This window comes from Oligoflexus tunisiensis (assembly GCF_001748245.1).
Lineage (GTDB): Bacteria > Bdellovibrionota_B > Oligoflexia > Oligoflexales > Oligoflexaceae > Oligoflexus > Oligoflexus tunisiensis.
The window spans coordinates 1,660,744-1,775,485 of the sequence record NZ_BDFO01000001.1 but is presented as its reverse complement, the minus strand read 5'-3'; the positions used below and the strand labels follow the sequence as shown (position 1 = coordinate 1,775,485).

General features: G+C 54.8%; 108 protein-coding genes and 1 tRNA gene (2 of these 109 running past the window's edge). 47 read left to right on the top strand and 62 right to left on the bottom strand.

What is annotated here, in order from left to right; all coding sequences use genetic code 11:
- The 6 genes from OLTU_RS07710 to OLTU_RS07690 form a co-directional block, all read right to left on the bottom strand.
- On the bottom strand, nt 1-1,226 hold the 5' portion of the coding sequence (locus OLTU_RS07710) for an isovaleryl-CoA dehydrogenase (RefSeq protein ID WP_141732177.1). The gene continues 409 nt to the left of window position 1, outside the view; only the first 1,226 of its 1,635 coding nucleotides appear in the window; the start codon lies at nt 1,224-1,226; its stop codon lies beyond the left edge, outside the window.
- A 66-nt stretch (nt 1,227-1,292) separates the two neighbouring features.
- On the bottom strand, nt 1,293-1,721 hold the full coding sequence (locus OLTU_RS07705; protein ID WP_141732176.1) for a hypothetical protein: 429 nt from the start codon (nt 1,719-1,721) through the stop codon (nt 1,293-1,295).
- A 13-nt stretch (nt 1,722-1,734) separates the two neighbouring features.
- The gene (locus tag OLTU_RS07700) at nt 1,735-2,562 is read right to left on the bottom strand and encodes a hypothetical protein (protein ID WP_141732175.1); all 828 of its coding nucleotides are present in this window, start codon (nt 2,560-2,562) and stop codon (nt 1,735-1,737) included.
- 182 nt (nt 2,563-2,744) lie between these two features.
- Complete coding sequence (locus OLTU_RS31820) at nt 2,745-2,882, bottom strand: hypothetical protein (RefSeq protein WP_176736420.1); 138 nt, start codon at nt 2,880-2,882, stop codon at nt 2,745-2,747.
- 13 nt (nt 2,883-2,895) lie between these two features.
- Complete coding sequence (locus OLTU_RS07695) at nt 2,896-4,692, bottom strand: Fic family protein (RefSeq protein WP_141732174.1); 1,797 nt, start codon at nt 4,690-4,692, stop codon at nt 2,896-2,898.
- 340 nt (nt 4,693-5,032) lie between these two features.
- Nucleotides 5,033-5,275: a hypothetical protein gene (locus OLTU_RS07690; RefSeq protein WP_141732173.1), complete on the bottom strand. Its 243-nt coding sequence runs from the start codon at nt 5,273-5,275 to the stop codon at nt 5,033-5,035.
- A gap of 459 nt (nt 5,276-5,734) precedes the next feature.
- Between OLTU_RS07690 and OLTU_RS07685 the strand changes: the two genes are divergently transcribed.
- Complete coding sequence (locus tag OLTU_RS07685; protein ID WP_218109900.1) at nt 5,735-6,406, top strand: hypothetical protein; 672 nt, start codon at nt 5,735-5,737, stop codon at nt 6,404-6,406.
- A 2-nt stretch (nt 6,407-6,408) separates the two neighbouring features.
- On the top strand, nt 6,409-6,762 hold the full coding sequence (locus tag OLTU_RS07680; protein ID WP_141732171.1) for a hypothetical protein: 354 nt from the start codon (nt 6,409-6,411) through the stop codon (nt 6,760-6,762).
- 134 nt (nt 6,763-6,896) lie between these two features.
- On the opposite strand, the gene OLTU_RS07675 is transcribed toward OLTU_RS07680, so the two are convergent.
- The 7 genes from OLTU_RS07675 to OLTU_RS07645 form a co-directional block, all read right to left on the bottom strand.
- On the bottom strand, nt 6,897-7,775 hold the full coding sequence (locus OLTU_RS07675) for a Tim44 domain-containing protein (RefSeq protein ID WP_218109899.1): 879 nt from the start codon (nt 7,773-7,775) through the stop codon (nt 6,897-6,899).
- A 169-nt stretch (nt 7,776-7,944) separates the two neighbouring features.
- The gene (locus OLTU_RS07670; protein ID WP_141732169.1) at nt 7,945-8,715 is read right to left on the bottom strand and encodes an SDR family oxidoreductase; all 771 of its coding nucleotides are present in this window, start codon (nt 8,713-8,715) and stop codon (nt 7,945-7,947) included.
- Between the two features lie 9 nt (nt 8,716-8,724).
- Nucleotides 8,725-9,417 carry a histidine phosphatase family protein gene (locus tag OLTU_RS07665; protein ID WP_141732168.1) on the bottom strand — a complete coding sequence of 231 codons (693 nt, stop codon included), beginning with the start codon at nt 9,415-9,417 and terminating at the stop codon, nt 8,725-8,727.
- A 2-nt stretch (nt 9,418-9,419) separates the two neighbouring features.
- Nucleotides 9,420-10,475 carry a phosphotransferase family protein gene (locus OLTU_RS07660; protein WP_141732167.1) on the bottom strand — a complete coding sequence of 352 codons (1,056 nt, stop codon included), beginning with the start codon at nt 10,473-10,475 and terminating at the stop codon, nt 9,420-9,422.
- The gene (locus tag OLTU_RS07655) at nt 10,472-11,308 is read right to left on the bottom strand and encodes an SDR family oxidoreductase (protein WP_141732166.1); all 837 of its coding nucleotides are present in this window, start codon (nt 11,306-11,308) and stop codon (nt 10,472-10,474) included. Before OLTU_RS07655 ends, OLTU_RS07660 begins: the two co-directional genes overlap by 4 nt.
- Nucleotides 11,309-11,330: 22 nt before the next feature.
- On the bottom strand, nt 11,331-12,548 hold the full coding sequence (locus OLTU_RS07650) for an acyl-CoA dehydrogenase family protein (RefSeq protein ID WP_141732165.1): 1,218 nt from the start codon (nt 12,546-12,548) through the stop codon (nt 11,331-11,333).
- Nucleotides 12,549-12,685: 137 nt separating this feature from the next.
- A complete protein-coding gene (locus OLTU_RS07645; protein ID WP_141732164.1) occupies nt 12,686-16,615 on the bottom strand; it encodes a S8 family serine peptidase in 3,930 nt (1,309 codons plus the stop codon).
- A 389-nt stretch (nt 16,616-17,004) separates the two neighbouring features.
- Between OLTU_RS07645 and OLTU_RS07640 the strand changes: the two genes are divergently transcribed.
- The 3 genes from OLTU_RS07640 to hflX all read left to right on the top strand — a co-directional run bounded on the left by OLTU_RS07640 (nt 17,005) and on the right by hflX (nt 20,143).
- Nucleotides 17,005-17,925 (top strand): LysR family transcriptional regulator, encoded by a 921-nt coding sequence (locus tag OLTU_RS07640; protein WP_141732163.1) that lies wholly within the window; start codon nt 17,005-17,007, stop codon nt 17,923-17,925.
- 39 nt (nt 17,926-17,964) lie between these two features.
- Entirely contained in the window at nt 17,965-18,657 is a 693-nt protein-coding gene (locus tag OLTU_RS07635) for a hypothetical protein (RefSeq protein WP_141732162.1), read from the top strand.
- A gap of 139 nt (nt 18,658-18,796) precedes the next feature.
- The gene (gene hflX / locus OLTU_RS07630) at nt 18,797-20,143 is read left to right on the top strand and encodes a GTPase HflX (protein ID WP_141732161.1); all 1,347 of its coding nucleotides are present in this window, start codon (nt 18,797-18,799) and stop codon (nt 20,141-20,143) included.
- Here hflX and OLTU_RS07625 read toward each other — a convergent pair.
- Nucleotides 20,140-21,225 (bottom strand): L-threonylcarbamoyladenylate synthase, encoded by a 1,086-nt coding sequence (locus OLTU_RS07625; RefSeq protein ID WP_176736418.1) that lies wholly within the window; start codon nt 21,223-21,225, stop codon nt 20,140-20,142. The two genes, hflX and OLTU_RS07625, sit on opposite strands and share 4 nt — an antisense overlap.
- On the opposite strand from OLTU_RS07625, the gene OLTU_RS31815 reads away from it, so the two are divergent.
- The gene (locus OLTU_RS31815; protein ID WP_176736417.1) at nt 21,224-21,430 is read left to right on the top strand and encodes a hypothetical protein; all 207 of its coding nucleotides are present in this window, start codon (nt 21,224-21,226) and stop codon (nt 21,428-21,430) included. The two genes, OLTU_RS07625 and OLTU_RS31815, sit on opposite strands and share 2 nt — an antisense overlap.
- A 47-nt stretch (nt 21,431-21,477) precedes the next feature.
- The gene (locus tag OLTU_RS07620) at nt 21,478-21,651 is read left to right on the top strand and encodes a Sec-independent protein translocase subunit TatA/TatB (RefSeq protein ID WP_141732159.1); all 174 of its coding nucleotides are present in this window, start codon (nt 21,478-21,480) and stop codon (nt 21,649-21,651) included.
- A gap of 62 nt (nt 21,652-21,713) precedes the next feature.
- On the opposite strand, the gene OLTU_RS07615 is transcribed toward OLTU_RS07620, so the two are convergent.
- The 3 genes from OLTU_RS07615 to OLTU_RS07605 form a co-directional block, all read right to left on the bottom strand.
- The gene (locus OLTU_RS07615) at nt 21,714-22,595 is read right to left on the bottom strand and encodes an Hsp33 family molecular chaperone HslO (RefSeq protein WP_141732158.1); all 882 of its coding nucleotides are present in this window, start codon (nt 22,593-22,595) and stop codon (nt 21,714-21,716) included.
- 90 nt (nt 22,596-22,685) lie between these two features.
- Nucleotides 22,686-23,474: a hypothetical protein gene (locus OLTU_RS07610; RefSeq protein WP_141732157.1), complete on the bottom strand. Its 789-nt coding sequence runs from the start codon at nt 23,472-23,474 to the stop codon at nt 22,686-22,688.
- A complete protein-coding gene (locus OLTU_RS07605) occupies nt 23,474-25,708 on the bottom strand; it encodes a TonB-dependent receptor plug domain-containing protein (protein WP_218109898.1) in 2,235 nt (744 codons plus the stop codon). Before OLTU_RS07605 ends, OLTU_RS07610 begins: the two co-directional genes overlap by 1 nt.
- 118 nt (nt 25,709-25,826) lie before the next feature.
- On the opposite strand from OLTU_RS07605, the gene OLTU_RS07600 reads away from it, so the two are divergent.
- Complete coding sequence (locus OLTU_RS07600) at nt 25,827-26,534, top strand: energy transducer TonB (protein ID WP_176736416.1); 708 nt, start codon at nt 25,827-25,829, stop codon at nt 26,532-26,534.
- 192 nt (nt 26,535-26,726) lie between these two features.
- Entirely contained in the window at nt 26,727-27,134 is a 408-nt protein-coding gene (locus OLTU_RS07595; protein ID WP_141732154.1) for a hypothetical protein, read from the top strand.
- Between the two features lie 12 nt (nt 27,135-27,146).
- On the opposite strand, the gene OLTU_RS07590 is transcribed toward OLTU_RS07595, so the two are convergent.
- The 4 genes from OLTU_RS07590 to OLTU_RS07575 form a co-directional block, all read right to left on the bottom strand.
- Entirely contained in the window at nt 27,147-28,103 is a 957-nt protein-coding gene (locus OLTU_RS07590) for an alpha/beta fold hydrolase (protein WP_141732153.1), read from the bottom strand.
- A 20-nt stretch (nt 28,104-28,123) separates the two neighbouring features.
- Nucleotides 28,124-29,665, bottom strand: coding sequence for a response regulator (locus OLTU_RS07585; RefSeq protein ID WP_141732152.1), 1,542 nt, complete (start codon nt 29,663-29,665; stop codon nt 28,124-28,126).
- Nucleotides 29,666-29,813: 148 nt separating this feature from the next.
- Complete coding sequence (locus OLTU_RS07580; protein ID WP_141732151.1) at nt 29,814-31,496, bottom strand: Kelch repeat-containing protein; 1,683 nt, start codon at nt 31,494-31,496, stop codon at nt 29,814-29,816.
- Nucleotides 31,493-32,311 carry a TIGR02147 family protein gene (locus tag OLTU_RS07575; RefSeq protein WP_141732150.1) on the bottom strand — a complete coding sequence of 273 codons (819 nt, stop codon included), beginning with the start codon at nt 32,309-32,311 and terminating at the stop codon, nt 31,493-31,495. The genes OLTU_RS07580 and OLTU_RS07575 overlap by 4 nt, the downstream gene beginning before the upstream one ends.
- Before the next feature lie 319 nt (nt 32,312-32,630).
- Between OLTU_RS07575 and OLTU_RS07570 the strand changes: the two genes are divergently transcribed.
- From OLTU_RS07570 to OLTU_RS07555, 4 genes are all read left to right on the top strand, one after another.
- Complete coding sequence (locus OLTU_RS07570) at nt 32,631-33,104, top strand: hypothetical protein (RefSeq protein WP_218109897.1); 474 nt, start codon at nt 32,631-32,633, stop codon at nt 33,102-33,104.
- Nucleotides 33,105-33,248: 144 nt separating this feature from the next.
- A complete protein-coding gene (locus tag OLTU_RS07565) occupies nt 33,249-35,186 on the top strand; it encodes an alpha/beta hydrolase family protein (RefSeq protein ID WP_218109896.1) in 1,938 nt (645 codons plus the stop codon).
- An 11-nt stretch (nt 35,187-35,197) separates the two neighbouring features.
- Nucleotides 35,198-35,650 carry a YbaN family protein gene (locus OLTU_RS07560; protein WP_141732147.1) on the top strand — a complete coding sequence of 151 codons (453 nt, stop codon included), beginning with the start codon at nt 35,198-35,200 and terminating at the stop codon, nt 35,648-35,650.
- 84 nt (nt 35,651-35,734) lie between these two features.
- On the top strand, nt 35,735-36,193 hold the full coding sequence (locus OLTU_RS07555; RefSeq protein ID WP_141732146.1) for a hypothetical protein: 459 nt from the start codon (nt 35,735-35,737) through the stop codon (nt 36,191-36,193).
- A 37-nt stretch (nt 36,194-36,230) separates the two neighbouring features.
- On the opposite strand, the gene OLTU_RS07550 is transcribed toward OLTU_RS07555, so the two are convergent.
- The 4 genes from OLTU_RS07550 to OLTU_RS07535 form a co-directional block, all read right to left on the bottom strand.
- Nucleotides 36,231-37,187 carry an Lcl C-terminal domain-containing protein gene (locus tag OLTU_RS07550; protein WP_141732145.1) on the bottom strand — a complete coding sequence of 319 codons (957 nt, stop codon included), beginning with the start codon at nt 37,185-37,187 and terminating at the stop codon, nt 36,231-36,233.
- A 159-nt stretch (nt 37,188-37,346) separates the two neighbouring features.
- A complete protein-coding gene (gene bcp / locus OLTU_RS07545) occupies nt 37,347-37,823 on the bottom strand; it encodes a thioredoxin-dependent thiol peroxidase (RefSeq protein WP_141732144.1) in 477 nt (158 codons plus the stop codon).
- Between the two features lie 18 nt (nt 37,824-37,841).
- Entirely contained in the window at nt 37,842-39,191 is a 1,350-nt protein-coding gene (locus OLTU_RS07540) for a TldD/PmbA family protein (RefSeq protein WP_141732143.1), read from the bottom strand.
- Nucleotides 39,191-40,573 (bottom strand): TldD/PmbA family protein, encoded by a 1,383-nt coding sequence (locus OLTU_RS07535; protein ID WP_141732142.1) that lies wholly within the window; start codon nt 40,571-40,573, stop codon nt 39,191-39,193. Before OLTU_RS07535 ends, OLTU_RS07540 begins: the two co-directional genes overlap by 1 nt.
- Nucleotides 40,574-40,773: 200 nt before the next feature.
- Between OLTU_RS07535 and OLTU_RS07530 the strand changes: the two genes are divergently transcribed.
- Nucleotides 40,774-42,441, top strand: coding sequence for a c-type cytochrome (locus OLTU_RS07530; protein ID WP_141732141.1), 1,668 nt, complete (start codon nt 40,774-40,776; stop codon nt 42,439-42,441).
- Nucleotides 42,442-42,496: 55 nt separating this feature from the next.
- On the opposite strand, the gene OLTU_RS07525 is transcribed toward OLTU_RS07530, so the two are convergent.
- Nucleotides 42,497-43,309, bottom strand: coding sequence for a hypothetical protein (locus OLTU_RS07525; RefSeq protein WP_218109895.1), 813 nt, complete (start codon nt 43,307-43,309; stop codon nt 42,497-42,499).
- Between the two features lie 345 nt (nt 43,310-43,654).
- Between OLTU_RS07525 and OLTU_RS07520 the strand changes: the two genes are divergently transcribed.
- The 3 genes from OLTU_RS07520 (at nt 43,655) to OLTU_RS07510 (ending at nt 47,124) form a co-directional block, all read left to right on the top strand.
- Nucleotides 43,655-45,766, top strand: a complete 2,112-nt coding sequence (locus tag OLTU_RS07520; RefSeq protein WP_141732139.1) for a lytic transglycosylase domain-containing protein — start codon at nt 43,655-43,657, stop codon at nt 45,764-45,766.
- Nucleotides 45,767-45,827: 61 nt separating this feature from the next.
- Nucleotides 45,828-46,745 carry a metallophosphoesterase gene (locus OLTU_RS07515; RefSeq protein WP_141732138.1) on the top strand — a complete coding sequence of 306 codons (918 nt, stop codon included), beginning with the start codon at nt 45,828-45,830 and terminating at the stop codon, nt 46,743-46,745.
- A gap of 97 nt (nt 46,746-46,842) precedes the next feature.
- Nucleotides 46,843-47,124, top strand: a complete 282-nt coding sequence (locus tag OLTU_RS07510; protein ID WP_141732137.1) for an HU family DNA-binding protein — start codon at nt 46,843-46,845, stop codon at nt 47,122-47,124.
- Between the two features lie 45 nt (nt 47,125-47,169).
- Here the strand turns inward: OLTU_RS07510 and OLTU_RS07505 are convergent, their stop codons facing one another.
- Complete coding sequence (locus tag OLTU_RS07505; RefSeq protein WP_141732136.1) at nt 47,170-47,895, bottom strand: 3'-5' exonuclease; 726 nt, start codon at nt 47,893-47,895, stop codon at nt 47,170-47,172.
- A 122-nt stretch (nt 47,896-48,017) separates the two neighbouring features.
- Between OLTU_RS07505 and OLTU_RS07500 the strand changes: the two genes are divergently transcribed.
- The 4 genes from OLTU_RS07500 (at nt 48,018) to OLTU_RS07485 (ending at nt 51,649) form a co-directional block, all read left to right on the top strand.
- Entirely contained in the window at nt 48,018-50,045 is a 2,028-nt protein-coding gene (locus tag OLTU_RS07500) for an HD family phosphohydrolase (RefSeq protein WP_141732135.1), read from the top strand.
- Nucleotides 50,046-50,086: 41 nt separating this feature from the next.
- Complete coding sequence (aat, locus tag OLTU_RS07495) at nt 50,087-50,707, top strand: leucyl/phenylalanyl-tRNA--protein transferase (RefSeq protein WP_141732134.1); 621 nt, start codon at nt 50,087-50,089, stop codon at nt 50,705-50,707.
- A gap of 132 nt (nt 50,708-50,839) precedes the next feature.
- On the top strand, nt 50,840-51,040 hold the full coding sequence (rpsU, locus tag OLTU_RS07490; RefSeq protein ID WP_141736758.1) for a 30S ribosomal protein S21: 201 nt from the start codon (nt 50,840-50,842) through the stop codon (nt 51,038-51,040).
- Nucleotides 51,041-51,067: 27 nt separating this feature from the next.
- Nucleotides 51,068-51,649, top strand: a complete 582-nt coding sequence (locus tag OLTU_RS07485; RefSeq protein ID WP_141732133.1) for an IMPACT family protein — start codon at nt 51,068-51,070, stop codon at nt 51,647-51,649.
- Between the two features lie 36 nt (nt 51,650-51,685).
- Here the strand turns inward: OLTU_RS07485 and OLTU_RS07480 are convergent, their stop codons facing one another.
- The 3 genes from OLTU_RS07480 to OLTU_RS07470 form a co-directional block, all read right to left on the bottom strand.
- Nucleotides 51,686-53,542 carry a methyl-accepting chemotaxis protein gene (locus OLTU_RS07480; protein ID WP_141732132.1) on the bottom strand — a complete coding sequence of 619 codons (1,857 nt, stop codon included), beginning with the start codon at nt 53,540-53,542 and terminating at the stop codon, nt 51,686-51,688.
- 112 nt (nt 53,543-53,654) lie between these two features.
- The gene (locus OLTU_RS07475; RefSeq protein WP_141732131.1) at nt 53,655-54,623 is read right to left on the bottom strand and encodes a lytic transglycosylase domain-containing protein; all 969 of its coding nucleotides are present in this window, start codon (nt 54,621-54,623) and stop codon (nt 53,655-53,657) included.
- Between the two features lie 18 nt (nt 54,624-54,641).
- Nucleotides 54,642-55,103, bottom strand: coding sequence for a hypothetical protein (locus OLTU_RS07470; protein ID WP_141732130.1), 462 nt, complete (start codon nt 55,101-55,103; stop codon nt 54,642-54,644).
- Nucleotides 55,104-55,415: 312 nt separating this feature from the next.
- Between OLTU_RS07470 and OLTU_RS07465 the strand changes: the two genes are divergently transcribed.
- From OLTU_RS07465 to OLTU_RS07455, 3 genes are read left to right on the top strand one after another with little or no spacing between them, the layout of a single operon-like run.
- Nucleotides 55,416-56,357: an ATP-binding cassette domain-containing protein gene (locus OLTU_RS07465; RefSeq protein ID WP_141732129.1), complete on the top strand. Its 942-nt coding sequence runs from the start codon at nt 55,416-55,418 to the stop codon at nt 56,355-56,357.
- Complete coding sequence (locus tag OLTU_RS07460; RefSeq protein ID WP_141732128.1) at nt 56,344-57,132, top strand: hypothetical protein; 789 nt, start codon at nt 56,344-56,346, stop codon at nt 57,130-57,132. Before OLTU_RS07465 ends, OLTU_RS07460 begins: the two co-directional genes overlap by 14 nt.
- Nucleotides 57,133-57,915 (top strand): ABC-2 family transporter protein, encoded by a 783-nt coding sequence (locus tag OLTU_RS07455; protein WP_141732127.1) that lies wholly within the window; start codon nt 57,133-57,135, stop codon nt 57,913-57,915.
- A 44-nt stretch (nt 57,916-57,959) separates the two neighbouring features.
- On the opposite strand, the gene OLTU_RS07450 is transcribed toward OLTU_RS07455, so the two are convergent.
- Entirely contained in the window at nt 57,960-58,892 is a 933-nt protein-coding gene (locus OLTU_RS07450) for a methyltransferase domain-containing protein (protein WP_141732126.1), read from the bottom strand.
- A 173-nt stretch (nt 58,893-59,065) separates the two neighbouring features.
- On the opposite strand from OLTU_RS07450, the gene OLTU_RS07445 reads away from it, so the two are divergent.
- A complete protein-coding gene (locus tag OLTU_RS07445; RefSeq protein WP_176736414.1) occupies nt 59,066-60,013 on the top strand; it encodes a class I SAM-dependent methyltransferase in 948 nt (315 codons plus the stop codon).
- Between the two features lie 19 nt (nt 60,014-60,032).
- Nucleotides 60,033-61,481, top strand: coding sequence for a lipopolysaccharide biosynthesis protein (locus OLTU_RS07440; protein ID WP_141732124.1), 1,449 nt, complete (start codon nt 60,033-60,035; stop codon nt 61,479-61,481).
- On the opposite strand, the gene OLTU_RS07435 is transcribed toward OLTU_RS07440, so the two are convergent.
- Nucleotides 61,467-63,155, bottom strand: coding sequence for a TldD/PmbA family protein (locus tag OLTU_RS07435; protein ID WP_141732123.1), 1,689 nt, complete (start codon nt 63,153-63,155; stop codon nt 61,467-61,469). The genes OLTU_RS07440 and OLTU_RS07435 overlap by 15 nt on opposite strands.
- Before the next feature lie 130 nt (nt 63,156-63,285).
- Nucleotides 63,286-63,732, bottom strand: coding sequence for a hypothetical protein (locus tag OLTU_RS07430; protein ID WP_141732122.1), 447 nt, complete (start codon nt 63,730-63,732; stop codon nt 63,286-63,288).
- Between the two features lie 204 nt (nt 63,733-63,936).
- Between OLTU_RS07430 and OLTU_RS07425 the strand changes: the two genes are divergently transcribed.
- The 3 genes from OLTU_RS07425 to OLTU_RS07415 all read left to right on the top strand — a co-directional run bounded on the left by OLTU_RS07425 (nt 63,937) and on the right by OLTU_RS07415 (nt 66,523).
- Nucleotides 63,937-64,431, top strand: a complete 495-nt coding sequence (locus OLTU_RS07425; RefSeq protein ID WP_141732121.1) for a hypothetical protein — start codon at nt 63,937-63,939, stop codon at nt 64,429-64,431.
- Nucleotides 64,432-64,649: 218 nt separating this feature from the next.
- Nucleotides 64,650-65,159, top strand: coding sequence for a hypothetical protein (locus tag OLTU_RS07420; RefSeq protein WP_141732120.1), 510 nt, complete (start codon nt 64,650-64,652; stop codon nt 65,157-65,159).
- A 191-nt stretch (nt 65,160-65,350) separates the two neighbouring features.
- Nucleotides 65,351-66,523: an HD-GYP domain-containing protein gene (locus OLTU_RS07415; protein ID WP_176736413.1), complete on the top strand. Its 1,173-nt coding sequence runs from the start codon at nt 65,351-65,353 to the stop codon at nt 66,521-66,523.
- Between the two features lies 1 nt (nt 66,524).
- On the opposite strand, the gene OLTU_RS07410 is transcribed toward OLTU_RS07415, so the two are convergent.
- Genes OLTU_RS07410 through OLTU_RS07390 form a run of 5 tightly spaced genes read right to left on the bottom strand, consistent with a single transcriptional unit; the run spans nt 66,525 to nt 70,329 of the window.
- Nucleotides 66,525-66,791 carry an efflux RND transporter permease subunit gene (locus tag OLTU_RS07410; protein WP_141732118.1) on the bottom strand — a complete coding sequence of 89 codons (267 nt, stop codon included), beginning with the start codon at nt 66,789-66,791 and terminating at the stop codon, nt 66,525-66,527.
- The gene (locus OLTU_RS07405) at nt 66,788-67,450 is read right to left on the bottom strand and encodes a hypothetical protein (RefSeq protein WP_141732117.1); all 663 of its coding nucleotides are present in this window, start codon (nt 67,448-67,450) and stop codon (nt 66,788-66,790) included. Before OLTU_RS07405 ends, OLTU_RS07410 begins: the two co-directional genes overlap by 4 nt.
- A complete protein-coding gene (locus OLTU_RS07400) occupies nt 67,443-67,775 on the bottom strand; it encodes a hypothetical protein (protein WP_141732116.1) in 333 nt (110 codons plus the stop codon). The genes OLTU_RS07405 and OLTU_RS07400 overlap by 8 nt, the downstream gene beginning before the upstream one ends.
- The gene (locus tag OLTU_RS07395; RefSeq protein WP_141732115.1) at nt 67,772-68,329 is read right to left on the bottom strand and encodes a cytochrome c-type biogenesis protein; all 558 of its coding nucleotides are present in this window, start codon (nt 68,327-68,329) and stop codon (nt 67,772-67,774) included. The genes OLTU_RS07400 and OLTU_RS07395 overlap by 4 nt, the downstream gene beginning before the upstream one ends.
- A complete protein-coding gene (locus OLTU_RS07390) occupies nt 68,326-70,329 on the bottom strand; it encodes a heme lyase CcmF/NrfE family subunit (protein ID WP_141732114.1) in 2,004 nt (667 codons plus the stop codon). The genes OLTU_RS07395 and OLTU_RS07390 overlap by 4 nt, the downstream gene beginning before the upstream one ends.
- A gap of 215 nt (nt 70,330-70,544) precedes the next feature.
- Between OLTU_RS07390 and mtaB the strand changes: the two genes are divergently transcribed.
- The 3 genes from mtaB to OLTU_RS07375 all read left to right on the top strand — a co-directional run bounded on the left by mtaB (nt 70,545) and on the right by OLTU_RS07375 (nt 73,195).
- On the top strand, nt 70,545-71,900 hold the full coding sequence (gene mtaB / locus OLTU_RS07385) for a tRNA (N(6)-L-threonylcarbamoyladenosine(37)-C(2))-methylthiotransferase MtaB (RefSeq protein WP_141732113.1): 1,356 nt from the start codon (nt 70,545-70,547) through the stop codon (nt 71,898-71,900).
- A gap of 308 nt (nt 71,901-72,208) precedes the next feature.
- Nucleotides 72,209-72,628, top strand: a complete 420-nt coding sequence (locus OLTU_RS07380) for a VOC family protein (RefSeq protein WP_141732112.1) — start codon at nt 72,209-72,211, stop codon at nt 72,626-72,628.
- A gap of 24 nt (nt 72,629-72,652) precedes the next feature.
- Nucleotides 72,653-73,195: a DOMON-like domain-containing protein gene (locus OLTU_RS07375; RefSeq protein ID WP_141732111.1), complete on the top strand. Its 543-nt coding sequence runs from the start codon at nt 72,653-72,655 to the stop codon at nt 73,193-73,195.
- An 18-nt stretch (nt 73,196-73,213) separates the two neighbouring features.
- On the opposite strand, the gene OLTU_RS07370 is transcribed toward OLTU_RS07375, so the two are convergent.
- The 5 genes from OLTU_RS07370 to OLTU_RS07350 form a co-directional block, all read right to left on the bottom strand.
- Nucleotides 73,214-73,600 (bottom strand): hypothetical protein, encoded by a 387-nt coding sequence (locus tag OLTU_RS07370; protein WP_141732110.1) that lies wholly within the window; start codon nt 73,598-73,600, stop codon nt 73,214-73,216.
- A 59-nt stretch (nt 73,601-73,659) separates the two neighbouring features.
- On the bottom strand, nt 73,660-75,171 hold the full coding sequence (locus OLTU_RS07365) for a biotin--[acetyl-CoA-carboxylase] ligase (protein WP_141732109.1): 1,512 nt from the start codon (nt 75,169-75,171) through the stop codon (nt 73,660-73,662).
- A complete protein-coding gene (gene nadC, locus OLTU_RS07360) occupies nt 75,168-76,010 on the bottom strand; it encodes a carboxylating nicotinate-nucleotide diphosphorylase (protein WP_141732108.1) in 843 nt (280 codons plus the stop codon). Before nadC ends, OLTU_RS07365 begins: the two co-directional genes overlap by 4 nt.
- Before the next feature lie 78 nt (nt 76,011-76,088).
- Nucleotides 76,089-77,153 (bottom strand): response regulator, encoded by a 1,065-nt coding sequence (locus tag OLTU_RS07355; RefSeq protein ID WP_141732107.1) that lies wholly within the window; start codon nt 77,151-77,153, stop codon nt 76,089-76,091.
- Nucleotides 77,154-77,214: 61 nt separating this feature from the next.
- The gene (locus OLTU_RS07350) at nt 77,215-77,517 is read right to left on the bottom strand and encodes a hypothetical protein (protein WP_141732106.1); all 303 of its coding nucleotides are present in this window, start codon (nt 77,515-77,517) and stop codon (nt 77,215-77,217) included.
- Nucleotides 77,518-77,721: 204 nt separating this feature from the next.
- Between OLTU_RS07350 and rdgC the strand changes: the two genes are divergently transcribed.
- Nucleotides 77,722-78,417, top strand: coding sequence for a recombination-associated protein RdgC (gene rdgC, locus OLTU_RS07345; RefSeq protein ID WP_176736412.1), 696 nt, complete (start codon nt 77,722-77,724; stop codon nt 78,415-78,417).
- A gap of 112 nt (nt 78,418-78,529) precedes the next feature.
- Nucleotides 78,530-79,108 carry a methyltransferase family protein gene (locus OLTU_RS07340; RefSeq protein ID WP_141732104.1) on the top strand — a complete coding sequence of 193 codons (579 nt, stop codon included), beginning with the start codon at nt 78,530-78,532 and terminating at the stop codon, nt 79,106-79,108.
- Between the two features lie 48 nt (nt 79,109-79,156).
- Here the strand turns inward: OLTU_RS07340 and OLTU_RS07335 are convergent, their stop codons facing one another.
- Together OLTU_RS07335 and OLTU_RS07330 are read right to left on the bottom strand one after the other, a co-directional pair.
- Nucleotides 79,157-81,388, bottom strand: a complete 2,232-nt coding sequence (locus OLTU_RS07335) for a hypothetical protein (RefSeq protein ID WP_141732103.1) — start codon at nt 81,386-81,388, stop codon at nt 79,157-79,159.
- 102 nt (nt 81,389-81,490) lie between these two features.
- Nucleotides 81,491-82,345: an SMR family transporter gene (locus OLTU_RS07330; RefSeq protein WP_141732102.1), complete on the bottom strand. Its 855-nt coding sequence runs from the start codon at nt 82,343-82,345 to the stop codon at nt 81,491-81,493.
- A 108-nt stretch (nt 82,346-82,453) separates the two neighbouring features.
- Here OLTU_RS07330 and OLTU_RS07325 point away from each other — a divergent pair, with 108 nt between their 5' ends.
- A complete protein-coding gene (locus tag OLTU_RS07325; protein ID WP_176736411.1) occupies nt 82,454-83,323 on the top strand; it encodes a ChaN family lipoprotein in 870 nt (289 codons plus the stop codon).
- Here OLTU_RS07325 and OLTU_RS07320 read toward each other — a convergent pair.
- The 4 genes from OLTU_RS07320 to OLTU_RS07305 all read right to left on the bottom strand — a co-directional run bounded on the left by OLTU_RS07320 (nt 83,318) and on the right by OLTU_RS07305 (nt 89,312).
- Complete coding sequence (locus OLTU_RS07320; RefSeq protein ID WP_141732100.1) at nt 83,318-85,363, bottom strand: ATP-binding protein; 2,046 nt, start codon at nt 85,361-85,363, stop codon at nt 83,318-83,320. The genes OLTU_RS07325 and OLTU_RS07320 overlap by 6 nt on opposite strands.
- Nucleotides 85,364-85,516: 153 nt before the next feature.
- A complete protein-coding gene (locus OLTU_RS07315) occupies nt 85,517-87,742 on the bottom strand; it encodes a hypothetical protein (RefSeq protein WP_141732099.1) in 2,226 nt (741 codons plus the stop codon).
- A gap of 201 nt (nt 87,743-87,943) precedes the next feature.
- Entirely contained in the window at nt 87,944-88,507 is a 564-nt protein-coding gene (gene efp, locus OLTU_RS07310; RefSeq protein WP_141732098.1) for an elongation factor P, read from the bottom strand.
- Between the two features lie 136 nt (nt 88,508-88,643).
- The gene (locus OLTU_RS07305) at nt 88,644-89,312 is read right to left on the bottom strand and encodes a hypothetical protein (RefSeq protein ID WP_141732097.1); all 669 of its coding nucleotides are present in this window, start codon (nt 89,310-89,312) and stop codon (nt 88,644-88,646) included.
- A gap of 119 nt (nt 89,313-89,431) precedes the next feature.
- Here OLTU_RS07305 and OLTU_RS07300 point away from each other — a divergent pair, with 119 nt between their 5' ends.
- From OLTU_RS07300 to OLTU_RS07280, 5 genes are all read left to right on the top strand, one after another.
- A complete protein-coding gene (locus tag OLTU_RS07300) occupies nt 89,432-90,925 on the top strand; it encodes an alpha/beta fold hydrolase (protein ID WP_141732096.1) in 1,494 nt (497 codons plus the stop codon).
- Between the two features lie 59 nt (nt 90,926-90,984).
- Nucleotides 90,985-91,395, top strand: coding sequence for a hypothetical protein (locus OLTU_RS07295; protein ID WP_141732095.1), 411 nt, complete (start codon nt 90,985-90,987; stop codon nt 91,393-91,395).
- A 125-nt stretch (nt 91,396-91,520) separates the two neighbouring features.
- Nucleotides 91,521-93,197: a pyridoxal-dependent aspartate 1-decarboxylase PanP gene (panP, locus tag OLTU_RS07290; protein ID WP_218109894.1), complete on the top strand. Its 1,677-nt coding sequence runs from the start codon at nt 91,521-91,523 to the stop codon at nt 93,195-93,197.
- 121 nt (nt 93,198-93,318) lie between these two features.
- A complete protein-coding gene (locus OLTU_RS07285; RefSeq protein ID WP_245676815.1) occupies nt 93,319-93,714 on the top strand; it encodes a response regulator in 396 nt (131 codons plus the stop codon).
- A gap of 98 nt (nt 93,715-93,812) precedes the next feature.
- Complete coding sequence (locus tag OLTU_RS07280; RefSeq protein WP_176736410.1) at nt 93,813-94,616, top strand: dimethylarginine dimethylaminohydrolase family protein; 804 nt, start codon at nt 93,813-93,815, stop codon at nt 94,614-94,616.
- A 21-nt stretch (nt 94,617-94,637) separates the two neighbouring features.
- Here the strand turns inward: OLTU_RS07280 and OLTU_RS07275 are convergent, their stop codons facing one another.
- Complete coding sequence (locus OLTU_RS07275) at nt 94,638-95,141, bottom strand: hypothetical protein (protein WP_141732091.1); 504 nt, start codon at nt 95,139-95,141, stop codon at nt 94,638-94,640.
- A gap of 170 nt (nt 95,142-95,311) precedes the next feature.
- Between OLTU_RS07275 and OLTU_RS07270 the strand changes: the two genes are divergently transcribed.
- Nucleotides 95,312-95,728 carry a DUF4189 domain-containing protein gene (locus OLTU_RS07270; RefSeq protein WP_176736409.1) on the top strand — a complete coding sequence of 139 codons (417 nt, stop codon included), beginning with the start codon at nt 95,312-95,314 and terminating at the stop codon, nt 95,726-95,728.
- Here OLTU_RS07270 and OLTU_RS07265 read toward each other — a convergent pair.
- On the bottom strand, nt 95,723-96,847 hold the full coding sequence (locus OLTU_RS07265) for an aminotransferase class V-fold PLP-dependent enzyme (protein WP_176736408.1): 1,125 nt from the start codon (nt 96,845-96,847) through the stop codon (nt 95,723-95,725). The two genes, OLTU_RS07270 and OLTU_RS07265, sit on opposite strands and share 6 nt — an antisense overlap.
- A 407-nt stretch (nt 96,848-97,254) precedes the next feature.
- Between OLTU_RS07265 and OLTU_RS07260 the strand changes: the two genes are divergently transcribed.
- On the top strand, nt 97,255-100,146 hold the full coding sequence (locus OLTU_RS07260; RefSeq protein ID WP_141732088.1) for a M16 family metallopeptidase: 2,892 nt from the start codon (nt 97,255-97,257) through the stop codon (nt 100,144-100,146).
- 51 nt (nt 100,147-100,197) lie between these two features.
- Nucleotides 100,198-100,273 (top strand) — tRNA-Ala (locus OLTU_RS07255).
- Between the two features lie 185 nt (nt 100,274-100,458).
- Here the strand turns inward: OLTU_RS07255 and OLTU_RS07250 are convergent.
- The 5 genes from OLTU_RS07250 to OLTU_RS07230 all read right to left on the bottom strand — a co-directional run bounded on the left by OLTU_RS07250 (nt 100,459) and on the right by OLTU_RS07230 (nt 107,279).
- Nucleotides 100,459-100,800, bottom strand: a complete 342-nt coding sequence (locus OLTU_RS07250; RefSeq protein WP_141732087.1) for an ATPase — start codon at nt 100,798-100,800, stop codon at nt 100,459-100,461.
- 154 nt (nt 100,801-100,954) lie between these two features.
- Nucleotides 100,955-102,118: an IS4 family transposase gene (locus OLTU_RS07245; protein WP_141730814.1), complete on the bottom strand. Its 1,164-nt coding sequence runs from the start codon at nt 102,116-102,118 to the stop codon at nt 100,955-100,957.
- A gap of 134 nt (nt 102,119-102,252) precedes the next feature.
- Nucleotides 102,253-103,437: an ISL3 family transposase gene (locus OLTU_RS07240; protein ID WP_141732086.1), complete on the bottom strand. Its 1,185-nt coding sequence runs from the start codon at nt 103,435-103,437 to the stop codon at nt 102,253-102,255.
- A gap of 71 nt (nt 103,438-103,508) precedes the next feature.
- Nucleotides 103,509-104,036, bottom strand: a complete 528-nt coding sequence (locus tag OLTU_RS07235) for a helix-turn-helix domain-containing protein (protein WP_218109893.1) — start codon at nt 104,034-104,036, stop codon at nt 103,509-103,511.
- 534 nt (nt 104,037-104,570) lie between these two features.
- Entirely contained in the window at nt 104,571-107,279 is a 2,709-nt protein-coding gene (locus OLTU_RS07230; RefSeq protein WP_176736407.1) for a PAS domain-containing protein, read from the bottom strand.
- Nucleotides 107,280-107,670: 391 nt separating this feature from the next.
- Between OLTU_RS07230 and OLTU_RS07225 the strand changes: the two genes are divergently transcribed.
- Nucleotides 107,671-108,879: a hypothetical protein gene (locus tag OLTU_RS07225; RefSeq protein WP_141732083.1), complete on the top strand. Its 1,209-nt coding sequence runs from the start codon at nt 107,671-107,673 to the stop codon at nt 108,877-108,879.
- Between the two features lie 32 nt (nt 108,880-108,911).
- Here the strand turns inward: OLTU_RS07225 and OLTU_RS07220 are convergent, their stop codons facing one another.
- From OLTU_RS07220 to OLTU_RS07205, 4 genes are all read right to left on the bottom strand, one after another.
- A complete protein-coding gene (locus OLTU_RS07220; protein ID WP_369696374.1) occupies nt 108,912-109,337 on the bottom strand; it encodes an OsmC family protein in 426 nt (141 codons plus the stop codon).
- Nucleotides 109,338-109,402: 65 nt separating this feature from the next.
- Nucleotides 109,403-109,846 (bottom strand): GFA family protein, encoded by a 444-nt coding sequence (locus OLTU_RS07215; protein WP_218109892.1) that lies wholly within the window; start codon nt 109,844-109,846, stop codon nt 109,403-109,405.
- A 27-nt stretch (nt 109,847-109,873) separates the two neighbouring features.
- Nucleotides 109,874-110,233 (bottom strand): hypothetical protein, encoded by a 360-nt coding sequence (locus OLTU_RS07210; protein WP_141732080.1) that lies wholly within the window; start codon nt 110,231-110,233, stop codon nt 109,874-109,876.
- A gap of 46 nt (nt 110,234-110,279) precedes the next feature.
- On the bottom strand, nt 110,280-110,462 hold the full coding sequence (locus OLTU_RS07205; protein WP_141732079.1) for an SEC-C metal-binding domain-containing protein: 183 nt from the start codon (nt 110,460-110,462) through the stop codon (nt 110,280-110,282).
- 167 nt (nt 110,463-110,629) lie between these two features.
- Here OLTU_RS07205 and OLTU_RS07200 point away from each other — a divergent pair, with 167 nt between their 5' ends.
- The 3 genes from OLTU_RS07200 (at nt 110,630) to OLTU_RS07190 (ending at nt 113,605) form a co-directional block, all read left to right on the top strand.
- Nucleotides 110,630-111,796 carry an MFS transporter gene (locus OLTU_RS07200; protein ID WP_141732078.1) on the top strand — a complete coding sequence of 389 codons (1,167 nt, stop codon included), beginning with the start codon at nt 110,630-110,632 and terminating at the stop codon, nt 111,794-111,796.
- Nucleotides 111,797-111,883: 87 nt separating this feature from the next.
- Nucleotides 111,884-113,179, top strand: a complete 1,296-nt coding sequence (locus OLTU_RS07195; RefSeq protein ID WP_141732077.1) for a phthiocerol/phthiodiolone dimycocerosyl transferase family protein — start codon at nt 111,884-111,886, stop codon at nt 113,177-113,179.
- Nucleotides 113,180-113,380: 201 nt separating this feature from the next.
- On the top strand, nt 113,381-113,605 hold the full coding sequence (locus OLTU_RS07190; protein WP_141732076.1) for a hypothetical protein: 225 nt from the start codon (nt 113,381-113,383) through the stop codon (nt 113,603-113,605).
- Between the two features lie 99 nt (nt 113,606-113,704).
- On the opposite strand, the gene OLTU_RS07185 is transcribed toward OLTU_RS07190, so the two are convergent.
- Nucleotides 113,705-114,232, bottom strand: a complete 528-nt coding sequence (locus OLTU_RS07185; RefSeq protein ID WP_141732075.1) for a glutathione peroxidase — start codon at nt 114,230-114,232, stop codon at nt 113,705-113,707.
- Nucleotides 114,233-114,281: 49 nt separating this feature from the next.
- A protein-coding gene (locus OLTU_RS07180; RefSeq protein ID WP_141732074.1) for an amino acid ABC transporter ATP-binding protein crosses the window boundary here: on the bottom strand, nt 114,282-114,742 show its 3' portion. Its footprint extends 271 nt past the window's final position; 461 of the gene's 732 nt are visible here — the last part of the coding sequence; the start codon falls outside the window, past its right edge; the stop codon is at nt 114,282-114,284.

The following is a 114,742-nucleotide window of genomic DNA, read 5'->3' as shown; positions in this document are numbered from 1 at the left end:
TTATAGTCCTCGCAGTAGCCATTGCCACCGAGCACTTCCATGGCCTCCGCCGTGAATTCCGGACCGCGTTTGCAGACCCAGAATTTCGCGGCTGGTGTCAAAAGCCGGCGGACGATGGTTTCCGCCTCATCATTCTGCCGATCGAACGCTCGCGCGAGGCGCATGGCCAGCGCAGTGGCCGCTTCCGATTCCAGAGCCAGATCCGCGAGAACATTCTGCATGAGAGGCTGTTGCATCAGGGTCCGTCCAAAGGCCTGGCGATATCCGGCATGATGCAGCGCCTGCGACAGGCCCTGGCGCATCAGTCCCGCCGTGCCGAGCGTACAGTCCAAACGGGTGTAGGTTCCCATTTCAATAATGGTGGGAACACCGCGGCCTTCCTCACCCAGCAATAGACCCCAGGCATCATGAAATTCCACTTCGCTGGATGAATTGGAGCGGTTGCCGAGTTTATTTTTCAGTCTTTGAATGTGGATCGAATTTTTGGTTCCATCCGGACGCCAGCGCGGAACAAAGTAGCAGGACAATCCCGCCCCACTGCGGGCCAGCACCAGATGCGCATCACACATCGGGGCGGAGAAGAACCACTTATGACCACGGATCAAAAATTCCTCATCCCGCACGCGGCGGGCTTCCGTGGTATTGCTGCGAACATCGGAACCACCCTGCTTCTCGGTCATACCCATGCCGAGGAGCCCGCCTTTTTTTCCAGCAAAGGGGATATCGCGCGGATCATGTTCACGGGAATAAAGCGTCGGAAGCCAGCTTTGAGCCCAGGCTGGCGCCTTGCGCAAAACGGGAATGACGCCATAGGTCATGGTCGTCGGGCAGAGTGTTCCGGTTTCCACCTGCGTTTGCAGAAGATAGGCACCGGCTCGTGCGACATGGGCACCGGGCCTTTCATCAGCCCAGGGTCCGGTATGCAGACCCCGCCGGGCGACATCATGCAGGATCTGATGCCAGGCGGGATGAAATTCAACCTGGTCCAGGCGATGGCCACGGGGGTCATGGGTTCGCAGCACGGGCGGGTATTCATGGGCCAGGCGCCCGTTTTCCTGACTCTCCCAGCGCCCCAGTTCAGCGCCCCATTGTTCCAATTGCGCGGCAGCCCAGCCGGCTCCTTCCCGCTGAAGAGCTTCCTGCAAGGGCTTGTCGTTGAGATACAGGTTGTAATCCACCAGTGTGGGGGACTGATTTGTCACGTCATGGGTTTGCCAGGATTCCATGGTGTTCCCTCCTTCGCGTTTTATCGCATAATAAGGGAAGCACCGCGAAGAATCACTTGGAATTCATCAAGGGTTGGGGGACCAGAGCATCGTGCAGCTTTGCTCACCACGTGTCCAGGTGCCCTGACGCACACCGTCACGCTTCTCCAGAACCAGCTTATCCTGTTCCCTGTTCAAGGTTACTGCATCACGCGCGTCCGACCAGGTGAGTTCCTTTGCATAAAACGAAATGTTGTGGGGATGCACGACGAAGAAGTCACAGGCCTGCTGCAGGAGTTGAAAGGCTGCCGGGACACCATCGATGGGTTCCGCGCAATCCACCGTCCAGGCGCCATGGAAGTTGGTGCAGACGCCGTAAAGAGAGGAACTTTTTTGTTCGGGTTCCGGTGTGTTCACGCGTTTGGTGGGGTTGCGGGTTTTGATGATATCACCGCAGGAGCAACCCAATGTACACAGGACGGCTAAAATACTGACTGTTTTCCACTGTAATTTCATGATGCAAACCTTATCAAGGAGACAAACTCTCACAGGCGAAATACCCTTGCAAACTCTCATCCAAAGCCTTGCCGGCAAAGATGGCTCCACCAGCATTGACCAGGAATGCGGCCGTCGCGTTCACCGCGTCCTGGGCTTCATCCTTCAAACAGGAATATCCGCGGTTATTCGGATCCATCTGACAGGAAAACTTCGAGCGCCAGATGCGATCCCGAACATCCACGGAATCATGCTTGCAGAGGCCGGGAACATCAATGCCATAGACACAGATATTGCCGATGAGCTGACGCCCTGCACCGTGGCGCTCCGAATGAGCGGGAGAGAAACTATCCTGTATCACATGCGCGGCGTGACCCAGCCAGTACTGGCCGTCTTCGGTATGGCCAGCCTGATAACTGGCGATGGCCTGGCGTGCGGCATCCAGAATATTGGTGCGAATAGCGACACAGCTGTCACGCAGGCCTAGAGGCTGGCCGCCGGCAAAATCCCTGAGACTGTGAATATGCTGGATGCGCCCATCGTTATGCCAATCCACATTGTCTGGCATCTTGTGAAATTCCTTCATGCGGCGACTGGGAAAGTCCGTTTCAAAATTTCCACGGACCATGGCATTGCCCGTATCGATTCCCGCCACGCCTTTGGCGATGGAAGGATAAGGACGGTAACCGATCTGACCCTGCAGGGCATCATTGGCCCGGTCCACAGCCAGGCGGGTGATGTCCTCGTGACCGCGGGCAGGACCGGCTCCGGTCATCCACTTCTGTTCACTGACGGGTTCTTCTTTATGGGAGCCGCAGGAGGCACTCAGGGTCATTAGTGCCAGGATCCATGGCAAGCGCATGTTTTATCTCGCATTTCGATGAATGATAGTCCGGATAGGAGTTTCCGGGAGCTGAGGAGAAGCGCCTGCAGGAGAAATATTGCGAGAGTTTTTTAGGAAGGGTAAAGGCCGGAACGGGATGGGACTGCACCCCTGGCGCCGGTCAGCGGGCAGAGGGCAGTCCAAACATGCTCGGGAAAGATTTAGAATTCGTTCGCCACATCTTCCGCCCAGGTTGAGTCCGTGAAGGATGCCGGTTCGCTGCCGTTGTCTTCGACCCGCTCGTCACTCGCTGCGGCAGCGACGTCCAGCGGCGTTGCATTTCCGATCTGTGTTCCCATGTTGCTACTCCTGTTAGGTTGGTCCATAGGCATAGCGTGTGGTGCGACCCTTGCCCATACGATATGCCAGTCCCAGCTCCAATAATTTGGCCAAATCCCGACTCGCTGTTGCGTCGGAAACTTTCAGACGATCCACGATAGCTTTGGGTTCTATGATCTCTCCCGCCCGCATCCAACTGAGCACAGTAGCCTGCCGCACATTCAGTGCCGGCAGCGTTTCCTGTTCGTCATCATCGCGCTGCAGAAGACTCATCGGTTGCGGTGTGCGAAGATCCTGCGTGAGCACGCGAATCTGGGGACGTAAACGATAGCCGCTTTCACTGGCTTCAATCCATTCCCCATAGGCGCCGAGGAAACGCCGGGTCTTCGCCACCAGTCCATAGATCTGCTTATCATGACGCGCAGGATCATAGCTGCGACCCCAGAGGGACGCCGTGAGGCGATCCTTGGCGCTTTCGCCTTTCGCGAGCCACTTGATGAGTTTGCGCATCAATCCGGAGCAGCCTTCCACTTTATGAACAACTTCACCGCGGTCGATAATCGTCACCGATCCTGGCTCGACATCAAAAACCAGGGCGCATTCGTGAGGCCGGAGTCCCAGCACATTGGGTAAAAATCCGAGCCAGCCGCTTCGGACGACCTCCTGCAAAGCCGTGGCAGGATAAAACTTCACCTGATCCACCAAATCGCCCAAAGGATCGTCGCCAGGCCGGCTGAAGGTGCCTGGCATACCCCGCATGCGCTGGAGTGTCCTCCAGCCGATTAGAGCCCCCCAGCGTCGGGTCAAGGATTCAATCTGTGGAACGAGCGCCTGCTGCTCCACCGCGCGCCCCATCTCGCCCAAAAGCTGCGCTTCAAAACCGAGCGCGCGCACATGCTGCCTTAAATCAGACCGCGCCTGCGCACGATGCCGGGCGGCGCGCACCAGACTCAAAGCCTGGTGGGTTTCGCCCTGCTTGCGCAGGATATGGGCCAGGTGAAGATTATGATTCATTTCCAAATTGGGATTGTCGATGCGATAAACGAGTTCGCTGGTTCGTTCCAAAAGAGTTTTGGATCGTCGCAATTGACCGCGCAGGAGCAGAACCCGGGAGAGTTCCAGATTCAACGAAGCCTGGGTATAGCTGTCCTCATAGGACGAGCGGGTGATCGTCTCCTGCAAAACCGTGACGATCTCATCGCTGTGCCGCACCACCCCGTAAGCGGAGCGATACATCACGAGGCTGTGATTCATCGCCTGCAGGAGGGCTCCTGACCCGAAATTCTGGGCGCGCCTCCTGGCCATCGACAGCGTGCGAAAACCACTATGGATCAAACCAAGATTCAATTGGGAATGTCCCAGCAGTTCCATGGTCAATACATAACCGTAATCAAACTCAGCGGCGATCGCCTGCTTGACGCCAGCCTGAGCCCAGATGCGCGCTGCGTGCAGACGGCCTTGACGGTAACGGTAAAAGCCGAGCCCCTGATAGGCAAAGCACAGCGAGCGGCAATCGCCAGCGATCCTGGCGTCACGCAGGTTATTTAAAAATATTTTGCGCGACAGATCATCCCGGCCTTCACGGCAAAAACCGGAACCCAGAAAACAACGGGCGGCAATCAATTGCGCCGCTGTCATATGCGGGATCCAACGCTGCAGGAGACCATCCGCTTCCATATTCCGTCCCACCAGAGTCAGCGCGCCTATCACCCAAGGAATATCCTCAGGATTCAACTCCGCATCACGCGAATCCACAGCACGGGCAATGATTTGGAGATAATCACCACCAGCCATCTGTGAGAAATAAGGGCTTGATTCTGCGAGCGACACAGCAAACCTCGTTGTGCGAATGAGAACAACCAGAAGGTGTCTAGCAGGATTCAGCCCGGGCTTCAACAGCTATTAAAACCAGGGAAATTACAGGACATATAGTCGTTTTTTATGAAAATTTTAATCGCCTCAAAAACGCCTCAAAAAAGGAAGGTAAAAGCAGTGGTGTATGCCGGATGAAAAATGTAGCTCAGACCTGCGCTATTTTAGGGAAGACCCGAACCGGTGCCGAATCCTATGGATCCAGCACGCCGGTCGCGGGAAAGAGCGGTAATATGGGGATATTGGGAAGGGAAAAAAGCGGTAGCTTTCGCCTTTGGAAGTTCATTCAGGGACTGCATCAGGGGAGGTAATGAAGCGTCACACCCTGGCAATTATTTTCAGTAATCCACTCAACCTTGGCTTTCTCGCCATATTTTTTCTTGAATTCCTCCGCCTTCGCCAGGTACTGTTCGAACGGCGCCTTGGCAGCGAATCCACATTCCTTGTAAGTGAGCACTGAAGGTCGGCTCATGCCATATCCAGACGACAGCAAGCTTAAAACGATAGGACCAATGCTGCTGAACACGATAAACCTGAGCATGGTTTCTCTCCTAAAACTGACACCCGCATAGGGAAACTAACCTTAGTGATGAGTCGTAAATATCAATGTGCAAAGGACCCCGGCAAGTTTTGTTTCCTTGTCACTGGTATATTCTTCAGCCGTTGCAAAATGGGGGAGATGAAAAAAAAGGCGCTTTTGCTTTTGTGCAATGAAATCAGAGACACGTCATTTAGCATTTGCAAAATTGTCTGAAAGAAGTGACAGCATTTTTTCTGGGCTTTTGCAATCGCAAACCATGCATTAATGACTATTCACATTCACGAAGAACAAATATTATTCACCACCATGTACGAATAATTTGACTTTCCACCGCCATAAAATTACTAAATAATAAGACAATCACAACTCATCGACCTGGGAGCAGCTTCAATGGCTCATCCGATTTGTTTTTTCCTTCAGGAAAAAATCAAAGCCTTTGTCGTCAAAAAAAATGAGAGTGTGAGATGGTTGGCCAAGCAGGTCGGCGTTGATTATACGATCGTTTACAGACTGCAGGCGGGCGAGCAGAAAAGCCTGTCCTTCTTTGATGCCAAGCGCATCCTGAAAGTGATCGAGCCGGACAAGTACCTGGAAATCCTTGGTGAATTCTATCCGGCTGAAGTCCAGGAACTGGCTGACAGTAAACTGACGGAACAACAAACCGATGAGTTGCTTGACACCATTGCCTTTGCACTGACGGATATCGACCGTTATCGCATTTTCGCTTTTGCGACCGAGACTGTCGGCGCAACCCGTAGCCTTGTGGCTGAAGAATTTGGCAAGTTCGGCACGGAAATTTTGGATGCATTGATTTCCAAAAAAGCTCTGCGCATAATGGAAAATGGAACAATCGAAAATCTAATCGCAGGGCGCCAGTGGTGGTCGGACGATCTGGTGAAGAAGGTCGCTTTGAATAATATTCACTTGATGACAGCAGCCAGCCCTGGCACTCACATGAGAAACTGGGTGACTGGATTGAATGAGAAAGGCCTGCGCGCCTACTACGATGCTCACGCGAACTTTATCGAGAGTCTGGCAAATATTGAAAATTCCCAAGAGTTCAAAGGTTCCATAGTAACCGCATCATCTCTCTTTGTCGGACCAATCCTTGATAAGAAAGTGGAGGCCTGAGCATGAACAAGGTTTTGCTGTTATCCTGCTTCATTTGCTTGACGGCTCACGCCGGTACGGGTGGGGGGATTTCCACACCACCTGGCAGAGCAGGCCTCGCAAAACACCTGGCCGAAACCCTCGGCCTGAATGGTTCACTTTTTCGGATGGCGGGTTCGGATCCTTTGCCTCTTGAAATCGTGGTCCAGATGGAGGATGCGTCAGCTCCTGCTCCGGACCCTGTGACCACAGTAACGATCTCCAACGAGGTCGGTGAAACAAGAAACTATCGCGTAACCGATGGCGAGGCCATGAACGAGTATGTTCTGAAAGACCGTCGCCTGACGCTGCGCGCGTCCTTGAAAAAACAACCCTAATCATCTCCTGGCTTCACCCGGCCGCGGCCGGGTGAAGCCTTTTTTGCGTCCACTATTAACCTTCATTTGAAAAAAAACAGGACCCGGGCCGTGGACCCGGATCCTCTCATCCAAGAGCAAACGCCAGACGAAGCTCAGATCTGTTCGATCCCTGCCAGCTGCCAGCTGCTCCGTCCCTGAGACTTCGCAAAGATCCAATTTTCATCGAACTTCACCGGCTCGGTATTGCTGCCGCTCTTCACGGCGCCCGTGCTTTCATCCACCGTGTAGTCCAAAAGACTCGCGGTAAAGCGCACGCGTACCAGTTCCCGATCGCCTTCATACCAGGGCTCGCTGAGCTCGATGTTACGGACCGAAATATTTTCCAGACGGTTGATCTCCTGCCGTGCCTTCAGATCCTGAAGATCGGCTTCCAGCACACGGGCCACATCATGTTCCACATAATCCTGAACCGAAGTCAGATCACGACGGGTCCAGGCACCCTGAACGCGGAAGAAGATATCTTCAGCCGTATCGCGCTCAAGACGGGATCCGGAAACACCACCCTGTGCAAAGTAACCGGCATCGGCTGGGGTACTGCCGTAGCTCGCGCTGCGTGCCATGCTTTGATTCATCGGCGGCTGGTAGCCCATCGAAGGCGCGCCTCCGGCAAAAGCAGGGCGATTTTGATTCTGGCGACTTTTCCAGAAACGGAACGCCACATAAAGAAGACCAGCGATCAGGATGATATCCAGAAGGCCTATGCCGCCACCCATGCCACCGAAACCGGCGCCGTGAGCCAGCGAACTAAAAAGCATGCTGCCGAGCAAACCACCGGCCAGACCACCCGCCAGGCCTTTCATGAAGCCACCGCGATTGGAAGCGGGCTGCGCTTGCGGCTGCTGGTTCGCCGGAGGATTGGAACGGGGCTGCGTCGTCGGATGCGAACGCTGACCAAAGGAACGTCGGCCACCCGCACGGGAGAACGCGTCACTCCCGATGGCGAGCAGACCGAAGCTGAAAGCGATCAACAAAGTGCGAATCATTAATCCCATTTTCGAAACGTGCATATCATGAACCTCTCAGGTAACGGCGCATGGAAATCGCGCCTGACTTGAAAAACTATCATGGATTCACATCATTACCTGCATGGATAATGTCGAGGGACTTCTTCGCTTTTAACAATACGCCACCGAGTCGCCCTCAACCGATCAAATAGCCGCCGTCCACGGTCAAACAGCTGCCTGTCGTATACGATGCCGCCGGGGAGACGAGATAAAGTACCGCACCGGCCATCTCATCGGGCTGCGCCACTCTTTGCAGGGGTACATGCGGCATGAGCTGATTCAAAATCTTTTCATTCTTCACCAGCGTCGCGGCAAATTTGGTATCGGTGGCACCTGGCAGGAGGGCATTGACGCGGATCTTATAGGCGGCGCATTCCTTGGCGAAGGCCTTGGTCATCGACACAATTGCCGCCTTCGTCACCGAATAGATGCCTTGATAGACGCCGGGATTTTCCGCATTGATGGAAGCCACGTTCACGATCGCGCCCCCGCCCTTCTCTTTCATCAGGCGTCCGCCTTCCACCGAGGCAAAGAAATAGCCGCGGATATTGACGTCGACTGTCTTCTGATAGGCTTCCAGCGTGGTATCCAGGATAGGCCCGAAATAAGGATTGGCGGCGGCGTTGTTCACCAGAATATCGAGGCGCCCAAAACGCTCCCGGATCTGTTGAAAAAGGTTTGTTATCGATTCCATGTCCCCGATGTGACAGGCGATGGCTTCGGCCTGGCCCCCTTCACTCTTGATCTGGGCCACGATCGCTTCACAAGCGTCCTGCTTGCGACTCGATACGATGACCTGAGCTCCATGACCGGCCAGCATGCGGGCGATGCTGGCGCCGATGCCGCGACTGGAGCCGGTGACCAGAGCAACTTTTCCGGAAAGATCGAATGGTTTTTGAAAGTCCATGGTCCTGTCCTATCTGAATGTAAGAAGAGGCGCAGACGTTTTTCCAAAATGAGCATGATCGTTGAAATAGCTGAGAAACAGGACATCGCCGTTGAAGGGCAGACGGGAAACCGAAGCATTGACGATGGCTCCGTTGAGCCGCAGCATCATCGCATCGGAAAGCTCCAGCGTCATCTGCATAAGGCAGGCGATGGGTCCACCCGAGGTGAAGAGCAGCACATTGCCGTCAGCCGGCGTCTGCTGCAGAAGGGTCTGCACCCCTCTGCGACAACGCTCCTTGAACTGTCCATAGGTTTCCGCATAATCCGCTTCATGAGCCCCCTGCATCCAACGCTGCATGGCCTTCTCAAATTCCTTATGAAAGGCCTTGGCCGGTTCGGGATGTTTCCGCAAAAATGCCTGAACCTTCGCCGGATCAGCAAAATCCGGATGCAGGCCGCACAGGACCGCCTGGTGATCGAATTCATTCAACCAATCCGCGGTCTCGGGCTCGGGTGTTCCGGACATTTCCGTCAGACAAAGACGGGCCGTTTCCTTGTGCCGCTTCATGCTTCCCTGCAGCACACGATCAAAGCGCAGACCACTTCCAGCCAGCATCTGACCAAGGATGACGGCCTGCTGCTGACCGATCGCGGAGAGGGCATCATAGTCCGACTCGCCAAACGAAGCCTGTGCGTGTCGAATCAAATAGAGGGATCCCATGCTTACCCCTTGATCGCGGACAGGCTGAGTCGTTCCAAATGCGTGACCATCACGTGAAACTGCGCAAAACGCTGATCCTGGGTCTGACCCGCCGCGAAGCGATAGTAAATCTGCTGGGCGATGACCGCGAGGCGGAACAGGCCATACACCCGATACCAGGTGAAATTCACCGGCGGCAGATCCATCTTCTGGCGATACAGTTCCACGATCTCAGCACGGGTCAGCATGCCCGGCAGATGCGTGGGCTGCCGCCGCATTTTCTGCATCAGGGGATCATCGCCGGCTTCCACCCAATAGGCGAGACTATTGCCAAGATCCATCAAAGGATCCCCGAGTGTGGCCATTTCCCAATCCAGCACACCGATGGCCCGGGTGGGTTCGTTGGGATCAAAGACGATATTATCGAAGCGATAGTCATTGTGAATCACACAGGTGCGAATCTGGTCCGGCTTGTGTTCATGCAGCCACTGCCGCACGCCTGCAAAATCCGGCACGTTGTCCGTGCGCGCTGCCAGGTAACGTTGCGACCAGCCTTCGACCTGCCTTGTGACATAACCATCGGGCTTGCCGAGATCCGCGAGGCCGGCCTTCTGATAATCGACGCGATGCAGCTCCACCAGCTTGTCGATAAACTCAAGGCAGATGGCGCGATGCTGCCCGGGGCCAAAACCGAGTTCGGCCGGCAGATCCGCCCGCGGAATGAAACCCACGAGGCGTTCCATGATGTAAAAGGGAGCCCCGAGTACACTCTCATCGTCACAGGAGGCGATCATGCGGGGCACATAGGGATAAACCGGTTTAAGCTTCTGCATCACACGAAATTCCCGCCCCATGTCGTGAGCGGATTTGGCCTTGGTGCCAAAGGGCGGACGCCTGAGGACAAAGCTCTCCTGATCGAATTCCACAAGATAAGTGAGATTCGAAGCTCCACCGGGAAACTGCCGAATACGGCAGCTTCCCTGAAGCGTCGGGATCTGTTTTTTCATGAAGGCTTCCACCGCCTGGACATCCAGCTCCTCGCCCTGGCGTGGCGTGTCGGCCTGATCAATCAGGGTCATGATGCGGCCCTCGCCCGCTCACGAAAATCCTGGCGCTTGCGCACCATGCGTTCCATGGCCCAGAAATAAAAGGCTGGCGAGACCCGTTTCATATACCAGATCGCGGCGAAGTCCTTATGCGGCAGGATATGGAAACGGCCGGCCTGGACGCCTTCAAAAACGATGCGCGCGACATCCTCGGCTTTGAGTTTGGAGCGTTCAAAAAGTTTATTGATGACGCTTTTGATATTGGGATTCGGCGAGCGGGTATTTTCCGTGAGGTTGGTCGGAAAAAAGCCCGGACACACCACGCTGACCTTGATATTGAACTGTTTCAGTTCCGATTTCATGGTATCCGACAGGGCCACCACACCGGCTTTCGTTACGTTGTAGCTGTTCATCTCGGGGGAATGAATCAGGCCGGCAATCGAGGCGACATTCACGATATGGCCGAAACCCTGCTTTTTAAAGAGGCTGGTAAAGATCTGACAGCCGCGCACGACGCCCATCAGGTTGATATCAATGATCCATTCCCAGTCCGCACTGGGTGTTTCATCGATGCCGCCATGAACGGCGACACCGGCATTATTGATGATGACATCAAGCCCGCCCCAGCGTTTGACGATGGCGTCCTTCCATTTGATCAGGGAGGCTTCCTCGCGAACATCGACGTGCATGAAAAAGGCATCAACACCCAGAGCAAGGATGACCTGCTGGGTTTCCTGCCCCCTGATATCATTGATATCCGCGATCGCCACCTTCCAGCCCTGCCTTGCATAGTGCAGGGCCAGAGCCCGTCCGAGTCCGCTGGCTGCACCGGTAATCGCCACTCTCTTTCCAGATTCATGGGCCATCGTTTTTTCTCCCAAAAAATGTTTAAGCCAAGCCTTGTCGTTTCCATTCCAATTTGGCAATTAAATTCCGATGCACTTCATCGGGACCATCGGCAATGCGCAGGACACGCGCGTAGGCATAGAGCGCCGCCAGCGGGAAATCATCGGATAAACCGGCCCCGCCGTGAATTTGAATGGCCTGGTCGATCACATCCTGAGCCACATTCGGGACCACCACTTTGATCTGCGAAATTTCGCTCATGGCACCCTGAACACCGACCGTATCCATCAGCCAGGCGGCCTTGTGCGTCAGAAGCCGGGCCATATCAATGCGCATGCGGGCTTCGGCGATGATATCGCGATTGCCACCAAGTTCCACGAGAGGTTTGCCAAACGCCACGCGTTCGCTCGCGCGCCGACAGAGAAGATGCAGAGCCCGCTCCGCCGCACCGATGGCCCGCATGCAGTGATGAATGCGACCTGGCCCAAGGCGGCCCTGAGCGATTTCAAAACCGCGTCCGGGTCCCGCAATCATCATGCCGAGCGGCAGGCGCACATTGGTAAATGAGACCTCACCGTGACCATAGGGAGCATCATAGCTGTGAAACACCGGCAGCATGCGTTCAATTTTCACCCCCGGCGCATCCAGGGGCACGAGCACCATGGAATGCCGTTGATGCCGGGGCGCATTCGGATCGGTGACGCCCATGAAAATGCCGAATTTGCAGGCGGGATGCCCGACGCCTGAACTCCACCATTTGCGGCCGTTCAGGATGATGTCCGAACCTTCCACACGGCAGGTCGCCTGCATGTTGGTGGCATCCGAGGATGCGACGCCAGGTTCAGTCATAAAAAAAACGGAACGGATGCGTCCCTCCAGGAGGGGCTTGAGCCAGCGTTCCTTCTGCTCCGCGCTGCCATATTTCAGAATGACTTCCATGTTGCCGGTATCAGGGGCATTGCAATTGAAAATTTCCGGAGCGATGGGCGTATGCCCCATGATTTCGGCCAGCGGCGCATAGTCGCAATTGGAGAGTCCACCGGAATCATGCGGCGGCAGAAAGAGATTCCAGAGCCCGGCCTCACGGGCTTTGGTTTTCCACGTTTCCATGATCGCGGGCACTTTCCATTCACGCCAGTTCGGGTTATCGGCCCCCAACTGCTGGTAATAGAGAGCTTCCTGCGGAAGGACATGCTGATCGAGAAAGGCCTGTATTTTATGGCTGAGACTCTGCGCGGTCGGCGATAGGGAAAAATCCATGTGAGGTCCTCGGCTCAAAAAGAATGCATCAGCCTAGGCTCTCATGGATCTTAAGGCAAATAAATAGTCTTCATGAGGCGTTATCGATCACGGTTATAACGCCTGCATGAAAAGAGGGACGGTGGAATGTTCCGGGACTAGCGGAGCCGCACCTGGACCGGTATCACAGCCAGGGTAAGATCATCGGATGCCACCCGAATGCGGCCCCGGACTTCATAGCTGGGATCGTTCACAAAAATTTCCGACTGGAAGAAGGGATCATTTCTGTCCATGCGATAGACCACATTCCAGAACCGCTCGGAGCCGAGCTGACTGGCACTCAAGGTTCCAACCGCACCCTGGGCAAAGGTGATGGATTCGGTCAGTTGAAACTGGGTCTGGCCGTCCAGCACCTTATAGCCATCGACCATGAAGATATAAGCCCGGTCCGCTTTGGGAACAAAGCTCGCCTGTTCTTCATCCGTGGGTCCACCGCTGCTGGCCACGATTCCGCAGGCGCTGCCATCCACAGCACATTCCTGAATCCACAGATCCAGATCCGAACCGGAAGCTCCCGCGGTGACGACCGACACATTGGTGACGGTGGCCGGATAACGACGGAGCCGCTGGCCGGCTGCACTGGAAACCTCGATGGATTCTCCATCCTTCACGGTCGGCTGCACGGTTTGAACAGCCTGGTCAAGTATATAGGACGAACGTTCGGGGTTGACGTTCTTCGGCACGGAACCTTCCTTGATTTCGATCACCAGGGAACCATTCAGTGCTTCGATACCACCTTTCACTTCCTTCTGCTGGGCCTCCGCTTTCACATAGTCCACTCGCAGCTGATAGGTGCTCTTCGGATAGCGGGACAGGCCTTCCACATGCATATCCCAAATACCAGGTTGCGGCTCGAAGACTTCCCCGACAAATTTCGAGAGAACGTCATCGTCAGGTCCCACGGAATAGGCAGGCCCCGTGCAGTTATAAGCCACGGCATTCAAAAGTTCGGGCGGGTTGACAATATTGTTCCCGGCATAGGTATTCAGATAAACCCCGGAACAGTTCTGCGCCTGGCCGAAGGGATCGACACTGGCTTTGTTCACACTCAGCGTCACCCGCAGCGAGCTGATATCGGCTGGCACTTCCACATAGTTGCGGCTAAGTCCCAGGGCCTTCACCTGCGACTGGGTCACAGTATAGGCTTTGCCTGCGGTCAGGGTTTCATGAGGGATTGAGAGATAAATGGGAATGATAAACGAAGGAACATTTTCCGTGATGCGACCGTCCGCTGTCTGCCGATAAGCACGAACCAGCGCGCCGTGATCACCCTTGGGCAGACGGGCAATTTTCTCACGATCGACGCAAACATAGATCACGCTTTCCGCTGTCCCGCTGACACTGGCGGCATCCAGAGCGCCCTGCCCCACAAGGGTCAGTTTATCCCCGGCGGCGATGGACTCGCAGTGATTGGATTCCCCGGAATTGGCGGTCGCCAGCGTATTCACTTTGAGCCATTCGATGGCCGATCCATGAATTTCCGTATGAAGTTTGAAAAATTCGGCGCTCGCCACCAGTTGCCCAAACGCATCACCCTGCTCCTCCGCCGTCAGCATGCCTTCCGCCATCAGAGGCAGACGCCGGGCTATCCCAACCGAATAAAGAGGACGCACGGAGCTGGCATCGATCCAAAGACCGGCGCCATAGGAAATCACCGGATTGCCTTCCACCGGTTTGCCATCATAAACTTTGCCATAACGATTGGTCATCAGAGTCCGCACTTCGTAAACGGGCTCGATCGTCTGACCATTGATTGTGATTCCGGTGGGCACATGCTGGGCACCCAGAGCTTTCAAGGCATTCCATGCAGCAGGCAGATTGATCAGCCCGGTGCCCTGATCGATCCAGGTATATTGTCCTTCGACAGCCTGATTGGTTTTGGGATCAAAGGTTTTGGCATCGAAAGCTTTGGCCGAACCGATCAGCACCTTGCGCAGGATACGATTATCGGTGGGCAGCGGCGCTTCGGGGTGCTTTTTGTTGTAACGGCGCGCGGCATCGAGGAGCAGCGCATAGGCACCGGCAACCGCAGGGGCGGACATCGAAGTGCCCTGCATGATAGCTGTTCCCGCCCGTCCCGGTCGATTGAGGGAAATGGCCGAGAGCTGGGTGCCCGGAGCCGTGACGTTGGGTTTGAAACCACCGTTACCGAGGGGACCGCGGCTGCTGAATCCCATAACAAAATCCTCATCCTTGCCATCCTCGGTGGGAATGGCGAGCTGACTTTGCCGTCCCATCATATCGGTTGAGGCACTGGCCGCGACACTGATCGCATGACGGGCGGAGGATGGGGAGCCGATAGTTTGCAGACCAGGGCCCGAGTTGCCGGCGGAAATAACGAACTGCGTGTTGGTGATCTGACTCAGGCGGTCGATCAACAGCGACTGCGTATCATAACCATCATTCATGTTGCTGAGGCTGCCGAGGGACATATTGATGACATCGGCCTTGCCTTCGAGGGTCAGATCGATAATAGCGTTCGATGCCGAGCAGCCACGGGTATTGGCACAAGTCCGAATGGACATCAATTGAGCATTCGGGGCCACGCCGCGTGCGAGGGTAAGGTCATCATCATTCAGGAGAGTTTTGCGCCCACCGATGATACCGGCCACATGCGAACCATGCAGACCGGAATCATAGCCGACGATACTGACCGCGATGGTATCAACATCCTGACCGTCCGAGGCTTTCAATTTCATCGTTTCAAAGGCCAGACCAAATTTTTCTGCATAACTTTGCGTGACATCCCCACTGCGATTGAAATCGCGCAGAGGCACGGCCTTGCCCATTTCCAGGCGTTCCTGCAGGGTGATCTCCCCTGTTTTCGCCAGACTGCCGACAGGCTCCAGGGCTATATACACCTTGCTCTCCGCTGGATCACGACTGCCGGGAGGAGAGACCAGCAGAAGCCCAAGAAGGTCATCGTTCTTGAGATTGCGGTTCAAATCAAAGGGACTTCCCAGGGCCACTTCAGCCAGAAATCCGAGACGCACACTCGCCCCCTCCGCGACCGCACGCCGGACATCCACCGGAACCACCAGAGCCGTGCCCTTGGGCAGGGGCAGAAGGTTGGCGCCATCCGCGGCTGGGGTCGTGGCCACGATATTGACATGCGCGGAGACTTCCTCGGCGATCAGAAGCTTGCTCTGGGGAGTGCCTGCCTGGGAGGCTTCCGCTGCCGTCCCGAGGCGCACGGAGAATTTCGCTGTACTGGGGAAATAAACTTTTCCTTCCTGCGTGAAATCTTTCATATAGATAACGCGCGGCTTGCCGGCGGCATCACGGAAGGACGGATGATTATAGGTGATACCGGTATCCGTGATCCCGACTTTGACCAGGGAACCATCCACCTTTTCACCCAATTCCTGCTCCAGGGCCTGCAACCACTCATTGGTCACACCGATGCGTCTCAGCCCGGAAAATCCATCGGTGGTGTCCTTGGCTTTGCCGGCCACGATCATGTCATTGATCTGCTTGGACTGCTGCGCGACGCGTTCCAATTCATTGGGATCGGTCGTGACAGCTTCCAGAGTCATGGGAACCGGAAGCTCCTTCACCGCGCGCAGGCGGTTCCAAAGGGCTTCTTCATAAGGAATCCACATGGAATAATAGCCCGCTTCGGGCACGATCTCTTTCAGCAGGAATTCCTCATGCACGTCCGCCTCAAGTTTGTGCAGGGAACGAATCAGGCTCTGACCAATCGCATCCCGGACCTCGGCCCGGACCAAAGGGCTGCCGCGTTCCAGAAATTGACGATAGGTGACCGGGGCCACCAAACCGTTGACCTGGATGTAGGCCCGATTTTTGATCTTCATCGTCAGAGAGATCTGCCCGTTCGGCCACTTGATCACACCGTCATTCCCATCGGGAACGGGCAAAGGCTGGGTCGGCAGTATCAATCCTCCGGGATCCTGCTCGACCGCCGGCCTGGGCGCAGAGGAACGTTTTTGACAGCTCACACCACCGGCCAGAACCAGACTCAAACACAAAAAACGACTGAGAAAAGCTGAGGCTCTTTGCTTATGCACGGTTCTTCCAATCCTTTGAAAAAAGGCCAAAGTGCGCAACGCCTCGTGAACAGAACGCAACAACTTTCACGTTCCGCACACGCGGATTCACTCCTGCTTCCATGATTTTTCTGAGGCTTTATTCAGGACAACTTACGAGATTCTGAGTCGCAATTTACTGAAGCCTGGAAGCGACTGTCAAATATTAAGAAACAGCCTGGAGAGGAATCCTGATGAGATATACCAAGATCAGTGAAAAAATCTCTCGTGGTGGACAAAAGCGGGATTTTCCTTCAATACCAGTGAATCCCTGCATGGAAACGACTTTGCCTGGGGATGGTGCCAACTTGCTGTTAATCACCACGGTTTAAAGAATTGGAAACAGGCCGGAAGGGAAAGGACACGATACGATGCACCTCCACACGATCGATCTCAATCTTTTCGTGGCGTTTCATGCCATTTATCGGGAGGCTCATATCACCCGCGCAGCCCAGGTTTTGGGCTTAAGCCAGCCGGCTGTGAGTCATAGTCTTTCCCGTCTGCGGGAACTTTACCAGGATCCACTGTTCGTCCGCCGCGGTCCGCGCATGGAACCGACGCCTCTGGCCCGGAACCTTTGGCCACAAATCCACGAGGCCCTGCAGCAGCTGCATCTGAGTTTGCCTTTCAAAGCCCCTGCATTTGTGCCCCAGGAGACAAGGCGCAATTTTTTTCTGGCGACGCGTGATCCCCTGGAAGCCTTTTTTCTGCCGCAGCTCATGCAAGTCTTTATGCAGAAGGCGCCGCTGGCTCAACTCACGAGTCTGCGCATCAAGCGTCAGGATCTGGAAAAGGAACTGGCCTCCGGTCAGCTGGATCTTGCCCTGGATGTGCAGCTGCCGGTGTCCCCGCGCCTGCGTTCTCAAAAACTGATGGAGGATGTCTGGATGGTGGTAGGTCGCCGGGATCATCCCCTGCTCCAAAGGGAGCTGACCCTTGAAGCCTACCTCGCCGCCCGGCATATCGTGGTTTCCTCCCGGCGGATGGGACTGTCCCTGGAGGATTTTGAACTGCAGAGACGGGGCTGGCACCGGACGATCGCCATGCGCTGTCAGCATCTTTTTGCAGCGGCCCGGACGGCGGCGACCACCGATCTGCTGCTGACCGTTCCGGCCCGTTTGATGACGACCAGCGGCCTGCAGCCTGAACTCGCCCAGGCGGCTCTGCCGATCGACTGTCCCCTGCCGGCCATCTTCATGTACTGGCATGAACAGCAGGATCAGGACGAAATGTCCCTTTGGCTACGCACATTATGTCAGAATTTGATTGAGCCTTCCTGTCAGAATGTCTAATCTTGGAGAAGTGCTTAAATCTTCACAGGAAGGATTCCTATGAGTCGGAACTTGCTTCTGAACATGGCAGCTGGCGTCTGCATTCTTATGCCTGCATCGTTTGTGGCAGCCGAGGAGGGCGGTGAACCTGCTTCGCTGCGCTTGTCTCATGGCGTTTGGCGTTACGACATGAACACCTTGGAAGAAGACAATGGAACCACGACCACCAAAACAGAATCTTCCGGCTTCACGACCTTCCCCGGCGACGTTGAACTCGCCGCCTTTGTAGGCGAGTATTCCGTCTATATCTACCCTCAGGACATGGGCGGAAACGTCCTGTTCGGCAAGGCTTTCGACAATCAGGAAGCCGGTCTCAGCCTCGGGATCAACTCGCGCAGCGTCAAGGATGGGGATGAATCCTCAGAAAATTCCATCGGCGGCTATTATTTCTATAGCCGTCCACTGAGCAACAAGGTGACCTTCGAGTTCGATATCAGCCCCACTTACTTCATGGGCAGCGAAAAAAACACGACCGGCGGCACCCCCCCGACGACTCAGGAAGCGGATATTTCGGGATATTCCCTGTATCTTGATCTGCTGGGTGTTGTTCCCATCGCCAAGAACTTCGAATACGTCTTCGGCATTGATTACACCTACACCAAAACGGACATTAAGGTCAAAGGCGGCACCACGCTGAAGAACACGGACACCAATCTGGGTTTGATCCTGGCCAAATTCCGCTTTTTCATCTGACGTGCTCTCCGCAGCCCCTCGAGGGCTGCACCCCTCCTCCATGCTCAAATGACCCACCGCACTTTCCTATGCTTTTCCTTCTCCCAATAATATACAAACGGTGTCCGCGCGTATTGTGTACCCGAGCAAGGAAATTCCCATGAGTCAGAATCCCAATATCGATAAAAAACCCAAGGCTGTTCTGGCGGCCGTGCAGCTCCCAGGCGTTTCGGATGCCGATCATGAGGCCTCGCTCAAGGAACTGGAGCGCCTCTGCACGACTTTGGGCTTTGTGACCCTCGGCCGCATCTCACAAAAACGCAAGGCGCTGGCCACCGGCACGATTCTGGGTGAAGGCAAGTTGAAGGAGCTCGCGGCCTGGACCGGTGGCACCGGCATCGTCCGCGGCTTCAAAAAGGAGGCTGGGGAAGACGATGAAGACGAACGCCCCGAGCCGATGCATCCGCCGGAAACCAGGGCCAATGTCGTGATCTTCGATACGGAAATAACGCCGACGCAGCTGCGCAACCTCGAGGATGCAACCGGTGTCGAGGTTTTGGATCGGAGTGGCGTCATCCTGGAAATTTTCAGCCGCCATGCCCGCAGTCGCGAAGCCCGTCTGCAGGTGGAAATTGCCAAGCTTGCTTACCTGGCCCCGCGTTTGCGGGCGTCCCATGTGGGTGGTGACCGCCAGGGTGGTGGAATTGGCGCGAAGGGTGCCGGGGAAACCGCTCATGAGCTCGACCGGCGTCGCATTCGGGATCGTATTGCGGAACTTCGGCAGCAGCTGGAATCGATTCAGCATGAACAGAATACGCGGCGTGCTCAACGCAGCGAGGTTCCCACGGTCGCGCTCGTGGGTTACACCAACGCCGGCAAGTCCTCGCTGATGCGGGCCCTGACCGGCAGTGAGGTGCTGGTGGAGGACAAACTCTTCGCCACGCTCGACACCACCGTGCGCACCCTGCTACCGGAAACCGTGCCGCGCATTCTGATCTCCGATACGGTCGGTTTTATCAAAAAGCTGCCGCATGATCTGGTGGCTTCGTTTCGATCCACTTTGGATGAGGCTCTGAATGCTTCGCTGCTGCTTTTTACTGTGGATGCTTCCGATCCAAGCTTTCGCTCGCAGATCGAGGTGACCCAGGCTGTGCTGGGGGAAATCGGTGCGACTCAGACGCCGAGCTTTTTGGTCCTGAACAAGGTCGATCAGCTGGAGCCTGAACAGAAGGAGGCGCTGGCGCAGGAATTTCCGGAGGCCATCTTTATTTCCACGCGCAACCCGGACGATATCAAGCGCATGCGGGAACTGATTCTGGGTTTCTTCGAAGCCAACATGATCGACAAAATTCTTCTGATTCCCTATACGCAGGGCAAGGTCCTCGGCATGATCCGAGAACGCGCGCGGGTTTTGCAGGAGAAGCATGAGGACGAAGGAACCCTGGTCACCATTCGTGCTCCGGAGGAAGTGCACGCCTGGATAGAAAAGCAGCTGACCCGGGTTTAACTGAGATGGACTTCGCGGCCCACGATGCAGGCTCTCTTGCCCTCACAGGCGCGGAAGATACGATCATAAACCGCCTGCTGATCAGGCTGATGCGGATCGAGTTCGGGCAGAAGGATCACCTGATGCCCGGCCTGCTGTTCTGAAGCCCGCAGCTGCTGAAACAAAATCTGAGCCGCTTCCGCAACCTGCCCACTGGCGGCGAGATCCTGATAACTGTGAAAATCCTGCCGTCTTTTTTCAAAGCGTCCCGCAAAATCCAGACAGGCGACCGCCTCAAGCGGCAAAATTTCCCGAACGGCATAACCCTCGGGCATGCCGCCCTGCGGCGTCAGCATCCAGGCCGGCGTGTGCGGCGCATAATGCTTCAGATATTGACCAGGACCTTCAACCCGCTTCGGCGTTTGACCCGGCACCTTGCTGCTGAATGAGGCCGTGAAACCCTTGTTTTTTAGGGCATCCAGGATATCCGCTTCCCCGATGGCACCATGCCTCAAAAGACGCAGATGACCATCATCGTCAACCTTCAGGACCGTGGACTCGATACCGATCGTACTGCGATCCCCATCGAGGATCAAAAGCGGTCGATCAAAAAAATCATCGGCCACATGCTGAGCCCGCGTGGGACTGACATGACCAAAGAGATTGGCGGAAGGCGCCGCAACGGGAACTCCTGCGGCCTCAATCAAAGCGCGCGCCACCGGATGCGCCGGTGCCCTGATGCCGACAGAGTCTCCGCCGCCGCGGACCAGACGCGAAACCTGCGGACGCGCCGGAGCCACCAGTGTCAGAGGCCCAGGCCAGAACGTTTCCATGAGGGCCTGGATAAGGGGCCGGGTTTTCGCATTCAAATCCCACAGAGCCAAAGCACCCTCAGCGCCCAGGACATGCACAATCAGAGGATCCTCGAAAGGCCTTTGTTTATAGGCGAAGACCGCTTCCAGGGCCGCATCCTGATCGATCGCCGCGCCCAGCCCGTAGACAGTTTCCGTAGGCATTCCCACCAGTTGGCCGGCCCGCAGGGCTCGCGCTGCGGCCTGAATGGCTTCGGGTGTCGGGAGACTGATCTTTGGGGAACCGTTCATGGCGTGGATCCTCGGGATGGACGCTGTTAAAGAACCCAGAGATGCCATGTTTATAAAGAATTCACAAGGACGCGGTTGCAGAAAGGGCATTTTGCAGCTTAAATTTGCCAAACGCTGGGCCGGGTTACCCCAAAACCTGAATAAAGACCGGACCATCCGCTCTAAAAAAAACGTAAAGCCGCTTTTTCACTCAATTTTTTTGTGATTTTGCCGATACGTGTGGTATTCAAGTAAGGAACTGAGGAGGAACGTATGCCTATCGGGACTATGGAAATGTTCATGATTGCCGGCGTGGTTGTCTTGCTATTTGGCACCAGTAAACTTCCTAAACTCGGCCAGAACCTGGGCGAGGGTATTCGTAACTTCAAACGCTCCGTAGCGGACGCTGAAAAAGATCAAGCCAAACTTCCAGAAAACAAGGCTTGATGCCCTTCATCTGAAGCAGGCCGGCTGAGTCCGGCTGCTCAGATCATACCTGCCCCTTTTTCTCAATGCACAGGCACTTCATCCAGACTATCGCGCAGCTTCTTCAAGGCTTCAATCGACAGCTCATATTTGCAGCCACAGAATTCGCAGGCAATCTCTGCTGATTCCTTATCCTTGACCATCTCATCCAGCGTGCCACGGCCAAGCAGAAGGAGCGAACGTTCCACGCGTTCGACACTGCAGCCACATTCATAATGTGGTTTGTAAGGATGCGTGACCTCCTCGAATTCGAAGTGATCCAGATAGATATCGATCAGATCCTCCGGAGCTGCGCCGTGCTGCAATTTTCTGACTGTGGATTCCACCAGAGGTTGCAGCTGCTCGAGCTTCTGAATGATTTCATCGGTATAGCCAGGCATCAGCTCGATGATATAGCCACCCGCAACTTCCACACCTTTTTCCGCGGGGCGCGCCGCGAGAGAAACGATGGCTGGAATCTGATGCGACTGGTTCAGGTAGTAGGCGATGTCGTCCCCGATCTCGCCAGTGTAAAGCTCCACGGTGCCGCGCAATGGTTCACGTTCAAAGGGACGTGACTGAATCACATCCAGGCGGCCGGCTCCCAGGCCCGCACCCAGATGCGTGACACCTTCAGGAAGCTCTGCATTACGATTTTCACAGTAGACCTTGGCTCCGCCTTCATACTGAGCCGAGGCAAAAATACTTTGAATGGGTCCCTCACCAATAAAATGAAGCGCGGTGCCGAGCCGCTCTTTCATTTGACTGGCCATCAGAATCGCGCCCGTGATCGCACGAGCCATCAGGGTTTTCGCCAAGGGCGAGGCTTCAAAATAGCGAAACGCATCGTTCACGGTTTCTGTACTGATGACCGTGGCGATGCGAATGGAACCATCTTTGGAAAGAAATTTTTTGAGTTCCGCCATGCTGTTTTTCCCTGCATAAACGAATGAAAACTGCAGGGCTTTATTATTTGAACTTCTGACGCTTGGCAAGGGGGATACCCAATCACGCCATCAAGGCATGGAGACCGATCGGATCTGAATATCCCCATTGCGCGACTCCTTGCCGCGTACAGTGAAAATCAGGGTATAGTCCCCGGATCCAGGCAGTTCCCACTCCGTATTGGCCGCGCGCCGGTTTTTGATTTCACCTTCGCTGACATACCAGCCAATTTTCACCGGCTCGTCCTGAGGGTTTTGCAGCGTGCTGGCGATCTTCACAACCTTGTCCGTGACCGGCTCATTCGGAAGCGGCAGGTCCAGGGTTGAGCCAAAGAGATTCTCACTCGCACCCGGCACGGTGTTATCACGATAAACAATAAAATCCCCGACCACCGGCAACTCCCGTGAGCCATCACTTACAACCAGCGTATAACGGAGGCGCACAAAGCCCTCTTTATCAAATGTGGATAACGGTGTGCTCAGCTCCTGAGCTGTGGGCAGGCTGGCCGTCGCATCAATCGTGACATGACGCAGACCGGGATAATCATGAGGCGCCGCTGCCGCCACCGTCCAGTTCGTAATCGGCAAAGTCGGAGGCTGTAGCTCCACCTCACCTGGTGTCAATGTCAGCGTTTCCATATCCGCGGGTCCGATAAAGTGAAATTGCAGGGTCACGGTCCCACCCGCAACGGGTGCCTCCCAGCCGCTGGCATCCAAGGGCGCCGTTGGTGTGCTCGCTCCTGCGGGCGGATTCACCAGCACCAGAATCGGTTTCAATTTATCCGCGGTTTCCGGCCTCTTGTCTTCACCTGAACAGGCCAGCAGCAGAGTCAGGAGTCCTATAAGAGAAGCGATTCGCATTAGAATTCTCCACTGATCTGGATATATGGAATGGGAGGCAGGGCCGATACCTCGTCTTTTTCGGAATAGTCGTAGTTGTACTGCACGCTATCCACCCGACGTCCGACCGCCAGGTAATCCACACCGAACTGATACTTCAGCTTGAACGTATCGTAAAGCGAGTCGTAGGTCGCAAAGAGCGCAATCGAATGCGAAGCGGGAGCCCGGGCGCTGTTGGGATTCGACTCGTCATAGAGCGGCTGATACTTGTCGAGGTTGCCGTTATACACCGCCCCTGTCACCGGCGTGTAAGGGCTTTGGGTATTGTACTTCACCCTGGTTCCAAGATCCCAGTAAGCATTGATCTTATAGGAGCCGGCCAGATTCAAAATATGAGTCTGATCGTAGGCGCTGGTAAACCACTCATCCTGATCCGCTTTTTTCTCTTCGGACACCGACCAGGTGTAGGCAAGCCAGCCAAAGAACTGTTCAGTCAAATTCCTGCGAATGAAAGTTTCGAAACCATAGGTGCGGCGGCTGCCGGTATCCTGATAATTTTCGGGCCCACCGGAAACCACCAGACGGTAGGTCTTCTTGTAGAACGCTTGAAACTCCGACACCCACCGATCCGTCCAACGCGTTTCAAGACCCAGCACATAGTGATTGGATTTTTCATAGCCGATATCGGGATCACCGAAAGCCTCGTTGGTTTCCTGCGGTTCGGGAGCAATGGAGTAAAGTCCCGTGGCGGCCTTCAAGGTATTGCTCTCATCCAGCGGGTAACGCAGGGCGAGACGTGGGTCCACACCGACCTCGTCCACAAAACCGGCTTTGAAAAGTCGCACACCAGGCGTATAGATCAAGGATCCAGCCTGCAGATCGATGCTGCTCCAGGCGGCGAAGTTCGAAAACGAAAAGTCGGCGGAGGTAGCGATACGGGGCGCGTCCTCGGGATCGTAATAGGGATCATCACCGGCAAAGGCGGGAGCCATGATATCGAACTTGCCGACATTGTACTGCGGCAGGATACCGAGATAAAGATTGCGTCCCTTGTCGAGCCTTTTGGTAAATTCCGTCGGCATCTGCAGGACATTGCTGGTGATAAAAATCTTGTCATCACCAAAGCCGACTTGAAAGCGGGAGTACGAATACTGCGGCGTCATCCGGTAACGCCAGCCTTCCCCTAGATTATGATCGCGTTCCAGGCCGATCACAGCAAAGCGATTCTTGAGGCTGAGATCCACCTTGCCATCTTCGTCGGAACTGCCATCAAAAGGCGCCGACAGGGTCAGGCCATCCTCGCTGGCAATCATCGTCAGTTTATAGCTGGTCGTCTCATTTTTGGTCAGATAGCGGGCATACGCATCGCCAAAAAGCGGAACCACGGTCACATCGCTGTCATCGGGAATGACCGACGGCAGGATATATTCCAGCGTGCTTTTGCGGACGGAAACAGCGATGGCACTTTTTTCGTCCAGCGGACGCTCGTGATAGATGCCGAGATAAAAGGGAACGTTGACGACAAAATCCGTGCGCGGCACTTCCGGCACTTTATCGGAGGAACGCAGAACGATAATCCCGCCCGTGGCATCCCCATACTGAGCCCCGAAACCACCGGAATTAAAGTCCACATCCGTCAGCTGCTGTGCCGGGACCACACTGAGGTTGGCGACCTGATGGAAGATGCTCGGCACCATGATATCATCGACAAAATAGCGGCTGTCGTTCGGACCCGAGCCGCGAATGACGACTTCTGTGCGGCCGGGGTTGCTCTGGACACCAGGCAGAAGCTGCGTGATCTGCGCGGGGTCACCACCGGGAGCAATCCGGCTCGTCTCCTGGACGGTGACGGTTTTCCGTGAGGTTTCCGGACGCCGCTGTCCGGTAATGACGACTTCACTATCATCCGGTTTGCCGGGCGGCAAATAAACATTGTAATCGGACTTGCCACGGAGCTCCTTGAAATCGACGAAGACAGCTTCGTAGCCTTGCCGCAGGACCTGGATGGAACCGTCGCGTTCAGGAACCACCAGCTCCAGCGTCCCGTCCGGCCCTGTGGACAGGATTTCATGGCCAATGCGAACTTCGGCACGTTTCAGGATGCGCCCGGAACCCTTGGCCATCACTTTAAGCAGGACTTTCGTCGCCGGGGCTGCAGCCGGCGGTGGAGGCACCTCGGGCTGGGACAACGCCTGGGATGCCGCTGCACAGCAGCACAGGAGTGTCAATCTCTGTATTTTTTTTAAGCTGATCATCGACATGAGGACGCCTCATTGCTTTCCGTTATACTCGGATTCAGAGCACATGAGGTATTATAGGGACGCGACTGCTCCGGTCAAGTCAACACCGGGATTCCCAGCGATAGGATCGTGCATGGAACTCTTACAACAGGCAGGCTTTACGCGTATTCTCGCCATTTGGGGCGCATCCTTGCTGCTGCACATCATCTTTTTTTCAGTGGTGCAATTCGTCCCGCGAGCGGAGCGGGCGAAGACCTACAGCAAGGTTGCAGTGAATGTTGTGGAAAAACCCAAAACCGTGGAAGCTCCACCTCCCGAACCTGAGCCCAAACCCAAGGAAGCGCCAAAACCCAAACCCAAAACGCCGCCACAGCCGAAGGCCACGCCGGCGAAGAAACCTGTCGACAACACACCACCGCCGCAGCCGGTGATGGGGCTCAGCAAGGATTCCTTTGCGGAAGGTGGCAAGGGTTCCTTCAGTGCTCCGGCCGGCAACACCACCATGCTTCCTGATGAAGGCAAGCGTCTTTCGCCCGAAGAGATTCGCAAACTCGATCGCGATCTCAGTGCCGACGCCACACTCATCGCCGGCAGTTTCATTCGTCCGGAATATACAGCCGAAGCCGAGGAAAACAATCTGGAAGGATCCTTCATCATCGATGTCTATGTCGATGCCCAAGGCAAGGTGGTCGAGGCGGAGCTTCGCAAGAAAATTGGCTACGGCATGGATGAACGCGTGCTCCATGCGGCCCGCAACTCCCGCTTTTCGCCGCGCAAAAACCCTCTCGGCCAACCCCTCGCCGGCTGGACCGAACTTAAAATCCGTTTGGACCTGGAATAAGCCCCACGAATTTGCAAGTCCTATCGAGGGCCTGAGGCTGGAATTCAGCCGCCAGCGCCCGCAGGGCTTTCTCACGCCCGTTATCAAAGAAAAAGAAAAAGCTGGAAGAAGCTGAGATCAGTCGCGAGATTCATTTTTTTTGATCAGAGTCCGAAGAATCGGACCAGGAGCCTGCATAGAGGAGGGACCACTATGCTTACGTTTGATCATCGGGATTTTACCAAATCTGCCTTGTCGTTGGCTGGAGGAATGCTGGGGGTTGCGCTGCTGGCCGCGTGGCGGTCGGAGGGCGACATTCCCACGATGAGTTTGACCTTGGGACTGCCGGTCGGAGTCGTGGCCTTCTGGGGGATCTATTCCTTACGTATGAAAAGGTTGGCCCAGGAACTCGGCTTCGTGCGGGATCATCCGCGTATCACACCGAAAGGCGGTCCGGTTCGCGGCAGTTTCAAACCGAAACTCCTGCATCGCGGCAGCCACACGCGGCTGACGACCGATGCAGGCCGGCAGCTGCCGCGCTTCCGCACGCGCCCCAGAGCTTCCCCATTGACCTGGGATACGCAGGATACGCCGCCTGTTCGTGATCAGTGGTACATGTAAAGCACGCCGCATTTAGAGATGACGTCGCATAAACTTCCGAATGAGCTGAGCAAACTGGTAAGGCGCCTCAATATGAGGGGCATGCCCGCGATCGGCGAGCAGGTAAAGGACAGACCCTGGAATCTGACTGCGGACAAAATCCGCTGTGGCGGGCGGGAAAAAGGTATCCTCATCACCCCACACGATCATGGTGGGAAGTTTGATATCCCTGAGCCGGTGATTGAGAGCCATTTTCTCGACGTTCGGATCGTTCAGGGTTTGAATCCCTTCCAGGAGATCGCTCATGATTTTCTTGTACCAGGTCGCGTGCTGGTGAAAATCACGAAAAATGTGTTCCTTGACAAAGGGCGGAATCATCGGCGGCGTGTGACAGACCCGATTCAGGAAGTATTCGAACTGCAGGTGAGTGGCGATCGCAAAAACATTGCGACCATTCAGGAACTCCTGATAGATCGAGGGCTGATCCTGAAGGACGATGGCCGCACAGTCCACGAGACTTAGGGATTTGATGCGCTCGGGCATGCTGAGGGCCAGTTCCGCAGCGATGGCGCCGCCGAGGGAGTTGCCCACCAGATGGAATTGATCCCAGCCGGTTTGCTCGATAAAGTTATGCATCCACTTGCTGTAGTTGCTGAGTTTGTAAGTTTCACTCTTGTGCTTGAAACTGCGGCCAAAACCGGGCAGATCCGGAACCAGCACGTCACAGTCCTTCGCCAGGAACTGGGCAGCGTTGTAGAAGTTTTCCTTGGCATCCGCGAAGCCTGGCAGGAAGATCAGTTTCTCGTTGTGACCCTGATCGGTCACCATATATTCGATCTTATGTTCCGCCCCACTGCATTCCACCCGGCCCTTCATAAGCTTCAGGTGCAGCTTCACATACTGCGTGTAGAATTCCTCGCCAAAATTTTCCTTCCAGCGATCGGGAATGTTCCGCAGAAGTTCATCGCGCAGGCTCAGGGCGAATTTCATCGTGGCATCTCCCTATGGACTTACGAGGCCTGTTTATAGCGTCGTAATTGGTCTTCAATCGCTTCCACCATATCCTTCACTTTGAAAGGCTTATCGATGATACGATTGGGTTTATGATCGCTCCTCGTGAGATCGTTCTCGAGACCGATGTAATAACCGCTGCACAGGATCACAGGAACCTGGCTGCCGGAGGTACGAATCCGGGCCAGAAGTTCGAGACCATCAACATTGGGCATGCGGATATCAGAGAGCACCAGATCCACCGCGTGCTGCTGAAACAGGGCAAAGGCCTCCACACCATCACAAGCCTGGATCACATGGAATTTGTATTCCTCAAGGGACTGCTTATAGAATTCACGGATGGATTCGTCGTCCTCAACCAGAAGGACCACAGGCCCTTGCGGGGTGGCTTGCGACGCCGGCGTCGTGACCAGCGAAGCATTGGGCATAAAGATGGTCAGGCTCGCGCCCTTTTGCCAGCCGCCGTCCAATTCGATGCTGCCCTGATGAAATTCCACAAACTTGCGAACGATGGCCAGTCCAAGACCCACACCGTCCTTGCCGTAGATGGAGCGGCCGGTCTGCACAAAGGCTTCAAAGACCTTGGCCTCGTCTTCCTTGCGAATGCCCTGCCCCTGATCCCGAACCTGAAAGGCGAGGTGATCCGAACCGGCTTTCTGAGTCAGCCACGACTTGACAAAGACCTGTCCACCGGGCGGGGAAAATTTAATGGCATTGATCAGGACGTTTTCAATCACCTGCCGCATGCGCTGGGGATCCAGGTTGACTTGAATATCGTGATCGAAGCTGACCTGAAAGGTGATATTCTTTTTGGCCGCCACGACCTGCAGGTTCTGGATGCTGTCCTGCACAAGGTCCGCAAAGCGTGTCATCCGATAGTCGAGACTGAAGCCATGCTCCAGGCGGACCACATCCAGGATATCGTGGATCATCGACGCAGCCTGTTCCCCGTTGCGTTTGATACGCTCGATAAAGGACTTTTGATCCGGGCTCAGGGCTTTGCCGCTTTCCGCGGTCAGAAGATAGTCGGTGGAAAGCGAAATGACGCTCAGGGGCGCGCGCATGTCGTGGGAAACCAGACCAAGATATTCGTCCTTGGCATCACGATCGGCCCGCAGCTCCTGAATTTCCCTTTGCTTCTGTCCGAGGATTTCCGGCAGGCGCATCCCGATCGTGTTCACATGCAGAACGCCGATCGCCTTGTTCCCATCGACCACGGCCGCGAGCCGCAGCCCGCGCTTTTTCATATCTTCGAGCACCGGCAGAAGTTGGGCACGAGCATCCACCAGCAAAGGCGTTTGACTGCAAAGATCAGCTAAAGTTCTGCTTTTCTTTCCATTCATCTGGGCCAGGGCCAGATCACGAAAATCAAGGCTGCCACGGACACTGCCGTTTTTCTCGACGACGACACAGCTTTCGATTCGCTTTTCTGTCAACTGCGTGAGGGCATCCGCGACCTTGGTGTCCTGTGGAATCATGCATGGACGGGTATCCATGACAGCGGCCACCAAAAGCTCTTCACTTGCCTTATCTACAATCATTTTGCCCTCGCCCTCCGCGCGTGATGCGCGAATACTCCGGGATGGGCATCGGCTGGCCTGGAAAAAACTTAAGGATTTCAAGAATTCCAAAAAAAACGCAGCCCGGAGGGACGGGCTGCGCGTTATAACTTATTGATATAATTAAAACTTATGGGAAATACTGGGCCCCGGAGCGCTGGGTCTTGCTATTTCCGGCGTAACCACCCCAGACCAATGCGCTGCTTCCGGTCCAGACGATGGACGAGAAGGAACGCGGAGGCGGTGTGACCGAACCGGGCAGGATGCGCCAGCGCAGGGTAATCGGATTGAAAGCATAGACTTCGCCAAAGTACGTGGCGAGACGCCTGGACTGTCCACCGATGAGCAGCACCTCTTCTCCGTTCCACACCACGCGATGGCCATAGCGTTCCGTCATGAGCTCACTGCGATAGTTGGTCCAGGTGTTCGTGGCCGGATAGTAAAGTCCGCCCGTTGATGTCAGATCCGTGCTGGTGCCAACTCCGCCGCCGCTGATCACAACCATGGCGTTGCCAGTCCAAACCGCCTGATGACCCGCGCGCGCCGTGGGTGCGCCCTGACCTTTGCCTGCAATCGGCTTCCAGCTATCGGTGGCCAGATTGTAAATGGCACCGTAATCGGTCACCACATTATTGCCGGAATAACCGCCCCAGACGATCATGGAATCGCCGGTCCAAACCGCGGAATGACCTTCGAGGGTTCGCGGCGCCTGCGCGGTAACGGCCATCCGTGACCAGGTACGAGTCGTCGGATCGAAAATGGCTCCGAGTGACTGACCTGTCGTATCATAGCCGCCCCAAACGATGGCCTTGTCGCCTGTCCACACCACGGTTTGCAGAGGATAGGTTGTGACCAGTGCCTGAGCCGGTTTCCAGAAATCAGGGTGATTCACCTGAGTCCAGACTTTGGTGCTGGGATTGTAGAGTGCTCCATTGAACGACCAGGTTGTGGTGTCACCCGAACGATCAAACCCACCCCAGATCAACACTTCGGATCCGGTCCAGATCGCATTGGGTTGGCCGCGCGGGGTAAACCAATCCGGAGGATTCAAATTCGTCCACTGGCGGCTGGCGGGATCATAGGAGTAAGCGGTGTTCAGATAATCCGGAATTTCATCGCGGAAGCCGCCGACCACGATCATGCGATCACCGGTCCAGACGGCTGCATGTTGCTGCATGCTGCCCGGTGCATTCGTGAGTCCCAAAGGAAGGGAATCCATGAGTCCGCTCTGCCAGGCATCGATAATGCCGATGGCGATCAGATCCGCTGTGGTTTCATCCGCATTGAAATGGTGAGTCGCTTCATGAATGAGCAGCTGGGCCGCCTGCATGAAGTTCACCGGTGCGCTGGGATGCGAACGACAGGTTGGATAGGAGAACTGAATGGGATTCGAGGTCGGAACCTGGCCGCTTCCGGGAGGAACGGTGAAGGCGCAGCTGGGTTTTTCTTCGTTCACCCAGACGTGTTCGGTCTGTAGAATATCCGCGGCCAAAAACTTTTGATTCTTCATAATCCAGTCACGGATGTTGGCCGACTGAATTCGGGACAGCGAATGCGGATTGATGCGCAGCACCACATGCGCCGCATATTCACGAGCACGCGCGAAGCTGATGCGCAGCCAGTCGCCGCCATTGCCTACACCCCAGTGGCCAAGTTTTCCGCCGGGCGTGACCAGGGGCAGGTCAGGTTGAATGCCGACGGTGACAGGAATATCCTTGTCGAGATTCGGCAGTGATTTCAGGTTTTTCAGCTGAGCCTGCGCGTAAGCCGGACTGAGGCCGATCAGCAGCGCGGCTATTCGAAGCCTTTTCATACCGTTCCCTCCTCCACAATTTTAAAGAGTTGCATGGATATGCAATAGAGCAATTCCCTAGGCTGTTCGCCTTGAAACTGAGCGCAGAAGCGTCGTTGAAAATCCTGTATGGCCTCGAAGGCCGCGGGAAGATCAGCGCGATCCACAGTCAGAAAATGAGTCGAAAACAAGCGTTCCTGGACGGGCTGCACGGCCATGGCCTGAATGGCTTTTTCCAGAACCTGGCGGTGAAACTTGCGGATGCTGCCTGAAGGAACCCCTCCCGGCACCCAACCGTCCTCCTGAATGGCAACGTACTGGTCGCCTTCCTTCTTCAAAAGCCCCACGCGCATGAGGCGATCAACGGCCAATTCGATCTGGATCAAAGGAATCCCAAGTCGTCTGGCGATCCACTTGGTATCGTGCCGGAAGTCCTTGCACTTCATGAGTTCCAGTATTCCGAGGTGATACCAGTCAGAAATAATCTTAAAGGCATCGAGTTGCAACTGAAACCGACTATCCCGCTCTTTTTCAAAGTCCACTTTGAGCAATCGCAGCTTCGCCTCTTCACGTTCCTTGACACTTCTGGCATGTTTTATGGAAACCAGGTCACAAAAGTACTGAGTTTCCCTTTCATCGAATCCCAGAACACCTGCTATTTTTTGCGCGGCGCCGCGGGACAGGCCCTGCTTGCGATTCAGAATCTCGCTCAAACGTGACGGAGAAAGTTTGAGATCACGAGCGAAAGCACGCAGGGAATATCGCGGATTCTGATCGCAGCGATTTGTCAGTTCTTTCTGCAGTATCAGACGATAGTCAGTGGCTCTTGCTTCCATATGATGATGACTCCCTCATTATTTTCATAACGCACACAGAACACTTCTGTCCAGCCCCAGGGAACAAAGTGTTCTGTCAACTCACATAACAGCTGAGTTAGCCTAAATGACGCGAACTCTTACCTTCTGTCATGAAGTGACAGGGTGCGTGGAAATCGACTGTCGCGGGACCACTTTCCGGCCCAACGGGTCAGCAAACATCGAGGAATGCAGCGATAAAATCCAAACGCAAAAAATTGCCGAAGGGGTTTTCGTGAGGAAAAGAATTCCGGCTGAAGAGGTTCTTGTCATGAGTAGTTTACCTAGCTTGGCTGACGCGATGAAACCCTCAATTCATGATGCAGCCCAGGACATGCTGCGCCGCGAAATTGATGAAATCGTTCAAATATCCTTGACCCTCTCGAAGTCACTTGGTTTCCTGAAAAGCCGCCTCAAAACACCTTTCCCCAAAACCTGTTCGAAGTGTGGCTTTGTCTATCAAGCGTTCGAAGATTTCTTTTACGGGACGGAAGAAATCGCGCGCGGTACGGTCAGCTACCCGATTCTGGGCAACGACTTTTATCTGCACCGCAACTGCAAGCCGCCTTGCGAAACCACACTCGTCGTGGTTTTCGTGGATCGAAGGGATGAATCGATTCCGGGTGTGCGCCGCCGGCAGCTTTTTGAAACCTGCATCGATCGACTGCAATCCACTTTCCATGTGGATGAGACAAATGCACGGGACATTCTCTTGACGCTGCTCGCCAATCAACTGACTTTGCGTTCGCAAGGTGAAGCCGGAGGCCTTCGCTAAATTTCCGCAACCGTGATCCAGAACCATCCTGCATAAAACTTCTGTATTCCTTGTGTTTTGGATCCCGCACTGCTAGCATCTTCAGCGCGAGACTTTATTGCTGAAGAGAGCACCATGCGAATTACAGCGGATACCTTACTCAGCATGACGGAAAAAAGTTTCGTGCGCGAATACCTCTGGACGCCAGAGCAGCAATTAGCTTTTTTGACCGCACGCGACCAAGGCGTCCGCTATATGGACGGCTCGTCATCTTTGACGGAAGATCCCCGAATACCGATCGACTTTCACGCCGAACTTGATCAGGGAGGTGGTTCGTTTGTTGCGGCCAAAAGCGGCATCTATGGACTGGCCCCACAGGCGTTGACACTCTATTCGTGGAACAAGGACGGGACCCGCTTTCGACCGGTGCGCGCGCAGGAACTCGTGCTCTGGCAGACTGGCTACGACCGCAAGACCGTTCTGGCCCGGATCCCTCCCTCGCTCGGACTGCAGATCGACCCGCGCGAGCGCTGGCTTTCCTGGATCAGCGAGCATGGGCATGAAGAGGAACTGGAAATCTTTTCCCGACTACGCCAGGATCGCGAGGTTCGCAGTGTTCTGCGCGTGCCTGGCTTTTTGCGCAATGTCCGCTGGCACCCCGACAAAGCTCTGATGCTTTATATTTCCTGGCCTTTGCATGATGTGCCCTGGGAGTCCGCCACCCTTTATCTCGCTGAATACGATATGCAGGACCTGCGTCCCGTGCCGCGTCCCGGGCGTGCCCTCAAACCGCCGCAGGTGGGTGACGTTCCGATGAGTTGTTCGGAAGCCGCATTTAGTCCCTGCGGACGCTTTGTCATTGCGCTGCTGCGAACCGGCGAATGGTATCAGTTCTGGTCCTACGAAATTGCGCGTCAGCACTGGCAGCAGCTCAGTCATGCTCAGGCCGAACACGCCAAGCCTCCCCGAGGCGCCGAGCAACCGCAGTTTGCCCTGCATCCCCATCGACCGCTCGTTCTTGGGATTGCGACGGAAAAAGGTGGCTCGCACTTCGTTCACTATCATTATGCAGCCGATGATTACCCACAAAAGTGGAAGGCCCCGCGCACCCGCGACAGCTGGCTGGATCAACCGCGATTCTCACCGGATGGTCGGCATCTATCCGTGATCAGCGCCTCGAGCCAGAGCCTGCCGGGACTGCGTTCCTGGCAATATGATGTCGACACCTGGTACGAAGCCAATCGTGTGCGCCTCAAGCAGCCTTATCGCACGCAATCGCAATCACCTTTGCGCGTGCAATGGCCCAGTCTCGACGGACAAACGGTTCACGGTCTGCTCTATCAGCCCAAGGATGTCAGTGGGCCCTTGCCGCTTATCATTGCGGTTCACGGCGGGCCGGTGGATCAGGTCAGCGCGGGCTGGCCGGCTAAAGCGAAGTTTTTCACGCAACTCGGTTTTGCGTTTCTTTATGTCAACTATCGGGGCAGCTGGGGTTACGGCTCAAGCTATCAAAGAGCGCTGGCGGGACGCTGGGGCCTTTCGGATGCCGAGGACGTGGCGTCGGCTGTCAAATCTCTCGCTGATCAAGGTTTCATTGATCCAACCCGCGTCGGCATCTGGGGTGGCGCGGCGGGTGGTCTTACCGTTCTCAATATCCTGATTCGGTTTCCCCGCCTGATACGGGCGGCGGTGGCCGTCTATCCTTATCTGGATCTGCCCGATATCCTCCAGCGCTGCGCCCCGCTCAAGAGAGCGGAATTCCATTGGGCTTTGGGCGACTGCACGCGCGATGAAATGCTGGCCCGTTCCCCGATCCTGCGGGCGGGTCGCATCCGTACACCTCTGGCCTTGTTTCACGGCGCGCAGGATAAGTTGGTGCCACTGGAACAGATGCAGCAGCTGCAGAACCTTTTGGAAAAGCAAGGCACGGCCGTGCAGTTGAAAGTCTACGAGCATGAAGGTCACGGCTGGAAGCATGAAACCACACGCTACGATTATGCGCGCCGCGTCACCGACTTTTTTGTGAAGAGTCTCATGGAAAGCGGTTCCCGCTCCATTGCCCTGCAATACAGCCAGCGCGAGCAGCCCTATCAATCGATTTAAGGAAATCCTGCTTGGACCAGAAGAAGCGTGATGATGTCGACTACAGTCATGAGGTGCGGCTGATCCAATCGCGCTCCGGGCGTTACGCGATGGTCAGCCTCGCCATGTTATTCCTGGTGCTCGGCTTCATCGGCGTCTTCATTCCCATCATGCCCACCATGCCTTTCGTTCTTCTGGCGGCGGTCTGCTTTGCCCGGAGTTCACCCCGCTTCTACAATTGGCTGATGAATCATCAGTGGTTTGGACCGTCCCTGCGGGACTGGAAAACCACCGGTGGCATCCGGCGCAAGGTCAAGATTCTGGCCATCACCGTGCTCGTTATAAGCATGACGCCGACGATCGTGTTCATTATTCCGATCATGGGTGTGAAGATCCTGTTGGCCGTGATTGGCCTCCTGGTGGCCGCCTTTATCGCGACCCGCCCGGATCCGGATGCGGTACGGAACCGTACACCCGAGCCTTAGCCACGGCCTTCCAAAAGCTGGCATTGAGAAATGGATGGGGACAAGGATACAATAAGGACCATGCACTGACTGAAAGGATAAACCATGGTCTTTCCCAGACTCTTACGTGTTCTTGGGTTTCTCTGCCTATCCGTATTATCCCCCAGCGGCCTTTACGCAAATGGACTGCAAAAATTGAGTTGTACGGACGCCGAAGCGCTTGAAACCAAATGCAAGGCTTACGATGCTGAAACCAAAGCCTGTGAGGTCCAGGCGCAGGCGGAGGGCAAGGCTCAGATTGATGCGGCAAAGAAAGCGCAGGACGAGTGCAAAAAGAAGCACTCGTTTAACTATGTGGTCAAATGCCAGTCCGAAATCAAAAAAGCCACGGCTCTCGTCAACACCCCCAAGCCCGCCCTGAAAATGAAAGTTCAAAAGGATCTTGAGACGAAGCCCGAGAGCGCCTGTGCCAAGGCTGCTGCCATTGGCAGGGAACAGGCTCTCTGCAAAGGACCGAAAAAGGTTATCGCGACCGCGAAAAGCAACTGCATAAAAGATATGTGATTCTGTGTTCCCGATTTCGCGGGTCCCGGCGAGCCTCTCAGCCGCCGGGTGCCTGAAGCTGATCGGCCACGCAAAAGGCGGCCATCGCACCGTTGGTTTTTACTGTCGTCGAAATTTGCCCATCACTGAGTATTTCATAAAAAGCCTGAGTTGAATCTTCAGGCACAGTTTCCCCCGACCAAAACCAGTCGTTAAAACCTGTCACAAGATCGGCTCGCAGGCGATGCAGGCGGGTGAGCTCCTGCCGGCTCGGGAGGCGCCATGGGCCCTGCCATGGGCTCAAGCCATCGAGCTGAGCACATAGATTTTCCGCATTGATGAAGGGTATATCACCATGCAGGGGATTGCTGACAAAGAGGAGTGTGACGGGATCCTGATAGATTTTACTCCAGGGGTCAAAACTCCCCAGGGTCGCGGCTGCCACCGCTTGATGATTCAGTTCCGTGGTTCGATCGATCAGGAATAAGGACGCTCCCGCGCCGGATTTGAACTTATCCTTGCCGAGACGAATGGTTTCAGCCTGTGTGTCGACAGCGGCCACCACTTCGACAGCATTCTGCTGAAAATAATCGGCTCGCACAAGAAACTCAACGTGCCAGCTGCTTGTGGCTGGCAGGAGTTCCTGCCCCAATAGATTTTCAGGTCCCGGGTTGGGTTCCATGGACCAGGCGATGGAAATCCCTGTCGCTTTCCTGCCTGCCTTATCCTGCAGCGAGCAGAGAATGCGTGTGACAGAAACTGTCGTCAGGGCAGAATCAAAGGTATCACACTGAACAAGATAAGCGCCTGCAATGTTCTCCGGTGGCACCACCCCTTCATTTTCATAAGCCTCGGCAGTAATCTCTTTCGTTTCAATTTCTTGTGAACTTCGGGCTGCGTCCTGGCCACGAGACGAGGTATCGAGCCGCGCCAGGTCTCTGGAATCACAGCCAGCGATCAGAAGGCCGACGGCCAATGGAAAACAGACAAGCGGTTTTAGCCTGAAGGGACCCATGCTTGATTTCCTTTATTGCGTTACTATCTGATCGGCGCATTTTGGAAACCAGACAAGGAAAGCGGATTGATGCGTCCATGCCTTGATAATTATTAGGAGTTTTGAGCCCTCTGAGCCGATTTTTTGGACCGGAAGCCCGCGTGGGGACGCGGGCCGGGTTCAGGCATTTTCCTGGATCCACTCCAACACATCCTCATGATGCGTCTTGGTATTCACCTTCGGCATCACGTGCAGGATCTTCCCGTCCTTGCCAATGATAAAGGTGGAGCGGATCACGCCCATGTATTCCTTCCCGTAGTTCTTTTTCTTGCCCCAGGCGCCATAGGCGTCGGCCAGGGCATGATCAGGATCGGAGAGCAGATCGAAATTGAGCTTTTCCTTGACGCGAAATTTGTCCAGCTTGTCCGGTGTATCCGGGCTCACGCCTAGAACCACTATCCCTTTGCTGGTATATTTGCGCTTGCTATCCCGAATCCCGCAGGCCTGAGTCGTGCAACCCGGGGTCATGGCTTTGGGATAAAAGTACAGCACCACAATCTTTTCGCCTTTGAAATCCTTCAGGCTGATCGTTTCCCCATCCTGATTCAAAAGCGAAAAGGCAGGGGCTTTGGCTCCGACTTCCAGGAAACTGCTCATCAAACATCCTTTCCTTGCTTAACTTCCAGCGACACTCAGGCCACCGAAACGAATTTCGGGGCTGAAAAAGCTCCACGACGAGCTGGGCTCCAGACGATCGCCGACCGCCTGAATCTGCTGCAGGATCTCGTAGAAGTTCCCCGATAGGGTCACATCCTTCACATACTGCTCGGTCTGGCCGCCTCGCATCAAAAGACCTTCCACGGCCAGCGAGAAGTAACCCGAGATCGCATTCGTTCCCGAGTGCAGACCTTTCAGCGAAATCACCTTGAGCACAGTGCCCGCATAAAGGTCCTTGGTCGGTGTGCGGCCGGCGTCAAACACCAGCTGCGTGCTGCTCGTGCCAAGCGAACCCCGTGGCCCGCGGGCCGCGTGGCCGGTGTTCGGCACTTTGAAATAACGGGCCGTGGCACTGTTATGGAACATGCTTTTCATCACGCCCTTGTCCACCAGCACCATATCCTTGCGGATGACGCCTTCATCATCAAAGCCGCTGTACGAAAAACCATCGGCATACTGCGGACAGTCGCGAATCGTGATGTCGGTGGAGGCGATGCTCTGCCCCAGCTTTTCCCGATAGTAGGCTGTGCCTTCCATGGCAGCCTTGGCGGAAAATGCCCCGAGGAAGGCCCCCATCAGACTCTGCCATTCATCGATATCAAAGATCACATCGTAACGTCCGGTCGGCACAGCTCGGGCTTCGAGCAGATGCAGGGCGGTTTCCGCGCTCTGCTTCACGCAGTAGACCGGATCGAGGCCGGCAAAGGTCCGGCTGACGCTCGAACCCGAATACATGGCCTGCGTGCTGCCTTCGCTCGCCAGAGCGGAGGTATAACAGGAAAAGCTGCGTTCCTTCTGATAGCAGAACGTTCCGAGATGGTTCGCATAGAAATGCTCCCCTTCCCCATCGGCATAGCCGTTGTAAGGCGCGTTGCGAATCCGATTGTCCTGGCTCAGCACTTCGTTTTCCAGGCGCAGCGCAAGGTCCACTTTTTCCTTCATCGAAGCCACGTCCGGCTGATTCATGGCCGGCTGAATTTCGATCAGGTCCTGCGAATTCTTCTGTTCAATCGCCTGATAAGGGTCCGCGCTGGAATAACGGGATGTCTCCAGAGCCTGCTTGACCAGAAGTTTCAGCGCCGCCTCCTCAAGGGACTCACTGGCGGCAATCCCGGCCTTGTGATCCTGCAGCACGCGAATCCCGATCACCTGCGTGCTGGTGACTTTCGATTTGTCGATACGCCCCTGCTGGGCATTCATGGAAAAGGACTTGCCGCGCTCCAGAATCACATCGCATTGCTGCACGCCCAGATCGCGGGCCATATCGAGCACCTTAAAACAGATGTCGCGACCTTGTTTCCACTCCATCAGGCTTCCCCTCCCACCAGAATTTCATCCACCTTCAGCGCCGGCTGTCCCACCGTAACAGGAATCGATCCGCTGACCGATCCACACATGCCAGGGGACAGTTCCAGATTTTGTCCCACCATGGAAATTTTCTTCAGCACGTCAGGTCCGGAACCAATGAGTGTGGCGCCACGAACCGGCCGATCGATTTTCCCATTTTTGATAAGGTAGGCTTCCTCAACCGCAAAGTTGAAATCACCCGTGCCAGGGGTCACGCTGCCGCCACCCATGACCTTGGCGAACAGTCCTTCCTTCACTGTGGACAGCATCGCTTCCACCGTGTGAGGACCCGCTTCGATAAAAGTGTTCCGCATGCGCGAGGCTGGGGCGTGCTTGTACGACTGCCGCCGCCCGGAACCGGTGCGGGCATGGCCGGTCTTCATATGACCCAGGCGGTCCACGAGAAAGGCCTCCAGGCGACCATTCTTGATCAGCTGGGTTTTCTGCGTGGGCATGCCTTCATCATCCATGTTAATGGATCCCCAAAGTCCCGGGATGGTTCCATCATCGACCGCACTCACGGCTTCATGCGCGATCATCTCGCCCATCTTATCGTGGAAGACGGAGGCTTTTTTCTCGACCGAAGTCGTTTCCAGAAGGTGACCACAGGCTTCATGGAAAATCACGCCGCCGAAACCGTTGTCGATGATCACAGGCATTTTTCCTGCGGGACAGGGATCGGCGTGCAGAACGGTCAGAGCCCGTTTCACCAAAAGATCCGCCATCTCCTGAGGATTCAAATCTTGAGTCAATTCCCAGCCGCACGCCCCGCCAGGACCGTGAAAGGCTCGGGCCTGTTTGCTGCCATCGGCGGCGATGGCGGTCAAGGGCAGACGGGTATAATGTCTTTGATCCTCCATGGCGAGACCCTCGGAATCAAAGACCTGCACGGTTTGCCATTTCTGAAGGCTGCCGATATCCATTTGCACGATTTTGGGATTTTTCCGGGCAAATTCATCGACCTTCATCAGATACGCAATCTTCTCTTCATAGCTGGCATCCCGATCCAGACCGCGCTGGGCAGGCTGGCGATCGGCCATTCGCTGAACTTTCAAATTCCGCGCCCGACCGGATCCCGACTTTTGGTCGAGGCCACAGATCAGACCCACAATGCGCAAGAGTTCGTCGCGTTCGGCGATGTTGGTGTAACCATAAACGGACTTGTCACCGAACAGCGCACGGATGCCAATGCCGAAGTCGGTTCCGGTTTTAATATCTTTGACTTTCTGATCCTTGACCGCGATCACGCTGTGCACCGTTTGTTCCACATAAATGTCGACAAAATCAGCACCAAACGAAAGTCCTTGTTGAATCAATTCCTGAGCTATCTGGACGTCTAACATGGTTTGGCTTTACTCCATCGTGAGAGGGCACATCAAGACTGAGCACTCTTCTTAACGGAGTGTAACCACTCCGGCTGTTTTTGGCCACAGTCATTAAGTCGCGATAAAAAAAGCTGACTGACATAGGTCTCGCGCTTCAGCTACATCATCTGCAGATATCAAGGATCGAAAAGATAATGACGCATGACAAGGGGGTCCTTATGCGTATTGGCTTTTGGATTGGCTGTGGCTGGCTCGCACTGACATCCCAACTCGGGGCCACCGACTGGTCGCAAGAGGCGAGCATACCCAGTGAAGGTCGCGGTAATATTCTGCAGCTGCCCGCGGAAGATGAGGCCCGATATGTGCAGGCCGGTTGGATTCACGCTCTGGATTATCCGGTGGAGGTTACGGGAGTCACGGTCCCACTGGAGCTTCTGCAGGATCTTCTGATCGATACCTACGAGACGCCCCTGCGAAAATTTCTGCAAAAAATATTCAAGGGCCTCTCCGGACTGCACACGTTCGACGATTTTGAAGCGCTGGTGGGACTCGTCCCCGAACCGGACCCCGCTCATAACCTTTATCAGATACCCGTGCAAAACAATGGCATTTCCCACCGCCTCGGCACGTCGATCATCGCCACAGCCAACGGACCTGGCGTGAGTTTCAGCTGCGCCGCCTGCCACATGTCAGAACTTTTTGGTGTGCCCGTTCCTGGTCTGACCAATCGTTTTCCCCGGGCCAATGAATTTTTTATCACCGGCAGGACCGGAATCGCTTTGGTCGAGCCGCATCTCGCGAGCCTCACCTTCGGCCTGAGCGATGCGACCCGTCGCATGCTGCAGGATGCGAAAAAATCCTTGGCGCGTGTGGATGCCCGCATGCCGATGAAGGATGGACTGGATACGTCACTGGCCCACGTGGCCCTTTCCCTGTCCCGCCGCAGCAAGGATTCCTATGCCACGCCTTCGGGTTGGTTTGAAACCTTTCCGCGACCGGACCCCATCCGCGACATCGTTTCCGATAGCAAGCCGGCTCCCTGGTGGAACGTGAAATACAAAAACCGCTGGCTGCTCGATGGTTCCGTGGTTTCCGGCAATCCCATTTACACCAACATCCTTTGGAATGAAATCGGTCGGGGCACGGACCTGCAGGTCCTGGAAGAATGGCTGGATGGGCATGAACAGGAAATCGATGAGCTGACCGCCGCCGTTTTTGCCACCCGCGCGCCGCGTTACACCGATTTTTTTCCAGCCGCCTCCATCGATCTTGAAGCCGCCAAACGCGGTCAAAAACTATTCAACGGCAACTGCGTGCGCTGTCATGGGAGCTATGAAAAAGCCTGGGATCAGGCCGATGCCGCGCAGCTGAGTCCCGAGGACCTGCTGGCCACAGTCAGGGTTCGCTACTTCTCCCAGACCCCTGTGGTCGATGTCGGAACGGATCCGCAGCGGGCCGCTTCGATGCAGTCCCTCCTGCAACTCAATGATCTGGCGATCTCGCAGCGCAAGGGCATACGCATCACTGTGCAGAAGGGTTATGTGCCACCACCACTGGAAGGCATCTGGGCCCGCTGGCCTTACTTTCACAACAATGCCGCGCCCAGTCTTTGCGCTGTTCTCACCGCCGGCAGCAAGCGGCCCGCTTTCTATTATGCAGGGGAGGCCCGTGATAAGGATCGTGACTTTGATGCGGTCTGCAACGGCTATCCTCAGGGAAACCGGGTGCCAGCGGAATGGAAAAAAAATCCAAGGCGGCGCTATAACAGCAGCATTGCAGGGCTCAGCAATAAAGGTCATGATGAAGGGATATTCTTGAAGGACGGACAGGAGATGTATTCAGATGCTCAAAAAAAGGATCTGATTATGTTCCTCAAGACCTTATAGGAAGATGGTGAAGTGGGGCTTTCGCGAGAAGCGAAGGCCCTGTGTTCCACGACCCTTACTGAATGGCCGCACCGCTCACCGACCAGAATTTGTCCCCTTGGAAGACCAGAACGTCACCCGTGACTTCCTTTTTACTGGAATCAATGCGCATCGCGATCTGTGAATAATCCGCATGCGCCGCCAGAGGCACCTTGGCGCGCGCCCAGGCGAGGTTGAGCCCTGCCATTTCCAGAAGCGCCACGGTTTCCTTGCTGGCAAACCAGTAACCGTTGGATTCGGTTTCACCTGCGGCCACGATGCTGCCGCCGTCCAGGGCTATGGGCAGCGTGCTACTGAACTGGCTCAGGGATGGAGTCCCTGTTCGAATCGAAAGCACGGCGATATTGCTATCCAGATGCAGGATGATGGTATCAGCAGCTGCATAAAGCACTTTGACTTTGGTCCAGTCACCTTTGATCGTCTGGGTATTGAAATTTTCCACAGGGACGGCACCACCGGCCCCTTCGCCTGCCTTGCGACGTCCCAGGGTGTTGGGTCCCACCAGCCAGAACTTGCCCTCAGGCAGCGTATAAAGGCCGAAACCATCCGGCTGAACGATGGCGGGATCCATCTGAGTGGGTGGGGTATCCGCAGCTGGATTATACAGCCAGGATTTTCCATCCTTGCCAAAGAGCACGATTTCATTGGCTGAAACCTTGTTCACGAGCACGAGATTGGTTTTGAATTCGGGGGTCAATGCTTCGTTGTTCCGCGCTTCCACCAGGGTGGGACCAACAAAGTCGAGAGTGGTCGTTGTGGTGCTTGGTTCCGTTTGCACATCGCCATCACTGGTCACGGGTCCAACCGGCACGCTGAGCCCAGCTGCCACTTCCCCACGCCGATTGACTGCTTCTCGGGAACAGCCAAACGCCAATGAAAGCAAAGCCATAGCCACGAATGTTTGCCATAAGCTTTTCAAGGCCCAGTCTCCCATCCTAAGTCGCATGACATCTTATCCTTTCCTTTTCGACATTTTCTAAGATTTCTTGAAGAAAAAAAGCTGAACCTTCGCGAAGAGAATAATTTTCATTAGTCAGATTCTTACCGTAAAATAAACGATGATCCAAAGTCACCCTTTAATGCCCCGCTATGACTGGCTTCATGAAGCCTGGATAAAGTCCTGCTCGCAGGTTTCCGATAATTTATTGAGCCCTTCCTCGAGGAGTCCCAATTGATGCGCCGTTATCTGACCCACATTCTGCTTCTGGCTGCTACCCTTGCAACTCCGGGTAACTCATCGACTGTTTATGCCGATTCGGATTTTAACCAAAATCTGAAACAGGCCCTAAACACGTTGAAGCAGCAGCAAGATGAAAAATCGCGTAATGCCCTGAATGCTTTGGCAGAACAGGTGCAAGGCGATATGGAACCGGCCAAGCGTTTGCAGGCCGCGATCATGCTTGCCGCCTTTTACTGGGACAGCAACTACCGGCTGTCGCGGACTTACCTCGGTATTGCGGAATCATTAAGAAATCCCACTGTTCCGGAATTGAGCCGCTTCGATGCGGAAATCGATCACATGAAGGTGCGTTTCCGTCATGCTGCGCTGCTGGATCCTGAAACCAAGCGTGAGCTGGAAAACCAGTTGCGGGCTGATCCCCCCGAGCCGCTGCGTCTGTCGCTCGTGGAAATGCTGCTCGATACCAATGATGCACTCAAGCTCAACGCCGATTTTATCGCGATCTATAAGCGCTACTATACGCGCTATCCGCGCACGGTCCGCCGCGATCGTTTTCTGCGCAAAGCCGCAGACATTTATTACGCCCAGGGTGATACCCGAGCCTACTTTCAGCAGCTCGAAGGTCTATTGGACCAGTATCCGGTCAGCGAAGAGGCCAAGGCCAGCCTGGATCGCCTGATCGAGCACGCCCATGGCAAGAAACAGCCGGCCTATTCGTTTACCTACTCTCTTTTGAAGAAGGTCTATCGCAATTCCTCGCATGACCCGGAGCAGCAGAAACGCATTCTGAGTCTGGTATCGACTCCCATGCGCCGCACCTCCAAGGTTCCCGCGAAGAAATTGGATCTCATCGATCAGATTCGTCTCTATACCTATCTGCAGCTCTATGATGAAGCCTTGGGTTTGACCCAGACCGGCCTGGCCCAGGCGAATGTTCCTCAGAAATTGCGGGATGAGCTGACCCAATGGAACGCCTACATTCTTTCGGAAAAAGGCGATCACCAAACAGCCCTGACCCGGTATCCCAGCACGCGCTCGATGGATCTTTTCTTTCAGGAATCCCAGGCCAAGAGCCTGATGAGTTCCCAGCAGTTTCCCCAGGCCGCTCAGCTCTATGGGCAGCTGATGAAGCGCAGGGATCATCCCCGCTATCGCTGGTATTATTTCTGGAACTCCCTGGCTGCTGGAAATCTGGATGTCGCCCGTCGCTTCGTGAGCACCAAGGGTGAGCAGATCTTCAACGAGGCGGGCTTCCGTCGCGATGCGTCTCTCTACTGGCGTGGACGTGCGGCCATCAGCAGTGGCCAGCTCGAGGAAGCTCAGCAGCTCTTTAAGCCCTTTATGGATCGCCCTCAGCCGGGTTATTACGGAATGCTGGCCAAGAGCGCCCTGGCCCAGGGCCGCAAGCTCGCGGAAAAAAGCAAGTCGGCCATGGCGGAGTCCGAGGACGGAACCGAATCATCAGCTTCTGACGATTCCGTTTCACCCAAAGCCTTGCTCGCTGCCTATAAACCGATGGATCGCCAGGAAACCGAGGAACTCAAGTCCGCGGTCACTGTACCGGCAAGTGGCGCTCGGAATGAGTCGATTCCGTTTGCCAACTATGTCTATGAGATTGCCAAGGTCGCCGAAATGGACCCTTATCTGATTTTGAGCATCATCAAGTCGGAAAGCGCCTTCAATTCACGGGCTCTTTCCACAGCCGGCGCTCAGGGTCTGATGCAGCTGATGCCTTACACTGCGGTGCGTCTGGCCCGCCTGCTCGATGATGAGGATTTCCGCCTGGATCAACTGCAGGCTGCGGATACCAATCTTCTTTATGGAAGTCTGTATCTGGCTCTCCTCTTGAATTACTACAATGGACACGAAGTTCCTGCCGTGGCCGCGTATAACGCGGGTCCTCATGTGGTGAACAAGTGGTTGAGTGAATGTCAGAACTGTCCCGTCGATGCCTTTGTGGAATTTATTCCTTATGCAGAGACGCGAAATTACGTCAAAAAAGTACTGAATACCTATAGTGGATATTATCAGGCCGAGCCACAAAGAGAGCCCGATTATCTCTTTAAAGCTCTGCCGACTGAGTTCCCCGACACGCAAATCTTTTGATTTTCAAGCGGGCGCAGGCGCTGTTATCCTCGAATGATTCCATCATGACAAGGATTCCAGCATGCGCCGTCTCCCGCTGTTTCTTATTGTTATGCTCGCCTGCATTCTGGTTGCTTATCTGACCTGGAGGCTCCGGGCTCCCCTTGGCAAGGAAAATCCCATCATTTTGCGCGAGGAAGCTACCGAGGAGATGGAAATCATCTTCTTCGGTGATTCAGGCAGTGGCCTGCCCGAGCAATTCAAACTCGCGGAAGCCCTCGAACGCTACTGCCTGACTCATCCCCTTCGAGCTGTGTTTTTACTCGGCGACAACTTCTATCCGGCCGGCGTGCAGTCGGTCGATGATCCCCAGTGGCAAACCAAATTTCGGGATGCCTATGAAAAGCCCTGCCTCAGCCGGATTCCCTTCTATCCCATCCTCGGCAATCACGACTATAAGGGCCATCCTGCCGCGCAAATCGCCTATACCCAAACGCAAAAACATTGGCGCATGCCCCATCGCTTCTATAGTGTGCAATTTGGTGAATTGGCAAAAATTATTGCGCTTGATACCAACATCGCCGATATCTGCGGCCTGGCAGAACACTGCACCCTCGATTTTCTGCGTGAGTCGCTCAAGGACACAAGCGTCACCCACCGTATCGTGATCGGCCATCATCCTATCTACAGTGCGAGCGGAAAGTATGGTGCCACGCTCCTTGGCCGGGTCCTGCGTTCCTACCTTTGTGAATCAGGGGCCCTTTATATTGCAGGTCATTCCCATCATCTTGAGCATCGCCATGACGCGGATTGTTCGCTGGACCTCTTCATCAGCGGCGGCGGTGGGGCCGATCTTTATGAAACCCGTTCCAACGATCTGGGAACACGTTTTGTGCAATCCAATCACGGCTTCCTGCGGCTCAAACTCAGCAAGGCCGGCAGGGAATTGACCTTCTTCGATAGTGAGCTGAAGGAACTCTATTCATTCCGTGACCGCTAAATTTATTGAAGGCGCGCAAAACACTTGCCTCGCCCGTTCAATCAAGCTACCTTCAGGGAAAATTATCATTCTCTGCTAGTTTTGGAGGAAGTTCACAATGAACCGTTCCGAGCTTATTGACGCTATCGCGAAGCAAACCGGGGCCACAAAAGCTGATACAGACCGCTTTCTGAATGCCTTCACCTCGACCATTGAAAAAAACATCAAGAGAAAAGAAGGTGTGAAACTGGTCGGCTTCGGCACATTCTCGATTTCCAAGCGCAAGGCCCGTCTGGGACGCAATCCCCAGTCCGGTGAAGAAATCCAGATTCCTGCGCGGACCGTTCCTGTTTTCCGTCCCGGCGCGCTGCTGAAGCAAGCCGTCAATACCGCGAAATGAATGATGTGTAAGCGTTCCCGTCCTTGGGGCGGGAACGTGAATGGCTTAACAACTCGTCAAACTTTCTTCCTGATGCATATCCTGCATCCCGGTATAGACGTCTGTTTTTAAAAACTCGCGTTCCACCGGCAGCTGATCCTCCAGCACATCCTTGAACCAGACGCGGCGCTCGTTATCCCAGCGATAACGGTTGGTCCGGAGCTTGTCCTTGGTTTCAAAGGGCGCCCTTGTGGCAAAAACTCTCACCTCGCGGTAGTAACTTCTTTGCACCATTTCGGCAAAGTACGGCTCCATAATGCGGAAGGTCGTGGCACAATCAAACAGCGCGCGATGGGCGAAGGGATTGACAAAGCCATGATCGGCGGCGAGGTAGTTCAAGGCCCGGGTGCGATAGCCTTTATTTTCCCAATCAATATGTTTGAAGCTGCAGGCCCAGTGCAGATCAAGTCCGGCATACTCGGAACGTTTCTGCATAAAACTACGGTCGAAGTCCGCGTTATGCGCAACGACGATCGAAGCCCTCTCCAGAATTTTACGCACGAGGGGCCAATCAATTTTTTGTCCGCGGACCATATCATCCGTCAGACCCGTGAGTTTCTGAACTTCGGGACTGAGGGGCAGCTCGGGATCTTCGAGGCCACTATACATGGTGATAATTGCGGGTTTCCCCGACTCACCGACACCGAATTCGATAAGGCCGATTTCGATAATGCGATCGGTTTCGCAATTGATTCCCGTTGTTTCCAAATCCAAGACCACACCGTAATCCATGCATGACTCCTAGGTTGTTTTTGCCTCTTTTGCTAGCACCGTCAGGTTGATGTAAAATAAAGGCATGAGGACGATCCCGGCCACCGGCCCTTTTTGGGGATCTCATCTTATAGCGAGTACCCATGACTTCAAAAGCCAAAGAGCATAAGCCCCACGGCAGGAGCGGCAAGACACTGCCGATTCAGGTCAGCAGTTTTGTTGAACTCACGGCCGCCTTGAACCAGGCTACTGAATTGGCGGGATATCAATTCGAAGTTCCCATGGACGGAGTGGTCAGCCTGCAAAAGGATGATATCACTCTGATCTTCTTTGAAGATCGCGCCTGGCAGGATACGACCGCTGTCAGTGTCTTTTTATCAAAAGCCAACGATTCCGGCCTCTGCTTTATTTGCACCGGAAACGATGAAGACCTGGAAGCCATGCCCCCGGCGCTCGAAACGGCCAACTTTCGCGCCCTCGCCTTGCCCTGCCGTGTACGCCAGCTCGTGATCGATGTCCAGAACTTCCATCGCCTGCAGTCGATGGTTCTGCGTTCCGAGCGCACCAATAAGAATGTCAAGGAAACCAACGAGCACGTCAAATATGTTTTGCGCGTATCCCGTGAACTCAACGGCGTGCGCGACAGCAAAAAACTGCTGTCGCTGATTCTGCAAAAAGCCCGGGAAATCACCAATGCTGACGCCGGTTCCATTTATACCGTGGACTGGAACGACCAGCGCGAATCGGATAGCAAGATCATCTTCAAGGTCACGCAGAACGAATCGGTGTTCCAGGAACTCGAGGAATTCGTGATCCCCGTCAGCGAGCACTCGATGGTGGGCAGCGCCGTGCTGCATCAAAAGGCCATCAATATCCCCGACCTCTATCATCTGGACGAGGATCCCAACAAGAATCCTTATCACGCCAAGCACGATAAGACCTTCGATCTGCGCACCGGCTACCAGTGCCGTTCGATGCTGACCATTCCGATGTACGATATCAGCTACCGCGTGATCGGGGTTATCCAGCTGATCAACCGCAAGCGCCCCAATACCAAGAATCTGAAGGGCATCCAGGATTTCACGGAATACGTTCTGCCCTTTGATGACACGGACGTCGAATACGCCGAGATCGTGGCCCAGCAGGCCGGCATCGCCCTCGAAAACGCGATGCTGACCCTGGAAAAGGAACAGCTGTTCGAAGGCTTTGTGCATGCGGCGGTGACCGCGATCGAACAACGGGATCCCACCACCAGCGGTCATTCGCATCGGGTGGCGAAGCTCACCGTGGGTCTGGCCGAGATCATCAACAAGATCGACAACGGCCGCTTCAAGGATACCCGCTTTGATAAAAAGCAGCTGAAGGAGATCGAATACGCCTCGCTGCTGCATGACTTCGGCAAGCTCGGTGTCCGCGAACAGGTGCTGGTGAAGGCCAAGAAGCTCTATCCTTGGGAACTCGATCTGTTGCTCGAGCGTTTCGAACACATTCGCTCCCGCTTTGAGATCGAATACCTGCGCGAGTATATTGCCTTCCTGAGCGGCAAGACCACCATCGCCCCGGGTTTTGGCCCGGAAACCTTCCGGGCGACCTACGAAAATCGTGTCAATGAACTCGAGGATTTCCTGCAGTTCATTTTGAAATCCAATGAACCCACGGTTCTGGAGCAGGGTGGCTTTGAACGCCTCAAGGATATTGCCAACATGTCCTTCAAGGACGGTCGGCAGCGGACCCGTCCCTTCCTGAATTATCGGGAACTCGAGGCCTTGTCGGTATCGCGTGGATCCTTGACCCGCGAGGAATTTGCGGAAATCCAAAGCCACGTTGTGCACACCTATGAATTCCTGCGGAAAATCCCCTGGGGCCGGTCCTTCCCGAACGTGCCGCAGATTGCCGCCAAGCATCATGAAAAACTCGACGGCACAGGCTATCCCGGTGGTTCGCATGACGACGAAATACCGGTGCAGACCCGTATGATGACGATCGCCGATATCTTCGATGCGCTGACCGCATCCGATCGTCCCTACAAAAAGGCCGTTCCGGTGCCACGCGCGATTGAAATCATCGACATGGAAGTGAAAGCCGGCAAAGTGGACTCCGACCTTTTCAAAGTCTTTGTCGAATCTCAAGTTTATCAGGCTGTTATTGATAAAAATCAGCAGGCGTCCTAAGACTGAAGGAATCCCCACGTTCCGAGACAAAGGCCGCGCTGATGCAACCCATTCTGACTCCCGAACTGCTGCTTGCCGCCTATCGACACGGTTATTTTCCGATGCCCCACCCGGAAACCGAAGAGATCATTTGGTTCAATCCGGACCCCCGGGCCGTTTTACCCCTGGATGGCTTTCACTGTTCCCGCTCCCTCCGGCGGTCGCTGCGCCGTAACCAATTCCGCGTCACCATCAATAAGGATTTCTCCGGGGTCCTGGCCGGCTGCGCCGAGCGCACGGAAACCTGGATCAACGCCGAAATCACCGAAGCCTATGAACGTCTGCATCGGCATGGAGACGCGCATTCGCTGGAAATATGGCAGAATGACGAGCTTGTGGGCGGGACCTATGGGGTGGCCATTGGTGGAGCTTTTTTCGCGGAGTCCAAGTTCCATCGGGTGACCGATGCTTCGAAGGCCGCTCTCTATTACCTTGTGGAGCATCTGCGCGCCAAAGGATTCAGTCTGCTTGAGGTGCAATTCCTCACGCCGCATCTGCGCACGTTAGGTGCCATTCAGATCCCGGCTCGGGACTATGAACAGCGTTTGCAGCGCGCCCTGCGTCAGTCAGTCAGCTTCGAACCCCTGGTGCTGCCTGAGCTCAAGCCCGACCATGGCCCTTAAAAGGCCGAAAAAACATGCTATGGGGTAAATATTCTCTGGAAATCGCTCATAATATTGTTTAGGATTGGGCTCCAAATTTCCCTCTGCCCATGTGGTCGAGGAATGTTGAATGCTATCTATCTTGGGGAGTTTATGCCAGGAGTAAGACTTAAAGAGGGTGACAGCGTCGAAAGAGCTTTGAAAGCTTTGAAAAAGCAAGTCGAAAAAGCCGGAACAATTTCGGAGCTCAAGAAACGCCAGCACTACGAAAAACCCTCCATCAAGCGCAAGAAGAAGCAGGCTGCTGCTCGCAAGCGTCTGATGAAGCAGTTGAGAAAACTGGGCCTGGCCTGATTCCCCTCGCAACGATAAGTTGAAGGTGTGCCTCAGCGCGTCCTACTCAGACCTCATCGCATTGAACTCATAGAAAAGCACTCGCGTTTCATTGGGATTGGCTTTCCGTGCCAATCCCTCGACGCGTTTAAGCGGCACAAGGCGGATCTGGAAAAGGAATTTCCCGATGCGTCCCATATCTGTTTCGCCTACAAATTTTTCGAACAGGGCCAGCTGCAGCAGCGCTTCTCCGATGCCGGGGAACCCTCCGGGACCGCAGGCAAACCCATACTCATGCACATCGAAGGGCAGGATCTGATCCAGATCGTGGTCTTTGTCGTTCGCTATTTCGGTGGCATCAAACTCGGTGCCGGCGGCCTCGTGCGCGCCTATGGCAATACAGCCAGGCAGCTTTTGCTGGAGGCGGAGACGGCGGAACACGTGCCGATGGTCGAACTCGAGGTGACTCTGCCCTATGCGGAGCAGAATCGCCTCGATTATTTGGCTCGCAAACACAAAGCTGTAATTGTGAATCGGGAGTTTGGAGAGGACCTGCGGGTGCGGCTGGAGCTGCCGGAAGCGGAAAAGACCGGCTTTCTCGATAATGTCACACCTTATCTAAAAAAATAGCCAGGCCGCAGAAAGCAGCCTGGCCCGCATGGGCGATCAGTTCATAACCCGCCACGTGGCTGGTGTTCGCTGCTGCTGAGGAACAGCCAGTGTCCGTTGCTGGGGATACGGCTGATGCTGCTGAGGCTGCGGCGGACGCACCACGCTGGTCTGCGGAGCCGGTTCCACCGTATCCTTCATGCTGGCAATCAGCTGTTTGAAATCCTCGATTTTCGCCACCAGAACTTCATCCGTCCGCGGCTGAACCTCGCGATTCGGAACCTCATCCGTGGTCTGCACGCGTTCCAGGCAGGCGGACAAGGTGGAAATCGTGTGCCGCGTTTCGGTGGTGAAGCGAATCGAATCACTCAGCATCGGGGCACTGGAGGCCAGAATCTTCTGGCTGTGATTCAACTCATGATACTGTTTCGCGAGCAGGGTCGAAATCTTTTCCGAATGGACTGTGATCTGGCTCGTTTCTTCCATGATCTTCATTCCAAATCCGTTGTGGCTCTGAAGATGACGATCCAGCTGCCCCATCAGCTCCGCGGAACTCAGGCCCATCACCCGGGTTTCCTGCAGCTTCTTCATGTGAATGTTCACTTCCTGCTGCAAAAGGAGCAGTTCGGATGCGCTGTGTTTCACGGCCGCCACGCTGCTGCGATAGTACTCACCGCACTGGTTCACCGAGACAAAGGCCTGATCGGCTTTGGCACCGGCCTGGGCCAGATACGCCGAGGTCTTGTTCACCTCATCCTGCACATCATGAATCGCATCCTTGATATGCCTTGCATAGGTATGGAACTTGGCCGCGAGGCCGCGCAATTCGGTTCCCAGAGGGAAGAGATCCGTCACACCCTGACTGTTCGTCTGACCGCGCACCAGTTCCAGCGAAGCAGCGAGCGACTGGGCGTTGATTTTTTCCGCCACCTCGTCGATCTGTTCCGTCATATGAACCAGCGAATCCCATTTCTGATTCAGTGAGTTCACAAATTTGCTGGCACCGGTGATATTGTCCCGCGACTCGCCGATGATCGAAATCATCGTATCGTGAATCTTGTTGCCGCCATGGGCACTGTTTTGAATCTTTTCGAGCTGCTCCTGAGCCCGCGTGATCTTGTCATTCAGAATGGTCTCTCCATGCAGCGACTCTCCGAGGAGACGCAGCGTGGAGGCATGAACACTGTTGATATTCTTGGACAGATCGACCACGATGTCGAGGTTCTGCCGCATCTGACTCAGAATATCGATCAACTTGTTCTTCTTCCAATCCACACGGTTGGTCGCGGAGTAGTTGGCGCTTTCACGGCACTGCTCCATGAGCCTGTGAAGACGCGTGGCCGCTTTTTGAATCTCGTCGTGACCGGCGATCAGGGTTTCATAGGTCGCGCGGGTCCTGTTTTCCAGCAGACGGACGTTTTCATGCACGGATTTTACCAGCATGCTGTCGCCAACCACCGTCATGGGCTGATTCCTCAGGCAGTTTTCCAGCTCCTCAAGCCCTTTCTTCAAATTCTTATACATGCCGCTTGCCATCGGATCGGCAATCTCAGGCTCAGGGCGGTACGGAAGCTCGGGTTCACGAGGCAGCACGGCTTTCCTTTCCTCGGGCTTTACCTCATCATCTTCCCTGCGACGCGCCACAACCAACGGACTGAGGCAGCCTATCGACAAAAGTATGCTCCCCATCGCGCCCCACTGATAGCCGGCAACTCCCTGGCTGCACTGCAGTTCCTGCAGGCGGCTGACTCCTTCCGTGGCCACCTGCCCTTCACGGATGCGACGGTTCAAGCCCTCATCAGCAAGGGCGTTGCTGCGCAGGCTGGTCGCCTGGAACAGGAGATAGATCGATGAAACCTGGAAGAACAAAGACGCAAAAAGGCCTGGAGTCTTGAGCTTGTGTAATCCGTCCATGGAATTCCCAACTCAAAGAGTGTGTGAATGAAGATCGGGAGCGAAATGCTTTCGTTCCCGATCGAATGTTAGTAATAATTTGCAGGTCTTATGTCAACTGCTGAACATGAAGTCAGCCTTTATCCGGACTTTCCTTGGCCAGCCTGGAAAGCGCCGGGCGCTCAACCAGCTCCCGGTGCACTTTGGTAGCCGCTAAAAATTCCGAATAAAAGTTCCTGCTCGCGAATCCAAAGCTGGGAGAATCATACAGGAGTATGATTTCCGACAGGTCATTTGTTTTCAATTTGGCCATTGCACGTTTCATACCGCCCCGTCCGTGGTTATAAGCCGTCACGGCCAAAGGCCACGCTTTGAGCGCCTTATAGTTGCTCCGCAGAACGCTGGCAGCAGCCTTGGTTGCAATGAGAGGTGAGTTTCGTTCATCACGCTTTTTAGTTACTTTAATATACTGACGGGCCGTGGCTGGCATGAGTTGCCAGAATCCGGACGCTCCCACCTTGGAACGTGCCTTTAAATTGAACATCGACTCCACAAAGACGATGCGTGTGAGATCGGTTGGCAGACCAGCCTTGCGAAAAATTTTCTCCATCAAGGGCAGATAAAGTTCCGCCCTTTGCGAAGCGGATTGGAAGGTATCGGCCAGCCCACCCTGCACGCGGAGTACGGCTTTGCCGGAGATCAGATGCCGGACGGCACTTTTTTTCAAATAGGCGTTCCAAATTTCCATTTCCCGCTTGCCCTTGAAGCGCGCCCCCGCCCCTTCTGTTTCGAATCGGCGTAACGCCTGGCGATAGGATTCAATCTCATCATCAGGTGAAATAATAGGCAGCTTCATGTTCCGGGCCTTGGCATTGATATCATACGGGACCTTGATGGAACCGATGATGATGGCAAGGTTATCCCGATCATGCAGGACAAACTCGTTGCTGTTGTACTCTCGAAAAATCTTTTCCCAGAAATCCATTTGCCTTTGGATCACGGGCGAAGTGGGAAACAATTCTTTCGGTTGGGCTGCTGCAAAGATGGAAGACGACCAGAGGAAACTGCCGCAGATCAGGATAGAACGGAGTTTCGAACGCATGGAATAGGACCTCCCTGTTCACATTTTTCTGGGTGTTGCCGCCCTCGTAGCTGCAACTGAGCTTTTCTCAGCTTCCATACTTTGAGCCGAACCACGGACCGCTGTGAATTCCGTCATGGCTCGCTCAAGTTCCTGCATTTTGAAAAAAATTTCGTCCAGCTTCTGACCATGACCCTGGCGTTCTTCAGCATCCCGCTGCAGAGACGAGTTCAGCGTCTGTTTCAGCTGGGTTTCCCAATAGTCGTAGCATTTGCCTGCATAGTATTCGCGCAAGTCAGGATTATCATACTGTGCATTGCGTCGACCAAACGAATCACCGACGACAAAGCCTAAAATCAGGCCTGCAAACGTCATACAGATGGCCAAAAGGGTCAAAGCCGCCGTGGACAGCCACGATCGCTTGGGAGCCGCCGCAGCGGCCAAACGACCGGCGCCCATGGGGTCATAAGGGCTGAAAATAGGAGGTTCCCGGTCATGCATAATAGTTTTCTCCGTTCGCTCTGCGGCTTCAGTCAAGTTCTGATTATCCGAATCCTAGGCAAATGAAAAGTAGAATTAAATAAGAAGACGCAGCGTCACGACCCGCAATTGATCCGGAAAATTGCGTGTGCCATGGCTTGGCGACTGTCTACTCCAGGAACCATGTGCAGCTAAAATCATGCAACATGGAACTCCCAAGGTACAGCGAGGCGGACGAGGACGATCTGCGGATTTAAACATTGAAGAGTGTCAGAATCCAAGTCAGGATAGAAGGAGCGCCCCTGCTCATTCTTCCGGGAAGGATAGCCGTCCATGTCTGCTGATCGCTTTGCCATTGAAGCCCTCCAACTGACGAAGACTTTTCCAAAAAGTTCGACGCCGTCTGTGGACTCGCTGACGTTTTCCATCAGCGCTGGCGAAACCGTGGCATTCCTGGGGCCCAACGGCGCGGGCAAAAGTACAACCATCAAAATGCTCTGTGGCATTCTGAGCCCTAGCCACGGCACAGCCCGCATCCTCGGCTTCAAGGCCGGCAGCCAGGATGCCAATCAAAGACTGGGCCTGGTCTTCGGCACGCGTTCGCAGCTCTATCAACATATGACTGTGGAGCAGTGTCTGGATCTTTCCGCCGAGATTTATTTTCTGAGTGGAACCGCCAAGGTCCAACGGATCCGGGACATGGTGGAGGCCTTTGCCCTGGAGCCTTACATCAAGCGTCGCGTGCGTTCCCTGAGTCTCGGTGAGCGCATGCGCTGTGAAATCGCCGCAGCCCTGCTGCATAAACCTCAGGTTTTGCTGGCCGACGAACCCACCATTGGGCTCGACATCGTGGCCAAGAATAGCCTGAGGCAGATCATACGCAATTGGCAGAAATATGAGAAAACCACCTTCATGCTTACGAGTCATGATCTCTCCGATGTGGAGGCTCTGTGCGAGCGCTGCATTCTCATCGATCATGGCACCAAGGTGTTCGATGGGCCTCTGGCGGCTCTGAAGGGTCCTTTACAGCATCTCCGGCGCATCCGTGTGACGACCAATAATGCGCAGAAGCCCGTGCTCATGGAAGGCTATCGCTTTCGTCTGACGCAAGCGGAAAATCCCTTCAGCCACATTTATGAAGTTTTAACTCACGAACAACCGATGTCGGAGAGTCTTTTCGCCCTGTCGCAGCACTATGGGGAATCTCTCCAGGATATCAGCATCAGCGAAGTGACCCTGGAAGAGGTGCTGGGAGCCCGCTATGGCTCTCGCTAGGACGCTGACTTTTTATGGGCGTTATGGTTATTTTCAGCTGAAGGAACGCTTCTCGGATGTCGGACAGGCGGTCACCTATATCGTCTTTTATCCCCTGCTTATTCTGGTCCTGACCGCCATGTGGAATCGCTTCAATGCCTATCTGGGCAACTACACGCGGGCCGAAATCTCCGCCTACATTGCGATCGAAGAGCTGTTGTTTTTGACCTTTTTGCGTTCCGCCTTTTTGCAAAGATCGCAGGCGGATTTCTCGATGGGCCTGGCCCGCCCACGCTCCTGGCTCGGCCTGACCTTCGCGGGACAGTTCGGAGCCACTCTGGGAAGCCGCCTGATTTATCTTCTGTGCGCGATCCCGGCTCTTCTGCTCATGGGTGTACCCGCCTCCCTGATGGGTGAGTCCCTGGGGCGTCTCGTGCTCTTCCTGCCGCTGCTGGGCATTATGGAATCGCTCATGGCCAGCATTCTGGCTTCAGCGCAACTCCTCTGGCAGGAAACACGCTATCTGGTGCTGCCGATTACCAAGATCTTCCTGGCCCTGGGTGGCGTCTTCTGTCCTTTGGCGGATTATGGAGAACCGGGTCGCAGCATTTTTCTGCAGAGTCCTGCGTCCGATCTTTTCTTTCAGGTGGGTCATTTCTGTCTGAAAGGTGAATTTTATCAGCTGAGCGTCCCTCATTGGTTGTTTCGGGTCCTGGTTTGGATGCTGATCTTCTATGGATGCAATCGGATGGTTTTTCATTATGCCCGCAAACGGCATCAGAGCTGGGGAGGATAAATGATACGCTTTCTCGCCAAGGCTCTGCGTTATAATATGAGCGCGCACATCTCCAACATTCCCAATCTCCTGGCCGCCACATGCGGCATGCTGCTCAACAATATCATCTTTCTGCTGGGCTTATGGGGGATGCTATTCGCCGGCAAACCGGAAAACCAGGACCTTCTGCATTACTATATCGCTTTGAATATACTGATCATGACGTCTTATGGTGTGCTCTGCTTTTTCTTCGGTGGCTGGATCGAGATGGGCGATCTGATCATCAATGGTCACTTCGAATCCAAACTCGCCACCCCGCGGCATCCTTTGCTGCTGGTCGGCACGCATGCCCTGCATCCTTCCGCGCTGGGTGATCTGCTCCTCGGCCTGGCGGGCGTCGGACTGCTCTGCGGCCTGGGCGAAACTGAAATGGCCATTCGCACCTTTTTCGCGAGCATCCTGGCCATCTTCGCCTTCTATTCGCTCTTCGTCCTCTCGGGAAGTCTGGCCTTCTTCATTCCTCGTGGCAACGTCGTGGCCCATCTCGTCAATAACCTGGCCATCATTCTCTGCAGCTATCCCGTGGGCAAGATCTTCCCCACCGGCGTCGGCCGCACCCTGATGCTCCTCAGTCCCGTCGCCGCCATATCCCTGATGCCGATGGACTGGATTGAACAGGGCACGCTCGGCGACTTTGCGCTGGCGGCCGCCGCGATTTTTCTTCTTTGGCTGGTGGCGATGGGAGTTTATCGCTTTGGTGTGAAGCGCTATCAGGCTTTGAATTTGGTGGGGGCGCAGAGTTAAACAGGTTGATCGGAGCGCCCCCGGATGCGAATGCGCGCGGGCCCCTAAATCTTGCGGGCCAGCACGAAAGTCGAAAACGCTGACTCGGCCGCTTGAGGCGAGGTTTGGAAAAGACGATCCAGAGGTTTGACCAGGGCCGAGAAAACCCTCCAGGAACGGCAAACCAGCGTCCGAATCCCGAAAGCCTTCGGCAGGAAGGTCGCAAACATAAAACCCACCAGACTCAGGAACGCTGTGAAGGCTCCCATGCAGACACCGGCCTCCACAACTTCAAATCCACAACGCCGATAAAGTTCGGCATGACCCTGGTGCGTGAAATTTTGGAAATGATAGGGATAGCCGTGATAGGAAATCAAAAACGGGGTTGCTGAGTAGACGTAGGCTCCTGGTTTCATGACCCGGTACATTTCCCGGACGACCTTATCCGGCTCGCGGATATGCTCCAGGACATCCTCGCAAACCACACTATCAATGCAGCTGTCGACATAAGGCAGCACATGCGCATCCGCGACGATCTCAACATTTTCAAAAGCGCCAATGTTCAAATTCACTGACCGTGGGTGCGAGCGCGTGGGGCCGCCGCCGATGGACAGGCAGATGCCCTCGTCCGGGATATCAAAGGTCTTGCGATGGGCCGCTATGGAGCGCTGGGATTGATAGGTGGCATTCAAAAGTTGCGAGAGACGCAACTTCAAGCGATGCATGCTGCTGTTGGATTCAAAATCCCGATATTCGCTGACCATTTTTTCTGAGGCCGACACGTAAGTGCTCGCCTGATCCGGATCCGGAACCAGGATGGGCACCCCCCGGCGTACGGGATAACGAAGGCCACTGCGGGTTTGCAGGGCGTCCTTGTCCGGCGCGAAATCCAGAACTTCCTTGGTTTGAGGGCAGGCCAGCACACCTTTTTTGATCTGCAGCTGAAGGGATGCCGGCTGCGCTTTGGGATAAAGGTGATAAAGAGCCGATGTATACATGCAAGGCCTCGTGCGATTATGGGATCCTATGCTTCTGGCACTAGCTCGATAAAAATTCAAGCGGATCGAAGCATGTCAAAAATAACAGAAAAACCTGTTTATGGAGTTTTCCTTCATTCGCCAACAGGTTATAACGTACAGTCATGGAAAAAAGGTCTCGAGAGGTCCACCGGATGGAATCCCAAGCGCAGTGTTCGGTTTGTTCAAGCCGTAGTTACAGTACCATAGTCGCCGCCGAAAAAATGTTCGGCATGGGGGGCCACTTCCAATATCGGGAGTGCCGCGACTGTGGTCATGTGGAATTGACTGAGGTTCCTCAGGATATCACACGATACTACCCGGCCAATTATTATTCCTTCCGACAGCCCTCGGCGATCAAGACTTTTCTTAAAACCAAACGCTCAGCCTATAGCCATGGCCAACGCACCCTTATTGGCGCGCTTATGGAGCGCAAGATCGGCCCCGATCCCACCGCAGAATGGTTCCGGCACGCCGGTGTCAGGAAAACCGATCGCATTCTGGATGTGGGCTGCGGTTCGGGGATCTTTTTGCGTGATCTTCGGGAAGCGGGTTACACCTCCATCATGGGCATCGATCCTTATATTGAGCGTGATTATCAATACGGCCCCATTCATATTAAAAAAATGTCAGCCTACGATCTGAAGCAGAAGTTTGACTTCATCATGCTCAATCATTCCTTTGAGCACATGCTGGAGCCTGTGAAGATGATGCAGCAGCTGGCGCGACTTGTTGATAAGGGCGGCACCCTGCTTATTCGCGTTCCTGTCATCGGCGAGGCGTGGAAAACCTATCGCGAAAACTGGGTGGGTCTGGATGCTCCCCGGCATTTCTTTATTCCCTCCGTTTCCAGCTTTTCTATCATGGCTGAGCAGGCCGGCCTGCGCATCCACGATGTGGTGTTCGACTCCACGGATTTCCAGTTCTGGGCCAGCGAACAGTACAAACGCAATATTCCCCTGGAGTCGTCCCAGTCCTATGATCGCAATCCCGGTGGCTCCATTTTCAATGCCGATCAGATTCAGGACTACAAAAAGCGGGCGGACCAGCTGAACCGTGAACAAAAGGGCGACCAGGCATCCTTTTATCTTAAAATCAATTAGTTCAAAAAGGATGACAGCGGTGGCTTTGGAAGCGGCGTCCTCGTCTCGGCAAAAGCGCGTTGCCCTTGCCCTACTGATCGGTTTTATCGCGGAGTTTATCAATAAGATCTGCCCGCTGATTACCCTGTCCGTTGCTCAAAAACGCCTGGGTTTGGGCAGTCTCGGTTCAGCCCTGTTTGGGCTCTCCATTCTGGAAATCACACTGCCGCTGGTGATGTTCGGCTACACCTATTACGGGGCGCTGCAGTTGCCCCGCCTGGCGGATGATCGCGTCGGGCAGTCCCGCTTGGTTTCACAAATTGTCTGGCTGCGTTTGGGACACGCCGCGCTCACAGCTTTGGGTTTGTTCGCGGCAGCCCAGTTTATCACGTCCTGGGCCGCGCATCGTGATCTGCTCTATAAGCTTCTGCCCTTTCTTTTCATCGCAGCCTTTGACATGACCTTCTTTAATTTTGGCCAGCAGCGCATGGCGCGTCTTTCCTTTTGGGTGGGCGGATTCAAGCTTTTGAATCTGATCGCTGTCCTGCTCCTGGTGCAAAGCCCTGACGATGGGCACCTCTTTGCTCTGCTTATGATCGGAGCCAGCGCGGGCGTATCCGTGGCATCCGCGATCTGGATGCTGCCCAGGATCGGGCTTCACCTGGTTCCCCTTCAGGATTGCTGGAATCTACTGAAAAAAGCCTCCGGGCTTGCCGTTGTCGTCTTTCTTTATCCGCTCTATGAACGCTTCGATATTCTGGTGGCCGAAAAGATTCAAGATGCCGAGCTGCTCGGATCCTATATAGCCCCATGGCGCCTTGTGATGAGCCTTGTGCCCATTTTCATGGTCATCGCCACCACGTTTCTTTCCGAGAATATCGCCGCCAGGGATCAAAAAGCCGTGGAAAAGGGCTCGCATTATGCGCTTTTTCTCAGCCTGATCCTGACCTTTCCCGTTTGCGTGGCCGCGCCCTTTCTGGGTGGGGATATCCTGGCCTTTGTTTTCGATGACAGTTTGCGGGATGCGGCTCCGCTTTTTACCATCTTCACAGCTTCCATTCTCGCTGAAGTCTTTGTCTGCATTCTGGGAATGCAGATCCTGCTCCTGCGCCGCGATCTTGTATGGCTGGCCATGTCCATGGGCACGGGAATCCTTGTGGGAAGTCTGGGTGCCTATGCCTTGCAGGATTCCCATGGCGCCATAGGAAATGCGATGGGTGCCGTCCTCGGTCGCATCCTGACCGTTGGCATCATCTGTTATCGCATTCCCTCCATCCTGCGTTCGCTGCCCTGGCGCGATTATCTTGCCATTCCGGTCGGCGCCGTGGTCATGGGCCTGAGCCTGATCATGATGCCTGATTCCTGGCATGTTTTGATTCGGATTATGCTGGGTGGGATGGTTTACCTGGCAGCACTGGGAGCGCTGCTCTGGAAGCAGCTGACTCCCCTTTTGCAAAAGGTCCTGCGCCGACCCTCAGGCCCGCCGTGACCGCTTCTTCTTCCGCCCCCGTGACTTGCTCCGCGCCAGCTTCTTATCGAACCAGGGCAGATCCATCGCATACTGCGTGACCTTGGAAGGGTTTTTCGCCTGCAGCTCCAGGTTGGACAGCAGCATGGCGGGAGCCACGGTGGAAACGGGAATGGTGCCCGATTCCGCGCCGCAGAATCCATTATCGACCACCAGATCGCGGCCGACGCCGATGATGTCGTTGAGACTGCTGAGGGGCGTGCCGACGAAATCGACACCACGGACGTAGCGTTCCTTGCCGTTGGGATAGATCTTCACCGCCACTGCAATCTGCCCCAGGAAAGCCTGGAAATTATAGGCTTCCGTCTCGGTTTCGCCGCCCTCCACATCAAGCAGGATGATGCCGAAGGGAAGCTTGCGGCGCTTGATCTCGGCGATCAGCATCTTTTTCAGGTCGTCCCAGGAATGCGGGCTGTGGCTGCACACCACGAGGTTCGCCATCCGACTGATCGGGCGCTCATCGCCATGATTGCGGGCATGACCGTTGGAATGATGCCCGCGTTTTTGTATGGGGCTGCGTGTGGTCAGGAAACCCTTGAGCACACCCTTTTCCACCAGCACCGCACGGGCGGCTGGCGCGCCTTCATCATCGAACGGATAATGCGCGATCAAGGATTGTCCCCCGACCGCGGACAGACTCGGATCATCCATTAGAGTCAGATCCGGGTGCATGATGCGACGATTGACCTTGTCGCGGAAGGTGCGGCCCTCGCTTTCTGATAAAAGACGACTGCCTTCCAGACGATGGCCGACCACTTCATGCAGAAAAAGACCGGCCGCTTTCGGAGCCATCAGCACAGGTCCGGCATACGAGGTCATCTCATCGCCATGCGCGACCTCACGGAACTGCTCCACCTTCTCTTCGATGGTTTTCTTGAAACTTTCAAGATCTGGCAATTCATCGAAACGCGCGACATGTCGCACGATGCTATAGTCCTGATCCAGATCCCGGGTGTGATACCAGAAGTAGGCGCTCAGGCTGAACAGAGGTTCCTGCCAGATGCGGCAGACGCCTTCGGAACTGACAAAGATCTTGGTCACCATATCGGCATTAAATTCCACGTACGAGTTTTTAATCTCGGGGAATTTTTTGAAGACCACGCTGGCTCTTTTAACAAACTGTCGCCAGTAGTCCTGGTCCACTTCAAAGGATCGGAGGGGCTCAATGCTGGATTCGCCCGTCAGTTTTTGAAAGGACGGCAGACTGCGGTTCTGATCGAGAAAGCTCACATCCCGCGATTTTTTCCCGTGGAATTTGCTGACCGCGTCGCGGAATTTGGCATCGGTCAGACGCCAAAGACTGAAGCGGAAACTATCCAGATCGTTCTCAATCGGCAGTTCCGTCACTTCATAGTTGGCTTCACTCTCCTCAGTGGTATCGCTGAGTCCACCCTTGCTGGTGTTGTCATAGCGATAGCTGCCCACGCGCACATCGGCATAACAGATGCGCTTATGTTCGCGCTTATCCTGATAGAGCGAGCCATAACGTGCCCATACGCTGTAATTTTCGATATCGCGTACGAGGTAGCTCATATAGTAGGGACGCGGATGCCGCGGGGCTCGCAGCTGCTCCATCGAGCGCTTGAGTTCCACGTCCATGGCTTCAGCGAGTTTGAGGGCCTCTTTACGTATCATTTTGGGACACTCCCATCAAGGAGTTGGTGGACAAGGAATACGTTTCTACCTGAGGGGACCAGGCGTCGCAAGTTGCAGTGTTTGCGCGCCATATCGGTCCGGCAATGGAGGATAAAACGGGAGGTCCAGGCTAGATTTTCTGTTGGATTTTCATACGCAGTCCGCTGGTGCCAAATTGAACATGCTCGACCTGACCGACCAGATCACCCGGCTGATCAGCGCCACCCATGCCGTCCTTATCAAAACGAACCTTGACCCGCATGTAGCGGGGCGCCCGAGCGTCCGGATTCATGATCTGGAGTTTTTCCTTCGTCAGCGCGAATTCGATGGGCTGACTGAGGTCGGCCGGCAGGTGCTCCTTCATGGCCCCATAGGGCATAGGCATCGGTGATTCCTCATCAAAAATCGTCACAAACATGGTCTGGATGCCCGCGGCATCCGCCTGATACTCGGCTGGCAGCTCGACCGTCCCGGCGACGTAAATAGGCGATTTTTCACCAGTATTGAACGCGACGCTGACCGCGATAACGGCCACCAAACCCACGATGAGGATCCCTATCAATGTAATACGCTTCATTCCTAATCTCCCATGAACAATCCAGACTATCATACCGGGAAAATTTTCCCTAACCAATTGTTTTGCTTTTACTTTTATATTATTTTCGAAATTACGTCAAAATAACGTTGACACAAAGGCATGGCTAGGGTATCTACCTCATAACGTCGAACTGGCGTTGCGCAAATTGGACTTGAAGCTGTTGCTGTTTTACTGAGGTGGATTATGAAGTTGCTGAATCTCCCCTGCTCTCTGGCCCTGATCGCCTTGATCACGCTCTCTACAGCCTGTAACACCGCGAAATTTAGTGGGAAAAGTGGACTTAGCGGTGACGAAAATTCGACCCCTACGGATCCAACGACCGACACTCCCGTGACGACACCGGAAACCCCAGGGACCACTCCTGAGACGCCAGGCCCCTCCGATCCTGAGACGCCTGTGGATACCCCTGATGATGATAATCCAGGTGATCCAGGACTCCCGGACAATCCCGGGAATCCTGGAACCCCTGGGACTCCTGAGACTCCGGACAATCCTGGCAACCCCGAAGATCCCGGCACGCCCGAAGATCCAGGGACCGACCCGGATTGTTACCTGACGGGCACCTGCCCTATCCCGGACGAGTGCCTGCTCTATGGCATCAACTGTCCAGGCCAAGGTCCTGATGATCCAGGACAAAGTGATGACCCGGGTCAGAATGATGACCCAAGTCAGAATTGAATGAGAGTCATCCCTGTCGGGGCCCTGCCCCGGCAGTTGACTGATGGCGCGGTCCTGGACCGGCATGAAGCGCAAAACGCTGCGCTGGCCGGGTTTCCGCCCTCCTTAAGATAGTCAAAATTGCTTGACTTGCCTGGATTTTGTGCTAGAAGAACGACACGTCCAAAAGACGTCTTCGCGCAGAACCCAATCACTATCGACCCTGTGAGGTTTTTAAGATGCGTAAGCCAATGATCCCAAGCCTTCTGCTGACCCTTATCTTTTTGGGCAGCGCCTGTGACAATGCCAAGTTCATGGGCAAAGGCAAGAAAAAGGACAAAAAGGACTCTGAGCTTGTTGTTGAGCCACCCGTTGTCTGCCAGCCCGGCGAGACCTGCGTGACCATCGATCCGAACAAGTGTACCCCTGGTACCACGGATTGCCCCACAGTGGACCCGACACCAACGCCCACCCCGACCCCGACCCCGACACCAAATCCTAATTGCGAGGAAGGTGACAAGGACTGTCCGGTTGTTCCGCCGCCCCATTGTGATGATGAACCAGGTCAGAATCCTGGACAAAACGATGACAACGGCAAGAACTGCCCCAACCCCAACGATGAACCGGGTCAAAATCCTGGGCAGAACGATGGCAAGGATGGCAAGGACTGTGATGAAGACCATGACCACGATGAAGATTGTGATCATGATGACGAGCCGGGCCAGAACGATCCCGGTCAGAATAAGTAAGCTTCAAGTTGAAAACCTCCCTTTGGGGAGGTTTTTTTATGTCCGCCGCCTTTTTCCCCCAAGATTTACCTGCGAACATTTTTTTCCAGACTCCGGAAACCATGAATGAAATGAGGCGCCCTGGGCTCCTGCTTCAGGGTTGGCCATGGCAGCCGATCTTTATGAGGTCACTCCTCACAAGGACGACTGCAATGAAGATCAAGCGGTACATCATCTCGAAAGAGACGCGAGCCCGTTGCCGCATTTTCCAGCTGTCCGAAGCGGCCGCCCATCAATTTCAAAGCATCAGTCTGGAACTCTTTCACTACCTTCTGGAAGTGAAGGCCATCAGCTTCACCATTTATTTCCGCGTCGATGACGAGATGATTGAATTCATCGTACCGGCATCCTTTTCCCATCAGCTCGTCCATCAAATCATTGCGGCCCGCAATCGGGAATATGATAACGTCGATATCTGCGTCGAAGCCAAGGACTTCAAACGCTTTGAGGCTTTGATCAATGAGGTTCGTGAAAAAAAGATCGAGCAGCTGCTGCGGCGGGATCCCTTGCTGGACCCTCAGGTGATTCGTTCCTTCGTGAATCTCAGCCGCGCCAGCCAGATGATGGTACGGGGTGGCCTAAGCCCTCAGGTGGCGGCCCAGGCACGGGAAGCCGCCAGCATCCTGGTGAGCAGCCTCATGGAATGTGAAGTGGCGGTTGGCACTCTGAGCCGCATGGTACAGGCGGATCCCACGCTTTATGATCACAGCGCGTCGGTGGCCATGATGTCCGGGGTCATCGCCCGCACCATGCTCGGGCGCAACCGTGAGGACTCGGTTATCATCACCCAGAGCGGGCTTTATCATGATGTCGGGAAAACCTGTGTGCCGCATTCCCTTTTGAACAAGCCTGGGCGGTTCACACCCGAGGAATTCGAAAGGATGAAGCTGCACACCACGCTGGGCTATGAAGAGATTTGTCGCGCCATCGAGCAGGGTTCGGTCATCGACCGCAATGTCGCCCGTGTAGCCCTTGAACATCATGAAAAATTCAACGGCCGCGGCTATCCCTTTGGCAGAAAAGGCCGTGCGGAGGAACATGAGCACGGCATCCATCTCTTTGCGCGCATCGTGTCCATTGCCGATGTGTATTCCGCTCTGCTGATGAAACGGGTTTACAAGGAAGCTTATAGTGCCAGCGAAGCGCTGAGCATCATGCACAATGCGGCCGCGGATTATGATCCCATCATTTTCCGTAATTTTGAAAAGCATATTCAGAAAACGCTGATTCGCTACGATGTTTTGGAGAAGAAGGCTCTGGCGGCGGGGAAGATCATCATGGTGGACCCGGGCCTTGGCACCCGGATTCGCAAGAACAGTGCCTGATTCAGGCCTGGCACTTGGGACAGGAACCTTTGGGTTTATGGCAGTGAGGGCAGATCGTGATCGGCTGCCCGCTGCCCAGGGAATCCGCATCGGGCCTGGAACCGACCTTTTTCTTCTGCATCACGTGCCGCACGGCAAAATAGGCGATCGTCACCAGGACAACAGGCACGATGAGGCGCCAGCCGAGCAGCAGGAGCCTCATGCCACCCTTGAAGAAAAAAACAATCAGGGCGGCCAGCACTACGCCTTGGATCAGAATCTTTTTCAAATTGCGTCTTCCGCCCCTTGTGGAATTTTCGGTCGGGAGAACCAGGCCAGAGCCACAGCAATCACAAGCAGCGCCAAGCCAGCCACCCAGCCGATGATCCAGAGCCGGCCACGACCTTCGGGTATGCCCTGAAGCCCCAGCTGATAGGTCTGTCCGGCTTCACCCTTCATGAGGGTATAGGTATCATAGGTCCGACCCGAGAAATCCACGTTCCGCCGAATATCAAGATTCGGTCCGGTGATCTGGAATTGGCCTTCAAACACAAACATGCCGAGCGACTCGAAGGCTTCGCCGGCCTTGATCGTCATGTTCCCCGTGCCGAGGTTGGCCGGAACCTTGAAGCCGATCGTAATCAAGGTGTCCCCAGGCGGGAAGGTCTTGTCGATCGTGAGACCGCCGTCGGCTCCCAGGTTCAATTCGTTCGGGGCCAGACCTTCCTGGGCCTGAAAGTCGATGGTCTCGGTCGGCAGCATCACGGGGAAGCTCAAGCGTTCCGGCTGCTCACCTGGGTTTTGAACCATAAAGATATAACTGCCAAACACTGAGTCGACGCCGGGATAAAGGACGAAGATGTGTTTGTTGCTGACCTGAGCCGCGGCCGCGGCCTGCATGGAAAAAGCCAGCAGCAGCGTCGCGAATACGAATTTCAGTTTAACCATGCGTGGATCCCTTTCCCTGGCTTGTGGCAGCGGCCTGTTCCTTGGCCAAATTCTGCAGGTAATCCAATCGGCGGGCCGCATCGATATAGCGGTTGCTCAGATACTGCCGCCGTTGTTCCCAAGCCATCTTCGAGATCCTTTTTTCTTCAAAGGCGCGTTCATCTTCCAAAAAGCGCTTCAGGATGCTTTCCTTGACCGCTTCAAGCTTATCCAGAGAATTGATGGAGGCCGCGGCCTGCAACTGCCCGCCCTTGCCAAAAAAGAAAGGCGAAAGAATGATCAGCACCGCGAGCACGGATATGGAAGCCGCAAAGACAATCATCATCCTTTCTTCTCCTTCATGAGCTGCAGCCGATCATGCATTTCCTTGATCAGAGCTTCCGTACTGCGGACCCCGTGGGCATTGAACTGCACCCGGCGGCGCCAGACCAGGAGCCAGATCAAAATCGGGCCACCGATCAAAAGACCAATCGGCAGGGCCCAGGCCAGAAGGTTGAAACCTTCCTTGGGCGGTTCCCGCATGATCCAGGGTCCATAGCGGTCCACGAAGTATTTGATGATATCGTCCTTGGATTTGCCGAGCTTCATCTGCTCATGCACCTGATCCTTGATCTGTACCGAAAAGCTGGCGTCTGAATCCAGAACACTCAGACCGGTACAGGTGGGACAGCGAAGCTCCTTGGCGATATCACGGAACTCGCCATCGTTATCCTTGTCGGAGCCCAGGAGCCCTCTGTATCCGGCTTCGTTGCTCTCAGCCGCTTCCGAGGCGGCAGGCGCAGGCGGCATGCCTGGAGCCGTTTCCGGTGCCTGAGCCAGGGCCATGGTGGATGCGAACGCCAGAAGACCGGCGGCCAGCGCCAAACGAAACTGTCTCATCCATTGACCTCCCAGGCACCAGCCACCACATCACGACTGCGATTGCCGCGATATTTGTCAAACATGGCGATCAAACCTCCCAGAACCATCAGCACGATCGCCAGCCAGACAAAGCGCACCGTCGGATTCAGGTTCACCTGGAAGGTGACGCGTTTGCCCGTGACCTTATCAAAGTCGACCAGCACCACGTAAAGATCATGCCAGATATTGCCCGTGATGGCGATTTCATTGAACGTCTGATCCTTGGTCGGATAGCGGCTTTGCGCCGGATGAGCGTCCTCGATCATGACGCCATCCTTCTCCCGGAAAATCTTGAGGTGGGCTTCATAGTTCGTGGCGTTCTCCACCTGCTTCACCAGAATCCCTTCCTGTCCAAACTCGAAGCGGTAGCCGAAGAGCGAGAAGTTTTCGCCCGCGTGCACCGTGACGCGTTCCTCCAGCCCGCGGTAGTTGCCGAGGAAACCGATGATGGCCACCATCATACCAACGTGGGCGACCCAGCCGCCGAAGTAGGCGAGGTTGCGCTGGAAGAAGAGGCCATACTTGAAGCGCAGGTCCTTCAAGCGGAAGTAGAGGTCACCGCAGAGACAGCCGATAGTCCACGAGGCCAGATAAAGACCAACCAACTGCGCAATCAGCGACGAGGTCTTGCGCGTGGCCATCACATCGCCCATGTAAATCAGAAACATGGTGACCGGTATGGCGAAGATGATCGCGCCCATGACAATTTTCTTGCCGTTCGGGATCTTATCGGACTGATAGCGCATAAGGTTGCCGATCGCGATACCAAGAATCAAGCCCAGGCCCACCCAGGGAGCAAACATATTGAAGTAAGGCGCCTGCACCGAAATCCTTTGACCGGTGATGGCTTCCGACACGATCGGAAACATGGTGCCGATGAAAATAATCGCAGCGAATGAGAGCAGCAGGAATTGGGTTATGACCAGAGCGGATTCCTTGGACACGCCCCACACCTTTTCCGTGTCAGATGGGAGGATGGAGGGCGCGCGGAACGCATAAATTCCGGACGAGATAATGATCGTACTGGCCAGAAAATAAAGATAGTTGGGACCGATCGGGGATTCCGCGAAGGAGTGCACCGAGGACACCACACCCGAGCGCGTGAGGAAGGTTCCCACATAGCTCATAAAGAAGGCGCCGATGCCCAGAACGATGCTCAGCCTTTTCAAGTGACCCAGCTTTTCCTGAACCAGCAGCGAGTGGAGCAGCGCAGTCCCCAGAAGCCAGGGCATAAAGCTCGAGTTTTCCACCGGATCCCACGCCCAGTAACCTGCCCAGCCGAGTTCCACATAGGCCCAGCGTCCACCCAGAGCGATACCCGCGGTGAGGAAACAGAAGGCCGCCAAAGTCCAGCGCCGCACGGTTTTCAGCCAGCCTTCGGTGATATCACCGTAACACAGAGCCGCGATGGAGTAAGCGAAGGGCACACCCAGCAGTGTGTAACCGACGAAAAGCGTCGGCGGGTGAATGGCCATGTAATAGTTTTGCAGAAGCTCATTCATGCCGCGACCGTTGGGGGGCGCCGGCAGGTTGCCAACGAAGGGATCGGAATGCGTGATGGCCAGATAGAACATCCAGGCCAGCACCGCCTGCAGCGACGCCGACACGTAAGGCATGATATGTTCGTTGTCCTTGGAACTGGTCCAGACAGCGATCGTGCCCATGATAGCCAGCAGCGACGTCCACAGCGTATGGGAGCCTTCCAGCGAGGACCAGAACGCGGTCAACGTGTAAAACGCGGGCAGGTCGTTACTCGAGTTCTTGAACACATACGCCACCGAGTAATCCCGGTGATAGAAGGCGTAGATCAAAAGTCCCGCGGCGCTCAACGCTGCGGCACAGGTGACCGTCATGGCCAGTTTGGAGGAGAGATAGAGCCGTTTGTGCCGCCAGTAAGCAGCCAATATGGCTGATGCAAACCCGTAGACACTGCAAAGGAAACAGAGAAAGATCAAAAAGAAGCCGTAGTTCGCGAGCATTGGCACCTCACTGCGCACTTACTCCCCATGGTACGGGATATGTGAGGTTTCATTCTACCCCATCACGATCCCGCCCGTCATCAGCCCAAGGCTTGAAGCTGCCACATATAAAGCATCGAATTCCCTTCTCAAAGTCTTATCTTGCCTTCCTGGCTCGAATTCCGTAAATCTTGCGCGTGTAATGACGTTCAGTGGATGATCAAGGAAAGCGCGCTATGCCAACCGTGTACGTAAAAACTTTGGGCTGCAAGGTGAACAGTTACGACAGCCATGCGATTGAAAATCAATTCAAGGCGCTCGGCTATGACCTGGTCGATGATCCGTCTGCGGCCACGGTTTCTGTCCTGAATACCTGCAGCGTGACCGACAACGCGGACAAGGAAGCACGCTACCTTTTGCGCAAGTTCCGTCGCGAAAACCCCGAGACCATCGTCGTGGCCACCGGCTGCTATGCCCAGACTGATTCGCAAAGGCTGGTCGAGATGGACGAGGTTGATCTCGTCTTTCCCAACCAGACCAAGGATCTGATCGTGGAGGCCACGCATGCTTTCGCCGATCGCAAGGCCCAGGGCCTGGCCGCGCCGGTCAGCACCAAACTGCCTTCTCACGTCAAGGCTGTGAGCGGCAATCGTCAGGGGCATTTCAAATCCTCGCTGACCATGCTGGAAGCCGACTCCACGCAGACCCGCGCCTTCCTCAAAATCCAGGACGGCTGCAATGGGTTCTGCACGTACTGCCTGATCCCTTATGCCCGCGGCGCATCCCGCAGCGTGGCCCCGGCGGAAGTCACCCGTGAAGTGCGCCGTCTCATCGACCTCGGTGTGAAAGAAATCGTTTTCACCGGCATTCATATCGGTGACTATGGCGTTGACATCGGCCAGGACGATGGCTTCGTGGCGTTAATTCGGGAACTGCTCAGCTGGCCCGATATGGTGCGCATCCGCATCTCGTCGCTGGAACCACGGGAGCTGACCGAGGATCTTTTGAAGGCGCTGAGCCAAAGACCTGACATCTTCTGCGACCACTTTCACCTGCCCCTCCAATCGGGTCATGATCGTATTCTGAAGTTGATGAGAAGAACCTATGACAGCCGCCAGTATGCGGAAAACGTGGCGATGGCGCGCAGCTATTTTCCCAACGCCAACTTTGGTGCGGACGTGATTCCCGGTTTTCCGAGTGAAACCGACCAGGACTTTGCCGCCACGCTTGAGTTCATCGAACGCACAGGTCTGAACTATTTGCACGTGTTCCCCTATTCCAAACGCCCCAATACCGCGGCGGAAAAAATGCCCGGCCACCTGGCGCCGGAGGTGGTCAAGGAACGGGCCCGCCTGCTGCGCGAGCTGTCCGATCGCTTGAAGCATGACTACACGCGGCGCTTTATTGGTCAGGAGACGGAAGTCCTCTGGGAAAACGATGTGGACAGCCAGGGACGCCGGCTCGGCAAGAGCACAAATTATCTGGAAGTCTGCGCCCCCAGTCACGCGATCGCGGAAGCCGGTGTGATCCAAAGAGTTCACCTGAAAGGTTTTGTGGAAAATCAGCGGCTGCTTGGCAAGATTTTGTCGTGACCCAGAGACAGCTGCGGTTTGAGAGGCATGGTGTTACCATGAAGAGAGTTCAGTATCAGCGGCTGTCACTGCAGCCTCTGGCCCTGCACTCACTGCGATAACCCCGTTTGCCCAGACCAGCGTATCACGCATGAAAAACGACCGGCCCTGGCGTTTGACGTCTGCGTGAACGGGGTTTTTTCTTTCACGACCGCCTCGGTTTTTGTTACAAGGGAAAGAGCCTTGTCGCACGAGGTGGCTTCTGCCTGATCTCCCCTCCCGACAACCCCAGGTATCAACGCAACCCAATGCCGTGAACGGAGACAGCCATGAAGTATCTTCACAGCATGCTGCGCATTCGCGATGTGGACGAATCGCTGCATTTCTTCTGCAAGCTCCTGGGCCTTTTGGAAACACGGCGCAAGGAATCGCCGGAAGGTCGCTTCACCTTGATTTTTCTTGCCACCGCACCGGGTGAACCGGAAGTGGAATTGACCTATAATTGGGATGTGCCCGATTCCTATGGCAACGCGCGGAATTTTGGACATCTCGCCTATGAGGTAGATGATATCCACGAGATCTGCCACCGTTTGCAGGCCGGGGGAGTCACCATCCTGCGTCCGCCTCGTGATGGGCGCATGGCTTTCGTCAAGTCGCCCGATGGCATCTCGATCGAATTGCTTCAGAAAGGTCCGGCCCTGGCTCCGGCTGAGCCCTGGGCGTCGATGCCGAACACGGGAAGCTGGTAAATCGCGCTTCAGGAAAGGACCTGCATGGAACAACTTCAACCTTTTGCCCCCACACCGGCCGCGGCCGCCTTCAAAATTCTCTGCGATCTCGACTTCCGGGCGGACGTCCTGGAGCTTCGCTATCGCGTGCAGGGGCCGATTGATGACCTCGCGCTGCCCATGATAGTGGTCAATCCGCAGTTCCGCGATGAACTCTGGACCACGACCTGCCTCGAAATCTTTTTGCAGGAGGCCGGGCAGCCGGCTTATGAGGAATGGAATTTCAGTCCCAGCGGGAACTGGGCCTACTATCATTTCCAATCCTATCGTCAGCCTTCAGGCGAAGCGCAAAGGCTGCAGCCCCTGGAACCTCTCCTTTGGATTCGCAACGACCATCAGCTGCTCTTGCAGGTGAAAATTCCTCTGCCTCAGGCCTTCACCACGGACCGGCACGAACTGCGTTATGGATTGACGGCGGTTTTGCATTTCAAGAGCGGGGAAAAACAATACTGGGCTTTGCATCATGCGGGGGACAAGCCGGATTTTCATCGGCCGGAGAGTTTTCTGGGCGAAGGCCGTCCGAATTAAAGGACGGCCCAGCACGATTCAGAAGCGGTTTTGAAGATTTTCGACAGCTTCCAGAATCGCCATGTTGGTCTCTTCGCCCAGGGTCATGTCGTAAGCGGGTGAGGCCTTCACAAAGGACTGGCATTCCTGATCGGCACCGGTCCAGCGTGTGGCGACCACTTCACCTTGAGCATTGAAAGTCAGAACCACGCGGCAGCTCTCTTCACTGTCCGCCGAGCTGTACTGGACAACCTTGGAATCCGTACCGACATTCACTTCCTGTGTGGGCTCGCCCCAGGTTTGCTTCACCGTGCTGGCATCCATACCAAGCCAGGAGTCAACCTTGCCTTCCACATCAGCCTGGTTTGGAATCGTAGTGCATGCACCTGTGAGAGCGAGACCAAAGACGATAGCGAGAAATCGCATAACTTCCTCCTGGGGAATTTCCAAAGCGATGAAACACTCCCCATAATGCTAGCCTGGATTCAGGGTTCCGTCCATCCACCGAGAACCATGAGTCGCACTCCTTGCAATATGAGCCCCGGAACAAACAGGCTGTCAAGTAAAATGCTCAAAATTTCACCATCGCCTCCGGTACAGACGAGCTCCCACTGCGTGCCTGGCCAGGCCTGCTCCAATTCCTTGCGCAGTCCTATAACCGCCAGACTGGTTTCGTGCAAAACTCCATGCAGCATGGCCGAGCGCGTGTCGCGGCCCAGGAGTTCCCCGCGCGCCAGCTTCTTGCCGTCGAGTTCGGATAATTTAAGTTGCGGCAGACGCGCCGTGCGTTGATGCATCGCGTCGAGCTTCATCTGCAAACCAGGCAGCACATAACCGCCGAGATAATGGGTGTCGCCATGCAGGACTTCAATGGTCACGCAGGTTCCGGCGCTGACCACGATCAGATTGCGTCCCGGCAGAGCTTCCTGCGCGGCCTCGACCATCGCCACGCGATCAATGCCCAGATCGGAAAACTGATAACGATCATAGCGGACGTGCAAGGGTCTTTTGGGAACCGCCACCAGTTCATAGCCGAGATCCTTGAGCACACGGGCCACCACCTCGCGCCCCGGATCGGACACCGAGATCGCATGCACCGGCCAACCTGCGGGTAGACCGGCCTCCCGCAGGGGCTGCAGGATCTCCAGCAGTTTTTCCCGCGGATCCTTGGGATGAAAGCGCATGAAAATCGCCTGATCCCCACGAACGCGCGGCTGCCGAAAGAGGGCGAGTTTGGTGAGGGTATTGCCGATATCGGCCACCACCAAAGGCCAGCCCTTGTCCTGCTGATAGATCCATTGATAATCGTGTCGGACCGAGGTCAGAACCTGCTCGGCATTCTTCTTCATGTCGTGCACATGCAGGGCGCCTTCGGCATCCACATGATGAAGACGCACAAGGTGCCGGGCGGCATCCACCCAGATCTGTCCAGACTCCAGCGCAAAGTCAGAAAATTCCTGCAGGAGCTGCGGCTGCGGCAGGGTGCTATGAAGATGTTCGGCCAGCGATTCCGCGAGCGTGAGCAGAGGCGCCGCGGTGGGCCGCCCCAGGATACGATCGATGGAAATGCTGCGTTGCTCGGTGACGGAAGGCGCTTCGTGCACATTGATGCCAACACCGAGCAGCATGGGCCCCCACACACCGCCCTGCACGCTGCTCTCGCAGAGGATGCCGGCCAGCTTTTGTCCGGCATAGAGCAGATCATTGGGCCATTTGATGGTGGCACGGAAACCAAATTCACGGCGAAGCCACAGCGCGGTGGCCGTGGCGGCCAGGAGTGGCCATTGGCCCTGTTTGGTGTGGGCGAGTTCACGGCTGTCAAAGACCACGGTCAGGTAAAGTCCACCCTCGGGACTCGCCCAGGTCTTGCCCGAGCGCCCGCGGCCTTGCGTTTGTTTTTGGCTGATCACGGCAAAGGGCGGGAGTTCCCCGCCTTCGAGCAGGCGGGTGGCATGAGACGAGGTGGAATCCAGAGTCTCAAAGCGGAATATCTTCATACATCAAAAAGAAGAGAAAGATCGGACCAGCGGGCTCCGGTGATGACCGATGAGGTGGAAATGAAATCCACACCCGACTGGGCGATGTCGCGGATATTGTGCAGGCGCACATTCCCCGAGGCTTCGACCAGGGCCTTGCCGTTGATAAGCGCGACCGCTTCCTTCATCAGCTCCACGCTCATGTTGTCGAGCATGATGATATCAGCACCGGCGCTCAGGGCTTCCTTCACTTCATCGAGATTGGTCGTCTCGACTTCAATCTTCAGCGTGGGCGGCAGGCTTTCATGCAAACGACCGAGCGCGGCGCTGATGCCACCGGCGGCGCGGATATGGTTTTCCTTGACGATGACGCCATCACAAAGACCAAAGCGATGATTGCGCGCGCCACCAATCACGGTCGCTGATTTTTCGAGTATACGCAGACCCGGTGTGGTCTTGCGGGTATCAAGCAGCTGGGTGCGGGTGCCTTCCAGAGCCTTGACCAGCTCGCGGGTCAGCGTGGCGATTCCACACATGCGAGCCATCAGATTCAAAGCCACACGCTCCGCTTTCAGAATGCTGCGCGCGCGGCCCTCGACAAACAGGAGTTCCGTGCGATTGTCCGCGGCCGTTCCGTTGGGAGCTTTGATCTGGACGTTGAGTTGGGGATCCACTTTATGAAAGACAGCGGCGGCGACATCCACACCGGCGACCATGGTCGCTTCCTTGCAAATGATGCGGGCGCGCGCGGGACGATCGGCTTCCACACAAAGGTCGGTGGTCCAGTCGCCGTAACCCCAGTCCTCTTCCAATGCTTTTTGAATAATGGGTTCGATCTGGATACTATGCAATTCGTGCATGATAAGCCCCCTTGGCGGATGGCGACCAGGTGTCGCTTCCGAGGAATACAGCCTCAGGGGGTCCGCGTCAAGCCCACCTCAATCCATCAGCAGACGACTGCGATCCTGGGTCAGGCGATCGAGTTCCCGTTGAATAAGGTCCCGTGCGATGCCGGCGAAATGCTTGCGGCAATAATCCTCGACTGCGACACGCACGAGCTTTTCCATTTCTTCCTGCAGCATCGGCTCCAGAATATTGCCGAGATGACTGCCGGCCGCACGGGGTCCTTCCCAGCCGGTTTCAGCACGACCTGAAGGCATGGCCGCAGCCGTGGGGGGTGGCAGAGCCTCGTCATCTTCCAGCGAAAAGCTCACCGGACTCTCCTTGCGACCGTATGATCCCGAAGCGGTCATCGCATGGGCAGGGGCCGCGTGCTGGGGAAAGGCGCCGCGATCGGCAGCCGGCGCGCCTTGCATGTGACGCAGCTCAGCGGCCACCTGTGATTGCGCCACACTGCGAACTTCCGAGACGATGGTCTGGGCCATCGTTCGCGTATCCGCCCCTGGAGCGGCTGCCACGGACATTTGGGAGCGGGGATCCGGGGCCACCGTGCCTCCACGATCATGCAGGCCAAGATCAAATCCCTGATGCATGGCGTCCTGTCCAAAACCTGAAGGGTCGCCTGCGGAACGCGCCGAGCGGACCGGAGGCGGTGGCGGCGGCATGGTCATGGTGGGTTGCGCATGCGCCTGGGGGGCTCCGGCCGCAGCAGCAACAGCGGCTTCACCACGATAAGGCAAAGCCCGTCCCAGAGCCTGGCGGGTGATCGAAAGGAGCTGCGCACCATCGAAAGGTTTTTTTAGAAAATGCAGAAAGCCTGCTGAGCGAAACTGCGCTTCATCAATATTATCGTAACTGCCTTCCAGAATAATAAACGGCGCCCCGGGAGCCCGAGCCCTGAGAGCGAGAAAATCCTGCACGCCCTGCACGCCACCAAGCGCAGCATCGGCAATCACCAGCGAGGGAGGATGGGCCATGATTTCACGGGCCGCTTCCTGACAAGTGTCGGCTTCGGAAATGACGACATCATAGCCTTGAAAAGCCAGCTTGATAACACGTTGAATGGTGGATGAATCGTCGATGACCAGCCATCGCTCTGCCATAAAACCCCCACTGACGGTGTGGGGTTCATTTTATCACAGAGCGTTGGGAATTGTCGCGGCATCAGGAGGCGAGGCGGCGTTCCAACTTCTCGTTGACCACAACCAAAATCAGCTGACGCACATGATTGCGGTTTTCTTCAATGGCGCGCAGCACCAGCGCGTAGTCATCCCAGGTGAAGTGGGTTTCACGACGGCTGTTCAGTTCCTTGAAGCACTTCATGCGGAGATTTTCCAGGTACACGGCCTTGGACTCATAGAGGCTTTTCAATGTCTCCGGATCCAGACCATCGGCAAGGATGGGCTTGATCAGTTCGCCCATGATTTCCTTGTAGGTTTCATAATCTGTCGGATGGCGCTCGCCCATGTAAACTCTCCACAGCATTCGTCGTGATGATCTTATAATCCCTTGTCGTCGGTTGACGGCAAAACTTAAGACCGCATTCCACAGCCCCTTTGGGCGATCCTGACAAAAATCGGCAGCAGTCTGACCCATTACGCCGGTTTACCGCCCTTGCCTAAGCCGCAGAGTCCGACTACACTCATGGGACCGGAAAAAAGGAGTGAGTGCGTGAGTCTCCAGAATGGAAGTTTCTCCCTGACCCGTTATCAAGTGTTGGGGCGGAAAAAGCGGCTTTCTGTCGCCGAAATGAATCAAAAACTGCACGGTTTCCAGGCCCGACCCATTTCCCTGCAAACCGCGGCACGTGAAATCGACTATGGCTGGGTCCTGCCCGACAACCCGGAGCTTGAGGACTTTATCGAACGGCAGACCGCCTGGGATATCAGCGACTGCCTCTACGAAGACGGCGTGCTGCTGCGCCTGCGCATCGAGCGCCGGTCCGTGCCGGGCCAGCTGCTTCAGGAAATCGTCAAGCAGCGTTGGTCGGAACGGGATAATCAGCAGGATTCCGAGGAACCCTCAAGGGTTCTGAAAAAACAGGTCGTCGACGAAGTAAAGGAGGAGCTTCTGCGCATGAGCCTTCCCTCCGTCAGCTATGTGGACGCTTTCTGGAAGGATCAGGAAGATCGCATCTATCTGTTTTCACAGAGCAAAATGGCGCGCGAAGCCTTCGAGGACCTGTTTGGCAAGACCTTTGGCAAGCCGCATAAACTGGGCCTCTTCCAGCTTGTACCGCCCTTGCTCGGCATTCATCCCGAGGCCTGGCAAAACCCCGCCGAGCAGAACGAATATCTGCAACGCATCGTTCATACGCTGCCGGTTCGCTCTGGTCGCGCCATTGAGACAGAGGCCCCTCCCTTCTGAAACAAAAAACTTTATAATTTGTGTCAATTTGAAGTAAGTTGGCGCGTTTTCAGCTGCGTACGACAGAAATTGGTTGTAAAAGTATAGTCCTTACTGACCGGAGAATAAGTCGATGTTTGATAAAGAGACCCGCGTGGAGCTTGGTGAATGGTTTTTCAAGGCGCGTGACTATACGCCCATTCCCCTGATTTTTCTGCTCTTGATCTTCGGTCATCCGACCGTGAAATCGGCCACGATCGGTTTGCTTCTGATCATGCTGGGCGAACTTTTCCGGATCTATAGCGTGGGATTCATCGGGACCATTTCGCGTACGCGCTCCCAGAGCACGGGGCAGCGTTTGATTACGGAAGGCCCTTTCTCCTTCGTCCGCAATCCGCTGTACGTTGCCAACTTTTTGATTACCCTGGGCTTCACCGTGTTTGGTGGTAGTCTTTGGCTGTTGGCGCTGACCGTGGTGCTCTTCGTCGTGCAATATTATTTCATCGTCGCGTATGAAGAGAACCTGCTGCTCGCGAAATTTGGTGAGGAGTATGAAGATTATCGGATGCGGGTGCCGCGCTGGATTCCCGATCGCTGGCCCAATCTCGATCAAATGATGTGGCCGGATACGTTCACGCCCGCTCTGAAGAGCGAGAAGCGGACGTTGACCACGATCTTTTCGTTGATCTTCCTGCTGGCTTTGTTTGCATAAGATAAGCGCCCCTGCGATTGTCACGTGCGGGGGCGGCTTCCGCCATTTTCAAGCGAGCAGCGTGGCGGGTAAAAGGTCCTCTCTCTCGGCCAGCCGATCGCAGAACGCCATCGGCCCTTCCTCTTCCAGCCAATGCCAACCCTTCAGGCCAAGCTCCGGCCAGATCATCATCAAAAAGCGATAGGATTCCTGATACCAGCTGAGATCCAGCCCGGGCACGATCATGGCATGAATCACATTGAGCATGCGACGCAGCTGCCGTTCCTTCAGGAGCGCCTGCAGGTAATCCACATAGAAGACCACCGTTTGATCACCGATTTTCAAGGCGCTCAGCAGTTGATGGAGCGCCTTCGGTTGCAACTCTTCAAAGAGGAAGGCCAGAAAACGCTGCTCGGCTGCCGGTTGGCGTGGACCTTCCAGAACGCGCATGAGTATGCTCAGAACTTCCTGCTGCTCCTCGCGGTTGGCGTTTTCACCGACCAGACGGAGCACAAAATCACTGGCATGACTGCGGCTGATCTGAATGCCTGTTAAAAGACGCAGGCGATCGCGCAAAAGATTCCAGCGTGGTTCCGATGGCAAGGGATGGCCCTTGGGTGGAGCCGCGACCGGCGTGGGCACGGGTCCGGGCATGGAGGGCGGCGGCGCTTTGGATTCCGGGACTTCCTTGGGGAAGGGAATGGGATCCCTCACCGGAGTCTCACGTATTCCGGCAAAGGGATCGCGTGGCTTCGCAGGAGGTGCGGCCTCTTTCAAACCGAAAGGATCGGCCTGGTTGCTGGCTTTGACGAAGGGATCATGCACCGGCGCAGGAGAACGAGACGGCGCAAAGGCTTCCGGCTCCGGATCACGCGCGGGAGTAAAGACGTCCCGTTCCATGGGATTCTGGTCCCGCACCGCAGCGAAGGGATCCTTGGCCGGCTTTTTGGTCGGTGCCTTCACTTCCTTCTGGACCGGGAAATCAAAGGGCGGCAAATCAAATTCACGCGGGGGAAAAGCCGGTTCGATCGGCATCGCGGCCTGGGCCAGCTCCTCGGGATCCAGCTGTTTGGTGGCTTCATTATCAAAGGGTATGGCGGCGCTCATCAGGTTGGATTCAGGCAGTATCTCGGTATTTTCCAAAGGTGAAGCGGCCACGGCAGAGGAACCGGCCATATCATAGGAAAAAGCCTTGCGACTCTCCTGGCGCGTGACCACACTGCGAACGGCCGATGTATCCGGAAAATGAACATGCTGAGATTCCTGAAACAGCGCATTGGAATCCGGCACATAATCCTGGGAGTCATAACCCGAGCGTGACTTGCCCTTGTTGCTCGTTTCCTTGGAGGAGCGCGCGGCTTTTTCCTCCATCGGTGCGGGATCGCCGACTGGAACGGAGTTCTGCTTGGGTGCAAACGCATCCGTCGTATCAAAAACGGATTGGATATTGCGGGGGCGCGGAGGATCCCGATCCTCGGGCGTTTCCAAAAGATTGGGACCCACTTTCAGACCTGAAACTTTGGAGAGCGAGGAGCGCCGGGAACCATCCGGATTGTCGTCGGATTCCTCGAGGCCCTTATCGTAAAATTCCTGTTTCCCCGTGAACGAGCTGGAACTTTCCGATGAAGAACTTTTCCGCTTGGGCGTATAGGTGAAAAGATCGGTTTGATAATCCGAATCCAGAGGGGACTGCGGTGCGAAGGGCTCCGGCATCATCGGTGGAACCGAGCGTTGTGCCGCACGTGGCGGTGAGGGAGGCATGGCATCGGCTTCCGCCGGGATATGCTGCGCGGTGCGTTCATCATCCTGAGCGTCATCCTCCAATTCCGGAGAGGGAAGACGGAAATGCACGCGGGCCTGCCGCGAAGGCAAGGGCACATCCGAAAAGGCTCCCTGCTCAGGTTCCGGTTCCGGCTGCGGAATATGGGGCGGCGGAGTTCGGCCGCGCGTGATGGTGTTTTCGCGTCCCATATCGCTATGCAGTTTATTGATCTCTTCGCGCACCAGGGCTGCGTTATCCATTTTCTCCAGTTTAAGAAAACAGGACTCCACATCCTTCAGGGCGCCGATTTCATATTCCTTGGTGAGCTTTTCCTTGCGAGCTTCCTGCAGCTCCAGGGCTGCCGCTTTCAGGGCCGCATAGGGATTGGGGGTCAGCAAAAGCCCCACCAGCTTTTTCAAATAAAGAATGCGCTCAAGGACATCCTCCTCAAGCACCAGCGTGACAAAGCGATCGATCAATGTTTCATTGGTCGGCTTGGCCTCGATCCGCTTCAGAAATTCTTCGAGTCCTTCCTTCATCCACTCTCCCTCTTGCTTTCATTCTAGCAGCTCGCAGGCCTTTGCACGCGGGGCTGTCTGGGAAAGCTTTGCAGGGATCAGGAAGGCTGTTTTTGCCGGGGCTCAGGAATCGATGAGAAAAATACCGCCGACGATCAAACCGGCAGCGACAATTTTCCGCCACTGAAAGCCTTCCTTGAGAACGAAAAAGCTGAGGATCATGCCCATGAGGACGGAGGTTTCCCGCAGAGGGCCGACGAGACTGATCAGGCCGCCGATGTGCTGGGCATAGAGGAACAAACTATAACCGGCCGTGGACACCGCACCCCAGAGTATGGTCTGCCGGACGAAGGGCCAGCGTTCCGCCGCCGGAATGCTGGCGAATTCCCGCAGCTGGGGTCGAGCCAGGATCGCACACTGCCCCACGTTGGCAATGAGGCACACGGTCATAGGCGGCAGGACCTTCACCGACTGATGATCGATCGAGGTATAAAAGCAGATGCAAACAGCCACCATCAAGGGCCAGGGCGAATGCAGGAGGAGTCCCAAACGATCCTTGAACGCACCGGGTGCCGTGGCCTGAATGCCGATCAGAATCAAACCCACACCGACCAAAGCCCAGGACCCGGGCCTTTCCTGGAAAATCAAAAGACCGGCGAGGACGATAAAGACCTGAGCCAGGCCGCGCGAAACCGGATAGGCGATCGAAAAGGGCACCCGACGGTAGGACTCAGCCAGGCAAAACGTGTAGGTGGCATGCGAAAACACGGAGAGCAGAGGAAAGAGCCAGTGCATGGGAGTCCAGCTGATGCGCGACCACTCATAAAAAACCACGAGCGGAAAAATGAAGAAACAGCCCCAGGCCGTGATGCACCAGAGGAAGGCGCCCTTGTACAGAGTTTTCTTGGCCTGAAGATTCCAGATTGCGTGGAGCAATGCAGACAGAAGAACAATCCAAAACGGTAGCTGATCGGACATGCGGGACACCCCTCTCACTCCCTTGTAGCAAAGAAGTGCGTGGAATTCCAACTTGCTTGAACGCGTGCTTTTATGGGACAGTATGCCAAACTTTTCCAGGAGGTGCCTGTGTTGCGTTTATGGTTGCTTCTTCTCGCGCTGACTGGCGGGGCCTGTGTGTCCACGCAACCCGCGGATGAACTTGTCGAGCTGATGAGCGCCGAGCAGCTCAGGGCCATGATTGAGGCGGACGTGATCCTGCTGGGTGAGCAGCATGACAATCCCCATCACCATGGCATCCAAAGACAGGTGTTGGATCTCATAGGACAGAGGTCGGAACTCGGCAGCGTCGTCTTTGAACAGGCGCACTGGAAGCAGCAGCCGGTTCTGAACGCTTTAAACAATCGCTCGCTCGGGGAGCTCAAGCAGAATTTGAAATGGGAGAGCAGCGGCTGGCCTGATTACCAACTCTATGAGCCCGTGTTCATGGCCGCCACACGTTACAAGGCTCAGATGATTGCCGGCAATATCGCCCCCGAAACCAGCAAGATCATCCATCAGAAAGGTTATGACGCCGTCTTCACACCTGACGAGCAGAAAAAACTGGGTCTGGACGTCAGCCTGGAACCCGAGGCTCAGGCCGCACTGGAACAGGAAATTTTTGAAGGCCACTGCCGTCTTTTGCCAAAGGATCACGTGCGGACCATGGTTCCCGTGCAAAGAGCGCGTGATGCGGCGATGGCCCTGGCCTGGCATCGTTTGCACAAAAAGAACAAGACCGTGTTCATCGTCGGTGCCGGACATGCCCGCAAGGATTTTGGCATTCCCTGGTATCTGAAGCGCTTGAAGCCGGGCCTGAAAATTTACAGTATTGGCATGACGGAAACCGGAGCGGAACCCAGGTCTGAGGCTTATGATCAGATCATCACGACGCCGCCGGTGGAACGCGAGGATCCTTGTGTAGGTCTGAAGGAAAAATTCTCCAAACCCAAATCATGAGGCCTGACGTTCCGCGAACTGCTCCAGGATGCGTTCCAGGTCCTTGCGTGTGAAGGGCTTGGCCAGGAACTCATCCATGCCCGCGTCGAGGCAACGACGACGATCCTCTTCAAAGGCGTTGGCGGTCATGGCCACAATCACCAGATGTCTGTGTTTGACCCGCTCCCGGATCCTGCGGGTGGCGGTCAGACCATCCATACCGGGCATCTGCATATCCATGAAGATCAAATGGTAATCCCTCAGCTCCAGCTGCTGCAGAGCCATCAGCCCATCCTCGGCGACATCCACCTCCGTATAGCCGAGAATCTGCAGAAGGGAGGTCACCACGATCTGATTGATCTTGTTGTCCTCCACCACCAGGATGCGCCGTCCCGGATCAACGTTCCGCACGCGTGTGATGACATCTCCAACGGCAGACTGCAGACGTTTATCCCGCGCGATGTTCAAAGGCAATTGCAGGCGGAAGGTCGAGCCACGACCCGGCTCGCTCTCCATTTCCAGCCGACCGCCCATCAATTCCGCAAGGGACGCTGAAATGGTCAGACCCAGGCCGGTGCCTCCAAAGCGGCGGGAAATTGAGGAATCCGCCTGGGAAAAGGCCTGAAAAAGCTTATGCTGATTCTCCTGACTGATGCCGATGCCCGTATCCTTGACTTCAATCACAAAATGAAAGCATTCGTGGCCCTGGGCCTGTCCACCGAGGCTGAGACGCACCTCGCCGCGTTCGGTAAATTTGATCGCGTTGCTGAGCAGATTCAGAAGGATTTGTTTGAATCGGGCGGCATCGCCGATGACCATCCGCGGAAGGTCGGGACGGCTGTCAATGTTCAGCGGCAGATTCTTCTGCGCCGCCTGCGGCAGGAGCAGCTTCACCACCTCCTGCGCACTGTGCTGGATATCAAAGGGCACCAGTTCCACCTGCAGGCGCCGGCTTTCAATGCGGCTGAGATCCAGCACATCATTGAGGACCGTCAGCAGACCTTCACTGCACGATTCGACCGTATGGAGCATTTCCATCTGCGCCTGGCTCAGCTGGGAATTCTTGAGCAGCGACAGCATTCCGAAAATGCCGTTGAGTGGCGTCCGAATCTCGTGACTCATGTTGGCTAAAAAATCAGATTTGGCACGCGAGGCTTCTTCCGCTTTTTCCTTGGCCTCCTGCAGACGCTCCTCGCGTTCGACCTGCTCGGTGGCATCCCAGTTCACTCCTGTGACGATCCTGGTCCGGCTCGCAGAATCCTGAACCAGCCGGGCGATGGCCCGCATATGCCGGATGGAGCCATCCGGATGAAGAACCCGGAACCTGGCATCCATCGCCTTTCCGTTCTCGATAATGCGCTGCAAACCTTCCGTAATGGACGTGCGATCATCCGGATGAATCGTGGCGACCCAGCTTGCAAAATCCGGAGCAAGGGTTTGGCCATATATCGCATGAAGCTGATCATCGCGGAAGACGTGACCGGTGTCGACATTCCACTCCCAGATGCCGACTTTCCCTGCTTGCAGGGCCAGCTCCAGGCGCTCCTGCGCATGCCGTGCCTGCTCAGCCAGACGGCGGCTCTCGGTGATATCCTGAAAGGTCGTGACAACATGTTTGGGTTTGGCTTCATCCTGTTCAAAGAGCGGTGCGGAGTTGACCGAAAGCCAGCGTTTCTCGCCATTGGGCCAGCATACGCCCATGATCATGTTTTGAATAATCTGTCCGGTGGCCAGGGTAATCATGGCGGGAAGGGACTCACCCGGAATGTTCGAACCATCCTCATACACGGTCTGCCAGCGAGGATCCAGTGTACGGCGCCCGAGGAGTTCGTCTTCCGTCATGCCGAGGATTCGGTGCGCGGCGATATTGAAGCCCACGACGGTGCCGTCGGCCTGTTGCACGATAAAACCATCGAGCATGGTGTTGAGTATCTTTTCATAGCTGGCCTTCTGCTTTTTCAGAGCCCGCTGATGAAACTGCCAGACCTGCAGGAGGAGCAGCAGAGCCACAGAAAGGGTGACGAGCACAGCCAGAAAATGTTGCGATAGGAAATCCAGCATCCCGATCCTCTAAGGCTTGAGTATCTTAAGGCTCATCGGTTGTTTGGGGACGCGGGTTCTTACTTTGAAGGCAGACGGGAACGCGAAAAAGCAGTTGGGAGGATCCCAACTGCCCGTAAGCAAACCATCGAACCGTAAGACAGGGATCCTGCCTTATTCGGGTAAAGTATAGTGGATGTCGATGCGGGCCTCGGCCCCAGGATCCTGAGTGAGCGCAATGGACGAGCCGCTGCGTACAAAGTCCTTGGTGGCTTCACCATTGATATAGACGGTCCAGACGCCGGCTTCAGGATTAGCGACATCGAAGACTTTGAAAATCTTCACCGTTTCGATGTATTTGTAGTTCAAAGTAAATTCCATCGCGTTTGTGATCACACAGTTGCTGATCAGTCTGTCGTCCACGATCTCAAAACCAACGCCCAGATCGCAGTCCCCCTGCGCGTCGACGATGTCTGTGCTTCCGGCAATCGGCAAGCGGCCGAGTTCGAATGCCTTGGTGCTGTTATCCGGCACATCATAGCTCAAGGTCAAAGTCCTGCCGGCCTGGAAGGCATCCGCACTGATGGTGAAGGTGTTGCCATTTTTGGTAAAAGCCACCGGCTGCGTCTGATCCAGAATCTGGAAGTTTCGGCCGTCCGGACTCACAGGAGGCGTATACTCAAGACGCGGACCTGCATTCTTCTTATAGCCGATCTCAACCGTCTGGTTATCCGCGGGCAGATTTTTGAGTACAACCTCGCGTTTGGCAGCATCAAAGGTAAAGTCGGTCGTGGCCTGGCCGTTGACGCTGACCTTGATGGAACCTGTCACGGGATCAGCCGTGGTTTTGAAACGATCGAGAAGCGCCTTGTTTTCCCGATAGTCGAGCGTGATCGTCGCCATGTCCGCGGGAGCGTTGGTAAAGGTTACCGTGCGGCCGCTGACCGTATACGAACCGGCCGAGGCGGCCGCTCCATTGATTTTGGCGATCACGGTGCCCGCGGCCGGATCCTGGCTCAGCGTGAAGCTGCTCAGGATGGGTTTGGAACCGGTCCGGTATTCCGCGACGACTTTGGAACCAGCGGGTGGTTCCTTGCCAGCCACAAAGGAAATGACCTTGCCGTTCCGCGTGTAGGAGCTGGCATCCAGGGCCCGCGTGGTGTTATCACTCAGGAGCAGGCTCAGTTTCAGAGTGCCATCGTCCGGTAAAGTTTTCAGCTCAAACTGATTGTTCAGCAAAAGGGCGATGCTATCGGAAATACGATTGAGGGTGGTCTTGTAGCTGCCATCACAGATGTTGCCATAATTGACCGCACCGTTCGCCTTGTAATCGAAGAGGCGCAGGTACTGCGGAGCAGCGTTGCCGGCGGTCGAGCACAACGCCTTCGAAGGGGCCACGATACCGTAGAATCCTGCATTCTTGCCGATGGTGCGCTGCAGGGTGTTTTCCACATAATTGGTCAGATAGGATTCCTTGGCCCAGGGCAGGCTTCCGCAATCCGAACCATCGTTACTGCAGTTATCTTCATCGCTGACGATCAGGACCGCCAGAGTGGATCCTGTCCGCACCCAGGGTTTTTCCGTACAGCGCAGACCGACCACCGACTGGCGAATCCCCTGCTCATTGCCGCTGCCGGAGATGCCCGCATTCACAGCCGTGGCAAACTTTTCTGAGGCATCCGCTTCACCCGACTTGATGAGAGTGGTATTGCAAAGTTCCTTGCCTTCCGCCGCTGCCGTGTTAACGGAAACACCGGCTGGCACAGCGGGAGCGGTAGTGATCACACTGATCTGCCAGCTCGCGTCCTTGATGGACACCAGCAGTTCATTGAGCTTGGAGGAAAGGTTGGTCTGCTCCTCTTTCATCGAGCCTGAGTTATCGATGACCACCAGGATATCGGCGAGGCCTTGACGGGCAGCCTGATCGAACTCCTCACGGATCGTTGTTCCAGCATGTCCCTGGGTAAAGGTATCGGTGAGGGGCTGGCGATTGATTTGCGTAAAGTTATCGGTCACTGGAGCCAGATTGTCCTCAAGGGTGAACTCCGTCTTGACACCTTTGGGTTCGAGTTTGAAGCGGAAACTGGCCTCCCGCGTCTTCGAAGACTCAAAGCTGTTGATGATGGTATCCGGCTTCTTGCTGGATTCCATGGTCGTTTCCACCTGGGCCGGAATGTGATTCGAAAATTCCGGGGTGGCATCACCGGACTGCGCCTGGGCATCTGCGGCAGCCGCCGTTTCCTGCTCCAGCGTGAGTGAGTTTCCAGATTGAAACCCGGCATCATTGCACGCGCTGCCCAGACCAAGCGTCAGGGCTAAAATAATCGCGGGCGTAAACTTTCCTTGTCCGCCCAAAATAATTCCGGGCGTAAACTTTCCTTGTCCCCAAATACGAGTCATTTGCAGGCTCCCCTCTCGTGATTCTGATAAGCAGAACTAAAAACCTTATCGGACCCCACTCTGGTGGGTCTTGGGGAATCGGGATTTTTTTTTTATGTTTGAGGCTTCGGTCGGTGATTCAAGTTTGCGGAAAAAAAGTCGAGGGAAGTTTTGGGTCAATGCTTACCCGGAGAAAGAATGGGGAGGCGGGCTCCCCGGAATTTATTTCTTTACCTTTTCCACGTATTCACTGGTACGGGTGTCGATTTTCAGAAGATCGCCTTCCGAAATATGGAAAGGAACGGTCACCACAAGGCCGGTTTCCAGCGTTGCCGGTTTACCGCCGCCGCCCGAGGTGTCGCCCTTGATGTTGGGTTGGGTTTCCTTCACGCGCAGTTCAACAAAGTTATCCACCTCGACCGTCACTGGACGGTTTTGGAAGAACGTCACGCGCACCATGCTGTTCTCGATGATGAAATATTTGGCATCATCCAGATCTTCAGCCTTCAGAACGACCTGATCATAGGTCGCCATATCCATGAAGGTATAGCTCTGACCATCGTTGTACATATATTGCATTTCTTTGAAATCAAGATCGGGGACGTTGACTTTCTCGCCAGCTTTAAAGGTAACTTCAAGCACCTGAGCGGTTTCCAGGTTCTTGATGCGCGTGCGAACGAAGGCCGAGCCTTTGCCAGGGTTTACATGCTGAAATTCCACGATGACATAGGGTTTGCCATTGTATTCAATCTTAAGGCCCTTCTTAAAGTCAGTCGTCGCGTACATGAAAATTCCTTCTTATCATTCGTGGAGATGCCTAAGTCAAAACAAACCTTAAGCAACGTTATGCAATTTCGAAACGTCCTAACCTATCTCAAAAAATGAGAATCGCCTAGTCTCGGATGTCCTGGATAGGGCTTCTCTATTCCGTTTTGGCGTCGGAAAGGCGGCTGCGGCTGAGGGTGAAATCACGTAGCTCCCGCACCAGATCCACATGTCGTAGAACCCGCAAAAGAGGGCCCCGATAGTGATCGATCGCCACGCGGCGCTCGCGCTGAATGCCAAGGCCGGGGCCACGCAGATCGCGGCCTGAGGTGACATGGATGATATCGCCAAGGCCCTTGGGATGCTTTTTTTCGAGCATCACGACATGACCGTCATAGACCAGAAGGTCACCGGGTAAGGCCCGCTGGCTGCGGTTTCCCACGTCGACCAGGGCATATTTTTTCAGGAGAGCATCCGCACCCAGGTTATTCATCAGCGCCGTGGTCAAATAAGTGGCAGGCAGACCCGCCAGCTTAAAGACTTCATGGATGAAATGACTGCAATCGAGGCTGCAGCTGGCACAGGTCGGGCAGGCCCGGAGACGGGAATCCTTGTCCGGTTTTTTTGCGCCCAAACACTGATTGCAGGCCTCACACTCCCGGACATCACCGAGTTTATTGCCGCCCATCACATAGGAGATGGACCAGTTGTCGAGCATATGCCGCGCCTGTCCTAAAACCTCCTGGCGTTTGGGCAGTGTCGTCCCCTCCGCCCGGGAAAATCCGGCTGCCAATAAAACTAGCAGGTAGAAAATGCCGCGTCTCATAGCTATCCCCGTCACCTCACCCTATCTTATCATATCTCCAGGACCTCAATTGTCAGGCAGAGTAGGCTCTCCCCCTTGCTTTTGTCAAGTTGGCTGAGATATATGCAAAGGATCCAATCTTGTCGAGGCAGTTCAAAATCGCGCTGACCATCGAAGTGGCCATTATGCTTTGCCTCTGGAGCATAGGCTACCTCTTCTGGACCACTATCTGTGGCAACTCGCTGGATCAATGCTTCACCAATGACAACTTCTGGACACGATCCGGCTTTCTGATTCTTTCCGTTGTGCGACCCTTTTTCTTTTCGCCTCTGATGCAGGCCGCCTATATCGGAGGCGCCAGCTTTGGTCCCTTCTGGGGTTCGATCCTCACCGTTGTGGGAGCCGCGCTATCCGCGATGGCTGTTTATTATCCTGGCCATATTATTGGTAAGAAAATCGTAAGGCCCTGGCTCAGCGCGAACCTGCCTTCGACCTGGCAGCTCCTTCGAACCCAGGATTATAAGGTGATCTTCGTCACCCGCTTTATTCCCCTCTTTCCCTTTGACCTGATGTCCCTGCTTTATGGTGTCGCTGACTTTCACGCCAAGCGGGTTTTTGTCTTCACCCTGATTGGTGCCATCCCGGAAGTCTTTTTCTTCGCCAGTTTCGGTGAACCCGCAAACGATGAAGTGATGATGCGCGGCCTTCGCAACATCGCCGTGTTTGGCTTCATCACGCTTCTGCCGCTTTTGGTTTATGAATTCATCTCAAGGAAGAACGGCAGCAGCCTTTGGACCCGTCTGAAGCGGGTTTACTACGAACTCCTTTATGAAGCCCGGGTCAACAATGAGATCATCAAACGCCATCAGTACTCGTCCGATAAAATTCCGATCATCCTGCTCTATGGTTTTGGGTCCTCGCGCAAGACCTTGAATGTCATGGAAACGCTGCTGACCAAACGGGGTTTTGAAGTGATGAGCTTTAACCTCGGCGGTTCCCTTGGTGTGTTTTTCACACGCGGTATCAAGGAAACGGCGGACTTCATCGACCGCAAGATTCAAAGGCAGATGAAGCGCTATGGTTTCAAGAAAGTGCATATCGTGGCTCACTCCAAGGGGGGGCTGGTGGCGCTCTGGTGGCTCCTGCGCATGGGCGGATCGGAATACTGTGATCGCCTGATTACCATGGGGACGCCCTTCAAGGGCACCTGGCTCACCTATCTTGCTATATTGACCCCGTTCGGCTTCTTCTTTAAAGACGTATGGCAGATGGCACCCGGTTCCTACTTCCTGAAGGAGCTGCACAAGAGCCCGCCGGTACCCGGGCTGAAGGTCTATTGTTTCTATTCCATCCGCGATAAAGTGGCGATTGGCACCAAGGCCATATTTGAACATCCCAGTGATGTCACAGCCATTCCCATGCATCACGTGTCGCATTTTCAGTTTCTGGCCCGCCGCGATGTCACGCAGGCCATTATCAAAATACTCCGTCAGGATGCTGCCCATGGACGGGGCCGCCGTGGGCGCGACAACGATCCTCGAAACCAGCCCGAGAGCGGGATCCAGGATGACGAGGAAGATCCGCAGTCGGATCCGGGTGACGAGGAATTCGATTCTCACTCGGGCGCAGTCTGATCTATACTGGGGGCTTTCGATCGAATTGGCAGACATCCCTTGGAGCGTCGTTTTCGCATATGGATCCACAAGGCCCCAGCCTCGCAGCTAAAGAATCGTGGTGGCACTACGAAGGATCGGTGCATTTTATCGTGCGCGCGCAGCCCTTTCGTCTGCTGATTCGCGCCCGTGGACGCCGCATTTCCCACCGCGAACTGATCGCGGAACTTGATTACCTCGAACATGATTTCATCTTTTCACCAGCGGATTTGAGTGAACTCTTTCCGGTGGGCGCACCCCTGAATATTCAACTGAGCGCTGTCGGACCTGAGGCCGGTTTTGTCGTGGCCACGGGTGAGGTGCTGCACCGCAATCTGCAGGGTCACAGCCTGCAGCTGCATGTCGGCTTCAAACGTGTCGATGAAGAACTCGAAGACCTTTTGGCTGAGCTGGGTGCCAACGGTGGCCGTTCCATGGGTGCCTTGCACTAGGTGCCTGGCCGAAAATCCCTTCCGGAATGTGTATGTAATAAAGTTCCAAGATCTTGATGCCTCTGCTGCAAGCTGCTATGGATGTTACTCAGTTTTTCAGTCAAATTAACGCGACGAGTGGGCCCGTGAAGAAGAAAAGCAAAGCCGTGCACCCTGAAGCCAACTATGAGAGTCTGCTCCGAATCTTCACGGTTCCTGAGAGCGAGAACAGTACGCTCGGCAAAATTGAAAAGCAGATCTCCGAAAACCTGATCGGCTTTCTCAAGGAGCATATTGTTTCGCGCGTGATCGCTCCCAACGAGCTGGAGCGTAACTTTTTGGATTCGCAGATTCCGGAAGACCCTACGTTTGTGTCGGAACAGGCGGATTTTCTGCTGAAAAACGTGGTGGCCGAATCGGTGCACGTCGCCTCACCGCGCTTCATCGGCCACATGACCTCGGCCCTGCCCTATTTCATGCTGCCGCTCTCGAAGATGATGATCGCCTTGAATCAAAACCTCGTCAAAATTGAAACCTCCAAGGCTTTCACCCCGCTCGAGCGTCAGGTGCTCGGCATGCTGCACCGCCTCATTTACAATCGGAATGCCTCGTTTTACGAGGAACATATTCAATATTCGGGCAGTGCCCTGGGTGCTTTCTGTTCCGATGGGACGATCGCCAATCTTACCGCGCTGTGGGTGGCCATCAATCGCCTGTTCCAGCCGCAGCAGGATTTTGCCGGCATCGGCGAAGAGGGTCTGTTCGCCGCCATGCAGCACTACGAATATCAGGGTGCCGCCATCCTTGTGTCACGGCGTGGCCATTACTCCTTGAAAAAAGCCGCCAACCTTTTGGGGATTGGCCGCCGCAATCTGATTTCGATTCCAACCGATGCGAACAATAAAATCATCGTATCGGAACTTTTGGAAACGATCCAGCGTTGCAAAAAGCAGCGGATCGCCATCGTTGCCGTCGTGGGCATTGCCGGCACGACCGAGACCGGCAGCGTCGATCCTTTGAATGAGCTGGCTGACATCTGCGAAGCCCATGATATTCACTTTCACGTGGATGCCGCCTGGGGTGGTCCGACGCTCTTTTCCAGGAAGTACAAGCACCTGCTCAAGGGCATTGAACGGGCGGATTCCGTCACCTTCGATGCGCATAAGCAGCTCTATGTGCCGATGGGGGCTGGCATGGCCCTTTTCAAGGATCATAAATCTCTGACTCTGGTGGCTCACTATGCGGAGTATATCATCCGCAAGGGTTCACGCGATCTGGGGCGCATGACGATCGAAGGATCGCGGCCGGGCATGGCCATGCTTGTGCACTCGGGACTGCGCATCATGGGACGCAAGGGTTATGAGCTTCTGATCGACGGCGGCATTGAAAAGGCGCGGACCTTCGCCAATATGATCAACGCCACCGAAGATTTTGAGTTGATCTCGGAACCTGAACTCAATCTTTTGACCTATCGTTTTGTTCCCGCTGATGTACGCCGTTTCATGGCTACCTGTTCGCGGGAGGAACTCTTTAATATCAACGCGCACCTCAATCGTCTGACCATTACCATCCAGAAAGAGCAGCGCGATCGGGGCGCGTCCTTTGTTTCGCGGACCGCACTGGAGCCGTCCCGCTATCATGGACAGCTGATCAACGTCTTCCGTGTGGTCCTGGCCAATCCCTTGACACAGGTGCAGCACTTGGAGGAAATTCTGGCTGAACAGCGTGAGATCGCGAGACGGCTGCTGTCGGGGGAACTGGCCCTCGACTACTCGGAACAGGACGAAGGCGAACCCCGCAAAGTCCTCATCCAGACTTCATGAGGCGCGGTCTCCCGCCAAACTTTGCGGAAGGGATGGACTTCATGACCCAACTGTCAGCTTCCCTGGTAAATCGGATCGAAGTGTTTACCGTTAAGCTGGAAGGCCGGAAGGTATGGAGTGCATGGTATTCATGGAACGCAGCAAGGCTCTACTGCTGATTGCCGACGACGAGGAGATGAACAAGACCATCCTCGCCCGTCGTTTGCGCAAAGAAGGGTTCGTGACGATCGATGTCGCGGACGGATCACAAGCTGTTGAAAAAATTCGTGAATTATCCAAAAACGGCCGTCCCGATCTGGTCCTGATGGACATCAACATGCCCATCATGGATGGCATCGAAGCCACCCGCATTCTGAAATCCGAGTTCGAAGATCTGCCCATCATCGCCGTCACCGCCTGCATGACCCCGTCAACCGATTATAGACGCTTTGGGTTTAATGAACTCTGCACGAAACCCATCGATTGGAATGAACTCCTCGCCAAGATCGACAAACATTTGAGTCGGAAATCCGATTGACTATCGTGTAAACAAAGAGTCAAGAGGGAAGACGCGGGCAGCCGACCGCACAAGCCCTAACCTTGTTGATGCGACAGTTTATAGGAGACTCAACATTCATGTCATACCAAAGGCGCTATGCATTGGTTCGTCCTCTGCCCCGATCGTTTTCCTTCGCTCTGCAGCAATCGCCAGCCCCCATTGATGTCGACCGCGCGCATGTCCAGCACGAGCGCTATACCGAGGTTCTGCGTTCGCTCGTCGGTCAGCTGATTGTGGTGCCCGCGGATGAACGTTATCCGGACTCCTGTTTTATCGAGGACACCGCGATCCTGGTGGAATCCACGGCGGTGATCGCCCGCATCGGCGCTGACAGCCGGCGTGGGGAAAGTTCGGCGGTGTATTCTGTCTTACACAAACTGCAGCAGATCGAACCTTCGCTGCGCCTGCACAGACTGACGGAACCGGCCACCCTGGATGGCGGTGATGTTCTGCAGATGGGTGGAAAGATATTTGTCGGACTTTCCAAGCGTACCAACAAGGAAGCGGTGGCACAGCTTGAGGCGCTCTTTCCAGGTCGCGTGGTGGCCCTGCCTGTGGCGGCGGGTCTGCACCTGAAATCCGTGCTGTCGGCGCTTGATGATGCGACGCTGCTCGTTGCGGATCAGCCGGCGGCTCATGAGATGGCAGCCCCCATCCTCGCTGCCCTGCCGGGCGCCTCCGCGATTCATGTGCCGGATGCGGCTGCAGCCAATGTGGTGCGCGTGGGGGATGCGGTTTTGATTCAGGATGGTTTTCCCGCGAGTGAAACAATACTGATGGATGCGGCCCGCGTTCGTTCGCTGACCGTACATAAGCTGGATATGAGTGAGCTGATCAAAGCGGATGGCGCCTTGACCTGCTGCAGTCTGTTGCTTGCGTAGGTTTTCAGGCCAGCTTCCGCTTCAAAACTCCGGCACTGAAAAATGACAATTCTGTGGGCGTGACACCGGACAGACCGGAGCCACGCCCCTTGCGATTTTGATGTAAAGATCCCGAATGTGCGGATAGTTCTGCAAAAGCGTGAGGGTTTGCAATTCCACCAACTCCTCGCTGTCAATCATGATGCTTTTATTTCGTTGGTCACGCAGCCAGCGTTCTCCCGCAGCGCAGTCCTGCTGATGCACCGCAGCAAGCAGGGCTTTGACAGTAAGGAATTGCTGCGATGTGAGTTGGTTCTGCGCCTGACAGAGTTGATAAAAGGCGCCTTTTTCAAGGGGATCGGCAGCTTCTGGAATAAGCGGCGGCAAGGGTTTGCCGGGCTTGGGATCGGGTGGTGGATTCACATTCACACCGGCGATGCCTTCATTGGAACTCTGCCCTGCCGCAAAGAATCGTTTGTCTTCTTCTTTCGTCGTGCGACAGCAGATCAGAACGATGCTCGTGAGCAAGCTTACTACAAAACGCATGCATCAACCCCTTTGATAAACGAAAACCCTATTTTTACAACATATCTGGACGGTCAGTCAGTATCTTGTTTTTGAATTTCGTGTGAAGTTTATTTTTTTCCTGCCGACATCTGCCCTCATGAAAATAAAACCTGCATAATAGGAAAAAGTCATTCATGGGAGTCAGGATTATGTTGTCCGAGATGAAGCGGCGCTACCGCTTCTGTATGTTGGGTTTGGTGTTGCTCGTGGATCAGGTTCAGGCAGCACAGTGGGGTGTCATTGCTTCAACGTATGATACTCTCCGCGAGTTTTCTGTTGTTTCGGAGGCCAGCATCACCGAAACCTTGCAGGAAGCGATTCAAACCTGTCGCAAGAAAAGACCAGGTCAGGACTGTTTTGCCGTCGCTGCGGTTCAGGACGGTTGTCTCGCCTGGGCCGTGGATCGCCGGGGTCACTATGGTTGGGCCCAGCTTCCCGGTGTTCGTCACAGCGCTGAAGCCCTCGCGGCCATGGAGCGCCAGGCTGTTGAACAATGCCTCCAGGATCCGGCCGCTGGACGCTGCCGCGTCGTCAGCACTCTCTGCACCGAAGACCGCGACCTATAAGCCACTGCGAAATTTTCCGGAAAAAACCCGCAGAGTTTCAAGGATATCATCACGATTGTTGTGCGCGTGCGGCGACAGTCGAAGCCCCTGACCACGTCGGGCGTGACTGATTTTATTCTTCTGCAGGGCGTGACTGATCGCCTCCACATCTCCCAGGACTGTGCGTGCTCCCGCTGTGACATTGATCAGCGGCGTCGTCAGCCTGGGGCCGTTAGGTCGCGCCACCTGATAACCGAGATCGCTGAGACCATCCGCGAGCATCTGGCTCAACTCCAGACTCTTTTGCATCAGACGCGCGGGACCCAAACCACGAATCAGACGTGCGGATGTCCCCAAGGCCAGAATTTCAAGCACCGGTCGCGAGCCGGATTCATAACGTCGGGCATCCTTGCCGTTCTCCAGGGTTTGAGCTCCCACATTATGCGGTCTCAATTCCCTCGCTCGTTCCGGTTTGATGCAAAGATAAGCCGCGCCCGCCAGTGACGTCATCCATTTATGCGAACCACCCATCAGCGCATCGATGCCCATATTGCGAAAGGAAAAGGGTCGTGCTCCGATTGCCTGGATGCCATCGACCACGATCCAAAGATCGCGATCTTTTTTTAGCGCAACCAGAGGTTCCAAATCGGTCAGAGCTCCGGTTTGAAATTGTACCCACGACACCGCGATGACCCGCGTGCGTTCGGTGACCTGGCTCAGAAGGCGTTCGACGGGTGTCCCGAGATCTGGCGCTGATGCCGCCAGTACGAGCTGCGCTCCTGAACGCTGGCAGGCTTCCTGCCAGGGATAAAGATGCGAACCGTTTTCCTGGTCCCACATCAAAACTTCCTGCCCTGGTTTGAGATCGATTTGAAAGGCCACCTGACTCACGGCCGCTGAGGTGCAGGAGAAAAATGCAAGCGATCCCGACTCAGCATCCAAAAACTGCGCGAGATCCTGTCGCGATTCCTCGATCGCTTCCAGACCCGCCTCATGGCAGAACATGCCCTCACGGCGATAGCGTTCCGCCCAATGATGCACGATGGCTTCCGCCTTGATATTGATGGGCGAAAGGCCCGCATTGTTCAAGTGAATGAGACCCGGCTTGCTGGCAAAGTACGTGCGAAAATCCTTGTCCATGGGCTGTGATCCTTGTAATTGAAAACCGGATGATCGTGGCCAACTTCGAAGCCATGCAAGGCGCAGGATCAGACCTGTGCCAGGCTTTGCTTCCGTCCATTTCCGTTGGCCCAGCGTACCCATGCTCCTCGGAATGGAGTCCTGCCCGCCTTGGGTCATCCCGGGGAACTCTGGGTATGTCGCAGCCAAGGTTCCATGGACAGGGTGCTCCAGGGAGCCCAGGAACATTGGGCGACGGCGGATCCGAATTCGGATGTCGAGTCAGGCTGCATGCCATTCGCCAGGCTCCACGGCAGGATTACACCCAATTCAGTTTTTCATAAACTCCCGCCGCTGAAAAGCCTGGGATCACCCTGGGCTTTATGCTAGATCAGAAAGTTCGAGAAACTCTGAAGGAGACGTGAAACATGCGATTTGGACTCCGCATCCTGACCCTGCTGATCGCTCTTTCGCCAGGCCTGATCCAGGCTGCCAGTCCGGCAAAGCCGGCGGCGAAAGCGGACAACATTCTGCCCTTTGCTGTGACGGAAAAAACCCTGCCCAACGGTTTGAAGGTCATCGTCGTGCCGACCGGTTTTCCCAATCTGATCTCGCTGCAAATTCCTGTGCAAACAGGCTCGCGCAATGAAGTCGAGGAAGGCAAAACGGGCTTTGCTCACTTCTTTGAACACATGATGTTCCGGGGAACGAAAACCACACCACCGGAAGTGTATCAGGGTTATCTGACAAAAATGGGCGCGCGACAGAACGCTTATACCACGAATGATTACACCAATTACCATACGACCTTTTCCAAGGATGATCTGGAATTGATGCTGAAGATTGAAGCGGATCGTTTCCAGAATCTGGCATATCCGGAGTCCGCCTTCAAAACCGAAGCGCGCGCGGTGCTCGGCGAGTACAACAAGAACAGCGCGAATCCCATGTCCAAGCTCTATGAAGTGACCAAGGACAAGGCGTTCACGACCCACACCTACAAGCATACGACGATGGGCTTTATCAAGGACATCGAGGATATGCCCAATCAATATGCCTATTCCAAGGTCTTTTTCGACCGCTGGTATCGTCCCGAGAAAACCGCCATCATCGTGGCGGGTGATGTGGAGCCGGCCCGGGTGGTGAAGCTCGTGGAAAAATACTGGAGCAACTGGAAGCCGGGTTCCTATAAGGTGAACATTCCCAAGGAACCGCCCAGCAAGGGACCCGTTTATGTTCACGTCCCCTGGAACAGTCCCACTCTTCCCCTGATCTCCGTCGCCTTTCACGGGCCGGCCTTCTCCACGACGGATCGCGATTATGCGGCTCTGGATCTTTTCTTTGATGTGGCCTTCGGTGAAACGTCGGACATATATAAGCAGCTCGTGATCGACGAGCAGAAGGTCACGCGTCTTGCGGCCATGTCATCGAGTTCGCAGGATCCCGATCTCTTCACCGTGAGCGCCATGGTCAAGGATCCCAAGGATGTGCCCTATGTCCGTGATGCGATCCTGAAGGTTTATGCCAGGTCTCTGGCCGAGCCGGTCAGCGCGGAGCGTTTGAACGAAGTGCGCTCCAACATTCGCTATGGCTTTGCCCGGCGCCTCGACAACACCGAAAGCATCGCGGCAACATTGGCTTCGTTTGTGCGCTATGAACGCAAATACGATACGCTGAATCAATACTTTGTCGCGAGTTCGAAGGTCACCCCGGCTGACGTTCAGAAGGCCGCTCAGAAATATTTCACCGACAAAAATCTTGTGGTCTCAACGCTGTCGCATGAAACCCTGCCGAAGACGACGGGTCAATTGCCTCTCCTCGCTTCGATGAAACCAGCTCCTCTCCCCCGGGCGAACATTCCGGTGATCGCGCAGAAGAATAAAATTCCTCTTTTGAACATCAAGCTGCAATTCAAAGTGGGCTCGGCCCAGGATCCGGCAGGCAAGGAAGGCCTCGCGTATCTCGCCGCTTCGATGATCTCCGAGGCTGGTTCGCAGCGTTATCACTATGATGAATTGCAAAAGGCTCTCTTCCCGATGGCCGCCGGTTTTGGCAACCTCACCGACAAGGAGGTGACCACCTTCACCATTCAAACGCACAAGGATCATGCGCAGAAGGTCATCGGTCTTCTAGCCCCCAGTCTTTTGACGCCTGGTTTCCGTGACGAGGACTTTCAGCGTTTGAAGTCGGTGCAGCTGAATAACCTGAAAAACAGCCTGCGGAATAACAATGAGGAGGAGCTCGGCAAGGAGCGTCTGCAGGAGTGGATTTTTGCCGGCACACCCTATGGCCATCCGGTGATCGGGACCGTGGCGGGATTGGAAAGCATCACGCTGGATGATGTGAAGAAATTCGTGAAAAAAGCCTATACGCGCAGCAATCTGACCATCGGTGTGAACGGTGATATCGCCGAGGATACGCTGAACCTTCTGAAGACGGAACTCAGCCAGTTGCCGGCCGACCCGGCTCTGCCTCCCGCGAAAAACATTGCGGGTCAGAAGCCCAAGGGATTGGAAGTCAACATCATCGAGAAGGGCACCCGTGCCACAGCGATTTCCTTTGGCACACCGATCGAAGTCACCCGTTCCCACCCCGATTTCGCTGCGCTCTGGCTGGCCCGCTCGTGGCTCGGGGAGCATCGCAGTTCCATGTCGCATCTTTACGAGCGTATTCGCGAAGTCCGCGGTATGAACTACGGTGACTATGCCTACATCGAAGCCTTCCCCGGCGGCATGTATTCCTTCTTCCCCAGCCCCAACATCGTGCGTCAGGCCCAGCTTTTTGAGGTCTGGATCCGTCCGGTGCAGCCGGAGAATGCGCATCATGCTCTGCGCATTGCGCTTTATGAGCTGGATAAACTGGTGAAGAATGGTCTGACTCAGGAGGATTTTGAAAAGACCCGTGAATACCTGATGAAGAACGTCTTTGTGATGACCGCCACCCAGGACCAGCAGATCGGCTATGCGCTTGATTCCGCCTGGTACGGCATAGGGGAATACACGAGCCACATGCGCGACCGCCTGAGCAGGCTGACGCTTGATGACGTGAACAAAGCCATTCGGAAGCACTTCTCTGCCCAGAATTTGCGCATCGTCATGATTACTCAGGATGCCGAAGGCCTGAAAAAACTCCTCGCGTCCGACGCGGTTTCCACCGTGAAATACGATGGCGAAAAGCCCAAGGAACTCCTGGACGAGGACAAGCGGATCGGCTCCCTGAAGCTGAACATCCCAGAGTCCGCCATCACCATTACCAAAGTGGATGATGTCTTCAAGGACGCAGCTCCGCTCCGGGCCAGCGCTTCATCGGATACGCATCACTGAAAAAAGTTCTTGCAAGGTGGAGGGAATTCAGGCAAATCTACAACTTCCTGAGGGGGTTTAGCTCAGTTGGTAGAGCGTTAGATTTGCATTCTAAAGGTCAGCGGTTCGATCCCGCTAACCTCCACCAGGGAAGACAAAAAGGGCAGGGTCGCGAAACCCGGCCCTTTTTGCTTTCATTTGTGAGATCAAGTACGCCGGCTTGCCCCTGAAATTGACTCGTTGCTGCCAGGAATTTCAAGTTGCTGTTGAACGTTTAGAGGACTTTATCCTTTCACCCCATGGCATCAATAAAAATTATGGAAACTGACTCGGTCAGCTAATTAAATCCTCTGCCTTTATTACTTTTGTTACGATTTGCCGGGAATATTCGTTCTCCAAAACCCCGCTCGAGGATATCAGGACAAGATTAATACTTTTTTTACTTTTACTTTCCTGCCGATAGACCTGGATCTTGCTCAGCAGACTATCGGCGTAGCTCTTGCTTATCACAAAAGTTTTGTCATAGTATTTGATTTCACAGAGAGTCGTCATCCCATCACTACGATCCAAAAGCAAATCAATCTGAGCCCCTTTATCCGGCTCTTCCCGATTGAGTGCAATGGCGTTCGGTTTAGACTTCGTGCCTGAATCTATGTCATTCGGATCTTGACCCACTTTCCAATTGGCCTCCTGGACTTTCTTTCGTAACTTCTGTTGGGTCTAAAACGCTGCCTATATCGACCGACTCGAATGAACAAGGCTGAAAAACATTCAATTAGGCGCTTCTTTCCTGCGGCGAAAAGAATTGGCAATTGGTCACGGATGCTTATCAAGCAATTCTTGAAATTGACGCGAAACGGTTCGCACGTGGTTCGTTCTTTTTTTTAATATAGCGCTTTTTTCGGAAGCTTTTTTCGGCTAAAGGCAAGTTTGATTCAATTTCATTCGAAAATATTCTACCCAAAGTTATCAAAAGCATTTGCGCGAATATCTCTTGTTTTACTGACGACTCACATCGTCCATGGAAAGTCTCTATTTCCGTAACCCGCTTCAAAGTTTTGAAAAGATCCTCTATGTCCCATCGTTTTGCGTACAGATCCATCAGCCGATCTGGCGAATAGGCGTCCTTGTCCAGCAAAGTTGTCACCAAATAATATAGATTTCCTTTGATTCTGTATTTTACAAGACGGAGACGAATGCGATCCAACTGCCTTAATCTCAGTCTGGCCTTTACACGTCTCGTGTATCGTGAGCTATCCGGCTTTATGTCAATTTCATTGTCCATCGTGCGACGCTCAATAAGCTTCTGGAGTCGACCCATGTTCCCTTTACTTTTTATTCTAAAAACAGCATGAATGCCTCGCGCTATGTGCTCTTTTGCCAAGTCGTAACTGAAATAACCTCGGTCATAGACGACCACGTCTCCTGCCTTTAGATAATCGAGATGCAGAGGAACACATATGCGCTCACTCATGAGTGGCTCAAGCTGGAAATCGTATGGGATCTTTGATGCGAGATCAAACAAGCAACTTAATAATCCTTGTGGATAATGGCACGACTTATTCGACGGCATGTACCCATTCTCTTTGAGTTCTACTGGGAGATTGATTTTACTGGCATCAATCGCAAATATGCGGTGTCCAAGCCACTTATTGCTTTCGCCGCGGCCCTGCATGTATGCTTCAATAATTTCACAATGGATATCTCGAAAGACTTTGGGGTTTAATTTGGATCGCGCTTCAGAAAAGGATGAAGCTGATATTGGCTTTGAAGAGCGGAGTCTGGGAATAGCGAACTGCACTGCAGGCCAAAGTGAAGAAATGCTCGAGCTATAGCCTTGCCTAGAAAATGATATGCGAAGAAGAATTAGAATGAGAAGAAAAGAATCAACCTTGCGTTTTCTTACTATCCACTCTTTGTCATACCGGGATGCAATCTTTCGGACGATAGCGGAAATACTATTCCAGAGCCTTGCGAATTGATCATCGTCCATGATTAGAATTCTCCAACTTGTGATAATAGAGTCACTTGAAGGAGTCTATCCCATCATTTTATCAACTTTAATAGGAGGTTATATTCATAACCGAATGCCATTGCGATTGAGTGTGGGCGACGCCCCGAAATCAATCATGCACATAGGTTCAAAAGCCTCAGTCTGTAGTTTTTGAACTTCTTAAACCCGTAAGCTCTTCTCTGACAAAGCTTTGCCTTTCTGTTAAATCCTTCCACCCGACCATTGCTCATGCCGTTATAGCGGTGGTAGTTCAGAATCTCATCCCACCAATCCAAAATCACTTTTCTCAGTTCGAGCACATCCTTGTTTTTCGAGTACCCCATGCGGTCACAGATCCTGCCAAGGGCCTTTTTAGCCCGCTTGTATCCGCGAATTTTGTAAAATCTTCGCATGGCCTCCTTGAATTCGTATATTTCCTTGAGTGCCGGATGAAAGCCAAGCCATTGCCATACGACCCGCTTTTCGTACCATTCGAGATCTTCCAAATTTCGAAGAAGGAGCTTTCGCATCGGATGCGATCTTTTATCTCCCGTGATTCGTTTACGGAGTCGATTTACTTTCTTCGTGAATAGTCTTTGAACGTGGAATCGATCCGCGATCAAATCAGCATTGGGAAACCACGTCCTGGCAAGATCTCGATAGGTGGGAGAAAGATCCAGGGTGACCTGTTTTACGTTCTGGCATCCTTGCAGCTTTCTCAGGCCCTCTTCAACCTCCGTTTTCGAACGGCCCTCCATAAGATCATAGACGCGCCTGTTCCTGTGATCGACAAGCATCGTCGCATAAATGGTGGCTTTGAAACGTGGCTTTCGTATCGAATGTTCATCAATGCCGATCGCAGAAGGCAAGGGGTATTGCCGTTTTCTTTGATTAAGTTCGAGCTGACCATAGGTTGCCCTGTAAACTGTATCCGCAGAGCACCTGTAAGTTTTTTGCACTGACTTCAGGTCTGAATAAAGCTCTGCAGCGCGGCAAACACTGGCCTGAAATCTATGAGTTGTACGCCTGCCTTTGCCAATTCCCTGCACCGGCTCCATAAATGGTTTTCTGCAAGCCTTGCAGAAAAATCGCCGCTTTCGAATCACCAGAAAAACGCTCTTCGAGCGAAGTGGCTCATCCTTAATGGTCACGTTTCTATGATCATAAATCCTGTCAGCCTTCGATGCACATTTCGGACAGACTTCAAATTCTGAGGTCTTTATGCACGTCATGGTGATGGTATTGCCTGAGGCATGCTTGACTTCAGTAATTTGCAGTTCAGGAAGGGCAATGATCCGTGCTAGGTTGTCCATAGACATAGGGTAAATCCCTGATTTGGTTGACGTTGTGGTAAACCAAACCTAATCAGAGAAGCCCTATGTTCCTATTTTCATTTTCTAAACGATGACCCACACTCAACCGAGAAGACCCCTTTATCCTTCTCCAGTTTTGCAACTTTTTTCTGCCAAACCGCAGCCTCAACAGAGATTTTTTGCAGCCCCAAAGCAGCTTTGACCTGCTTGAGATGCTGGAACACGACATTTTCGAAAGCAAAGCCTGACCAGCTCTCATAAGCCTGCGTGGATTTCTGCAACAGAAAGTGATCGTGATCATCCGCCAGTACCCCTTTGCCAGCGCCTTCAATCCAGCGAAGGTGAAACAGCAGGAACTCATCGATGACGCGATAGTAGGTCGTCTTCTTTTTACCCTCCACGAACGGGATCTGACTGATAAACCCACACTGTTCCAGATCCTGCAGCCAAAGATCCACACGCCCGCCGGTACTGATATCCAACTTCTCGAGCAATTCTTTGCGAGTAAGGCCGCGACGTTTCTCTGCCAGGGCTCGAATGATCGCTTCGTGTTGGCTGTGTTCAGAAAAAAGAGCCTTAAACATAACATCAAACTCATTGCGCAAAGCGCCATGGCCAAAGCAAAGTCGAGATATTGCCTGTGTGGGCGATTCCTCGGATCGCAAAAGACTCAAATAATAGGGTACACCGCCAAACGCGAGAAAGAGTTCGGTCACCTGGGGAAAGGCGTAGTTTAGACCGCGGTCTTGCAGAAACTCTCGCACCTCACTGAGATTGAAAGGCTGCAGGGAAATGGTCTGGCTCAACCGATTGTGAAGTCCTCCCTTGGCCTGCACTATATGTTTGATCATCCATTATGTGGCACTGCCGCATACGACGAGTTTGACCTCAGGAATCAGACTCAATTCGGTATTCCAGATGTGATCCAGGGCGTCGAGCAGTTTGGATTTGCGCGTATATAGCCATGGCAATTCATCTAAAAAGACAAGGCATTTCTTCTGAGGTTCTGCGACAACGCTTATTTTGGCCTCATATAATTTTTATCTGAGGCCAAAAACTGTGAGTTGAGAATTTTCCAATAATAATAGATAAATAGCTTGATATTCTGAGCTGGAGCTAAAGGGGGCGACGTGCGTTTATCACCCCCTGAGTTCATTCCCCATCCAGACAGCAGGCGGACAGCGGGCCAGGCGGGACACTGTCGCGATCAGCTCCAGGGCATCGAGCGGTTTGGTCAGGTGTGCATTGAATCCGGCCTGCTGCGTATGGTGACGTTCATCCACCATGGCGTGCGCGGTCAGAGCCACGATAGGATTTTTAAAACCCTGTTCCCGCAGCTTCTGGATGGTCTGATAACCGTCCATTTCGGGCATCTGGATATCCAGCAGAATAATGTCATAAGCATGGGTGCCGGCCAGCTCGATCGCATGCCGCCCATCGGCAGCCGTGGCCACGATGGCTCCACTTTTGGCCAGAAAACTTTTCACCAGAAAAAGATTGTCGGGGGAATCATCGACCGCCAGCACCCGAACGCCACGCAGCTGATAGGCGTCCATGGACGGCGCCGGGCCTTTTAATTGAGGCTCGGCCGTGGTCGTCGCTTCCTGCACTTTGAATTGCAGGGAAAATGTGGAGCCCTGTCCCGGCGCCGAATGCGGAATGGTGATACGACCACCCAGCGCTTCCGCCAGACGCTGCGAAAGCGCAAGACCCAGACCGGTTCCACCGAATTTGCGTGTCGTGGATTGATCCGCCTGGGCAAAGGGCTGGAAAAGTCGCTCCTTTTGCTCCGGACTGAGGCCGATGCCGGTGTCCCTGGTATCGATGGTCAGGTCAAAACCATCGCCATGTTTCGCAGCGCGGCAGAGGATTTGAACACTGCCTTTGTTGGTAAACTTCACGGCATTGCCGACCAGGTTTACCAGGATCTGCCGCAGACGCAAAGGATCCGAGGCGATGCGTTCGGGCACATCCGCGGCGATATCCGCCGTCAGCTGCAGGTGCTTCTGCTGGACCCGGTCCTTGAAGAGCAGGAGAACTTCATCGATCAATTCCGGCAGCGAAAATTCCAGATGTTCCATTTCCAGCCGCCCGGCCTCAACCTTGGCCAGGTCCAGAATATCATCGATGATGCGCGTCAGGGCCTGGCCATTTCTCACGATCGTGTCCACAAAAACCTCGCGCTCGGAATCCGGCAGGTTGGGATCCCGCAGAAGCGCACTGAAACCCAGGATGGCGGCCAAAGGTGTGCGAATTTCGTGGCTCATATTCGCAAGAAAATGGCTTTTCGAAAGGCTGGCCGCCCGCGCTTCATCACGCGCCCTGACCTTGTCGGTGACGTTGACGGTATGGCTGAAAACACCATAGGGCTGGCCCATATCATCGTGAATGCGGGCCAGACTGAAGTCCAGATAACAATCCTCCAGAGGACCTCCCTTGCAGCGGGCGACTTTTGCGGGGAATTCGCTGGCGACAAAGGTTTTTCCCGTTTCATACACCTGCCGCAGGAGATTTAAGAAGGGCTGGTCCAGAAACTCCGGCAGGGCTTCGCATAGGGTTTTGCCGATGAACTGGCGACCCTGAAAAAAACGTTCGAATTGCGGATTCACCAGCTCAAAGACAAAATCCGGCCCCTTCCAGAGCGCCATCGACGCCGGCGCCTCGCGAAAAATCACTTCAAACTTATGCTTTTCCGCTGACAGCTTGAGTTCGGCCTCCTTACGCTCGGTGATGTTGCGCGAGGTCCCGAAAAAGCGCAAAGGCTTATTGTCATCATCGTAGGTGATTTCGCCCTGCACCTCGACCCAGACTATCTTGTGATCGGACGGCCGCACCACCCGGCACTGAGTTGCATAGGAGCACCGCTCGGCGATCGCGCGGCGTCCGGCAGCCCTGATCTGCTCAAGGTCCCCGACATGGATCATGGCTTCCAGTTCATCCGGAGTATAGGATTCCGCATCCGTGCCCCAATCCAGCCGCATCTGGCGGTTCAAATGAATCAAATTCTGCCGCATGTCCCAATCGAAAAAACCCACCTTCGAGACGATCGCCGCCCGGCTTAACTGGTCCTCCGTCTGCTTCAGGCGCCGCTCACTGAGCTCGCGCCGCATGCGATGCTGAACCTGATCGGTGACGTCATAGTGCAGGGCGATAACCCCGCGCGGGGGAGAACCGACATCACCTAGAGGATAGTAACTGGTATCAATCCAGCGCTCCCCCTGGCCCGTGCCAATACTGGCCAGCACCTTCAGTTCCTTGAGGAAACACGGCTTCCCCGTGGCCAAAACATTCTCAATATACGGCAGATAGGGTGCGACCTCCTCGTGGCTAAAAATTTCCTGCAGAGTCATGCCAAGAACCGGACGCGCGACAAAATCCAAAAAGGAGGAATTGGCGAACGTCACGCGCTTCTCTTCACCCATGACGACACAGATCGGAATGGGCACGAGCTGAAAGAAATCAAAAAGGCGCTTTTGGGCTTCGCGCTCCACCTCCTCATGGGTCGAGGCGGCCGCTTCCAGACACCGATCCAGGAAGCGATGCATGCGGCTGATATCCACGTGACCCGATAGAAACGTTTCCAGCACGTCGCGCAGAAGGCCGAGCTCGCTGACGATGGAGCCCAAGGGAACACGCACATCCAACATCGGGGGTTTGTTGTGTCCGTTGCTGGCATCAGCCAAAGCCAACAGAAGCCCGTCGAGCAACTCAGGCAATACAGCGGCAAGGCAGGAAGAGTCCTGCCCCTGCGCCCGCAAGCGTTCCAAAAAATGGGACTGTATGCTGGGCTTGAATTGACTTAAAAGCGCGGCAGTATTTGAACTGCTGACAGGCTCATGGGTTTCCATTCCGCGCCTCCTTGCAAGCACTGTATCCTTAGCTCCTTCTAACAGAAAAGAAGACGAGGGGAAATCATCGGTCCATGACTGTCTGAAAATCTGCCAGTCCAGGACAACAGGCTTCGGCAGGTTTCCATGAGATTTCATAGGTTTATTCAAAAAATTACACGAGGTCAGGGTTCAGCTACGGAACCAACGCCAGGGGTGCAGCGTTTTTTACTGCATTTATCCTGACTTGCATCAAAAGCCTGAGATCCCTGTTTTTTTCCTGGCATATGACCCTCCAGCACCAGCTGTCGGAGTGGAAATAAGCAAGCAATTTCGGAGGATTAAAATATAGCATGACGGTATGAACATTGCTCTTTTCCCTGCACCATGCAGGTTATAAGAGGGCACAGTTATGAAAAAAATGAGTGGCGATTTCATCCGAACAGTCGAACAGAAAACGGAGGCCATGTGCAATGCCTTCGCGGGAACCAGGGTCGAGCTTTTACAGGTGCTTCTGGCCAGCCTCGCTGCCAAGCCAATCGATACAGCACCCGCAGCTCTGGAGGCATTCTTTGTTGTTCTCAGGATCATGGATCTTGATATCAGTCTGCAGGCGCTCAAGGAACGGGATAAACAGCAGCTGCGTGAAACAGCGGAACGTTGTCTTTTGTTTTGCCAGATTCAACCCGTGTCCTCCCAGAACAGCTGGCTTTACTCCAAACTTCATTTGAAATTTGCGGAACACAGACTGCAGGGTGGTTCTCACTGGGAAAGCCTGGTGCATACCATGATCGCCGACCATATGGGTCGTGATGCACGCGACTGTGTGGAACTTTCACCTCTCCTGCGCGGCACCCAATCCTGGCGTCTGGGTCATGTTCGCGTCGCCCAGGTGGCTCTTGCCGTTTATGATCAAATCATGCCTGAAGCTCTCGAAGAGCAGTGGCTGGGTCAGCGACTGCTTCTGCGCATTCAGAGGCTCAGCGGTGACTCCGCGCTGCTGCAGGCCCGTCTTCAGCTTTTGCAAAGCATTTTTCAAGAGGATCCGGACAAGGCGCGGCTGCTGGAATATGAAGAGACCGTCACGCACATGCGTTTGACCGGTGATCCTAAAAATCTTATGCTCTGCCTGAAAAGGCTCAAGAATAAATTGGAACCGCTTGATGTGTTTCTGGGGCAGCTTTGGCTTTTTGCTTCGAAACAACGGGAACCCTGGAAGGATCTGACCGGCACCGTCCGGCAAAAGGCCAAGGAAAAAACCGAAGAGTTGTATCTTCTGGAAAGTCAGGCCAGCCGCCTCGTTCAATTCATGGAGCAGCTTTATAATTCCGATCTGGCCATGCTGCACAAAATCGAAAGGATTGGACGCCATCTGAAGGACCTGCATGAGCTGGCCGATCCGGAGCTCGCGCTCGTGTTCCTGGCCGCCGTCATCCGCTGGCTCTATCGCTGTCGGCAGAATCAGTTTGCTTCGATCCTGACGGATGAATATCGTGCGCTCTCGCTCCGTTATTCGGATGGTCACACGGAGGATGGCCTGGGCCTGATCAATGAGATTGCGAATGCCCTGCCTGCCATCGGGATCCAGGCCCTCGCAGGATCCAGGCCCTCGTCGGAATAGGACGAAGGCCCTGGACGTAAGTCCTGACAATTTCACTTCACCAGCTGGGCATCCAGAATAATTTTTGCGTTCAGGAGTTTGGAAACGGGACAGTTGGCCTTGGCTTCGGCGGCGAGGTCCTTGAATTTCTGTTCATCGATTTCCGGAACGCTGGCTTCGAGCGTTAGCCTGGATTCCTTGATCGTAAATCCACTGCCTTCCTTATCCATCGATACGGCCGCTTTGGTTCTGAGTTCACGCGGTTGAAATCCGGCCTCAGCGAGACGGAACGCCAGAGCCATCGAAAAACAACCCGCATGCGCGGCTGCAATCAATTCCTCAGGATTGGTGCCCTTGCCCTGTTCAAAACGTGACGTAAAACCATAGGGAACAGCACTCAAGGCTTTGCTTTGGGTTGTGATTTCACCCTGACCGGACTTGCCGTCGCCACGCCAAACGACATTTGCTTCTTTCGTGATCATGGGATACTCCGTTGTTGAAACTTCGCGGAGTATCACAACCTGGAATCGCGGCGAATCGCAAGTTAATTGTCGCTCTTTTGGGTGTTATTAGGTAGCAGAGGACCTGTGCCGGGAGCACCATGGAGAGGAAGACCATCTTTCACTACGATCCAATCCGCCTTGCTATCATAGTGAACGTGAGCCTGGGGAGCTTTATCCAGCGGATCCTTGAGATGCGCAACGGCGATGTGAACTTCATCCGGCCAGTTTTGGGATTCAAAAAAGAGAGGACTGCCGCAGGTTTTGCAAAAGCGGCGGCTGGCCCCTGGTGTGGAATGATATGTGCCGATCAATTCCGTGCCGGCTGTGATCCGGAACTGATCCGCTTTCACGCCGACCCAGGTGACAAACGGAGCGCCATGCGCCCGACGGCAGAGCGAGCAGTGACAGTGCGCCACCCACTTGGAGGGCATGCGCAGTTCAAAGCGAATGCCTTCGCAAAGGCACGAACCTCGGACAGGATTCATCATCAACTCCTGGTGGCTGCCAGGCGTTCAATTGCGGGTTGGCAGCTTCGTTAAATCGGCGATCACGTGAAAGCTCTTGCCATGAATCGTATAGTCCTTGTCTTCAAAGGACAGCGAGAGCTCACCATCACGCTCGCATTTCAGATCCACAGGAATGCGGCCGTTGAGGGGCTTGCCCGGAAGTCCGTACAGTTCGCCATCGGTGAGGCGCCCCTTTTTGGGCAGCTTGGAATACTTGGGCTGTCCGACTCTCAACACAGCCGGCACGGACACGTTCGGGCCGCCGGCCTGCACGATCACCACCTGACTGAAAACAATTTCCAGTTCGTTTGAACCGGTCTTGACATCGGCGATCTCGGAACCGTGAAAATCGATTTCCAGTTTCATGTTTATCCCGGGCTATTAAAAAGGTTTCCCTTAAAAATACCCGGCTTCACGAACCCTTGCCACAGCATTTCTTGTATTTTTGCTGAGAACCGCAAGGACAGGGATCATTACGTCCCACCTTGACTTCTTTGCGAACGAAAGGTTCCTGATGATGGTGGTGATGGGAACAGTTGGGACCATGCACATGACCGTGCTCGATTTTTTCCTGACTTTGTTTTTGCTCTTCCATCGAAGACTCCTGACACAAAAAAGGGAGCTGGACCCGCACTCTACCTGGATGCGTCAAGGGCGGCAAGAGCGAGATACTGTCCTCGAAGCCCAGGCTGCGATGGGAACCGGGGCCGAGCCAGGTTACACTGGCCCTTTCATCATCAGAAATCGGCAAGGATGGCGAGCATGTCTTCTGAACAACGTATTCATTCCGGGGTCTGGCTTTCCCTGGCCCTCCTGGCGGCAGGTAACATTCTAGGCATAGCTGGTATTGACCTGGTGCTTCCCGCCGTTCCGAGTCTGCCCGAGGCCCTGGGGGGAACCGCAGCCGAAGCCCAGTTCGTTCTGGCCAGTTTTGTCGCGGGCACAGCCGGCGGACTTCTTCTTTTTGGTCATTTGGGTCATCGCTTCGATCAGCGCAGGCTGCTGATGATTTCGCTCGTGCTTTATGCGCTGCTCTCGCTGGCCTGTGGTCTTGCTGACAATCTGCCGACTCTGATTGCATTGCGCCTCCTGCAGGGTGCGAGCGGCTCCGCAGCGGTGGTTTTCGGTCCAGGATTTATTCGGAGGATGCTGGCGCCGGATAAGGCGGTCCGCATGATCGGGCTGATCGGCAGCATTGAATCGCTGGTGCCGGCGTTTGCCCCTGTGGTCGGGGCCTTTCTTTTGGTGCGCTGGGGTTGGGACGCATCCTTTTATTTGAGTGCTGTTCTTTCGGGTCTTCTGGCTTTGGCTGGCTTTTTTCTTTTGAAATTCATGCCCGAGGTTCCGACGCTGACCACGCCAGGCAGTTATGGAAAACTTCTGCGGGATCGCATTTATCTGCGTTATGCCTTGAGCCAGGCCTTTGTTCTCGGTGGGCTTCTGACCTTTGTCTTTGGCGCTCCGACGGTCATCGTACAAAGTTGGGGCGGCCAGCTGTCCGATTTCATTCGCATGCAAATGATTGCCGTCTTCACTTATATACTCGCAGCGAACTTTGCTCAGAAAGCGGTGGCACGGTTTGGAAGTGAGACCATGATTCGCCTGGGAACCTGGCTGGCCGCTCTGTCGGGACTGGCCCTTTTCCTTTATGGCCTCGCGGGTGGTCGCGATCCCTGGATGTTGATTCCTCTTTTCATTCCGATGAATGTCGGACTGGGACTGCGCGGCCCGCCCGGATTTTTTCAGGCGATCATTGCGGCCAAGGGAGATGACGCGCGCGGCTCAGCCCTCGTCATCCTGGCAATCATGGGAACCTCAGCCGTAGGAACGGCTCTGGTGGCGCCTTTCATTCAACACGGGCTGCCGGCTTTAGGGGCGGTGACCGCTGCGATTGGAGTGGGAGCCCTGCTTATCATGCGTTTGAAGTGATCATCATGGTGGCTTCATTTTTTTCGTATGGACATTCCGTGGGAGAGATCCTAGCTTGCGATGGAATCTTCACACCACGAGTGATATATGGAAAGACACCTGGGCGGCCTTGAGCGGCAGTTCCACCATCAGAATCTGGTGGGCTCCACGAATATATGCGCGGTCTTAAGACTGCGAGGATCCTGCGATCGGGCACGCTGGCAGGAGGCGACCCGCCGGCTCGGGGACGTCTTTCCTCTCCTCCGCGCTTCGATCGTGGCTGATCCTTTCCTGCGTTTTTCCCTGGCCTATGCTCCGGCCTTCCTGCCGTTTCATGTTGAAAAAATGCAAGGTGATGAACACTGGCGGCGGCTCCTGGAAAAGGAAATGCAGCGGCGCTATGCGGTGGGCGATGGATTGGCCTGCGTGCATGTGCTCGAAAGCGAGCGAGGCTGCGATGTCCTCCTGAGTTTAAGTCATGCGCTGGCGGATGGGTTATCTTCGAGTTATCTCTGTCGAGCTTTGCTGCTGCTCTATCGTGGGGATTCCCTGCCGGTGGCCCCACCATCGTTGCCCATGGAGCAGCGTTTTCCTGCGAAATTTCGTGGGTTTCGTGGCTGGTGGCGGGCCTTTTGTTTTATCTTCAAGCTTGGAAAGATGGGACCGGCTCTTCAGGTTGGTTCAGCGGCCTGGACGCAGCAGACCCTGTCCCATGGCTTTGTCTTTCATCATGCCCAGGAGCTGAATGCCCTTGCCCGCCAGCACGGAAGCAATCTCTTTGGAGCCTTCTGTGCTTTGGCTCTGCAGACGATTTATGAACTTTATGGGAACGGCGAAATCCAGAATGTGTCCTTGAATACGCCGGTCAGTTTACGTGCTGGTGTCGGTGCAGGACCCGAGGAGGTCGGGCTTTTCATTGCGGGGCATATGGCCCTCTATCAGCTGCATCCCGACATGGATGTCTGGACGCTGGCCCGCCAATGTCACGACACCTTGCGCGCAGGTGTGGAGGAAGGGCGTCCCTACCTGCTCGCTCTCCTGGCCCGTGGTGCGCGCCAACCCAAAGCGCCCATGGATTCAACCTATGCCTCCCAGCATCGGCCCACGGTGAGTATCAGCAATCTGGGACGGATTGAGAATTTTCCTGAGATCGAGGGGGCTCAGGTTTATGAGCATCATGCGCTGAGTGCGCAGGGCGTGAAGGATCCTTTTGCTCTGGTGCTGATTACGTATCAGGGACGGCTTTACGTGGATCTGCAAACCTCGCTGGAAAAGATGGGACCTGATGCCGGGCCGCGTATTCTGCAGCGGCTGGAGGAGAAAATGCTGGAGCTGGTGGGTGCGACGGCGGACAAGGTTCGGATCCTGCGAGCCTATTCGAAAACCGCAGAAGCCTGGTCCTGACATTTCAGAGTCTGTCCCGGCGTAAGAATTCCAGCCAGGCGGGAGATTTTTTATTTTTTATCGCGTCGCCGCAGTTGAAAATCTTAAAATTTTTAATGATCTGCCACCGGATGGAAGGGGCAACTCGATGAAGGCGACACGATTTCCGATGAAACTTGTAGTATGAGTTGAACCATCTTAGGACTCAAGGTCGAGCCCCATATGCTGAACTATGAATCAGACTACACGAAGTGGATTGAAATTATTGCCGCTTACCTGCGGCAAACATACAATCGCGATTACAAAACCTTGCCCTATGCTTTCGAATTACGATATTTCAGTGGCTACTCGACAAAGGATGTCATTCACGAACTGTCCCTCACTTTTCCTGATCTGCACGTGAAAAAATTCTCAGACGACCTCGTGGAACGAGCGCTGAGGTCATGAGGCTTCAATTGCGGAAGGCCTTCCTGCCGCGATGCGGGCTTTGTTGATGCTTTATCAACGATACTGAAGGAATCCCCACATTTTCAGCCGTAGCGACGCTTATTGAAGCTGCTTCTCAATAGCCGTAGCCAACTCCTCGGGCTTCACGCTCGAGGGATACCGCCCCACAACCCGGCCCTTCCGATCCACGAGAAACTTTTCAAAGTTCCACTTCACTGCGCCCTTTTCCGGCGCATTCCTGGTGAGGTAATCGAAGACGGGATCAATATCCTTGCCTTTGACGGAAACCCGCTTCGCAAGAGGAAACGTCACCCCATAACGCAGTTTGCAGAATTCGGCCACTTCCTTGTCCGTCTTCAGCTCCTGATCAAAACTGGGAGAAGGAAAGCCGATCACGGTGAAACCTTTCGCCTGGTATTTCTTGTGGAGTTTTTCCAGACCTTCATACTGACTTGTGTAGCCGCATTCGGACGCGGTGTTCACGACCAGCAGCACCTTGCCCTGCCAGGCACTCAGGCTTTGCTCCTTGCCCTGGATGCTGGTGTATTTCAAGGCATGGAATTTTTCGGAGGACAGACCGGAGGCACTGGAGAGCATCAAGGTCAATGCGAGAACTAGGTTTTTCATGGATGGACCCTTCTTTATTGTGGTCCCTCCATTGTACGATATTTTCAGGCTAAGCGTGATGCAGCACCTGAGCAATAAACGTCCGGGTCCGCTCCGACTTGGGCTGCGTAAAAAATTCCTCGGGCGCGGCTTCCTCGATAATCTCGCCTTGATCCATAAAGATCACCCGATCCGCCACCTGACGGGCAAAGCCCATTTCATGCGTCACGCAAACCATGGTCATGCCACTGCCCGCGAGTTCCACCATCACATCGAGCACTTCCTTGATCATCTCAGGATCCAGCGCCGAGGTGGGTTCATCGAAGAGCATGATCCGCGGATTCATACAGAGCGCCCGGGCAATGGCCACGCGCTGCTGCTGACCGCCGGAAAGCTGCGAAGGATACTTATGCGCCTGGTCGGGTATCTTCACCCGCTGCAGATACTCCATCGCCTGCGCTTCTATTTCCTTTTTCGGACGCCCCTGAACCCAGATCGGTGCGAGACAAAGGTTTTCCAGGACGGTGAGAT

Bases quoted from the DNA above. Each gene is read 5' to 3' on its own strand.
- OLTU_RS07550 (WP_141732145.1), bottom strand. From the start codon at position 37,187: ATGGGTCCCTTCAGGCTAAAACCGCTTGTCTGTTTTCCATTGGCCGTC.
- OLTU_RS07265 (WP_176736408.1), bottom strand. From the start codon at position 96,847: ATGGACAAGGATTTTCGCACGTACTTTGCCAGCAAGCCGGGTCTCATT.
- OLTU_RS07620 (WP_141732159.1), top strand. From the start codon at position 21,478: ATGCCTATCGGGACTATGGAAATGTTCATGATTGCCGGCGTGGTTGTC.
- OLTU_RS07670 (WP_141732169.1), bottom strand. From the start codon at position 8,715: ATGGACTTTCAAAAACCATTCGATCTTTCCGGAAAAGTTGCTCTGGTC.
- OLTU_RS07405 (WP_141732117.1), bottom strand. From the start codon at position 67,450: ATGGTTAAACTGAAATTCGTATTCGCGACGCTGCTGCTGGCTTTTTCC.
- OLTU_RS07610 (WP_141732157.1), bottom strand. From the start codon at position 23,474: ATGCGAATCGCTTCTCTTATAGGACTCCTGACTCTGCTGCTGGCCTGT.
- OLTU_RS07625 (WP_176736418.1), bottom strand. From the start codon at position 21,225: ATGAACGGTTCCCCAAAGATCAGTCTCCCGACACCCGAAGCCATTCAG.
- OLTU_RS07350 (WP_141732106.1), bottom strand. From the start codon at position 77,517: ATGGGCGAGCGCCATCCGACAGATTATGAAACCTACAAGGAAATCATG.
- OLTU_RS31815 (WP_176736417.1), top strand. From the start codon at position 21,224: ATGGCGTGGATCCTCGGGATGGACGCTGTTAAAGAACCCAGAGATGCC.
- OLTU_RS07275 (WP_141732091.1), bottom strand. From the start codon at position 95,141: ATGCGTTTTGTAGTAAGCTTGCTCACGAGCATCGTTCTGATCTGCTGT.
- OLTU_RS07450 (WP_141732126.1), bottom strand. From the start codon at position 58,892: ATGTATACATCGGCTCTTTATCACCTTTATCCCAAAGCGCAGCCGGCA.
- OLTU_RS07430 (WP_141732122.1), bottom strand. From the start codon at position 63,732: ATGAAGCGTATTACATTGATAGGGATCCTCATCGTGGGTTTGGTGGCC.
- OLTU_RS07500 (WP_141732135.1), top strand. From the start codon at position 48,018: ATGACTTCAAAAGCCAAAGAGCATAAGCCCCACGGCAGGAGCGGCAAG.
- OLTU_RS07200 (WP_141732078.1), top strand. From the start codon at position 110,630: ATGTCTTCTGAACAACGTATTCATTCCGGGGTCTGGCTTTCCCTGGCC.
- OLTU_RS07455 (WP_141732127.1), top strand. From the start codon at position 57,133: ATGATACGCTTTCTCGCCAAGGCTCTGCGTTATAATATGAGCGCGCAC.
- OLTU_RS07295 (WP_141732095.1), top strand. From the start codon at position 90,985: ATGGATCCACAAGGCCCCAGCCTCGCAGCTAAAGAATCGTGGTGGCAC.
- OLTU_RS07595 (WP_141732154.1), top strand. From the start codon at position 26,727: ATGCTTACGTTTGATCATCGGGATTTTACCAAATCTGCCTTGTCGTTG.
- OLTU_RS07640 (WP_141732163.1), top strand. From the start codon at position 17,005: ATGCACCTCCACACGATCGATCTCAATCTTTTCGTGGCGTTTCATGCC.
- OLTU_RS07365 (WP_141732109.1), bottom strand. From the start codon at position 75,171: ATGAAGATATTCCGCTTTGAGACTCTGGATTCCACCTCGTCTCATGCC.
- OLTU_RS07700 (WP_141732175.1), bottom strand. From the start codon at position 2,562: ATGCGCTTGCCATGGATCCTGGCACTAATGACCCTGAGTGCCTCCTGC.
- OLTU_RS07370 (WP_141732110.1), bottom strand. From the start codon at position 73,600: ATGCGATTTCTCGCTATCGTCTTTGGTCTCGCTCTCACAGGTGCATGC.
- OLTU_RS07395 (WP_141732115.1), bottom strand. From the start codon at position 68,329: ATGAGACAGTTTCGTTTGGCGCTGGCCGCCGGTCTTCTGGCGTTCGCA.
- OLTU_RS07270 (WP_176736409.1), top strand. From the start codon at position 95,312: ATGTTGTCCGAGATGAAGCGGCGCTACCGCTTCTGTATGTTGGGTTTG.
- OLTU_RS07690 (WP_141732173.1), bottom strand. From the start codon at position 5,275: ATGCTCAGGTTTATCGTGTTCAGCAGCATTGGTCCTATCGTTTTAAGC.
- OLTU_RS07415 (WP_176736413.1), top strand. From the start codon at position 65,351: ATGAAGATCAAGCGGTACATCATCTCGAAAGAGACGCGAGCCCGTTGC.
- OLTU_RS07565 (WP_218109896.1), top strand. From the start codon at position 33,249: ATGACGGAAAAAAGTTTCGTGCGCGAATACCTCTGGACGCCAGAGCAG.
- OLTU_RS07425 (WP_141732121.1), top strand. From the start codon at position 63,937: ATGAAGTTGCTGAATCTCCCCTGCTCTCTGGCCCTGATCGCCTTGATC.
- OLTU_RS07435 (WP_141732123.1), bottom strand. From the start codon at position 63,155: ATGATACGTAAAGAGGCCCTCAAACTCGCTGAAGCCATGGACGTGGAA.
- mtaB (WP_141732113.1), top strand. From the start codon at position 70,545: ATGCCAACCGTGTACGTAAAAACTTTGGGCTGCAAGGTGAACAGTTAC.
- rpsU (WP_141736758.1), top strand. From the start codon at position 50,840: ATGCCAGGAGTAAGACTTAAAGAGGGTGACAGCGTCGAAAGAGCTTTG.
- OLTU_RS07540 (WP_141732143.1), bottom strand. From the start codon at position 39,191: ATGGAGTGGAAACAAGGTCGCGACATCTGTTTTAAGGTGCTCGATATG.
- OLTU_RS07570 (WP_218109897.1), top strand. From the start codon at position 32,631: ATGAAACCCTCAATTCATGATGCAGCCCAGGACATGCTGCGCCGCGAA.
- OLTU_RS07190 (WP_141732076.1), top strand. From the start codon at position 113,381: ATGCTGAACTATGAATCAGACTACACGAAGTGGATTGAAATTATTGCC.
- OLTU_RS07555 (WP_141732146.1), top strand. From the start codon at position 35,735: ATGGTCTTTCCCAGACTCTTACGTGTTCTTGGGTTTCTCTGCCTATCC.
- OLTU_RS07380 (WP_141732112.1), top strand. From the start codon at position 72,209: ATGAAGTATCTTCACAGCATGCTGCGCATTCGCGATGTGGACGAATCG.
- OLTU_RS07600 (WP_176736416.1), top strand. From the start codon at position 25,827: ATGGAACTCTTACAACAGGCAGGCTTTACGCGTATTCTCGCCATTTGG.
- OLTU_RS07575 (WP_141732150.1), bottom strand. From the start codon at position 32,311: ATGGAAGCAAGAGCCACTGACTATCGTCTGATACTGCAGAAAGAACTG.
- OLTU_RS07210 (WP_141732080.1), bottom strand. From the start codon at position 110,233: ATGAAACTGGAAATCGATTTTCACGGTTCCGAGATCGCCGATGTCAAG.
- OLTU_RS07225 (WP_141732083.1), top strand. From the start codon at position 107,671: ATGAAAAAAATGAGTGGCGATTTCATCCGAACAGTCGAACAGAAAACG.
- OLTU_RS07650 (WP_141732165.1), bottom strand. From the start codon at position 12,548: ATGGATTTTTCCCTATCGCCGACCGCGCAGAGTCTCAGCCATAAAATA.
- OLTU_RS07680 (WP_141732171.1), top strand. From the start codon at position 6,409: ATGAACAAGGTTTTGCTGTTATCCTGCTTCATTTGCTTGACGGCTCAC.
- OLTU_RS07590 (WP_141732153.1), bottom strand. From the start codon at position 28,103: ATGAAATTCGCCCTGAGCCTGCGCGATGAACTTCTGCGGAACATTCCC.
- OLTU_RS07460 (WP_141732128.1), top strand. From the start codon at position 56,344: ATGGCTCTCGCTAGGACGCTGACTTTTTATGGGCGTTATGGTTATTTT.
- OLTU_RS07375 (WP_141732111.1), top strand. From the start codon at position 72,653: ATGGAACAACTTCAACCTTTTGCCCCCACACCGGCCGCGGCCGCCTTC.
- OLTU_RS07530 (WP_141732141.1), top strand. From the start codon at position 40,774: ATGCGTATTGGCTTTTGGATTGGCTGTGGCTGGCTCGCACTGACATCC.
- OLTU_RS07445 (WP_176736414.1), top strand. From the start codon at position 59,066: ATGGAATCCCAAGCGCAGTGTTCGGTTTGTTCAAGCCGTAGTTACAGT.
- OLTU_RS07195 (WP_141732077.1), top strand. From the start codon at position 111,884: ATGGAAAGACACCTGGGCGGCCTTGAGCGGCAGTTCCACCATCAGAAT.
- OLTU_RS07230 (WP_176736407.1), bottom strand. From the start codon at position 107,279: ATGGAAACCCATGAGCCTGTCAGCAGTTCAAATACTGCCGCGCTTTTA.
- hflX (WP_141732161.1), top strand. From the start codon at position 18,797: ATGAGTCAGAATCCCAATATCGATAAAAAACCCAAGGCTGTTCTGGCG.
- aat (WP_141732134.1), top strand. From the start codon at position 50,087: ATGCAACCCATTCTGACTCCCGAACTGCTGCTTGCCGCCTATCGACAC.
- OLTU_RS07330 (WP_141732102.1), bottom strand. From the start codon at position 82,345: ATGTCCGATCAGCTACCGTTTTGGATTGTTCTTCTGTCTGCATTGCTC.
- OLTU_RS07665 (WP_141732168.1), bottom strand. From the start codon at position 9,417: ATGGGATCCCTCTATTTGATTCGACACGCACAGGCTTCGTTTGGCGAG.
- OLTU_RS07320 (WP_141732100.1), bottom strand. From the start codon at position 85,363: ATGCTGGATTTCCTATCGCAACATTTTCTGGCTGTGCTCGTCACCCTT.
- bcp (WP_141732144.1), bottom strand. From the start codon at position 37,823: ATGAGCAGTTTCCTGGAAGTCGGAGCCAAAGCCCCTGCCTTTTCGCTT.
- OLTU_RS07655 (WP_141732166.1), bottom strand. From the start codon at position 11,308: ATGGCCCATGAATCTGGAAAGAGAGTGGCGATTACCGGTGCAGCCAGC.
- OLTU_RS07585 (WP_141732152.1), bottom strand. From the start codon at position 29,665: ATGATTGTAGATAAGGCAAGTGAAGAGCTTTTGGTGGCCGCTGTCATG.
- OLTU_RS07400 (WP_141732116.1), bottom strand. From the start codon at position 67,775: ATGATGATTGTCTTTGCGGCTTCCATATCCGTGCTCGCGGTGCTGATC.
- OLTU_RS07245 (WP_141730814.1), bottom strand. From the start codon at position 102,118: ATGGACGATGATCAATTCGCAAGGCTCTGGAATAGTATTTCCGCTATC.
- OLTU_RS07390 (WP_141732114.1), bottom strand. From the start codon at position 70,329: ATGCTCGCGAACTACGGCTTCTTTTTGATCTTTCTCTGTTTCCTTTGC.
- OLTU_RS07520 (WP_141732139.1), top strand. From the start codon at position 43,655: ATGCGCCGTTATCTGACCCACATTCTGCTTCTGGCTGCTACCCTTGCA.
- OLTU_RS07615 (WP_141732158.1), bottom strand. From the start codon at position 22,595: ATGGCGGAACTCAAAAAATTTCTTTCCAAAGATGGTTCCATTCGCATC.
- OLTU_RS07515 (WP_141732138.1), top strand. From the start codon at position 45,828: ATGCGCCGTCTCCCGCTGTTTCTTATTGTTATGCTCGCCTGCATTCTG.
- nadC (WP_141732108.1), bottom strand. From the start codon at position 76,010: ATGCACGAATTGCATAGTATCCAGATCGAACCCATTATTCAAAAAGCA.
- efp (WP_141732098.1), bottom strand. From the start codon at position 88,507: ATGTACGCGACGACTGACTTTAAGAAGGGCCTTAAGATTGAATACAAT.
- OLTU_RS07705 (WP_141732176.1), bottom strand. From the start codon at position 1,721: ATGAAATTACAGTGGAAAACAGTCAGTATTTTAGCCGTCCTGTGTACA.
- OLTU_RS07340 (WP_141732104.1), top strand. From the start codon at position 78,530: ATGTTTGATAAAGAGACCCGCGTGGAGCTTGGTGAATGGTTTTTCAAG.
- OLTU_RS31820 (WP_176736420.1), bottom strand. From the start codon at position 2,882: ATGGGAACACAGATCGGAAATGCAACGCCGCTGGACGTCGCTGCCGCA.
- OLTU_RS07510 (WP_141732137.1), top strand. From the start codon at position 46,843: ATGAACCGTTCCGAGCTTATTGACGCTATCGCGAAGCAAACCGGGGCC.
- OLTU_RS07215 (WP_218109892.1), bottom strand. From the start codon at position 109,846: ATGAATCCTGTCCGAGGTTCGTGCCTTTGCGAAGGCATTCGCTTTGAA.
- OLTU_RS07185 (WP_141732075.1), bottom strand. From the start codon at position 114,232: ATGAAAAACCTAGTTCTCGCATTGACCTTGATGCTCTCCAGTGCCTCC.
- OLTU_RS07205 (WP_141732079.1), bottom strand. From the start codon at position 110,462: ATGGAAGAGCAAAAACAAAGTCAGGAAAAAATCGAGCACGGTCATGTG.
- OLTU_RS07580 (WP_141732151.1), bottom strand. From the start codon at position 31,496: ATGAAAAGGCTTCGAATAGCCGCGCTGCTGATCGGCCTCAGTCCGGCT.
- OLTU_RS07355 (WP_141732107.1), bottom strand. From the start codon at position 77,153: ATGGCAGAGCGATGGCTGGTCATCGACGATTCATCCACCATTCAACGT.
- OLTU_RS07240 (WP_141732086.1), bottom strand. From the start codon at position 103,437: ATGTCTATGGACAACCTAGCACGGATCATTGCCCTTCCTGAACTGCAA.
- OLTU_RS07305 (WP_141732097.1), bottom strand. From the start codon at position 89,312: ATGAGACGCGGCATTTTCTACCTGCTAGTTTTATTGGCAGCCGGATTT.
- OLTU_RS07465 (WP_141732129.1), top strand. From the start codon at position 55,416: ATGTCTGCTGATCGCTTTGCCATTGAAGCCCTCCAACTGACGAAGACT.
- OLTU_RS07420 (WP_141732120.1), top strand. From the start codon at position 64,650: ATGCGTAAGCCAATGATCCCAAGCCTTCTGCTGACCCTTATCTTTTTG.
- OLTU_RS07505 (WP_141732136.1), bottom strand. From the start codon at position 47,895: ATGGATTACGGTGTGGTCTTGGATTTGGAAACAACGGGAATCAATTGC.
- OLTU_RS07605 (WP_218109898.1), bottom strand. From the start codon at position 25,708: ATGATCAGCTTAAAAAAAATACAGAGATTGACACTCCTGTGCTGCTGT.
- OLTU_RS07480 (WP_141732132.1), bottom strand. From the start codon at position 53,542: ATGGACGGATTACACAAGCTCAAGACTCCAGGCCTTTTTGCGTCTTTG.
- OLTU_RS07315 (WP_141732099.1), bottom strand. From the start codon at position 87,742: ATGACTCGTATTTGGGGACAAGGAAAGTTTACGCCCGGAATTATTTTG.
- OLTU_RS07660 (WP_141732167.1), bottom strand. From the start codon at position 10,475: ATGACCCTGATTGATCAGGCCGACACGCCACGCCAGGGCGAGGAGCTG.
- OLTU_RS07280 (WP_176736410.1), top strand. From the start codon at position 93,813: ATGTCATACCAAAGGCGCTATGCATTGGTTCGTCCTCTGCCCCGATCG.
- OLTU_RS07260 (WP_141732088.1), top strand. From the start codon at position 97,255: ATGCGATTTGGACTCCGCATCCTGACCCTGCTGATCGCTCTTTCGCCA.
- OLTU_RS07470 (WP_141732130.1), bottom strand. From the start codon at position 55,103: ATGCATGACCGGGAACCTCCTATTTTCAGCCCTTATGACCCCATGGGC.
- OLTU_RS07475 (WP_141732131.1), bottom strand. From the start codon at position 54,623: ATGCGTTCGAAACTCCGTTCTATCCTGATCTGCGGCAGTTTCCTCTGG.
- OLTU_RS07335 (WP_141732103.1), bottom strand. From the start codon at position 81,388: ATGAAGGAAGGACTCGAAGAATTTCTGAAGCGGATCGAGGCCAAGCCG.
- OLTU_RS07285 (WP_245676815.1), top strand. From the start codon at position 93,319: ATGGTATTCATGGAACGCAGCAAGGCTCTACTGCTGATTGCCGACGAC.
- OLTU_RS07635 (WP_141732162.1), top strand. From the start codon at position 17,965: ATGAGTCGGAACTTGCTTCTGAACATGGCAGCTGGCGTCTGCATTCTT.
- OLTU_RS07535 (WP_141732142.1), bottom strand. From the start codon at position 40,573: ATGTTAGACGTCCAGATAGCTCAGGAATTGATTCAACAAGGACTTTCG.